Below are 115,343 nucleotides of genomic sequence, written 5' to 3' on the forward strand. Positions count from 1 at the left end.
AAAGGCAAGAGGCAAGAGGCAAGAGGGAAAAAAATATGTGTACCTCATTAGGATATAAATAGCTATAGTAACAAAGGGTATAGCGGATTATATCATGTTAATATAATCAGTTATCAAAAAACTTAGCTTCCTTATTGTAAGTAATCTCCCTGCTCATCGCCTGTTCCCTGTTTCCTGTTCCCTGTTCCCTATTATCTACTAATTATAAGTGTTCAACCGAAAATGATATTACATCATGAAACAATTATGGAATCGCCAGCCGGTTGAGATTAGGCACACAATATTGGCTGCTATTTTAGTATTAGTTATAGTAAGTTTTTTTTATTTTGTCAAATTTGAAGGAAATATTACTGGCTTTTTCAGAATTGGGTCACTATTTCCTATTTCTCCTTATCTCAATAGTCATAAAGTATTGATTTATCAGGGAGAGCAGGGATATGATGGTCAACAGTTTCTGAGTATTGCTCTCGATCCATGGTTAGAAAACTCAGGGACAATAGAAGCCATTACTCCTCCGCAATATCGCTACAGAAGAATTCTCTATCCACTGCTAGGTTATCTATTAGGTTTTGGGAATCCCCAGTTAATTCCCTACGCAATGGTTGGGATTAACTGTCTAGCTATTATTCTCATAGTATTTGTGAGTAGTTTATATCTGAAACAATATAGTGGTAGAACTTGGCACTCACTCCTGGTTCTTTCTATACCAGGAGTTTGGATGGTTTTATCCCTTTCAACAGCTGATTTAATCAGTAGCTTGCTGCTAGTAACAGCTATCTATTTTTATCGCAATGAAAAACCGATTTACACAGCAATAGCCATCACAGCTGCTTGTCTGACAAGGGAGACAATGCTATTAATGTGGTTGGCAATTTTATTAACCAGTATATGGGAGCGCAAAGGTCGGCAGCTGCAACATCTATTATGGGCTTGGATACCAGTAGCTGGGTGGGCTATCTATGTTTTCTATCGTCTAGAGGCTCAAGAAAATCTAGAAGGTAGTGAAAATTTTGGCTACCCCCTATTTGGCATAGGTCAAAAGCTGATTAATAGTCTCACAGGAGGACTAGGAGGAAAAAACCTGTTTGAAGCTTATTCGTTTGCCTTATTAATAGCAGCTTTTGTAGTCACTATACTGCTAGCCAGTCAATCCCTACGAGAAAACAAGGTTATCCTAATCAGTGCAATTATTTATGCTGTGCTATTTTCCATGACTAGCATGACTATCTTAGGTTATTATTTAGATTATTCTCGTGTATACCTAGATATCTATTTCTTACTATTACTCAGCAGCAGTAACTCAAAACGCTATTTAAACTATTTAAAAAATATCCTCATGGCTGGTGCCAGCTTGGCAAGCATCACCTATTTACTTGCCCATTCATGAAAAAGCGGAAAGGTAAAATGAAGATTTGGGAAAAATTTGATTTAGCGTTTGTATTTGAGATGTAAAATTTAACACGATAAATAAAGATATAATGTCAGGTGTACTTTGGGCTAAAAAGCGACATCATGAATAATATCAAGTCAGGTTGAATACCCATAATTAGAGGGAGGGTGGGAAGTGTGGGGAGGGTGGGAAGTGTGGGGAGGGTGGGGAGAGGGGGAGATAAGAACCCACCCCTAACCCCTCCCAGGAGCGGAATATCGGGAGATGGGGGAGATTTTTATTAAGGGTAATTGTCATAAAATTATATTAGCTTTCTATTGCCGAAGAGTGTTTTTGCATGCATTGAGATGCACCCCTTCTAAAATACTCAGCCCTGGTGCTAATGGTTTAGTAAATAGGAGCACTTCCTTTTGAAAATAAGCTTGATATTCATCATAGCATCTATGAATAATCTTTTTGACCCTTGGATAATCACTTTTTGCTAACTTAAGAATACCCGAATCATAACGGTAATGGTCAGAGTCAATTAAGATAAATAAATTAATCATTAAAACAATAACCATGCCAGTTCGTGACTACTATCATGATATTGTACGCAATGCCCTTCAAAAAGACGGTTGGACAATCACCCACGATCCCTATCGTTTAAAACTCACTAGAAAAAAGAATTTATATATTGACTTAGGGGCAGAACGACTCATTGCTGCGGAAAAAGGTGTCCAGAAAATTGCTGTTGAAATCAAAAGTTTCCGCAGTGCATCAGAAATGAAAGATTTAGAGGAAGCAGTGGGTCAATTTGTCTTGTATGAACACCTACTGGCACGCTACGAACCCGAAAGAAAACTCTATTTAGCTGTTCCAGAAGATGTGAGATCATCAGTGTTTGAAGAAGAAGCAGGACAAGTTTTAATCGAAGATAAAATAATTCGCATTTTTACCTTTGACGTCAATCAAGAGGAGCTTATTACATGGATACCTTAAACAAAACTAATCTAAAACAAGCCATTATCAAAGTCTTACAAGACTACGTTGAATTTTTAGGAAATGACCCCGAAAGCGACCTTCAATTAATCATTGACGAAAATAAAGATCACTATCTCCTCATGGAAATAGGTTGGCACAAAAATCAAAGAATTTACGGCAGTTTGATTCACATTGATATCATTAACGAAAAAATTTGGCTTCAACAAGACGGCACAGAAGAAGGAGTCGCCAACGAACTGGTAAAACTAGGCATTTCACCCCAACAAATTGTCCTTGCCTTTAAAACCTTAGAACGCCGTAAAATAACTGACTTTGCCGTTTCCTAATTCAAAACTAAGTACCTAGGCAAAATTGCTTACACATTGAAAGTCTTGCTAGGCAAGGCTTTCAGCACTACTTTAAGTTAATTTCCTTAGTTTTATTTAGACCAAAACATTATGATTGTGATGCTTTTATCCTAATTCAATTAAAAATAACTGCTATTACCACAATTGACTGGTCAAGGTATTAAAAACGCTAAATGTTCACCCTCCAATTGCTGCAAATTTTTGGTATTCCCTTGTAATCTCAATGTTCCTTTATCTAAGCAGGTGCACAAAATTAATTACACATTTTCCAAAACTCAAAGCCTTACGATGTAAGGGTTACAGAGATTGGTAGTAGGCAATTAATTTTGTTTAGGTGCTTAACAATACAATCCAATCAGCACGCAAGATGACTCTAGGACGTTGACTAATCATAATCTCAGCATTTATACGGATTTAGAGTAGCAGAGCGTCTTTCGTTTCAAACGAGCTAAATAATGTCAAAAAGCGAGTATTTTATCCTTGAAGCTTATTCATTTGCCTTATTAATAGCAGCTTTTGTAGTCACTATACTGCTAGCCAGTCAGTCCCTGCGGGAAAACAAGGTTATCCTAATCAGTGCAATTATTTATGCTGTGTTATTTTCAATGACTAGCATGACTATCTTAGGGTATTATTTAGATTATTCTCGTGTATACCTAGATATCTATTTCTTACTATTACTAAGTACCAGTTACTCAAAACGCTATTTAAGCTATTTAAAAAATATCCTCATGGCTGGTGCCAGCTTGGCAAGCATCACCTATTTACTTGCCCATTCATGAAAAACCGGAAATTCGTCAGCTAATGCGCTACGCCCACGCTACTTGAGGTGCTATCAGCTAATGCGCTACGCCCACGCTACGCGAATAGGTTTTTAATAAAAGAGGTAAGCATTAGTTTAATCTGAGTTAAGTCGGCTGAGGAGTGACAGCTTATGGCACATCAAGTAGCACCTCAAGTAGCGCATTAGCTTACATTTTCATTAATCTCTCAACATTAAATTATCCCTAAAGAGATTTATGTTAAGCTGACGGCTGACAGCTGACGTAAATTGTTTAAAGAAAACTCCAACAAAGAAAAAAAAATTACTTAGATAGCTTCTTTCATCGCGCTGTAATTATATATTAGACCTATTGGATAAGTCTCATAAACCGTGGGTGAAGACAAGGCAAAAGGCAAGAGGCAAGAGGCAAAAGGGATAGATACAGCATTTTTAATAACTCTCAGATGTGCTCGAAGAATTAATAATTAAATTCGCCACGGGTCTCACCTCAGGTACACAGGATTTTTTCCTTTTCCCCTCTGAACTCTTACCTGCTCCCTGCTCCCTAAAACCTTAGGTGCGCTTTCCGTTGGCGAATTTAATTCGCCACGGGTCGCACCTCAATAATTTGTACCTGACCGAATGGCAAAACGCTGTAAATGCTTTAAAGGACATGAATGATCATCCAATTAAAGCTTTTTATAAATTATCTAAGTGAAGTAAATTTATTTCACAACATCTTTAACTAATCGATACGTATAATTATGCTGATTTTATAATCAATAGCAATTTTTTCGCTTATTCTGAATCTATAAATTGAAACATTCAGCTATCAGCTAACGCCTTAGGCGCATCTACGCTGACTATATATCAGCCCTTGCCTGAGCTGAATGCTTACCTTTTTTCACAAAAAGGTCAAATTTAACTTGATTAACTTAACTATTAGAGGCTGAAAACTACTGTAGTTTTCAGATACAACCTCAGATACTACCCAGGTGTGCATTACATAACAACTGACAATTCATTAATTACGGAGCAAACATCAATGGTTTCTAATGATAACTTTGCCGACCGGGTATTGTTAAACGGTACATCAGTTAATACCACAGGCACTAACGTGAGTTTCACTGGGGAGCTAGGTGAGCCGGATCATGCAGGCATTAGCAGCCCGTTAAATTCTGGTTGGTGGTCTTGGACAGCTGCCGCTGATGGTATCGTGACCATTGATACTTTTGGGAGTAACTACGACACTAGCCTAGCAGTCTATACCGGTTCAGCAGTTAACAGCTTAACTGAAATTGCCAGTAATGATGATAATGGCATGACTTTGCAAAGCGCAGTTCGATTTACCGTTAGCGCTGGTACAACCTACCAAATTGCTGTTGATGGCTTTTTTTCCAACACAGGCTTGATTGATCTCAACATCAACTTAGATGAGGGAACATCAATGGTTTCTAATGATAACTTTGCCGACCGGATATCGTTAAACGGTACATCAGTTAGTACCACAGGCAATAGTCTGGGTTTCACTGGGGAGCCAGGTGAGCCGGATCATGCAGAAGTTAGCAGCCCGTTAAATTCTGGTTGGTGGTCTTGGACAGCTGCCGCTGATGGTATCGTGACCATTGATACTTTTGGGAGTAACTACGACACTACCCTAGCAGTCTACACCGGTTCAGCAGTTAACAGCTTAACAGAGATTGCCAGTAATGATGATGATAGCATGACTTTCCAAAGCGCAGTTCAATTTACCGTTAGCGCTGGTACAACCTACCAAATTGCTGTTGATGGCTTTTCCTCCACCACAGGCTTGATTGATCTCAACATCAACTTAGATATTGACGACACTCTGATTTCAGGAACATCAAACGATGATACCCTGTTCGGCACTGTCGAAAACGATCAGATTGAGGGTTTGGCTGGCAATGACACAATCTTTGGTAGTGAGGGAATTAATACCCTTCTTGGGGGTGATGGTAATGACCTGATCTACGGTGGTTCACAGCTGGATGTGATTCGTGGTGGTAGCGGTAACGATACCATTTTCGCCAGTGAGGGTAATAATGAAATCTTTGGTGATGCTGGTGATGACATCATCTATTCTGGCTCTGGCAATGATTTCATTAATAGTGGCAGTGGTAACGACACCCTGTGGCTAGGGGGTGGTGAGGATCTAATTGTCCTCGAAAGCGGCAATGGCTTTGATACCATCAATAACTTCCAGCTTGGTCTGACTACCTTTGATGCTGGCGATAGTGATCAGCTGAGCATCGTTGATGGTGCTAATGGTGCCGAAATCTCGAGCGGGGGAGACCTCTTGGCTGTGGTGCGTTTCACTCAAGCTACTACTCTCATTGATAATCTCTCTGAGGTGTTTGTCTAGGGTTTTTCTGCAAGGCTTTGGTAAAGCAAAGCTTGCCGGAGCATAAAATCATGATTTGATTAGCATAGTGCGTCTGAGTTAACTCAGGCGCATTTTTGATCAGGGTTGGTGTGCCCAGGGCTTTTGTTAAGAAAAATTACAAAAATCTGCCCTTTTGTGGCAAAATAGCAGATTTAATTTAATTTTCCATTAGAGCCTGAAAAACACAGCAGTTTTCAGATACAACCTCAGATTGATCAGGGAAAATATTATGGGTGTTAAGCGTTCTGGAAATAACGATATTGATGCTTTGTTGGATGATGATTATTGGGTTGATACAGGTAAACCAGTTTCTCTAACTTACAGTATTAATTACTCAACTGGAAGTGATGGGCTTGATTTGAGTGAAAGATCAATGGTGAGAGAAGCCCTGACAAGATGGAGTGAAGTCGCTAATATTACATTTCGTGAAGTATCAAACAAAGGAAATCTACGTTTTTCTGGACAAAGTGGAATCAGTGGAGTAGCAAGTCAAAAAAACGCACGAAAATGGTGGAAGCCTAGGAGTTGGAGGTCAGATAAACTAGACCATGTAAATATTAAGCTTGGAAAAGATTCTGCTACTGGCAGAGGTCATAGGTTTCTCGACGTGGCACTACATGAAATTGGACACGCACTTGGATTAAAGCATCCAGGTGACTACAACGGTGACACCGGAAAAGGTAGTTCGCCCTTTTTACCGTACTATAAAGACAATAACACAAATACTGTGATGTCTTATAACGATGTCGGTGACTATGCAGCCACACCAATGCCTTATGACATCAGGGCTGTACAATACATTTACGGGAGTAATAATTTTAATTCAGGTAACACTTATTATAGGTTTGACAGTGTCAATGGTTATTCTTACGATAATGGTTTAGCTCGTCGTGGTAGTGAAAAACTACCTATGAAGTTGTCTATTTGGGATAGTGGTGGAGTTGATACTTTAGATTTTTCTAAACTTGGCCCAGTTATTTTTAATATAAGTAGATCTTCTGGATATTATTTTGACATAAGAGGAGGAGGTATACTTACCTCTCAGCATGCTTATAAATCAATCACCTATCAACCGATAGATAACACAAACAATACCAGTTCATTGCGGTATAAGACCACTCGTTATGGAACCTCAATTGCCTATGGGGTTGTAATTGAGAATGTTATTGGTAGTTTGACTAGCGACACTATTATTGGTAATTTTAGTGCTAATCATCTGAAAGGTGGTAACGGTAATGATAGTCTTTATGGTAATGGTGGTAGTGACTCCCTATTTGGTGAAGCAGGTAATGATTCTTTAATTGGTGGAACTGGTCGCGATGAGTTATATGGTGGTACAGGTAATGATAGTCTTGATGGTAATACTGGTAATGACTACCTGAGTGGTAGCTCAGGTAATGATTTTTTAAGAGGTGGAACTGGTCGCGATCAGTTACACGGTGGTACAGGCAATGATACACTTAGTGGCGATAGTGGTAGTGATATTCTCAGCGGTAGTTCAGGTCATGACTACTTATACGGTGGAATTGGTAATGATTACATGTACGGAGGCTCTGGTAATGATACCTATACTGTTGATAGTTCAGGTGATCACGTATTTGAATATGCTAACCAAGGTATTGACATAGTTTACGCTTCAACGACTTATGGTCTTAGTGCTCATTTAGAATACCTAAACCTGACAGGTACAAATTCTATCAATGGTTATGGTAACAATTTAAATAATGTCATTAATGGCAACAGTGGTAATAACAATATTTGGGGTGGTCTTGGCCTAGATACTGTCAATGGTGGTGATGGTGATGATATTATTTACGGTGATTATATCATTGCCAGCACTGGACAATATCTATTTAGCCTACCAGGAACTTGGCTCTCTACCCAAGCAGAAGCTCAACGCCTTGGTGGTAACTTAGTTACGATTAACAACGCCACGGAACAAAGCTGGCTAAACACAACCTTTGGAACTAATGAAGTGTTTTGGATCGGTCTGAGCGATCGTACTATAGAAGGTCAATGGCAATGGGTTAGTGGTGAAACCTCAACCTATCGTAACTGGTTTCCCGGTGAACCTAACGATTATCGTAGTTCCTCAATTCCCGATGGTGAAGATTATGCAGTGATGGGTTGGGGCAATCAGGGTTGGAATGACCTTCAAAATTATCCCAACCAACATTTGCGAGGTATTATTGAAATTCCTTCAGTATCACCAGAAATAGGTGAAAGTGATATTTTAAATGGTGGTGCAGGCAATGACCGTATCTATGGTGGTGGTGGTGATGACCAGTTGTATGGGTCTTATGGTAATGATAACCTCTATGGTGGTTTTGGTAATGACTTGTTAAAGGGTGAAAGCGGTAGAGATCGCATGAAGGGAGGTTTTGGTGATGATCAATATGTTCTTGATGTTGATAGTATGGGTGATACCATAGTTGAATATGCAGGTCAAGGTATTGATAAAGTTTACACCTCCATTACCTATCACCTTGGCGATAATTTGGAAAATCTAGAGCTCGATGGGACAAATCCTATCAATGGCTACGGTAACAATCTCAATAATGTTATTCAAGGCAACAGTGCCAGTAACAATATTTGGGGTGGTCGAGGTCATGATACCGTCAATGGTGGTGATGGTAATGATATTGTTTACGGCGACTATCTCGTCACCAGAAATGGACACTCTTATTTGTTGAGCCAACCGGGCACCTGGTTCAATACCCAAGCAGAAGCTCAACGCCTTGGTGGTAACTTAGTTACAATTAACGATGAAGTGGAACAAAACTGGCTAAACACCACCTTTGGATTTAATTACGATGGATTTAATGTTGAAGCTAATCGATTTGAAGCTAATCAATTGTTTTGGATAGGCTTGACAGATCATACTACTGAAGGTCAATGGCAATGGATTAGTGGTGAAACTTCAACCTATCGTAACTGGGCATTCGGTGAACCTAACAATTACACTGATGATGAAGATTATGCAGTTTTGGTGAGTTGGTTTAATCAAAACTGGGAGCAAACCTGGTTTTGGGTTGGTGCCCAAAATTATCCTAATAAAGTTTATTTACATGGTATAATCGAATTACCGTCAGTTATACAAGAAATTGCAGGGAATGATAGTTTGTATGGTGGTGCTGGCAATGATCGTATCTATGGTGGTGCCGGTGATGACCTTTTAAATGGGGGTACTGGAAATGATGTCCTCTCTGGAGGTGCTGGTGCAGATAAGTTTGTCTTGAATATCCCTACTGAAGGGATAGATTACATTAGCGACTTTGTCAGTCAGCAGGGGGATAAACTACAAATTTCGGCTAGTGGCTTCGGCAGTGGTCTTGTTCAAGGAATTTTAGATGTGGGTCAATTTGTTTTAGGTGCTGCCGCCTTAGATACAAATGACAGATTCATCTATGATCGTTCATCAGGATTACTATCATTCGATGCTGACGGTTCAGGTACACTAGGTGCTGTACAAGTTGCGAATTTCTCTAACAAAACTGCCTTAACGAATACTGATATCCTGATTGTATAGGATACATTAGACATCTCCATAAATTTGGTGTTAAGCTAGAGAGGATAATGGTTTTATATTCTCTAGCCTATTGCCTATTGCCTATTGCCTATTGCCTATTGCCTCTTGCCTTTTGCATTTCTCAAGGTAGACTATGTTCACAACTGAACTAAAAATGCTATATCAACGCCACAACCGCTTAATTTCTTGCCAAATTTGTGATTGTCCTAACTGAGTATTCGGATGAGTTAAAACTCCCTGACTGGGACTAAACAAAAATGCCAGCATAAATAAACCAAAAGCTACTAAAACAATTGCTGGTCCAGAAGGCAGATTAAAAAAATAACTCAGGTACATACCAGTAATACTAGCTACTACCCCAAGGGCTGAACCCAAAATCATCATCTGGTGCAACCGATGGACTAATAAGTAAGCTGTTGCTCCTGGTGTGATTAACATCGCTAGCACCAAGATCACTCCAACTCCTTTGAGGCTAGCGACAATGGTCAAGGCAATCAAGATCATCAGACCAAAGTTCAGCAAGTTAGTTGGTAAACCTGCTGCTTTTGCCCCTAAGGGATCAAAGGTATAATACATTAATTCTTTGTACAGCAGGAGAATGATTGATAGTACAATCGCGGTGATAATGGCTGTATTGATGACTTCTTCATTGGTGACACTCAGAATATTGCCGAATAGGAAGTGATTGAGGTCAATTTTGTTATCTTTCTGCATCACCGTAATTAAAGTGATGCCTAGGGCAAAGAAAGCGGAAAACACAATCCCCATGGCGGCATCTTCTTTAATTTGCGATCGCGTCCGGATCCAAGTAATCACCACAGTGCTAACCACCCCAGCAATAAAGGCTCCCACAAAAATGTCAGCACCGATCATAAATGCGATCGCTAATCCCGGTAGTACAGAATGACTGATAGCATCTCCGAGTAACGCAAGTCGCTGTACCATTAGGTAGCTACCAACTGCGGCACAAACGATGCCCACTAACACCGCAGTAATTAGCGATCGCTGCATAAACCCATAGTGCAACGGCTCAATTAAAACCTCTAACATATAGCATTTTTAGGTTAAATGTAAACATAAGATTGAGATAAAAAGGGAACAGGGAACAGGGAATAGGGAACAGTAGGAAACAGGGATGGAAGGATTTTTTTGTGCTATCATAAATCAGCTTTTGCCTTTTGCCTTTTGCCTTTTGCCTTATTTCACTTTACAGCAACTGGATCTAACCAAAAAACGACTTGACCACCATAAGCCTGTTGCATATTAGCTGCACTCAATACCTCTTGCCTAGAGCCACTAGCAATTAACTCCCGATTCAACAAAATCAAATCATCAAAATGAGTGATCGCTTCTCCCAAATCATGGTGAACTACCAGCACAATTTTTCCGGCATCGGCGAGTTGATGGAGGATAGTAAAAATTACAGCTTCAGTTTTTTTGTCAATACCAGCCATCGGTTCATCAAAACATAATATATCTGCTTGTTCAGCTAATGCTTTAGCGAGAAAAACGCGCTGCTGCTGTCCTCCCGATAGCTGTCCAATGGGACGATTGCGGTAATCCCCCATGGCAACTTGTTCGATGGCATCCGCTGCAATCCGCCGGGATACCGTGGAAAAGCGACGAAACCATCCTGTTTTCCGGACTCTACCCATTAGCACAACATCCCAGACAGTAGCGGGATAAGTCCAGTCAATTTGCGTCCGCTGTGGCATATAAGCCACCTTTTCTAACTGTTCTATCAACGGTTTTCCCTGATACATAGCTTTGCCTGTGGCAGTGGGAACTAACCCCAGCATGGCTTTGATCAAAGTACTTTTCCCAGCACCATTCGGACCAATAATTCCAGTTAATCGTCCTGGTTTGATCTCACAGTTGATATCCCTGAGTGCTTCTACTAGGCGGTAGTGTACACCCAGTTGCCTCAGGGTAATGGTTCCTGTCTGGGACAGATTGCTATATCCAGCTTGGTGTTTCCTCTTGGGAGAAGCAAGGTGATGAACCGAGGCAGCATCTGGCATAGAGGGTTCCGGAAACAAAAAATTAAACAAATATGAAAATAGTTTACCATGAAATATGAAAAGAATATGATAAGACTTATGCTGCAAACCTAGTTTCTTAGCAAAATTACACCGATTTCAGCCTTTGATTGATAGCGATGCAGCGAGGTAGTGCGGTATTGGGCGTTGCTGAATTGAAGTATGAATGCGCGATCGTCTGGTTTTGGTCAAGCCCCCTAAATCCCCCAACTTTGCGGTGCGACCCAAGGGCGATTTACTCGCCCATTGGAAAGCGCACCGGGGGGGACTTTCAGAGTTTTGTTCCCCCCAGAATTGGGGGGCTAGGGGGGCGGAATCATACCCAGAATCAGCAACGCCCGGTATTGGTGCGTAAGTTCTGATCAAAAGATAACGATTAAGCCGATGAGAGTAATTACTAAGTCCTACAGTAGAAAGCGCCAATGGTGGCTGACAGTAGTAATCATTTTAGGAGTCTGGATAAGTGGGTGTGATACCACCGGAACAAAGCAGAGTGGTATTGATGGCGATGATAAGCCGAATGTAGTTACCACTAGCACTATCATTACCCACTGGACGAAACAAGTAGGAGCAGATGAAATTGAACTGACGGGTATCCTAAAACCGGGAGCAGATCCCCATGTCTATGAGCCAGTCCCAGCCGATACTATAGCGTTGGAACAAGCTAATCTGATTTTATACAATGGCTACAATCTGGAACCAGCACTGATTAAGCTGATTAAGTCTGCTGGGGTTAAGGTCAAGACCTTTGCAGTTGCGGAAGTGGTGTCACCCTTGAATTTTGAACACGAAGGCAAGACGGAACCGGATCCTCATGTTTGGGGGGATGCTAAAAATGCGATCGCAATGGTGAATGCCATTCGGGATCAGTTGATTGAACTCTCACCGGAGGACAAGGAAGAATTTACCAAGAATGCAGCACAGCTAACTGCTGAATTGAAAACGCTTGATGCTTGGATTATCCAGCAGATTCAAACTATTCCTCAGAAGCACCGCTACCTAGTCACAACTCATGATGCTTTTCAATATTATGCTCGTGCCTATGGCATACCAGTGGCTGGAACCTTAATTGGCATGAATACTGAGGAAAAACCCAGTGCTCAGACTGTCAAGGGTTTGGCAGACGCTATCAAAAAAATTGGGGTTCCAGTGATTTTTGCGGAAACCACGATTAACCCAGCTTTGATCAAGACTGTGGCTCAGGAAGCTGGGGTGAAATTAGCGCCAGAAGAATTATACTCTGATTCCTTAGGTGTACCGGGTAGTGAAGCTGATACTTACATCAAAATGTTAATCACTAATACTCACACAGTTGTTGAAGGCTTAGGAGGGAACTATCAAACGTTTAATCCAGTTGAGTAATGTACTTGACTAATGTACTTGACTAATTGCCAGAGACTTGTTTGAGTTTTTAATCATTTAGCTACCTGCTCTCTAGATGCCAGCAAAGGTAGACGAAGAGATAAATACAATGGTCAGATCTATGGATTAATTAGGTTTTGGAACCGTTGCTCGTCTTTAATCATGTCAAAATCCGCATCAATATTAATGATAGACTTAAGTCTATCATTCAAACTCATCGCTTGTTCTAAACTGGCAATTGCTGAGTCAATCTCACCGTTTAAAACATAATAACAAGCTTCATTGTAGTAAAGATTAGATGAATTTGATTTTAGCTGCCGTACTCTTTCCAAACTGTCCCAGGCTTCTTGATAGCGACCAAGTTTGATCAAGGCATAGGCTCTATGGTTCCAAGCATGATGAAAATCTGGGTTGAGCTGAATCACCTGATCATAGGAAATCAGTGCTTCTTCATACTGTTCCATGTATCTGAGAGTATAACCTTGTCCAAACCAACTCCTAAAGTTGTTCGGATTAATTTTAATCGCCTCGGCATGGGCAGCGAGGGATTCCTCATATCGCTTTAATCTCTGCAGGGCTTGGCCTTTTCCTGACCAAGCCACATCGGAATCTGGCTGGAGCTGAAGCGCTTTTTCATAGGATGCGATCGCATCTTGATAGCGATTTTCAATCCACAGAGCGTGTCCTTGATTGATATAGTCATCAACTGTTAAGTATAGCTGGGGATTAGCAGACTTTAACGACTCCAGCTGTTTAGTTAGCTCTTCCAGTTTTTGTTGGACTTCTGGAGCAACAAATTCTTCTTGGATAATCGACGGAGTAATTCGAGAAATTTCGTTAAAAATCTGCTCTTTCTCATGTTGAGCAGCCACAACTAGATGCTGGAGTTGAGAAACAAAATCAGATTTCAGCGTTTCCAGCTCCTGCTTAAAAGCTTCAACTTGTCGTTTTAATTCCGTAGTGACTTCAGCATCAATTTGCTCTTTTATTTTTTGTTCAGCTTCTTCTTGGAATTGCTTTTGCGTCTCAGACACTAATTGGTTGATGATGCTACGACGTAGCAAGAGCACTGCCAGACTAGTAACAATAGGGATGGCGATTAGTACTGTAATTAAAAGGTTGAGCAGGTTAATCGTCCAGTCAAAGGTTCGATGAACTTCCGATTGGATATGATTGCGAATTGTGTAACTTTTCTCTAGATGATCATTAATTAACCTTTCCACTTCCTCCCGTTCTTGGTTCGACAGTAGTGGAGTTGGTGGTGTAGCGTTAGGAAATGATGAATTAGGTTGAGCAATTGCCCCCTCAACTGATAGCAGTAAAGTAGCCAAAGTAATAGCAAGGTTAGGCTTGATTTTCATAACAACTCATATCAAGTGTTGCCAATCCGAATCAACTGTGTTTTTATAATTGAGCGACAAGTAATTACATTTTATATACGAGCACGAACATTTCGGATGCTAGGCAGTACAATTTGGATCTTATTGATGGGCTTTTTTGGGGGTCAACTTGCCCGTCGCTTGGGAGCACCTCCTTTGATTGGCATGATTGTGGTGGGTATCGTGATCGGACCAGAAGTGGGGGATGCGATCGCACCACAAGTCCTAGTTATTGCTGATGACCTACGCACCTTCGCAGTTATGGTCATTTTAATGCGGGCAGGACTGGGATTGGATCTCGAGAAACTCCTGGAGCAAGGAACTGTTGCGCTAAGGTTAGGCTTTTTGCCCGCCATCACCGAAGCGATCGCAGTAGCTGTTGCTGCGATAATACTGTTTAATTTCGATTTTCCCACTGGATTACTCCTAGGTTGTGTAGTCGGAGCAGAATCCCCCGCCGTGATTGTGCCAGGAATGCTGCGACTCAAAAGTTTAGGCTGGGGCGTAGCTAAAGGGATACCGGATGTGATTCTAACTGGGAGTGCCTTATCCGATGTCCTAGTATTGCTACTCTTTAGTTTGATGGTGAATTTCTTGGCACAAGGAACGATCAACAGTAATGCTATCCAATTCCTGCCCCTGCAAGTTCTAATCCAGGTCGCCCTTGGTGTCTTAATTGGATATATCGCTGCTCAGTTAATTATTTTCCTATTAACCAAACAAAATTGGACCGAGACTATCGTCCAAGATACCTTAATTACCGCAGCAATTGCCTTATTATTAGTAGTGTTAGCTAAAAGTCTGCCATACTTTTCTGGCTATTTAGCTACCATGGCAATGGGATTTTTCCTAATACAATTAGACCCTCCCTTAGCACGACGCTTGCGAGTGGAATTTAACCATCTGTGGGTAGTAGCAGAGATTATTCTATTTGTCTTGATGGGAGCTAGTATCCAACTGCGGGTATTAGAAACAACCCTGTTACCTGGCATTTTAATCCTCGCCATTGGCTTATGTATCGGTAGGATGGTCGGGTGGTATCTCTCCACATTGGGGAGTAATTGGACTTGGCGAGAGAAACTGTTTTTGTTACCCGGAAACTCCGCAAAAGCCACAGTACAAGCAGCCATTGGTGGTATTCCCTTGAGTCAAGGGCTAGAAGGAGGTCAGACAATTTTAGCGATCGCAGCCCTCTCAATTTTGATTACTGCACCTCTAGGGGCTTGGGCAATTCCCACCTTTGCCCCTAAACTCTTATCCCAAGACCCTGTAGACCCCACCAAAGTAACCGTTGCCTCTCATACTCTGCTACTAGCCGCTGTCGATACCTCTAATTTAGCCACCCACGTATTAACTAAAGTAGCAGATTTAGCAAGACGAAGTAATGGGGAAGTTATTGTTTTACATGTGATCACAACATCAAATCAGCCAGAAGTCAAGCAGTTACAGAACCAAACCAAACGCTTGCTCTTGGATATTCGGCATCAGTTTATTACCGTAACCGGTTCGATTCCCGAAGAAATTGTTCGCATAGCCCAAGAGCATCAAGTAACAGATATTGTGATCGGAAAACGGGGACATCAACCCTGGCAGCAAGTGCTGGTCGGTTCCGTATCTCAGGCAGTGTTAGAAACCAGTCCAATTCCAGTAATTTTGGTTGAAGAATTGGAACGAACCAAAGTAACTTATCCTAGCAAATAACAAGTATTGTAGTGTTCGAAACGCTATCAGGTGCTAAGCTTTAATTACTAAAACTTAACACCTAAAATCTAACACCTAAAATCTAACATCTTGCCCTAACCATAAAAACTAAATTGACAGGGTATTAGTACTTAAGCTATCAGCTATCAGCTAATGCGCGTAGCGCAATCGGTGATTTTGAATAAAATAAGCTGAGCCCTGACGGCTGACTGCTGAATACTTACATTAGTACCGCTCCCAATAAGGCTGAAAACCTCGTCGTTTCAGAATATCAACCTCCAGCCGCAGGATGCGATTATCGAGCTTAGGATTAGCTGTCCCTGTAGACTCTTTCTCTTCCGAGTTGAGTCCTTCAAACCGTTGGAGGGCTGTAAACGGAAAATCTTGGGCAACACTTAATTCAGCCAAGTTTTGGCGAGCCGATAAATTCTTGGGCTCCAGTTCTAGTATCTGTTTATAAAACCCCGTTGCCTTAGCATAGTGCTGTTGAGTAAAGCTAATCCCTGCCAACGCTAGTAAGGCACCAATTTGATCAGGCTCCCGTTCTAAAATTTCTTCGTAAGCATTGCTAGCTAATCGCAAATCCCTCAATCCCATAGCCAATTCTCCCTGCACAAAGTAGGCATCGATATTATCAGGATTACCGGCAATCCACTCAGCTATTTCAGCTTTAGCTAACTTAGGGTCTCGCTGTGCTAAAACCTGTAGCCGTCGCAATTGTACAGGAGCATTATCTGGTGAGACCTCTAGTAGAGTAATGTACAGGGTTTCTCGTTCTGGGTCAGCAGGCAAAACACCCACCAAACTCAACAATTCCGGCGGTGGATCAATAGAAGGCTGAGTCTGTAGCCATTGATTGAGTACCCCTTCCGCTTCCTCTTGGTCAATACGTTTAGTTTGATATGCTAAACTACTGCGCCCCAGCTGGGCTAATAAATCATTGCGATCGCGAGATAGCAGCTGGTCATAGATAACCAGAGCTTTCTGTGGATCACCTTGGGCAATGTGGATTCCCGCTAACCCCCGCAAAGCACCATAGAACAAATTATTATTTGGGTTACTCTGAATAATTCTCTGATACCGCTGGATAGTGGCATCGAGATTTCCCTGGCGACGGTCAATCTCTGCTAGCAATAATTCCGTACTCTGGTCCGATTCACCAGTAGAGGTTGCCCTGTAACTATCAATCGCACTTATTGCCTGGGCTAGTCGATTCTGCTTTATCAAAATCTGAGCAACACGGAAATGCAAAAACGGTACATCTACCCCTGTAGCCAGCAAATCTTGGTAAACACTCAGCAGTTCTGGATCAGGAGGGTCTAGACGCAACAAAGCTTGGGCTAAATCTCGCTGCTGAGCTGCTTCACTCGGTAGGGTTTGGGTTATCTCAAGCAGCCGCTGTCGCCGTTGAGTTCGGGATAACTGACCCAATTTACCTTCTAGAATAATCTGCTTCACCAACAAGCTTTGGTTATTCGACTTCACCAACAAGCTTTGGTTATTCGACTGCTCCTCGGTCAACTGCTGATAAAGCTCTAGAGCTGATGCCCACTGGGTTGGTACCTCACTCATCACATCAGCCACTTCCCTGACTAAAGCAGAAGATGGCTTTGATGTTGAGGCCAGTACCTGACGGTAGAGAGTAACCGCGTCTTCGGTTAGGTCAGAGCGACCCTCACGACGACCAATTTCTGAAAGGGCCCGGGCTAAGGGTAAAGCCGCTTCATCCCTCCCTCGCAACGGTTCTAGGACAGACAAAGCTTCTGTGAGTTGCCCAGAGGCTTGATAAGCTTTAGCTAAATCAGCCCGTAGATAGCTATCATTGCCATAGAATTGGGAAAATTGATTGAGCTGGGCTTCCAGTACCTCTACCGCCTGAGCAGGATTGCCAGTTTCTCGTAGAGCCAGAGCATAGGCTCCCGCTGCATTTCCCGGAATTGGCTTACCGCTAGCTTGGTAACGATCAAATAGCTCCAGCCCTTGCTGATAGTCACCACTATAGGTATAGATTTGAGCAGCACCAAGAATGATTTCTGGTGTAGGATTGCTCTCCAGCACAATTTGATAATCAGCTAGGGCTTCCGGAAAACGACCTTGGTAGCCCAGCAGTAAAGCCCGCTGAGCAAGAGCAGCAGTATCATTAGGACTTAGGTTTAATAAAGTCGTTAGGGCTTCAATCCCATCCGGCTGCCATTCAGGACGATAACCTCCCAATTCTCCTACCGCTTCCAGAGCCTCTTTATTGTTTGGGTCGATGGCTAGGACTTGTTGATAAGCAGCCCAAGCATCTGCATCTCGCCCTGCTCGCTGATACGCTATCGCTAGACCTAACCTCCCTTCCTTCGATTGGGGAGAGCCTTTTAGAGCTTGTTCAAAGGTTGCGATCGCATTATCCACCCATCCTTTCTTTAACAGAGAGTAACCTCGGCGTACTGCAGAAGTAACTTGTGCTTGGAGCGCTGGTACCACCGATTCAACTGGGCTGAAGATTAATACTCCTGCTAACCCAAAAACCATCAAAAAGACCCACCAACGCTGCCAGTGGAAATTTTTTTTGCCAAGAGAATCGTTATTCATTGGTCAAAAGCATGAAGTATGAAGAATGAAGTATGAACTATCAAGGATGAAGGATAAACTATCAAGGATGAACTATCAAGGATGAACTATCAAGGATGAATCAGTGTCTATGTTCTATCTATCTGAGTAATTCTATGAGCGAGTAGCTTTAAAAACCCATTACTCAGCACTGACGCACTGACGCACTGACGCACTCACGCACTGACGCACTCACGCACTCAGCACTCAATCCCAGAGATCACTCACATCAAAATCAGCCCTGACTCGAACACCAAGAATTGTATCTGAAAACTGATCTCGTCCTTGCAAAGTCACACCTGCACGCACATTAGGTGAAACACGCACGTCATAGAACAATTCCCAAACATCTGGTACTTTATTACCTTCGTCCCGGCGCAAGTCATCATTAGACAATTGCCGACCATAGCCAAGCCCTAGTCGGTCATCATCCATAAACAAATCTAAGAGGTTCAGACCCACACTGTAGGTATCCCCGCTTTCATCTAAATCAAGATTTTCGTACCAACCATAGCGCCCAAACAGTCCCATCTTGAGAGCAGGAATATATAGTTCTCCATTAATCCCGTAAGCTTCTTCGCGGTCAGAGGACTTCGGACCAAACTCGTTATCCCCTCGGTTCAAAGAAAAAATTTCCTGGAATCCATCTTTCTGAGCATCCCGAGCCGATAGGTAAGTCCCCCGAATGATTGCTGTACCTACCCGGAAAGCTAGCTCTGAAGAAAACCCATCAAAGGCAAAATCATCCAGGTCTCGGTCTGAAGAAAAGCCCGCAGCTCTTACTTCCAGGTTGTCGGTTAAATTCCAGTTGAGCAGCACCCCCGGACGGGACGCTATACCTGCTGCTGCCAGAGCAGGATTCGTCTGAAACACCGGGTTAAAGAAATGGGTCGTGCTATCTTTAGCAAAGCTATTGCGGTCAAAATAAGATGTCAAATCCATTAGACCAACTACAAAGCGCAGATTAGAATAGCTAGGCACAGAAGTGGTAAAGTAAAGTTCATTGAGACTTAATCCCGTTTCTTCGGTGTCGGAAAAGCCATCCCCAGTGGTGAGGTCAACTGTGGCACCAAACAAAGCATGGGGAGAAAGGGGATAAGTTCCTTGCAGCCGTAGTCTCGCTGATGTGTCTACCTGATTCAGAAAGGCACCTTGTACGTTTAGGGTCGGAGCTAAAGGGTTATCATCCTTAGGCTCAATCTCTGGAATTAATGGACGCTCTGGTGCTTCCTCAAAGTTAGTTTGTGCCAGCTTCTTAGGCTCAATCGATACCCAATCATCTTCACTGGGGTGGAAGCTCTTAGGGTCATATTGCTTGGATAAACCTACAGTCCTATCAAAGTACCTCAGGCAGCTTTCGTTTGTGTAGCCACAACCAATTCCTTGTCCGCTGCTAACCGAGTAGTATTGGCTGTTAGGGTTTGCTTGAAACCTAGCCCTCATCCTCCTGCATGAATCCTTAACAGACCAGTCCTCCTGGGACTTTTCAGACAAATTGCTAGAGTTGAACCTGTCCAGCCGGTCTTGGTCTGTATTGCTCCAGACGTTATGCTGTGATGGTTTCGACGTTTCGCTCTTAGGGCTAAGAGGTTTTTCCGAAACAATTTGATCCGGAAGACTAGGACATAGCCCCGAAAAATAAGCATGGGCTGGTTCTGTTTTCAGACTAGCAACACCTAACAAGAGTGATAGGGTGATCGGGGCTATAAAACCCCATTTGGCTAAGGGGGAAGTCGAGCCAATGGATAATAAGTAACTTAGCTCAACGGAACGCTTTGAGGCGCTCATGCTTGGTTGATTATTAGTATCAATAGCAATAGGGATTTGATTTATGTCTCTCATGAGCACCACAATCAATGAAATATAATTGTGCTTAGTTAACATTTATGGCCAATACAGCGGTTTGCAATTCAGTTAGGTACAAAGTTCTGGGTTTTTAGGGAGCTTCGGAGCTGGGAGCTGGGAGCAGGAAAGAGGGAAGAGGGAAGAGAGAAAACAATCCTGTGTACCTGATAGTTATGCAAACCGCCGTAAATGTTTTACCAGCCGAGAAAAGCTGCTCCGTTTTTTTTAAAATTGGGGCTAATTATATCATATAATTAAGTAAGCTTGATTAGTTTTTTCAAAGTCTTAGGTTTAATCCGATATCATAAGGTTTGGTAACTTCTGAATGTTATTGAATACCAATGCTACTATACTTAATGTCACTTTCAAATTCATACAACAAAAAAAAATATGATTTTTAGGGGATATTTAAATCAATGAAAATATTCATCATATAAATAATATAAATAGCTGGCTAAAACCCTAACAAAAAAATATATATAAATGAATAAAAATTAACCAGGCCAAGCATTAACATTAATCATCCCCAAAAATTACCAAAATAAATTTTGATTTGTTAAACTTTAATTTAATCACAATTTTATGCAACTATCGACTATGCACAAAACCTTTATTTTTATTTGTACAAAAAAAATAGTCAAACAAAATATGACCCATTTGTTAAAAGGGGTATTTAGCATCTTTATACTCTTACTTTTAAGTAATGGATGCACCCAGCTTCCATTACCAGGACGGCAATTAACTAATCGATTACTCGGTCAATCTTCCAAAGCAATTTTTCAGCTTAGGGTGACCAAATCAGACCGTCCGGGGATCTACACCGTAGCAGGAACCACGAATCTTCCCGAGGAAATTCCCATCACGGTAGCAGCGATTCGCTATTTGCACCCTAATCAACAGCTCTCTTTCAACAGAGACGCAAATTTTATCTATTCAATTCTGGCTTATCAAAATGTCGATGTAAAGAAGGGAAGATGGCAGACCGACTTGAAACTATGGCAAATTGCACCAGACGGTCAGTTTCAAGAAGTCTGGCAAATGGATCAGTCCAAACTTGGGTTATCACTAAAACCAGCAGAGGAAGTAACCTTTGTAGCCACCCTCGCCCCCAAAGAGTCCCTCTGGGAACTAGAAGAGGACTTAAAGAAGCAGCGAATAACCCTAGCAAGCAGCCTGATCAACAATACATCGGATGGTCAACGGTATGTCCAGGCACGTCAAATTCTGTCCGTTGCCTTACCCACCGGTCAGACCAAACCACCTGAACCTAGACCTGAGGATATTAATGATGGCTGGGGCAAGCGGTATCTGCTGCTACCAGAACCACCGATTATTTATAAGCTTGACAAGCCTAGTCAACGTCGAATCGATGCTCCCCTTTCAACTCCTGAGTTTTTACAATGATATCTGGTTTAAGGAGTGATGGAGTGATGGAGTGATGGAGTGATGGGGTGATCACTCCATCCCTCCGTTCTTGTGCTTGGACAAAAGATAGTGTGGAAAGGGAATTTTCCTCACCTGTTTATCCCCTCATCTGTTCATCCCCTCACCCCTTGAGAGTACTGATACTAATATCGCCCATCACAACACACTGGCAAGCTAGACGTGCGTGAGGATTGTCTGGAGCTAACACATCAAGCAAATCCTGCTCATCAGCTGTGATAGGTGTCAGGTTTTCAATGCCCCTGACTACCTCCATTAGACAGGTTCCACAGGATGCTTCCCGACAACCAAAAAGAAGGGAAATGGGATGCTCATCGCAGATGTCAGCTAGGTTTTGGTTAGGTTCGACCTCAAGGGTTTTTTGATCGTCTTCAACGTGAATACTCACCATAGCAACAATTTGGGTCTTTCATTTATAACATTACTGGAGCAGGAGCTGGCACAAGTTTGGGCGTTGCTGAATCTTCGAATGAATAGGAGTAGAGTGGGCATCCTGCCCGCCGGAAAATATATTGAAACTGGCAAGATGCCAGTTCCACCAAGATGCCCATTCCACAGGTGCGACCCGTGGCGAATTTAATTCGCCAAGGTCAAGCGCACCTAAAAACTCTTAAAATCATTCCATTATTAAGCAACGCAAGGTGCATAGCCAACAACTATGGGATTGCCTGGAAATTCTGGCAAATATTCTGGATTAACTCCCCAACCTAAAGTGATTACTAATTGAACATCTAATCCCATACAAGCTTATGCAATCATTTTAAAAACCCAAAAAGCCGAGTTTTTAGATTTACCATAGAAGCATAAATTAACGGTTATCAAGTTAATTTTTCAGAAGTAAAGGGAATTGATTCTAGACTAAATTAATTTGAATAATGATACGGACATGTAAAATTAAAACAAGACGGTAGTTCTTTTCTGGGAAATTCAAATTCAGCAGGCTGTTGACTAAGTTGAGCCAATTGATAATAGTGTTGATTCACCTTATAGGGAGATAAATTCCACTGTTTACGATGATCATGAATAACTTTTCCCAGAGATTTACCCAGAAAAGAAACCAGTGCATAACCTAGTCTGTTCCGTAGAAGTTCCCGCCATGAAGGGTCATAATTTCAGGATGTGGTAAAGGGAGGAACACTTATTTCCCGATTCAGCATTAAGGCAGTGGATACACTAACAAAAGGAATGTTTAGATAGTCAGCGATAGTTCCTCCTTCTGGAGAAGCTTGATCGACTAACAATACCTCTATACCTGCTGTTTTAATTACTTCTGGGGTATCCCTAAGAGACATTTTGGCTACATTTAAAAACCAATTCATTGTATAATGTAATGCCTTAATTCCACTCAGATTACCTAGTTGAGTAAATACGTCTTTTGTTGTTCCTTTGGGAAAATCAGACTTGCCAATCACCTGAAATTATAATCCTCTGGCTAGAACTTTTGGTTGAGGGTCTTCAATTCCTAATACGGTGACGCGATGACCACGCTGTTTCAGTTCGTAACCTAAAGTAGTGATAGGGTTAAGATGACCAGAAGCAGCAGGACAAATTATGCCAAAATGAGTCATGATATTTGATCAGCAAAATACGTTTGGAATGGGTGCATCTCAGTTTTGCAATTATGCAAAAATTCGGGAGAAAATTCCCGCGCCCCCGCCCCGCGCCCCCGCCCCACAATTGAGATATTTTTTACAAATATGAGATGCACCCTTTGGAATTGAGTTTATAGCTATAGCCCGATTTAATGGGACTTGAGAAAAAATTCAGCTCAAATGTAACCTAAACTGGCTTTGTAAGGGATGAATAGCTTCCCATACTTGTCTAACCAATTGATAAAACGACAAGATATGGGGTAGGAACTGCTTCCGCAGCATTCCTAGCCTTGATTGTTAATTGTTAACGATAGCTAGCATCGAGATCAGTTTATTCCTAAAGTTATTCCTATAATGGGGGACAATTACTCCCAGGATAGACTGCGGCAGTAACGTCTTATTTAACCTAACTATTTTTTTTGCGTCTCCCTGTAGAGCGGGAAACGTCTTGACCAAATCACCCTGCTGATGGAAAGCACTTCTTTGCTGGCAATCACACAAAGTAATTACTATATTAGTATACTAATATACCTCATATCTTGCACTAGCCCCCCAAACTCGTGCATAATAGGGTTATATAGGGGCTATATAAATGTAGACGCTTTCTTCGACTTGCCGTAGGCTAGTCCTACTTCAGTGTGCAAGTTAAGTGTGTAACAGCTGATTCGAGCTCCACCAACTATAACTTGAAAATAATGCTATTGACAAGTGCAATTTTGGTTATATTAACTAACTTGTCGTTAATGTCATTAGCCAAATCTTAAAGTGATTTTAGCTAAGCTCCTGATTGATTAGAGCAGTACTTCTGACTATCACGATAAATTCCGAGACTTTTCCCCTGACCCCTTGTTAGGTAATATTTTCTGCCAGCCAGTAAATAGTCACTGATTAATTACACTAACTTCATCCATTGAAAAAACTATTTATATAAGCTTTACACAGATGATAGACAACCTTGTTATGATAATGGACAACGAGTGAATTTTTGGTTAATCTAGTGTTGGGAAAGTTTTTCTGTCCCTACAGGGTGTATCCAAGTTTACTATAGTTACCCTTCACTCTTGGATGTCATGGTGCAATGCAAATGACGATTCACCCCTCAATTTTTTTGGAAAAACTTAAAACCGTTTAATTTTTGAATCTCAGCTCCCATTCATTTCTGAGATATAGAATTCAGGTAAGCAGCTACTACCTAAGTTAATTAGGTAATTTTTACTAGTCACATCACATGACCTATTGTACAGTTTTAGTTTGGGTATGGCTGTTATTTGTGTAGAAAATCGATTTTTAGTTAAAAAAATAATTTAACTTCAAGAAAACTTTCCGGAATCTACTCTAGCTAGGATGTAGCTAACTATTAACCCAAGCAAATCAATCATTAGTATTGATTTTTTTCATCAATTGATTTACAGCGGATTAGATAAAAATGAACTCCACCTACATCAATAGCTACAGGCATGATAAAAAACTAAACCCCCTTTCCTTATTGGCTCAATTATCTAGTCGCCATGCCAATGGATGTTTACAAGTATCTAGTGGTTCAGTTTCTTGGTCAATCTATCTAGAAAATGGTCAATTAATTTATGGCTCAAACTCGATCAACCCCTTTGATCGCCTAGACCATTACTTATCTCGTCTAAGTCGTAGAATTCCTACCCTTGTTAGTGCGGTTCGGGTTCAGGTTCGCCTGATCTTTGAAGCCAACTTAAACAGTCATTCAAATTATCCTTCAGATTACCAAGCAATTTGTTGGTTGGTCAATCAAAATTATCTGAATTCCGTTCAGGCAGCAAGTCTGATCGAAGAATTGGCTGAAGACGTAATCGGTTCTCTGCTGTCAGAGAAAGAAGGAACTTACCAATTACTGGAAACTAATCCATCTGAGGATTTGCCTAAATTTTGTAGGCTTGACCTTCGCACAATTGTTGAACACTGTTACGAACAGTTACAACATCAGCACTCTTCTAACTCAAAGCCAGTGAATAATCCCTATAGCTCTAATTCTGTAGTCCCAATCGGAAATTCTACACCATTGAACTCAATTCACGAATCCTCTCTAAATAACTCGGCTCCATTAGAGCAGAGATTTCAGCATCATACCTCGGTTAATCAACAACCAACGTCTACCAGTAAAACTTACAAGATTGCTTGCATTGATGATAGTACAAGTGTTTTAAATGCCATCAACTCCTTCTTAGAAGATAAAAGTTTCTCTGTTGTCATGATTAATGACCCAGTTAGGGCATTAATGCAAGTTATCCGCATTAAGCCTGACCTAATTTTGCTCGATGTTGCCATGCCAAACTTAGATGGTTATGAGCTATGTTCTCTGTTACGAAAGCATTCACTTTTTAAACATACCCCAATTATTATGGTAACAGGGAATACTGGTTTCCTAGACCGAGCTAAGGCTAAACTTGTTGGAGCATCTGGTTACTTGACTAAACCGTTTAACCAATCCGATCTCCTCAAGATAGTGTTTAAACATCTCAAATAATCATTGGGTAACTATCTACTTTATATCTATGAAGGATAAAAAGCTGAATTCGGTGTTGATTTATTAAGACATTTAGGGTGGTTTTATAAATACATATCCCTCTATAGGTTATTACTATAGATTATTTTATTGGTTATAGTTGACCTAACCAATACTTTGACAAACTCACCAATTATAAACTCACCAATTATTGGTCTCCTCACATAGGTTAACTTGTGAATTAATGAATACCTCAGCCCTAGCCCATACCCCCCAGACCTGGTCTCAGTTAGCTAGTATAACCAAACCATCTGAAGAACACAATAATATCGGGGATGCTTATCTTAAATTTTTGTTAAATGAACAAACCCCTGCGGTTATATCTATGCATCAAGCCCAGGAAGTTCTAGTCTTGCCCCAAGAGCGTCTGACCCCCATGCCAAATATGCCCTTCTACGTACAGGGGTTGATGAATCGGCGTTCTCGTGTGTTGTGGGTCATTGATCTAGCTCAAATGCTAGGTTTACCGACGGTAGAAACCAATGTTCAACAGTACAACATAGTGACGCTCCGTAATCAGTCAGCGTCTTTAGGGGTTGCCGTCCAAAGCATTGAAGGGGTGTTGCGACTAACACCCGATTGTATTCAATCTCCACTGGGACAAGTGTCATCGGGTTTGGTTCCCTACTTACGAGGATGCGCTTTGCAAGAGCAAGAAATTTTGTTAGTACTAGATGGTTTGGCAATTATGGCTTCATCTCTTTTACACAACACCTAATTTAACGGGAATTGACTTAAGCTCAATGGGAGCTGTTAATTGTTGATTGTTAATTTAATACTATCCGAAAATAGACCATTTTTTTAAAATATAATAGATATATCAATGCTTTTATAAAAACTAAGTTAGTAGCCAGGTAATGGTGCTTTTTTATGGTGAAACAGTTTGATAAATCAATATATAATAATGAAATTAATAAGGATTTAACTAGTCAGGGGGTAACCCAAGACAGGTATCGTCACCATGCCGAATTGGACTCAGTTATAAATGTGACTAGGACAGAAGTAACCCAAAACTCCAATCAGGATGGGGTTGAGCTTATAGGCTCCACTGAACCACCTAGCACTTCCAAAAGCTCTGGGGGTCTTAAACTCAGCTTAAAAACTAAAGTAACATCATTATTAATCACCCTAGGCACTATTCCTGTACTACTGATTGGCTCTATTGCCTATAACTTAGCCAACCAATCTATTACCGAAGAAATTTCCCAAAACAACATTGCTAGGGTAGTTAGCCTAGAAGACAAACTCAACGGCTTCATACAAGAACGCTATGCGGATATTCGATTTCTAGCTACGCTCCCAGTTTTTACTAATTCCAGTCAACAGCAGACCAGCTCCCTTTCGGAAAGACAAGCCTTATTATTAAACCGCTACCAAGACATTTACCAAGTCTACGACAGTATAGCTGTTTTAGACTTAACAGGCAAAGTCATTGCCAAATCTAATCAGACTCCCGTAGATAATCCCAGCTCCCGGTCTTATTTTGAGCAGGTGATCAACACCAAACAACCGGCGATTAGTCAACCGACACAGTCGGATGCGTCTGGTCAGTTATCCCTTTACTTAGCTGCACCGGTACTTGACCAAAATACAAAAGAGCTGGTCGCAGTTATCCAATCCCGGATGCCCATCCAATACCTTCAAGATTCGATTAACCTGATGGGCCGCGGACGCGAAGAACTTTACTTAATCAACACCAGCAACGGTAAAATTTTTCTCTCCAACCAAAGCAATATCGTTAATCAGCCCCTAACCAAGGTATTCCCTGACGCCAAGGAACTGCTAACTGCTGATAAACCAAATACTCTAGTCACATCTGATCAGGTCAAAAAGCATCAGGATCTGCTAGCGTATACCCCCTTTAGTAAAAACAACGATTTAAGTAAAATCAACGATTTACCAGACCTGCCCTGGGTCGCAGTGATGGCCACCCCAGATGCGATCGCATTTCTGCCCCAGCGGCAATTACTCCTCACCCTGACCCTGGGAACCTCCCTGACCACCTTATTAGTTGCTGCAGTAGCTGTCTATCTCGCTAACCGGTTGACCAGTCCCCTGCTAGCAGCTACCAAGGCAGTGAAAGCCCTTGGCGAAGGGGAACTGGATACCCGTTTGGAGCTGCTGGGAACCGATGAGCTGGGGGTACTTGGGTCAAATATCAACCGCATGGCATCTCAGCTACAGACCCTAGTTGCTAACCAACAAGCTTCCCTAGACAAGGCTCGGTTATTTGCTGATGTTGTCACCCATGCTGCCAAACCTGATGAGAAAGCCCATGCCTTTGATTTAGTGGTGAATGCTGCTAAGGAAAAGTTAGCTGCCGACCGGGTGGTGATCTATTATTTTGACCCAGGCTATCGGGGAACCATTGTGGCTGAAGCGGTAGACTCCCATTGGCCAAAAGCGATCGCCCAGGAAATCACTGATGCTTGTATTCCCAGAAAATTGCTGGAAGCCTACCGCAAGGGACGGGTTGTGCCCACCAGTGATGTCCAAGCGGTGAAATATGCCTCGGGCCATATGCAGTTGTTGAACCGACTGCAAGTGAAGGCAAACCTGGTCGTCCCGATTGTGGGGGTCGATAATCTAATTGGCTTATTGGTAGCCCATCAGTGTTCTAGGACTCGGGTATGGCGCACCGATGAGATTGACTTTCTACAGGAATTAGCCACCCACTTAGGACTAGCCTTAAGCAGTGCCAGTCTCGCCACACTGAAGACTGCTGAAGCCGACCGAGCTGGGCAAGTAATTGAGATTACCTCCGGTATCCGGCAATCCTTCACAGTCGAGGAAATCTACCAGTCAGCCATCAGTGGCATCCGAGAAGCTCTGAAAACCGACCGAGTTTTAGTCTATCTGTTTGACGAAAATTGGCAAGGAACCATTGTCGCCGAATCTGTGGGTCATGGCTGGCCTAAATCCCTAGGAGCAGAAATTGCTGACCCCTGCTTTGCCCACCAATATGTGGAAAAGTATCAGCAGGGTAGAGTTACTGCCTTGGATAACATTTACCAGGCAGGCTTGAGTGATTGTTACTTCGGTCAACTTGAACCGTTTAAAGTCAAAGCTAACCTAGTCGCCCCTATCTTAGGGGAGGAAAAATTACTGGGACTGTTGGTCGCCCATCAGTGTTCCGGTACCCGGCATTGGCAAGAATCAGACATCAATTTTTTCAGGCAGATGTCGATTCAATTGGGCTTTGCCCTTGAGCAAGCCAAGCTAGTAGACCAGCTCAAACAAGCCCGCACTGCTGCGGAAGTAGTTTCCCAGGAGCAACAGCAACAACGGGAAGCCCTACAGTTGCAACTGTTAGAACTGGTCAATAAAGTGGAAGGAGCTGCCCAAGGTGACCTAACGGTAAGGGCTGAGATCCTCAGTGGGGAAATTGGCACTGTGGCTGACTTCTTCAATGCCGTAATCGAAAGTCTACGAGGGATTGTTACCCAAGTCAAAACTGCTGCCACTCAGGTAAACCAGTCCGTTGGGGACAATGCCGGAGCTATTCATCAACTCTCTGAAGCCGCTCTCCAACAAACCCAGGAAATCACCCACACCCTAGATTCTGTGGCTCAAATGACTAGTTCTATTCAAGAGGTAGCCTTCAACGCCCGCCAAGCCGCTGCCGTCGCCCATACCGCTGCCAACACCGCCCAAAGCGGCACCCACGCTATTGAGCGCTCTGTTGCCAGTATCATAATTTTGAGAGATACTATAGCAGAAACTGCCAAAAAAGTCAAGCGCCTCGGGGAATCCTCCCAGCAAATTTCCCAAGTGGTGGCATTTATTAACCAAATTGCCCTGCAAACCAACCTATTATCCATCAACGCTGGCATAGAAGCCGCCCGAGCTGGGGAAGACGGGCAAGGATTTGCCGTGGTTGCCGAAGAAGTTGGGGAACTTGCTGCTCGCGCTGCCACGGCCACTAAAGAAATTGAACAAATTGTAGACAACATCCAACAAGGCACCTCCGAAGTTGTGGAAGCTATGGAACTGGGGACTACCCAAGTGGTCGAAGGCACCTATCTAGTTCAAGAAGCCAAAGACAGTTTTCGTCAAATCCTCAACGTCTCCACCCAAATCGACCAATTCATTCAATCCATATCCCAAGCTACCGTTTCCCAAGCGGAAACCTCAAGCGCTGTGACAAACGTAATGAAAGACATTGCCCAAATCTCAGAACGCACCTACCAGTCAACAGAACATATCTCCCACTCCCTCCAAGACACTGTCAGTATTGCTGAAGAATTACAAACATCGGTTGGCAAGTTTAAAGTTGCTCAGAATTATGACTAATGACCAATAAACACTAACCACTAACCACTAACCACTAACCACTACACATGTCACAGGACAAAGAACTGGAAATTCAGCTACAGTTTCTCGAAGAGGCAAAGGAATACTTAGATACCATTGAATCGGTGCTGCTGGGTTTAGCCAGCGCTCCCATTGATAGTCAGAAAATGGATGGGATTCTGCGAGCAGTTCATTCTGTCAAAGGGGGAGCTGGGATGATGGGATATGGCACCTTGAGTCACCTAACTCACCGCTTAGAGGATTCATTTAAAGTTCTCAAGGCTAAGAAAAATGCGATCGCAATCGAAAACCAACTCGAAACTCTACTCCTACAGGGGGTAGACTGTCTGCGCCAGGTACTTGATATCAACCGCCAGGGCAATCGGGTAGACTGCCAGTGGCTAGAAACCATAGCTAACCCAGTATTTGATCAACTGCACGAGATTCTAGGGGACCCGGTCGCAGATGATGCTACGACTATGCTAGGAGCAGAGGATGGCACTAATGTGACTGCCATGCTGTTTGAAACAGAAGTGGAAGGGTGTCTAGCTCGCCTAGAAGGGGTGTTAGCAGACCCCGAAAGACCCTGCTTGCTTGAAGAAGTGTCCATCATGGCTCAAGAATTAGGCGGGTTAGGCGAAATGCTGCAGCTTGAGGCTTTTAGCCAGTTGTGCGAAGACATCAATCACCAGCTAGAAGCTGCCCCACACCAAGTGGAAGCGATCGCCCAACAAGCTCTAATGGTGTGGCGGCAATCCCAGGCTTTGGTACTGGTAGGTCAACTGACTCATTTACCCCGCCGCCTGGAACCTAGGGAGTTTCAGGAGAATGAAGGAGGAGTTACAGACCCAGGGGTGGCAGAGGAAGCTATATTAGTTGGGGAATTGGAAACCGATCAGCCAGAACTAGTCGGACAAGGGGATGAGGCAGACCAGCCAGACCAAGAAGACCAGCCAGACCAGCCAGACCAGCCAGACCAGCCAGACCAAGAAGACCAAGAAGACCAGCCAGACCAGCCAGACCAGCCAGACCAGCCAGACCAGCCAGACCAAGGGGAAGTAAAGGTATTTCAATGGGTGGATAGCAATCTCAACATCTCTTCCCCCTCTGCCTTCTCTTCCCCCTCTGCCTTGTCTTCTCCCCCTCCCTTGTCTTCCCCCCCTTCCCCTGAACCCATCTTCCTGAGGGAGAACAATCAGGAAGACTCCTCAAAAGACCCACACCAGGAAAATACTGTGCGCATTCCTGTGCGACAGTTGGATCGACTAAATGACTTGTTTGGAGAACTGACTATCGAGCGCAATGGTCTTTCGCTGCAACTGGGACGACTGCGCACCCTAGTAGACAACCTCAGCCGCCGGGTCAATATTCTCGAAGCTTCCAATCACAAGCTGCGCACATCTTATGACCAGATTGCCACCCCAAGAGGAATGGCAGCAAGACAGGGGGATGGGGAAACCAGCAAATCTGAGGGACTTTTCCTGCCATCTTCTGTATCTTCTCCCGCCGCTTCTGACACTTCCCCTGCTTCCCCTGCTTCCCTAGCTATTACTGTTCAAGGGTTTGATGCCTTAGAGATGGATTCCTACAGCGACTTGCACCTGCTATCAAGGGAGGTGATGGAAACCATTGTTCAAATTGAAGAAGTTACCAGCGACTTGGAATTGACCCTAGACGATACTGATAGCATTGCCCATGAATTAAACAAAACCGCCAAGCAGCTGCAAACCAATCTTACTCAGGTTCGGATGCGTCCCTTATCTGATTTAGTGGGACGATTTTCCCGAGCTTTGCGGGACTTGTGTGTCGAGCATGGCAAACAAGTAGAACTGAAGGTAATGGGGAAAGGTACCCTGATTGACCGCACCATCCTGGAAACCCTGAGTGACCCCCTAATGCATTTATTGCGCAATGCCTTCGACCACGGCATTGAAGACCCTAGCACCCGTCAGGCTATGGGGAAACCGCCAAAGGGAACTATTGAAATCAAAGCCACCCACAGAGGGAATCAGACCCAGCTTACCCTCCGTGATGATGGCAAAGGCATTAATTTAAGCAAAATCCGAGCCAGAGCAGAGGAAATGGGATTAGACCAGGAGCTGCTCGCCAGCGCCAGTGACCAGGAATTGCTGTCCCTGATTTTTGAACCCGGATTTAGTACCGCTGATCAAGTCACCGACCTATCTGGTCGTGGTGTGGGGATGGATGTAGTGCGCAACAACCTCAAGCAAATCCGGGGGGATATCCGAGTCGATACCCAACCCGGTTGGGGAACGACCTTTACCCTCACCGTCCCCTTTACCCTATCGGTAGCACGCATCCTTTTAGTGGAAAGTAACGGTATGCTCTTGGCATTTCCCATCGACGTGATTCAAGAGATGCTGATGCTGAAATCCCAGCAAATCTTAACCACCCTAGGCAACGAAGTCATAAACTGGCAAGGGAAAATGGTGTCCCTGATTCGCCTGAAAAAGTGGCTGAAATTTTACTGTCGCCGTCGGGTCACCACCCTAGAAGAAACCCCGAGCATTAACGAACCTACTATTCTAATTATCAATCAAGCCGAGCAATTAATCGGCCTGTGTGTAGACCGCTCCTGGGGAGAGCGAGAAGTTACCGTGCGTCAAGTAGAAGGAACCCTAGGGTTACCTGATGGATTTAGCGGCTGTACCATTCTCGGCAACGGTCGAGTGGTTCCCCTGGTAGACGCCAATGCCATGGTACGCTGGATAATCAGTTGTCAGCGCACCAGTAACCTAGAGAGTTTATCCCCACAACATTGCTCCACCTCAAAGGGATTTGTGGAGCAACAACCTCCCTCCCTCGGGATACAACCAAGTACCAAAGACACTATCTTAATTATTGACGACTCGATTAACGTGCGCCGGATGTTGGCATTGGGGTTAGAAAAAGCTGGGTATATTGTAGAACATGCCAAAGATGGTCAGGATGGGATAGAAAAACTGCTTCGGGGATTAGAGGTGAAAGCCATTATTTGTGACATCGAAATGCCCCGGCTGGATGGCTACGGCTTTTTAACTCGGGTCAAAGAAGAGCCGAGCTTAAAGACCTTACCCATTATTATGCTCACCTCCCGGAGTGGTTCTAAACATCGGAAACTAGCCATGACTTTAGGCGCATCTGCATATTTTTCTAAGCCTTACAATGAGCGGGATTTATTGAAAACTTTAAATGAAATGATTGTAGAAGACGTATTGATTTAATATTGCTGGTCAGATCATGTCCGGTTGACTACTTATCATTTTTAGTTGTTCGTCAATTAATAATTAACGATTAATAATTAACGATTTACCTAAAGACGAAGTGATTAACCGGACTCGACTCCATCGCTTATTTAGTCAAAGTTTCAGCGTTAACGAGGGTGCTATTGAGATCAGACTTAAAAAATAACTCTTCCTAGCTCAACTCCACCAAACTCGACGATATTGCTTGAGCTTCTCCGAACCAGGGAAGTCTGCACATAGTAGTAGTAATTGAAATGGTCAAAGGTATGACCTGATTCACTACTGGTTGAACTTCCCTGGAAGGTATAAGCAGTTTCGCTTCTGGTATCCGAATTAAAAACTAATCCAGAGACAGTATTAACAGCACCATCACGCTTTCTAATGCGTCGTAGTGCTGCTGTGACACGAGCATTCGTACTTCTTCCCGTCGAATCACGGTAGGAAACACTAATGTTGTTGGCACTTTTAACATTAACAGACACTGGACAAATGACAGTAATTGAACCGGTTTTTCCTGGTTTGAACTTAATCCGTCCCGCCGTGATCAGATAAAGGTCTTGTTGTATAGCAGAATCAATGGGAACACATCCTGCTCCATCCATCACCCAATCAGGAACCTGAGCCAGGGCTTTACTCGCACCAAATATTGTAGTCTGGGCCAATAAAGCTCCGATTAATAGTGCTTTTTTCATGTTTATTTCCTCATCACAACTTGCTCAAGTCAATCTGGGATGCACCTATATAGTTATCACCCAAGTCTTTCCTTTTTACGCAAGAGGATAAATTTCACCTAGAGCAGGGGTGGAGGAATCAGAAAACTCACCCCCCATCCTCTCATACCTGATTAGATATACAGATATAGCAGAAGTCAGAAGTCAGAAGTCAGAAGTCAGAAGTTAAACTCAAGCCAAACTGTAGTTTGAGACTTTTGTCATGTCCTAATTACCCTGGCGACTGCTATATATACAGAGTATGCGATCGCATTCGCTAGTTTTGCGTTGTTTATTTTGCGTTGTTTATTTTGCGTTTTTTGTTTGGCGTTGTTTTTGAATGAGTACACACAGCTTTTGAGATATCCTGCATCGATCCCTTTCCCCAAAAAAAATAAGAGAGCCGTCTTCAAGCTCTCTTGATCATCAGGGTGCATCTACCAAAAAATCCGGGAACGTGAGAGCCTCCCTTTTTTAAAGGGAGGATGAAACGGTTAGAAGTTACCGTAAGGATAGGGTCGCCTTATTACAAAAAATTTAACCCTTTTATGCAAGAGAGATTGGCCGTAGGCCACGCGGGGCGCGTTCACCCATAAAGGCGACCCTATCTATCGGTTTCGTCTCCGGACGCGACGGGTTTTAACCCGCCGTATCCGTTAACTTGGGTTCGGGTAGTCTGGCTATTAAGCTTGAGATCAATTCAGACTGAGTCATTCCGGAGACGAAACCGTAAGAGTGGGTCGCCTGGCTACCCTCTTCAAGGCGCGCGTCTGTGCCCTCTCTTACGGTAACTTCAAGCCGCGCCGTTCGGCCTCTTGTTTTAGTTGTCGTTTCTCGAAGCTAGTAATCCTAATCATTAGTCTTTCGGTTTTCATTTAGTCAAGTCATTGAGGCAGAAATCTGCTAAGATTATAGTAATAAACAAGTATTACGTCTTACCTTGACTCCGACAGCCTCTAAAAAAAATGGTGAAAAACCCAAATGATGGAAACCGTCAAAAAAAAGAGGTATGACGTGAAATTGCTAGGCAATTGATGCCAAAAAGTAGCCACACAGTTAGATTAAATTCTGACCAAGGTGGGTAGGGGAGTTTGACACTCCCACATCGGTTTATACCGAACAAGAAGTGGAGAGGCGCGGTTTCAACCCGCCTCGTAACAACCTTGTAGAATCCCCCGTGTTTTAACCGGGGGAGATGTCAAATAATCACAATATAGCAGATTCAATGAGGGGTGTCACCCCTCATTTTTATTTTGCCAAATTGCTGTGCCTTCCACTTCCAGTTAACCATTGGCACTACCTAGGACAGGTGATGAGAAAATTTAATCAATTTTGGACAGATTTTCCCTTAGAGCGTTGGTCAACTAATACAAGCTAACAAAATGCTGAACATATGAATCAAACGAAAATCTATATCATCCCATGCCCTAATTTACCCATTTACCCCTATACCCATGATCAAATTCGATTCCGGAAGAGTTACTGAGGGTGGAATATTCTCCAATCAATTTAATAAAGGACTTAGACACCAAGACCCTTAAAACCCGGTTTCTCTTATCAGTCAAAGGCTGAAATCGGTGTAATTACCATCAATAACCTGGTTTGGGGCGTAAGTCCTATAGGATTTGTCCAATGTTACGAATTCATAGGCTTTTTAAACAAAGTTTAAGTTAAGCAAATTTCTCTGAACAGAGCCTACCAAAAGTTCGGCCAAGTTGATACATTCATAAATAGGCACACAAACCAATCGCAATTCAGGACTGTGCCTCCTGTCCTGAAAAACTTACAGCCCTAGAAACTTAGTCGTAGAGATTAACAAGACAGGTAGGGTAGGGTAGGCGTTAAATAATCATGAATGGGAGTAATTCAGTTTAATTCCCACCTACTCAAGACAACTAAAACCATGTCTAGCCCTAATTGGTCGATGTTTTAACTAGCTAGTGCTCATGATCTGAAGTATCTTTATTCAGCGTCTTAGGCTAGCCAAACTGTTAAAACATCAAAAGCCAAACCACTCAGGAAAGTAAGTAATGGAGGAATATACTTTTTTGTTGAGCGTCGGCTGTAAGACTCTGTAAACCCTAGCTAGATATTTTGTTGAATAAGTATAGCCATGAACCAGGTACCGTTACCTGGTTCATGTTCGTTTTAGCCACTATCAAAAAAAACCTAACACTTTACTAATTAGAACAGCCACCCCTTTTTCAGCTCGATTGGCCTCTTGTAGGGCGCGTTATGCTACCGCTAACACACCAATCTAATACGAGATAGATGATCGAGCTGTCTGCCTGTAGAATTGAGATCGCTATTCCTGCATCCCGGCATACAACAAACGTGCAAATAGCCGTACCCCATCATCCTGCTTCAGCTCTTCATAGGAGGGGGGCTGCCGCAAGCCCACCACCCGCAGATCTGCCAGCAATTCGGGATGAAACTGACAGGTAAACGATCGCCGAACGGTTTTACTTTCAAAATCTCTGTAATTGATGCAAGTCGCAGAACACTCTGTCAAAACCTCATCATCATCCGCCGTCGAGCACAAAATTTCAACAGCATCAGGGAGCTGGATCAGCCAATACAAAGCACTATTTGCCACAATATGAAGGCTGGGAATGAGAGTCGATCACTTTTTCGAATGGCTGCCCCTTGCCCCATTCACAGCTGGGATTCTCGGACAGTAAAGAGCGAGTCGATAGAGGATTAGACGAATGGCGATCGGCCAAAAACCGTCCCAAAAGAATGTGAACGGACTCAAACTGAGAGCCACTATAGCTCAGATAACCTGGCTTGAGTCGCCAGTTACTGGGTACCGAGTGAGTAATCATAAGAATAATTTCACATTCTCTTCAGTATCTTTGTCTTCTGGAACCCAACAAGAATCGGTTCCTAAGAAACCAAGTCTAATGGCCTTGAGGCTAGAGGTGCGACACCGAATACCAGGTAAAAACAAATTACAACACCCGCCAGAAGTTATGCTGCGGTAAATGGTGTGCGATTTGCTGGCTTTAAATCAGTATCGATAAGCATTTAAGTAAAATATCATACTCAGGGACAAGTGGCAAGGTTTCGCGCCTTAACAACTGAATAACCGTGAGGGTGGTTGATGGATTTCTGTTCCTGTCATTATTATAATTTCATACTTATCCCCTTGTTTATATAAATACACCATCCAGAGTCGAAACTTGCTTTCTTAAAGCCAATTCAATTTGTTGTGCCTTCTCAGACAACCTCTGAGAAGTATCATTTGCTACATAAAAGCCCCCGTGGGTCCCCCGAGCGAGCAATCCCTCGCTCGGGGGACTTTTACCAGCAAATTGATTCTTGTTCCCCCCAAGCGAGCAATCCCTCGCTTGGGGGGTGCATCTCAGTTTTGCAATTAGGCAAAAATTCGGGAGAAAATTCCCACACTCCCCGCGCCCCCGCCCCGCGCCCGGGCCCCACACTTGAGATCTTTTTTACAAATATGAGATGCACCCAATTTGGGGGGCTAGGGGTGCAAAATTCAGTATCAAAAAACTTTTCAGATATCCTCTCAAGAGAATAGCCAGCCTTGGTAAAAATTATTCTTGCTCATCTTATCTTATCCATTACAATAGGTATTTAGGAATATTTACTGGAGCAATAATTTCATTTTTACATAGTTTAATTGTTAATATCGTTATCATCAAAACTTAAATTTCAACAATAAAATTACCTAAAACGTACTTACTATTATATTTAATATAGACTGTGTATAAAGCAAATTTTAACAACTAAGAGCTTCCTGTATCTTATCTCCTTCCTAGCACCCCTTGAAACAGCTCTGCCTTTTTAAGGCGGACGGAAGGGGGTTATTCAGCCAGAGGGATTTAGGGGAATCAGAATTTTTTGACAAACAATATATTAGCAACCGCCCCAATACTTCTGTAACTGCTACAGGACATGGTTGCTTGCTCTTATTCACAAGGCTTTTTCTTTATAGTAAGTTGTATTCACCAAAAGCTATAGTAAAAGAACTGGCTTCAACGCCTACTACACTATGCTAGAATCTGGGAAACTCCTCCAAAATCGCTATTACCTCCAGCAGCAGCTGAATGACAATCCAGTGCGCCAGACTTGGCTAGCACTGGATTCCGAGTCTGACACGCAAGTCGTAGTCAAGCTTTTGGCTTTAGGTGGTCCCGTACAATGGGACGATTTGAAACTATTTGAGCGGGAAGCGCAAATTCTCAAACAACTGGATCATCCTCGGATTCCCAAGTATCGGGATTATTTTTCCCTCGATGAGAGTATCCTGTGGTTTGGACTGGTTCAGGAGTATATCCCTGGTCTATCCCTGAAACAACAACAGTCTCAAGGGTTTAGATTCTCTCAGCAGCAGGTAAATACTATCGCAGCTGATATTTTAAAAATTCTTCAGTACTTACATCAGCTCAACCCCCCAGTCTTACACCGAGATATCAAGCCCAGCAATCTAATTTGGGGTGAGGATGAGCAGGTATATTTAATCGATTTTGGAGCAGTGCAGGCTCAACCAACTACTGCGGGTGCCACATTTACAGTGGTGGGAACCTATGGTTATACTCCCATGGAACAGTTTGGGGGTCAAGCTGTGCCTGCTTCTGATTTGTATGCCTTAGGGGTCACCTTGATTGAACTGCTGACTGGAGTGGCACCTGCTGAGTTACCTCAGGAAAATTTGCGGATTCAATTTCGTCAACTACTCGGTTCTACTGTTGAGCCTGGCTTAGTGACCTGGCTAGAGAAAATTACAGAACCAGCTGTGGAGCGTCGCTTCAGTGATGCTAAACAAGCTACTGAAGCGCTATACACTAACCCAGTGGTTCCATCAAACAACACCTCCCCAACTGGTCTGCCAGACACTGTTGTCCGTATCCATAAATCAGCAGAACAACTGATCATTGATATCCCCTCCCACTGGGAAATGATAGTGTTCAAACCCCTCAAACATGCCCTAAAACAAGCTAGAGGGGTGCTAAAGGGGGTATTTTCTTACTCACTACAGCGGTTCAAGACCTTAGAAAAGTCTAGGCAACACCGGATATTAGTTGGTGTTGGGTTGGGAGTAGTCGTAGCAATTTTACTTGACTTATTTAAGCACCTTATTCTTCAAATATTAGTAATTTTGTTAGCAATTCCAGTATCATTACTGCCTTTAGCTATCCCAATTTTTTTAGTGATGTGGATAACATCATTAAACTCAGAAAAAGACTTTTCTGAGGCAGTTCGTATTTGTTTTGATAACAAAAAATTTGAAATTACTAAGGCATCTTTGAGCCGCAAAAAATGGGATCGAGGAGAAAATTCACAAATTAAAGAGGTTTATATTACTGCCTATAGGGATGCACAAGGTAGATACCATCGGGGGATTGCGATCACTACTCAGGTAGAACGACCATCACCCTTTGGTCAAAAATCCCAAACCTACATCTTTGGCGAACAATTACCAGAAGCTGAATTGAATTGGTTAGTTGAAGAAATCCGAGCTTGGTTAGATATCAAATCTAGTGATTCATCACCAAATGCAGAAGGTTGAAAGTTTAAGGTTGAAGGTTGAAGGTTGAAGGTTGAAGGTTGAAGGTTGAAGGTTTAAGGTTTAAGGTACAAGGTTCAAGGCAAAATAAAAAACCAATCAATACCGAAATTCAGCAACTCAGGACTCAGAACTCAGCTCATGGATGACATGAAAAATGCGAACAGAAACCCCATAATCGTGGATAAGACAACGGAACTGCCTCCCAATTCATAGGCTTCTGGCATCATGGTGCTAGCCAACATTGCCAAAATTGCTCCACCAGCAGTAGCCTGAGCTAAGGCTATGAATAATTCTGGGGTATGGCTTTCTAAAACATGACCTGCCACTGCACAGATTCCGCACAGCATCACCGCCCCCATCCATAACCCAAGAATCTGAGTGGTTTTAGTTCCAGCTTGTTTCATCCCAGTAGCACTGGATAATGCTTCTGGGAAATTGGAAATAAAAACTGCTAGTAAAAATGACAAGCTGAAGTGAGAGTCCCCAGCATTCATACCGATAACCGCAGATTCAGGAATATTGTCAATCAAGGTACCGATGACAATAGCAAAAGGAGCAGAATTCTTAACTAATTTTTCTAGTATAGCTGGATCTTCTCTAATTAATAGATCCAGTTCTGCTTGAGCAATCAACTGTTGTCGCCAACGGTCTAACTTATGTTCTACGGCCACCCTAGAGTCAGTGGCAAATTGGAGTCGGCGTGCTAAGGAACGGCTGAGAGCCCAAGCTAAGTGGGGAGACCAACTCAGCACATGATTAAAATGTTCTTGGTGTAGTTGATATAACTCCATGGGAGTTTGGGCAATAACAGTGGCTGAACGGGGTTCTCCCGTGAGCAATGACACTTCACCAAATACTTCCCCTGAACCCATAGTATTAATTAATTTTTCACCTCTGAAGACTTCCGCTTTTCCGTCCACAATCATATACAGGTGATCACCAGGGGCTCCCTCCTGACAAAGAATGTCTCCAGGTTGAGCATAGACTGGTTTGAGGTAGGGAACAATAGCGTGCTTTTCCTGGGAGGGAATATTTTGCATCACCTCCACGTGGGCAATGCGATTAAGTACATCGGATACCTGTTCCTGAGTATGCTCAATTAAATAGCGACGACTAGAGGCAGGTTTGCGTAGAAAACCACCGTGCTGGTCGATATATGTGGTGATTCCAGTAAACAGGCTACCCCCCACTAGGAATCCTAGCAGGAGGGGTAAAAATCCACCATTTTCGTAAGCAGGTATGGTGATTTCAAATGCGATCGCACAAATTAAGGTTCCACTACCAAATGCCATGATGGCAGCAGAAACAGTGCGGTTCGGCTGCCAGAAAACCCCAACTAAGGCTCCCAATGCCAAACTCGAAGCTCCTAATATACCTTGAAAAAATGCGGCGGTTGCCATAGGCGGCTGGCTGCTTCCAATACTGCTTATTTTATAGCTGCATACAATAGCTCGATACAAAGTATAAAGTCTGAAGACAAAAACCATGGATGCCAAAAAATTCAGCCTTGGCCTTGGCCATAGGCCAAGCTACTTGAGGTGCCTTCATCCTTCATCCTTTGGTTGGTAGGTCATGATCGATAGAGGAATACGGAATAGTGTAGTGGCTAGTTTGGACAAGCCAAACTTAAATTTAAGGGATTTAGGTAAGTCTTGCCAGGATACTGACACAAAACCGAAACGGGTGTAAAACGGCGTCAGCCAACCCATACATTCGAGATAAAGAGGGAACTCAGCCTCTTTGATTAAATTTTCCATCAGATAACTCCCCAAGCCCCGATTGCGCCACTTAGGTGCCACAACCAAACTCCCCAATTCTTGGGCATCGGGAAAGTTGCGCAATTGTCCACAAGCCACCACACGCCCCTCAAATTCAATCACCCGAAACTGGGTCCAACGTAACTGGGTAGGCTCTAGTTTAGCAATCAGAATTAATTTAAGAATTGCCCAGGTATCCTTGGCACAGGCAGGGCGGAAAATGCATCCTGGTGGTAACGATGGAGATGCTTTACTCATCAGCTGTTATAAATTGAATTTTTGTTCATGGTTGACCATCAACCGTCAACCGTCAACCGTCAACCGTTAAACCTCAACAACAAACCACTCAATAACAAAGCACTCAACAACAAACCATCAGCATCCCAATTTATCAGTTACCGATTTCATAGGTCAGTTGTGATCTCCGTCAGTCCTGACCCAATACAATTATTGCTACACTCAAAGAAAATTCTGTAGTGAATGCAAGAGACTGCTCAATATTCCTGTGCCTATTATGGTGAAACCATTTTGACCTTTGTAGATCTAAGCGCTGGTGAACAGCAATCCTATATCGAAGATTGTCAAGTCTGCTGTCGTCCAAATATTTTGTATGTAAGGGTAGATCAAGAAACTCTCGATATTGAGATTGACAGTGATTATGATGGCTAACTAAAAGGCAGATTGACCCAAGTTCACTCTTGGTAAGGATTTATGATTAGATTTGTGGCTAGCATGGTGCGTCTACCCAGAACCTTGCTACTGATAGGGACAGTGGCGAAACTCACCCATTTGCTCAATCTTAAGGTAAATGCCCATGCCCACTCATGCACTATTATGCTCCAAGCAGTTGCTAGGGGGACTATACGTTAACGAAGAGGAGCAACATTCGGTATTTCCTCTGAAACATACAGACGTTTACGCCAAAATTACCGGTCACCTGTCACGGGTAGAGGTGACACAGACCTTTGAGAATCCTTTCAGCCAACCCTTAGAAGCGGTCTATATCTTTCCACTACCGGATGAAGCAGCAGTGGATCAGATGGAGATTAAATTAAGCGATCGCATAATTGAGGGCAATATCAAAAAACGGGAAGACGCTCAAACTATCTACGAGCAAGCTTGCAGTCAGGGGCGGAGTGCGGGACTCTTAGAGCAAGAACGGGATAATATTTTTACTCAATCTCTAGCTCACATTAAACCAGGGGAGCAAATTGAGGTCACCCTTCGCTATACCGATCAGCTACAGTTCCAGGGGGGTAACTATGAATTTGTCTTCCCAATGGTAGTTGGCCCCCGTTTTATCCCTGGTACTCCCATTGATGAGAGTGGGGATACTGACTTCGTTCCCGATGCTTCCCGAATCACTCCACCCTTGATTCCCCCAGACATTCGCTCAGGTCATGACATTGGGGTAACCGTTGAGATTGACGCTGGAGTAGCAATTACAGAGATTTATTCTACCTCCCATCAGATTAACATTGAACAACTCAACATTGAACAACAGGGGGCAATCCTGCGGGTCAAACTGAGTCAGGAAGACACGATTCCCAACAAAGACCTGATTCTACGCTATGGGATTGCCAAGGAGCAAACTCAGACAACACTACTTACCCACTCAGATCAACGAGGCAATCATTTTGCTGTGTATCTTATCCCTGCGTTGGACTATAGCACCGATGAGATTGTGCCAAAGGATGTGGTGTTCGTGATCGATACCTCTGGTTCTCAAATGGGGGATCCTCTGCTAAAGTCTCAGGAATTGATGCGTCGGTTTATTAATGGACTCAATCCGAAGGATACCTTTACCATTATTGATGTTTCAGATAGGGCTACCCAGCTATCCACCAAACCCTTATCGAATAGCCCCCAAAACTGTAGAAAGGCGATTAACTACATCAATCAATTAAAAGCCAACGGTGGTACTTATTTACTCAAAGGTATTCGTCACTTGCTGAATTTACCGGCTGCACCGGAGGGACGACTACGGAGTATTGTACTGCTAAGTGATGGCTACATTAGCAATGAGAATCAGGTACTAGCAGAAGTACAGCAACAGCTTAAACCTGGAAATCGCATCTATAGCTTTGGTGTCGGCAGTTCTCCGAACCGGTTTCTGCTGAATCGCTTAGCTGAAATTGGACGGGGAATAGCTAGAATCGTGCGTCAGGATGAACCAACTGAAGCAGTAGCGGAACAGTTTTTCCGTCAAATTAATAACCCAGTGCTAACCAATATTCACGTTACCTGGGAAGGCCTAGGGGAAGCGATAATTTATCCCAATCCCACTCCGGATCTATTTACCCAGCAGCCTTTGGTTATCTGTGGACGTATTTCTCCCATTCAAGAGTTCCAGGCAGAACAGTTGCAGGTTAGCAAGTTGAAGGTTAAAAGTTTGGAGAATAACCTACCGGACTCGAAGGTTACAGCTGAAGAACTTTCAACCAAACAACATTCAACCTTAACCCCAAACCAACCTTGGCCAAAAGGCCACGCTACCCGAACAACCCCTACTGGCACTCTCAGGATTACGGGTACTAGGGGGGATGGTAGTTACTACCAGAAAAGATTTAACCTCAATTTTGATCAAGCCAACAATCCAGCTATTGCCCAGCTGTGGGGTAGAGCAAGGATTAAACACCTGATGCAGCAAATGTTGAGCTGTGAAACTAAAGCTGGGGTAGAGGCAGTGACGGAAACAGCGTTGAGTTATCAACTATTGTGCCAGTACACCGCTTTTGTGGCTGTCAGTGATCAGGTACCGGTTGCAGGTGAAAGCCACCTCATATCGATGCAAGTACCAGTAACAATCCCAGAAGGAGTTAACTGGGAAGGCATGATCAAAAGTACTTTTGCTAGTGCAATTCAGGATAGACTCAGGCTACAGAAGTGGCGTTCAGGGTTGAGAGCAGGGGATAAGGAGAGCAGGAGACAAGCAGCAATTGACATCAATTCCAAATTCTTGCCTGATGAGCAGGGGAAAAAGGGGAAACCGAAGAACTCTAAGATCAACCGATCGTTACTGTTTTCCCTCTCTCCCTTATCTTCTGGCACCGCCTGGTCTTCTCCTATCCCAAGATCTGTGTTACCAATAAGTGAATATAGGAAATTGGGGGTTAAAAGCAAAGCTTGGATTCAACAGTCAGAGTATAGGCAAAACAGGTACCAAGAATCTAAGCTAACCTGTAATAATGATAATCGCTATGATACCCATCAGGCATCAGAAATGAGCCCTCAGGATTATATTCTTTCTAAGACAGTTCAGGATAGCCTCACTGATAATGATAATCCCTATGATACCCATCAGGCATCAAAAATTATTACTGAGGACTATTTAGCCAATCAATCACCAGATAATTTTGAATTGACCTTGGTCTGTCCTAGATTGATTAAAAAGGTGAAGTCAGAGATATTAAGCTCAGCGGCAATCAGCCATCACAGGTTACAGTTGGTCAGAGTTAAGGGATTAGATGAAATAGGGACAACCTGTTTAACCCAACATCTGCAACGATTGAACCTACCCCTAGGGGTAGCTGGTGAAATTGTCTTCGAGTTCCTAGTTCGTAGAGGTCGCGTGATCAGGGTGATGTGGGATGAAGCAGCCTCTACCCTGACCGAAGCCCAAATGATTGATTTGATTAAGCGATCGCTTTCTTGTTGGCGAGTGCCCGAAACCTCTGTAAAGAGCGTGTGTTTAACCTTACGCATTAACGAAGGTGCAACTCAATGACATCTTGCTTAATCGTGAGATCATAATCTTGATAGAAATTGTGTCCTAGCAGTCCAATTGACAGGGATGGACTAACAGCAACCAGTAGGTTGTTAGCCACAATACCTCCTGCGGCAGCGGAGGCCAAGCGACCCAGGGGTACATCAACTGTACCATTAGCTGTATCCATCGTGGCAGTTCCTTCTGGCTTCAATGCCAAAGCTTTTGCCATTTTTGGGGTAATTGTCACGACGGATGCTCCTGTATCAACCACCATTTCAAAGGTTCGTTTACCATTAAAAGTGACATCAATTACAGGAGTGTTATAGACTCGGCGTTTGATGGGGATTGTAATCACTCCTGAACTGTTTTGCTTTGATATGCCGCAAAGTTTGCCAAGGTCAATCAGATTGCCATTGGCATCCCGCATGAAACAGGGTAAATCGATTTGAGCTTTAGAAACAGCAGGAGTCAGGGTGCTGGTTGTGATTACAAATAATGTTGTTAATAGTTGGATTGGTAAATAGGGTTTCACCTGATTTATCTACTCCAGTATTTTGATTAGTACAAACTTTTAGGAAGGATTAAGGATGAAGGCTGACTCTGGACTTATCGCCTAATCCTAGATTACCCAGGGAAACTCTTAAACCAACACTACTCTTAGAGAGAGTTTATAGATACACTTTAATAATAGCTAATCGGTAATAAATCAATTAGCAGATAGGGAATCGTTGTTGGCTCGTTATCGGGAAAAGTTTGGGGAGTTATGCTGATAGCTGGCACTATTACAAAAAAACTTAATAAAGGAAGTCATAACAATCGATTTGAGTACTGAAATCGATGCAGCAAGGGAACAGGGGAGCCAGCGCTAGCTGCACATCTAGCATCGGCCAGCCATCCCCACTGGGTCAAGGATTGCGCATTGGCGTACGCTACGCGATCGCCTTTGGTGCTCAAACAGTTGAGGGAACCATGGGCTTACTGCCTGTTGTCACTCTATTTTTACTGTGCGATCGCACTCAAGTTTGGCCACTCCCACCATCCCTTGAGTTCCTGCCAAACCCATTCCATGGGATTAACCTCCCGGCAGTCAGATGGATCAAACCACCGGATGACATGGTCACTCTGATCATGAGCTCAGTTCAGATTCACTGGTAGCTACCGCCGGTTGTTCAGAACTATCTTCGACTTTGGTGTTGGACTCAGACTGCCCATTCCCTACTGCTGGTTCTTCCGATATCTCCTCAACCACAGTAGTGAACTGAGATTCCTTTGGAGTTACCGCCGGTTGTTCAGAACTATCTTCGACCACAGTAGTGGACTCAGACTCCCCGGTCTCTACTGCCGGTTTTTCGGATATCTCCTCGACCACACTAGTAAATTTAGATTCCATTGGAGCTACCGCCGGTTGTTCATAACTATCTTCGACCACAGTAGTGGACTCAGACTCCCCGGTCTCTACTGCCGGTTCTTCCGATATCTCCTCGACCACACTAGTGGATTTAGATTCCATTGAAACTACTGCCGGTTCTTCCGATATCTCCTCAACCACACTAGTAAATTCATACTCCCCGGTCTCTACTGCCGGTTCTTCCGATATCTCCTCAACAACAGTAGTGGACTCAGATTCCCTTGGAGCTACCACAGGTTCCTCTGATGTAATGTCCAGTTCCTCTAGCGCTTCAGGTGAGGGGCTAGGGGTCACAGCGGAACGTCCGAAGAAACTGCCAAAGCGACTCCAGATGTTTAATTTTGGCTTTTCTGACGGTTCAGGTAGAGGGGTTACTGATTCAGCCCCAGTAGTTGCTTCCTCAACTGGTGCTGGGGTTTCACTGGCAGGAACTAGCTCTTCTGCTTCCAAAGTTGTTTCCACCTCAGGTAGGTTGGACTCAACCTCAGGAGTTGGTTCCTCCAGAGTTATTGGTAGTTCACTGGGTGTTACAGATTCCTCTAGTTCTGGTATTTGCTCTGTTTCAGTGGGTGCTAATTCCCCTGGTGGTGTAGTGTCTTCTTCTGTAGTTTCTTGTTCTAAGGAGGTCGGTTCAGAGGTGAGAGGTTCTTCAACTATCGGAACAACCGAGGGTATTGGTGTTGGCTCTACTGTAGGCGAAGTAGTCAATGATGGACTCGGAGCTGGTGTCTCTTCTGGTACAGGTATTGGGGTTGCCGGTGGCTGATAGTTGGGGTCTACAATACCACCAGCTTGCTCAGCCGAGAGTTGACCCAATACTAGGTGGGAAAGGGTGTCTTCACCGTTAGGCTGGTAGTTAATCACCTGTACTGTGTTGTTGAAAACATTCTTGACTGGGTTGCCCTGTCCATCGAGAAACTCTAACTCTACCCAGTTTTTGCCCTCTTTAAACCCTGTCAGATAAATCGATTCCCAACGGTCGAGTAGGAAACTTTGACCGTTCACAGTAACCCGAATCTGCCAATCAACACTATCATCATCTAGATTGTCTTGAGCCACTAGCTGGAGAGGGGTATTACTCAAGGGGGTATTCGTCAAATAGAAGTCCAGCAGAATCGGCTCTGCTCCGTAGTCGCCTTTTGGAACGTTGTAAGTTAGGAGTGGCAGCGCTGGATCTGGGTTGTTGTCGTCAGTTTTAGTAAAGATATGAAATGTGGTCTGGGCATAGGCACCTTGATTTTTGAAGCTCTCATCCCAGGGGCGAGAGGCAAATGCCCGCAGGGTATGGGTGCCAGGGGATAAATCCTCTAGGATTAGAAGTTGGTCTAGGTCATAGATGGCTTGGTAAGGTTGGTTGTCCAGGATGACGTTCAGATGAGGACCTATACCTAGATCGGGATCTTGGAAAATTGGCAAGTCCTGAACCTGAAATTTCACTGATACTGTTGTATCTTCAAGCACCATGTCATCACCAGGTCTGACAATGATGACTTGAGGCTGGTAAGCCTCTAGGCTCTGACTAAGCTCTTGAATAGCTAGGGGTGGCCCTACTTCTGATAACTGATTAACTTGGTTGGTTTGGGAGCTGGCATCGATGCCAAACCGCTTCGATGTCTTGATGCGATCGCTACCGCAGGCCACCAGACCCCAAACTAAAATCGTTGTGATTAGGAAGAAAAAAAGTCTTTTCACCATGATTATCTGGCTGTTCCTACCCAACAAGCCATCTCCTTTGATCACCAGCCTTTAATCTTAACTTACAGGTTGACCTCTAGTCTTGCTCCTTGTCTTTAGGTGTTGGTCTATGAGCGTTGGGGTTGCCTATTGGCAGGATGATCAAGTCTGTTCTAACTTTCCCCCTCTTGGTGCGCATTTCCTTGGCAAGGTTACCTAGCCTGGGTCCCACCGCTCTTCCAAGTGTTCCGCTTTTCTATAAATCTTCCGCTTCTCTATCAACCATACCCCTACACCTTCAACCCTTGAGGGTCGTCCGTCTAGATCGGGGACACTTTTTTCAAAAAATATTTAGCATTTATTTACATTTTTTAACATTTTGAAAAAATTATCATTGAATTTTTCTATAGTTAGTTTTGATTTGTTGTGATGGCGGCTTAGACACAAACAGTGGTATACCTATTAATACTGCTAATTGAGAATAGTTAACGATTATCCAAAAAATTGTTAACTATTTTTAACTGAATTCAAAAAGCGCCTGAAGCAAGACCTATTATCTTCTAAGGGAGGTATCCGTTTTGACGTAAATTCAGAACAGGTCCTTGCTTCGGTTAGAAAGCAGTGATTAAAAAAGTGCTTTCTTATCCATAAAAATAAAACTCCCCTAGGGGTATTAGTCGTTCCTTGTCTAGAGAGGAGATTCCTCATGCCACTCGAGGTCGATAACGACCCGGTACCAGCTTCCTTTGAGAAGTGGGGTAAGCCAGGTCATTTTGATCGAACCCTAGCGAGAGGTCCCAAAACCACCACTTGGATTTGGAACCTTCACGCTAACGCTCATGATTTCGATAGTCATACCAGTGACTTAGAAGACGTTTCTCGCAAAATATTTAGTGCACACTTCGGTCACCTAGCCGTTGTCTTTGTCTGGTTGAGCGGCATGTACTTCCATGGTGCTCGTTTTTCTAACTACGAGGCATGGCTGAGTGATCCCACTAGTATTAAGCCCAGTGCTCAAGTGGTTTGGCCCGTTGTTGGTCAAGGCATTTTGAATGGGGATGTTGGTGGGGGCTTCCACGGCATCCAAATCACCTCTGGTTTCTTCCAGCTGTGGCGTGCTTCCGGTATCACCAATAGCACCCAACTGTACGCAACAGCTATTGGTGGTTTGGTAATGGCAGCCCTGATGCTATTTGCTGGCTGGTTCCACTACCACAAGAAGGCTCCGAAACTGTCATGGTTCCAGAGCGTGGAGTCGATGATGAACCACCACTTAGCTGTGCTACTGGGCTGCGGCTGCCTAAGTTGGGCAGGTCACCAGATCCATGTGTCTTTGCCCATCAACAAGCTCTTGGATTCTGGGGTGGCTCCTAGTGAGATTCCACTGCCCCATGAGTTCTTATTCAATCAGGGCTTGATGGCAGATCTTTATCCCAGTTTTGCTAAGGGCATAACCCCCTTCTTCACCCTGAACTGGGGCGTCTACTCTGACTTCCTCACCTTCCATGGTGGTCTGAATCCAGTAACCGGTGGATTGTGGTTGTCAGATACCGCTCACCATCACTTAGCTCTAGGAGTCCTGTTCATCATTGCTGGCCACATGTACCGTAATACCTACGGTGTTGGTCATAGCATGAAGGAAATTCTAGAGGCTCATAAGGGTCCGTTCACTGGCGAAGGACACAAAGGTCTTTATGAAATCCTGACTACTTCTTGGCATGCCCAGCTAGCCATTAACCTAGCTATGGTAGGCTCCCTGAGCATCATTGTGGCTCATCATATGTACGCGATGCCTCCGTATCCGTACATTGCCACAGACTATGGTACTCAGCTGTCCCTATTCACCCACCATATGTGGATTGGTGCCTTCTGTATTGTAGGAGGTGCAGCCCATGGTGCTATTTTCATGGTGCGGGACTATGACCCAGCCAAGAATGTGAACAACCTACTAGACAGGGCTATCCGTCACCGGGATGCAATTATCTCTCACCTGAACTGGGTGTGTATCTGGTTGGGTTTCCATGCCTTTGGTCTGTACGTTCACAACGATACGATGCGGGCTTTGGGTCGCCCTCAGGATATGTTCTCTGATACGGCGATTCAGCTACAGCCAATCTTTGCCCAGTGGATTCAAAACATCCACAACCTAGCGCCGGGAGGAACTGCTCCCAATGCTTTGGAAACCGTTAGCTATGCCTTTGGCGGAGGCATGGTAGAAGTAGGGGGTAAAGTGGCAATGATGCCGATTGAGCTGGGTACTGCGGACTTTATGGTCCACCATATCCATGCGTTCACCATCCATGTCACTGTACTAATTCTGCTCAAAGGGGTACTGTTTGCCCGTTCGTCACGTCTGATCCCCGATAAATCTGAGCTAGGCTTCCGCTTCCCCTGCGATGGTCCAGGTCGTGGCGGTACCTGCCAGGTATCCGGTTGGGATCATGTGTTCCTAGGCTTGTTCTGGATGTATAACTGCATCTCTGTGGTTATTTTCCACTTCAGCTGGAAGATGCAATCTGATGTCTGGGGAACAGTATTCCCGGATGGGACTGTGTCTCACATTGCCAATGGCAACTTTGCCCAAAGTGCGATCACCATCAATGGCTGGTTACGGGACTTTTTGTGGGCACAAGCCTCAAATGTAATCACATCTTACGGCTCAGCTCTGTCGGCATACGGCATAATGTTCCTAGCTGGTCACTTCGTCTTTGCCTTTAGCCTGATGTTCCTATTTAGTGGTCGTGGGTACTGGCAAGAACTGATCGAATCCATCGTTTGGGCTCATAATAAATTGAAAGTAGCCCCATCGATTCAGCCTCGTGCTCTGAGCATCACTCAGGGTCGGGCTGTGGGGGTAGCTCACTACCTCCTGGGAGGAATCGTCGTTACCTGGTCATTCTTCCTAGCACGCATCCTGTCAGTGGGATAACTGCTTACCAGGAATCGATGCCAAACCTTGAGTGGGATACCATAACCTGTGTCTCGCCTGTCGATACCCTAAGCAACCTGGAACTTCGGTTCCAGGGGGTTAATTAAGAAAAAACAATGAGCAGCATGATTGCATAAGTCTCATAGGTCAGCGAGGAGAATTTCCTTAAAGCATATGGCAACAAAATTTCCAAAATTTAGCCAGGACCTCGCTCAAGATCCGACAACACGTCGAATCTGGTACGGGATTGCCACAGCCCATGACTTTGAAAGCCATGATGGCATGACCGAGGAGAATCTATATCAAAAGATTTTTGCTTCTCACTTCGGCCATCTTGCAATCATTTTCTTGTGGACTTCTGGCACCCTGTTCCACGTCGCCTGGCAAGGTAACTTTGAAGAGTGGATTAAAGATCCTGAAACTGTCAAGCCCATCGCCCACGCGATTTGGGATCCCCAATTTGGCTCAGGGGCAATTGATGCCTTCACCCAAGCTGGTGCTTCTAGCCCCGTAAACATCGCCTACTCCGGTGTTTACCACTGGTTTTACACCATTGGCATGACAACCAATAACCAACTGCATGGTGGTGCCATGTTCTTGTTATTGTTGTCATCCCTATTACTGTTTGCAGGTTGGTTGCACTTACAGCCTAAATTCCGCCCCAGCTTGAGCTGGTTCAAGAATGCAGAGTCTAGGCTGAATCACCACTTGGCAGGTTTGTTTGGTGTTAGCTCCTTAGCTTGGGCAGGTCACTTGATTCACGTGGCTATCCCCGCATCTCGCGGACAGCGGGTTGGTTGGGATAACTTCCTGAGTGTCAAACCCCATGCAGCTGGATTAGGACCTTTCTTTACCGGGAATTGGGGAGTCTATGCCCAGAACCCAGATACCGCTGGACACATCTTTGGTACCTCTGACGGTGCAGGGACAGCGATTCTGACCTTCTTGGGTGGCTTCCATCCCCAGACTGAGTCCTTGTGGCTGACCGATATCGCTCATCACCACTTGGCGATCGCAGTGATCTTCATCATTGCCGGTCATATGTACCGCACCAACTGGGGTATTGGTCACAGCATCAAGGAGATTCATAGTGCCCACAATCCCCCGGCAAGTACTCCCTTTGGGGGCATGTTAGGTGAGGGTCACAAGGGTCTATATGACACTATCAACAACTCTCTCCACTTCCAGTTAGGGTTAGCTCTGGCTTGTTTGGGTGTGGTTTGTTCCTTGGTAGCCCAACATATGTATGCGCTGCCGTCCTATGCATTCATAGCCAAGGATCACACCACGATGGCAGCACTGTATACTCACCATCAGTACATTGCTGGTTTCTTGATGGTTGGAGCATTCGCTCATGGTGCTATCTTCTTTGTGCGGGATTATGACCCAGAGGCTAATAAGAATAATGTGTTAGCCCGGATGCTGGAACACAAAGAAGCTCTGATTTCTCACCTGAGCTGGGTAACTCTGTTCTTAGGTTTCCACACCTTAGGAATCTATGTCCACAACGACGTCGTGGTTGCTTTCGGCACCCCCGAGAAGCAAATCCTGGTTGAGCCAGTATTTGCTCAGTTCATCCAAGCGGCTCACGGTAAACTGCTATACGGCTTTGACACTCTGCTGTCCAATCCCGATAGCTTAGCTGCTGGCTCTGGTGCAGCTTACCTACCTGGCTGGCTCGATGCCATGAACAGCGGAACTAACTCCCTGTTCCTGACCATTGGTCCTGGTGATTTCTTGGTACACCATGCGATCGCTTTAGGTCTGCACACCACCACCCTGATTCTAGTCAAGGGTGCCCTGGATGCCCGTGGTTCCAAGCTAATGCCCGATAAGAAGGACTTCGGTTACGCCTTCCCTTGTGATGGTCCTGGTCGTGGCGGTACTTGCGACATCTCTGCTTGGGATGCCTTCTACCTCGCCATGTTCTGGATGCTCAACACCTTAGGCTGGTTGACCTTCTATTGGCACTGGAAGCATCTGTGCGTCTGGCAAGGTAACGTGGCTCAGTTCAATGAGAACTCTACTTATCTCATGGGCTGGTTCCGGGATTACCTGTGGGCTAACTCTGCTCCGTTGATCAATGGTTACAGCCCGTTTGGAACGAACAACCTGTCGGTCTGGGCTTGGATGTTCCTGTTGGCACACCTAGTTTGGGCAACTGGTTTCATGTTCCTGATCTCGTGGCGTGGTTACTGGCAAGAGCTAATCGAAACTTTGGTCTGGGCACACGAGCGTACTCCTCTGGCTAACTTGGTTAGCTGGAAGGATAAGCCTGTTGCGCTGTCCATCGTTCAAGCTCGTCTGGTTGGTTTAACCCACTTCACGGTTGGTTATATACTTACCTACGCGGCATTCTTGATTGCCTCGACAGCTGGTGCATTTGGCTAATGGTTGCTGAAACTAGCTTTTTAGGTATTTAAATTGTAGGTAATTAATTGAAATCTCCTGCCTTCTGGTGGGGGATTTTTTATTATTTCCTCAGTTTTAGATCTACTGAATAGAATTGCATGGCTTGGCAGCATCAAAAATATAGCGCTATATAAAAAATGATGATCAGCGAAAATAATTTTGACAAAAACTATAAAATGTGGTAAAGAAAAGACAACTAGTGAATCATTTAAATGAACAACTATATCGCTCTGTTACTGATTGCCCCACAATCAGGTAACTCTGCTCTACTTCAATCCTGCCATGCAATCTCGACAGTAGTACTAAGTACTGAGGGGGTCAGGTCGTCAGGGGATCGCTGCTACTGTTTATAAATCACAAAGGTGCGCTTGACCTTGGCGAATTAAATTCGCCACGGGTCGCACCTAAAGAATTCGCAGATATATAAATAAGTACAGGACTTATCCATCCAGAAGTGTAAAACGTCCGTAATTCTGTGATCCGTAGTTCCGAGATCCGAACTTTTATGACAGACCTCAAGCCAAATGATTTACTTGATCGGCGTTATCGAGTAATTGATACCCTAGCCCAGGGTGGATTTGGAAAAACTTACATTGCCGAAGATACTCGCCGACCCACTAATCCCCAGTGCGTTATCAAACAACTGAAGCCACCTAGCAACCATCCCAAATCCTTGGAAAATGCCAGACGTTTGTTCCGAACTGAAGCCGAAACTCTAGAGAGACTGGGGAAGCATGACCAAATTCCAATGCTTTTAGCTTACTTCGAGGAAGATGAAGAGTTTTACCTGGTTCAAGAGTTTATTGAAGGAAACACCCTCAGCAGTGAAATCAAACCTGGTCAAAGCTGGTCTGAAAGCCAAGTTCGTCAAATGCTTCAGGAAGTCTTGAGAGCTCTCAGCTTTATCCACCAAAATCGAGTTATCCATCGTGATATCAAGCCCGATAATATTATCCGACGACATCAGGACAATAAGCTGGTTTTAGTTGACTTCGGCACAGTCAAGCAAATTCGCGGACCGAACAATCAGGTCAGTGGCACAATTGCCGTTGGAACCCCTGGTTATATGTCCACAGAACAAGGCAGAGGTAATCCTCGTGCCAACAGTGATATTTATGGTCTTGGCATGATTGCTATCCAGGCAGTAACTGGCTTAACGATTAATCAAATTCAAGAAGACCCTAATACTGGAGAAGTGATTTGGGAACCTTGGGCAAAGATCAGCGATGACTTAAAGAGGATTCTATCTAAGATGGTGCGCTACCATTTTAGGGAACGTTACCAGTCTGCCACAGAGGTTATACAGGCTCTGGAGTCATACCCACAAGTCTCAGTACCACAACACAAATCAGTACAACAGCCGACAATAATACAATCGACACAAATTCCGCAACAGAACTCTCCAATCCCCTCAACAGGGATTCCATCGATACCACAGTCTGGGCAACCTCAACCCACAGAGATTTCATTACCACCATCTCAACTTTCCCCAGCACCAGCCTCATCGCCGCAACCGTTTGGTGGGTCTCAGTCTTCCGGAGTTGGCTCTCAAAACCCTCGTCGGTTATTGCTTCCCATCGGTGTCGCCACTACTGTTATTGGCATCCTTATCTATTTAATCTGCTTATTTTTATTTAATAACACTCCCAAGACTACGGAGTCACCCAACCCATCACCTCTTGCTACGAATGCTCAAATTACTCCAACTTCAACACCTGATCAGAGTAATATTCAAGCTCGAATTAGCCTTGGGGAAAAGTCCCTAGTTAAAACAGAAGAGGTAGGCACTCCAAATCTGCAATTCCAAGCTGCAAAACAAAAGGGTATGGCAGCCATGGCTGCTGGGGATTATGACAAAGCCGTGAGTGACTTTGAAGCAGCAATTCGGAAATACCCCAACGCTCCTGAAACTCTAATTTATCTAAATAATGCTCGCATTGGTAATCAGAAATCCTATACTATTGCTGTAGCTGGACCGATTGCTACTGACCCCGATGGCACATTAGCAATTTTGCGTGGCGTTGCTCAAGCTCAAGATGAAATCAATAAAACTGGGGGAATTAATGGCGTACCCCTCAAAGTAGTCATTACGAGTGATGATCAAAATCCCGATACTGCTAAAAAAATTGCGTCAGCATTGGTCAACAATCCGGAAATATTAGCTGTAATTGGTCATTCCGCTAGTAGTGTAACCTTAGCTGCAGGAGAAGTATATAATTCCGGGAAACTAGCAGCTATCTCTCCCGTTAGTACTTCAGTAAAGTTGTCAAACTTTAGCCCTTATGTGTTTCGCTCAGTGCCAAATGATGCTTTTTCAGCCAGAGCCTTAGCTAACTACATGAACACCCAGTTGAAAAAGCAGAATGCAGCAGTTTTCTATAATTATAAGAGTGACTACAGCAAGTCTATCAAAACTGAATTTGTCACAGCCGTTTCCCTAGGAGGAGGACAAGTTGTTGATGAGGTTGACATCTCCAATCCAGATTTTAATCCTGCTATACCTGTAGAACAAGCGATTCAGCGGGGAGCACAGGTGCTATTTTTAGCTCCTAACTCAGCAGTTCTAGATCAAGCTTTGGAGGTTGTTAAGGTCAATGGTAAACGTCTAATTCTGTTGGGAGGAGATGTAATGTATTCTCCCAAGACCTTAGAGAAAGGTGCAGAAAATGCTGTTGAAATGGTGGTAGCTGTTTTTTGGGATATTGATAGCAACCCTCAGTCAGACTTTGTCCGTAAATCCAAAGCCCTTTGGAATGCCGAGGTTAACTGGCGCACAGCCATGGCTTACGATGGAACCCAAGCTTTGATAGAAGCCCTCAAACGTAATCCCACTCGTGCTGGTGTTCAAGAAGCCCTCTCATCCTCAGACTTTTTAGCCCCTGGAGTATCTGGTTCAATTCGGTTTTTGCGTTCAGGCGATCGCAATGGCTCAGTCCAACTGGTAAAAATTCTCCCGAATCAGAACACTTCCAGCGGTTACGATTTTCTTCCCATACCCTCTAATTAGTTTTAGGAGTTTTAGTTAGCTAATAGCTTACTATAATTGTGTAATAATTAACTAATAATTATCTAAATTTACCCTCAAGGTTCACGGGGGGTTAGGGGTTATCTATGTAGATAATTACAAAGGTGACATGCTCCCGATGCCGCCTTATTGCCACATAACCAGTCAATTGCTGTTGCTTGATAGAATCTGTTGACGTCTACAATCATTTTCTTCAACAGTTAAAACATCAATGCCTCCCCTAGGCAAGCCAGTGGTAATAGCACAGGATTCAATAAAATAAAAAGCCGGAATGAAACAAAATCAAGCCATTATTCAAGTAAAAGGATTACGACAGTATTACGATAAATTTGCTGCTGTCAATGGCATTGACTTTGAGGTGTATCCTGGGGAGATTTTTGGATTGATAGGCACCAACGGTGCTGGTAAAACATCCACAATAAAAGCGTTAGCTGGGGTACAAAAAGTAACGTCGGGAATGATTCGGGTCATGGGACAACCACCAGCAATGGTAAGGTCATCCCTAGGATACTTAACACAACAGTTTTCACTGTATTCCGATTTGAGTGTGGAGGAAAACCTCCGTTACTACGCTAAAATGCGTCGTCTACCCGAGCAAATCTTTCAATCTCGCCGAAAGCAGTATCTCCAATGGTTAGCCCTTAAGCCTTTTGCTGATAGATTAGCAGGACATTTATCAGGGGGAATGAAGCAAAAGCTGGCTCTATGCTGTGCATTGATTACCCAGCCCCAAATTCTACTGTTAGATGAGGTCTCTACTGGTATTGATGCTGTCTTCCGCCGTGAGATTTGGAGCTTTTTAGCAAAAATTGCTCAGCAGGGAACTACTATTGTGGTGGCAACCCATTATCTAGATGAGGCAGAACGGTGCGATCGCGTTGCCTTAATCCACAACGGCACCATTCAACAAATTGGACCTCCAGAAGATTTGCGTGCCAGTATGGAATTATCTTGTTTTGAGGTGGTGCCTGAGGATCCAATGTTGGCATCGGGGCCAATTTTTGCCGCAACTGAACAGGCTTTGCAAAATGCGATCGCTAGTAACTATACTCCAGTTGTAGATCTCAAACCCCTAGGGGATCGCATGATAGTTTTTGTCAGCAAACAGGCTATCTCTGCAGAGGAGGCCATACAACAAATATTACATCTTCACCAACTGCCCTCAGCTCGGATACAGGCTGCCAATCCTACCCTGGAGCATGTCATGGCCAATCATTTGCAGCGATCCTCAGGGGTAAAGGCAAGTCTTCCAGGGTTGTTCTCTACAGTGTCCCAGAGATCTTCACCACCCTATAACTCAGCTTCTAATGTTAATTGGATAGTGAAGGTTGATCAGGTCAGCAAGGTTTATGGTACTTTCCAGGCGGTGCGATCGCTAAGCTTTACTATTAGTCGAGGTGAAATTTTGGGACTGCTCGGGGCCAATGGTGCTGGCAAAACGACACTCATGAAGCTCCTATGTGGTCTACTGCGCCCCAGTAGCGGAAAAATTTGCTACACATCTGAACATTTGTTACCCCATTCACCCTCAGTAAAGCAAAGAATTGGCTACATGAGTCAGAAATTGACGTTGTATCCAGACTTAACCATCCTAGAAAATTTGTCTTTTTTTGGTCGAGCTTATGGAGTTCCTCGTCAGCAACGTAATGCTCGCATCGATTGGATACTTCAGACTTTTGACTTAACCCAGTCAGCTAATCAACGACTTAGAAATCTATCTGGGGGGAATAAACAGCGAGTGGCTTTCGGAGCTGCTATTCTACACGAGCCAGATATCCTGTTTCTAGATGAACCTACCAGTGGCATGGATATTCTGGTGCGACGGCAGTTCTGGCAAATTCTTCAGGGGTTTGCCCGCCAAGGTACAGCGATGGTTGTCACTACCCACTCTATGGAAGAGGCGGAATACTGCACTAATCTGCTGTTTATGCGGTTGGGAGAGCTAATTCTGCAAGGGTCTCCAGCGGCTATCAAAGCTCAGCAAACCGGTACCCTAGTAGAAATTTTGTCTGCCTCTCCCAAAAATACCCTGTATAGCTTAGAACAAAAGTTTGAGCCTTGGCGCATGGTATTTATGGGCGATCGCATCCAGATGATTCTGGATCAGCCGTCACATATGTCCCAGCTACGGAATTATCTAGGTTCGGTAGAAGTCCAACCTCACCAAATCACTCCCATCCCCTTCTCCTTAGAAGCAGCGTTTCTCAACATTGCACAACATCCTAAGAAAAGGTAGCGCGATGGACAGGATTTTGGCTCAGTGCATCAAAGAACTGGCGCAATTTCGTCGCGATCGCCTAGGGGCAGCATTGGTCTTCTTGTTGCCTTTAATGACCATGCTGATTTTTGGCTTTGCCATTCGCCTTGAAATTAAGGATGTACCATTAGCCGTCAGAGATTTTGACAATAGCCCCCTCAGTCGAGCCTATATTGAGCAGGTTTTTGCCACTAATCAGTTTAAGCCTGTAGCAGCTACCACAACCGATGGTATAGATTTGCTTGATCGGGGCATCGCTCAAGCAATAGTGGTTATTCCTCCCGACTTTTCACGGCAATTGAAAAAGGGAAAAACCAATGCCATGCAGGTTTTAATCGATGGCACAGATGTTAACAATGCTCGAGTCATCCAGAACAGCCTTCGTGCTACCACTCAATTTTTCTTGGAAAAGCAGGGTTTCCAGAATCAGCGTCCTGACGTGGTGGCTCATATCCGTATCTGGTTTAATCCGGGGCGACGAGAATCCCTTTATATTGTACCTGGGGTGTACGCTATTGTTTTGTTTACCTATCCCGCTTTAGTGGCAGCGATAGCTGTGGTACGGGAGAAAGAACAAGGGACCTTGGTTCAGGTCAAAGCATCAGGGATTAGTGCTTGGGAGTTTCTGATCGGGAAGGCTTTGGCCTATGTACTGATTTCCATCGGCGAAGCGGTACTGTTGATGGGGTTGGGGGGGTTGCTGTTTGACCTTTGGCCAGTAGCAAATCCTTGGCCGCTGCTAGTGGGCACTGGGCTGTTTTTGATGGTCAGTGTGGTTTATGGACTGCTAGTTGGCGTTTATTCCAAACAAGCTTTGGTTGCTGTGCAGAGTGTTATGAATACGGGACTCTTAGCGGCTGTCTGGCTGTCAGGTTTTCTATATCCAGTCAAGAATATTCCTTGGCCACTGTCACTGGTTGCTAACATCGTGGCAGCTCGTTACTATATTGAACTCACCCGAGACGCATTTCTAGTAGGTGCGGGCTGGCTTCGTATTGGGCACGTTATTCCTATTCTATTCCTGCTGACAATTGGAATGTTCATGTTATCGTGGTGGCGAATTCGGCAGAGATAGGAAACCGTAATCCACCATGGGGAAGAGGAAGCTGGGATTTTTCTCAGGTATAGGTGTTTGGGCAGTTGTTATCAAGGACATTACCAATATCTTCCGAGATCGCCAGCTTCTTATCACAATTGTCTTGGCACCGCTATTCTACATGACAGTTTACGGCTTTGCCCTTAATCCTAGTGTTGAACAGGTTAGCTTAGGGGTAGTGGACTATGCCCAATCCTCAGCCAGTCGAGAGTTTGTGGCTACTCTAACTGCTAGTGATGTGGTTGTCCCCACTGTACAAACTTTACAAGAAAAGAATTTAGAGCGATCGCTACTGGCAGGAGAAGTCAAGGTTGCTCTTGTAATTCCCCCAGATTTTGATCGGCAACTCTCTCAAGGTAACTTAGCTGAGGTGCAACTCCTGATTGACGGTGTTGATGCTAATCGAGTCGGTATTCTTCAGGGTTATTTGAGCCAAATCATCCGTCAGTATCGCTATCGTAATGACAATTCCCCTGACTCTTCTCTGATTAATCTACAGACAACCATTTTATATAACCCCGGACTGGTGAGCAGTTGGTATTTTGTGCCAGGGGTATTGGGGGTAATTTTGACAGCAATTAGCACTTTTGCTGCTGCCTCCACCATGACAGCAGAAAAAGACTATGGCACTTTTGAACAACTCTTACTTACTCCCCTACTTCCTTGGGAAGTGCTTCTAGGCAAACTGCTTCCCCTTTTGGCTATCACCCTAGTCATGGTGGTGATTGCAACCGGCTTTAGCCAAGTTGTCTTTGACCTACCATTTCGTGGTAGTTGGCCAATGTTTATGACTAGCACAATTGTTTATATTGTGCTGACATCTGAACTAGGACTGATTTTAGGTCTGCTAAACCAGAATATGCTACAAGCATTCCTGACTACGCTTTTTATTAATTTGCCTCTAGTGCAGTTATCTGGAGCTTACACCCCCATTGAAGCCATGCCTCCTTTGTTTCAAGGATTGACCCTTCTAGATCCACTGCGCTATTACATCTTTATCCTGCGTAGTGTTCTACTAAAAGGAATTGGGTTTGATATGTTGTGGCAACCCTTACTTTTACTGGTGATAGTAGCCGTAGGATTGTTTATCCTATGCTTGTATCTTTTGAAGTGGCAAAAGTATCATAATTAACCTGAATTCGGGATAACTTAACCTGTGATTAACAGTAGAAGTTAGGCACTTTCTCGCATAGATTTGGGCTTGAATAAACGTTTACCTCTCCGCAGAATTAGCTGATTTAAGGCATTGATCGTCTTAAACCAACGGGAATGGCTGTGCAAAATATGACGGTAGGGGATAGTGGTTTCTGCTATCATATCCACTGAAGAGGAAGTCCAAAACTTGGGAAACCAGCGATGGAGTGTGCGATCAAAAACGTGCTTCAGCAACATTAGATATCCTAAATAAATATTTAAAGGAAACAGGCTATCGCTCATTTGGTCTAGGGCGATCATATCGGGGCGACGGCGTTGGGTATATTTAGGGACAGCTTGGGTTAAGTCATCATCATATTTATCTAGCAGTTGGTTAAACACTAGACCATCTTCGAGAGCCGCACTGCATCCCTGGGCTATCATGGGTGAAACGGCGTGAATGGCATCTCCCACTAGCAAAATACTATTGCCAAAGTGGTAGCGACTACACCTCACCGTTGTGGTTTGGAAGAAAGGCTTCTGGGCAAAAGCATCGGCTTCTTCAGGTGAAATCAACTGGCTGAAATCCCCCATATACTTTCTGAAGAAGGTTAAAACGTCTGAACCCGATGAGATATTGGCTAAACTATTATAACCCCGAGTAAAAGAAACTAAAGCATTGTAAGTCCGATCCGATTTGGATATACACAGAAGAGTTCCAGACGATCCCAAAGAATACAAATGAACACTATCCCTATTTAATTTCAACTCAGGGTGATTTTCAGGACAGCGCAGCGTTAAAACTTTAATATCAACTGGACTTTTGCGCAGCTTGACCTCAAGACCGGTTTTATGCTGTAGTATATTTCTCACTGTAGACCGTACTCCATCAGCCCCAATCAACAAATCATAGGCTTGGCATGGTTGATAGCCTGAAGCTGACTGAAAAACAGCCGATTTTGCTTCTAGATCGACAGCTATACATTCGTGTTTGAAGTGTATCTTTAGGCAACTAGCATCATAGCGTTTGGTCAAGGTTTCTAAAAAAAGATTGGTGAGGACATTGCGCTCGATCAGGAGTCGAGGTTGTTTGCGCAAAATAGATTGAACCACTCCACGGGAGTTACGGATTTCTTGTCCCAAAGCAATTGTTCCCCGTTCTATTGCCAAGGACTCTAAACCAAGTTCACGAAGGGCGGCTCGTCCTCGAAACCCAAGCGAAATAACATAGGAGCGAGCAGTTGACACAGCATTAAGTCTTGGATCAGAGCGTTTTTCATATAGCTCGACACAATATTTACTGTCACGTCGCAACAAATAGTGAGCCATTAATAGTCCGCAGGGTCCAGCACCAACAATGATTACAGTTTTCATAAAGTCCATTTTATAAAATTGTTTTATTACTATTCCTCCATCATGATAGTTACTTAAATTTTCAGGTTATACATTGATCTTCGTCACACAAAACTATTTATTTTTATGCTATACTGGGCTTTTACTGATAAGTAAAAATTATGTAATGTGGAAGCTGTTTTTAAACAAGGGCTTCCACATGAGCTTAACGAGGGAGTCTCAAAAAGTTAGGGAGCTTTCTAAGAGACTAATAGCGCGGTTTACTAGATCAGAATACTGTAACTCTCCAGAGAAAAGTCGGGTCATGGTAGCAATAGCGGAAGGTCGTTGCAATACTACTTGATAACCTAGTTTCGGGAAACGCCAAAATACTTGGGCTAATCTTTGAGCTGAGCTCATCTCCTTGCCCCATTCTTGACTTATAGTTTCGCTATATTGTTCTAAAGCATCTATCTGATTGGCTAGTGCCTTATGGATAGCTTCTGCAGCTTTCATCCCACTAAAAATCGAAGGACGGATGCCTTCAGCGGAGAAAGGATCTACCACACAAGCTGCTTCTCCAGCTAAGACTGCATTTTGGGTGTGTAGCTTCTGATCACCATTCCACAGGAATATAGGATGACCAGATTCAGTAGCAGTAGCTAAATCTAGCTTAAACATCGTCCCATAATCTCGAATGATATTTTTAAAATTTTGTGCTTTACGTTTTTTTCCAAATGCCCCTGCCCCCAAAGAAAAACCATCTGCCTTGGGAAAATTCCAGACATAGCCATTTTGAGCCAAACCCAACTCAAAATAAATATTAATATCTGTTTGATTTTCTACTGGTATTTCTAGTTCTAATGCCCCTGCTACTAATTTTTTTTGTCGCTGAAAACCTAACCATTTGCTCATTTTACCTTTGGAGCCATCAGCAGCAATTAAGTAATGTCCTATAAACGATTCTTGATTGGTATTAATTAACCAGCGATCGCTTTTAAATTCAATGCCGGTAACTTCCGTATCATCTTGAACTTTTGCACCATTTTTTTGTGATTGTTGCACTAAAAAATGATCAAATATATCTCTTCTGACCATCCAAATAGGATAACTTTTGATATCAACTTGAATCGCATTTTATTTATTATAAGTAAAATAAGCGGCATTTGTTTTCAGAGATATAGCAGGACTAAAATCAAAATCAAACCATTCTTGAATTACCGAAGATACACCACCACCGCAAGGTTTGTAACGAGGTAAAGATGCTTTTTCTAAAACTAAAACAGAATGTCCCTTTTTTGATAAATGATAAGCAGCCGTTCCCCCAGCAGGCCCTGCACCAACAATAATACAATCAAATATCTTTGTCATGCCCCCAAATCTCCTATTTTTAAACAATGCCGGACTCTGGGCTCCTGAAGCAACAGAATCAAAATTACTTTAATGCTATGATAATCTTAAGTCATCCATAAATAGGAATTTAATTTACATTCAATTCAGTAATAATTTCCGCATCTGCTGGCATTCCTGGTTTAGCAAACCCCCCAGGATTATCAATAGTTAGTTTAATGCCAAAGACTTGTCTGATCCGGTCTTCTCGAAAATAGATATTCTCCGGAGTAAAGGATGCTTGACTATCAATAGTAGTCACTGTAGCACTTAAAGGTTTATCTGGGTCTGAATCAAGAAATACCTTGGCTTTCTGTCCTACTCGAATTTTGCCAATATCTCCTTGAGGAACGTATCCTCGTAGATAAACATTGTTGGGATCGATCACCGTTAAGAGTGTTTGACCAGCACTAACTATTTCTCCCGGTTCAACCAGACGAGTAATAACCACACCATCAATGGGACTGGCAATTTCTAGATCACTTATTTTGCTTTTAATTTCTTGTTGGAAAGCTTTGGCAATCTCAACTTCAGCTTGAACCATAGCCAGTTGTAAACGAGCCTGGGCTAACTGAGTTTGTAATCTGCTCAGTTGTGCGTTGATCATGTCTGGGTTGAGAGTAGAGGTTTGGGCTTGTACTAACTGACCCTCTGCTACATTTACTAATTTGCCGATAGCATTAACTGATGCTTGAGTTGCTTTAACAGTTGCTTGGGCTTTTTCAAACGTTGTCTGAGCTTGGTCAAATTGTTGTTTGCTTACGGCTCCCTGCTCCACCAATTGAGCAAAGCGATCGCGATTAGCTTTCGCTAAGTTTAACTCAGATTGAGCTTCTTCTAACTTAGCAAAAGCTTCATTAAGTTGAGCAACATTAGCTGCAACTGATGCCTCAGCTTGTAAGACTTGACCTCTGGTATCTTCTTGTGATTTTTTGAGATTTAGCTCAACCTCCAGAATCTGACTTTCGACTAAATTGATTTGCAGACGGGCTTGAAGTTCTTGTTGCTGAGCAGAAACTAAACGAGCAGTAGCACCTTTTAACTGAGCTTGAATTTCTTGATCGTCAAGCCGCACAATGTTCTGATCTTTGTTTACTTCTTTCCCTTCCTGCACAGCGACAAAATTAACTCTACCTCCAACTTTCGTCCCAATATCAGTTTCGTCCCCCTCAATCCGACCACTTAGTAGGATTGTTCTATCTTGGGATGTTGATACAAAATACTTGCTTGATACAGGTATTCCAGCTAAAATTAAACCCGATAGAAGCAGTAGTAAAGGATAAATTTGCTGCTTCGGCTTGATAGTTTCCTGATTTTTGGCATTTTCTTGATATAAAAATATAGATTTATCCATAAAGACTTCTTTTTTTGGTTTCTCATAAATACATCGGGGCTAAAATCCTAACTTATTGACCAAATTGCCACGCAAGTTACTCCTCCATGGGAGAAGGAACACCTTTAGCATTTAACCTTAACATGTCTGACAAGTTTCGTATCAGTCACCCTAGTAGGGGGCTAATGGTGCTTGTTTAACCGATCCTATTGAAAATTTTAACCTTCTGCTTCCTAGGGCACCAGACCTAAGCAACGAGGGTGCGCTGAAGGGATTACAACTCCTTCAACACCAGTTAGTCTAAACTCCATAATCATGAATTATATAATCAACTTTATTCCTTAACTGGAGTTTAGACTAATTCTCGTTCACCGGAAACTTGCCTTCCGAGAGTAGTCACATTGACTTACTCAACTCAAACCCTTGATAAATAGTCATTACAGCAAATTTTAAGGCACTTGTCCTCAGCCAGTGCTATGAGTCAATTGTGCGATGTTCCGTTCGCGCATCGTCTGGCACTGCCAGTAAGGAACCGCTAAAAGCGATTGGCCTACGGCCACGCTAAGCGAACGCAAGACGAGTTGAAGAGTTTGGAAAATGCAGCCCTAATCCCAACTCGGCAAAAAAGACAAATAATCAAATCGCCCAGGACTATCTCAAACGCTCTAAGGTTCTTGAGGCATGGGTTTCAATTCCTAATTGCTTTTTATGAAGTTTCTTTAAACCCCAAAATTTAGTCTAAAGTCCAGTCCTTAAAAAATGACTTGTATTACGATTGAAGTGCTGACTATTGGTTTCAGATATCCTCTTAGAGGTTGTCTGAGAAGTTTCATTTGTTACATCCAAGCCCCCTAAATCCCCCAATTTTGGGGGACTTTTAGAAGCAAATTGACTCTTGTTCCCCCCAAAGTTGGGGGGCTAGGGGGGCAAAATTCAGTATAAAAAAACTTTTCAGATATCCTCTTAGGGGATATTTAGCGATAAACACTCAAAACTTAACACTTAACACTCAATGTTGAAACACCGAATCCCCTGCTTCAACCCGGAGATTACCTATTTTCCAACCTAGATAAATTGGTCCATTCCCATTAATTGGTTTGTATAGGTCAACGTGTTTTGACCAGTCATGTTTATTACCATTTCGGATCAGACTTGGCAAGTCATTTTTAGGATTGTGGGTCAGTTGAAGACTCTCACCAGTGCTACCAATCCACTGCACTTTACCTAGGTCAATTTCACGTAAATCTAACTGACTTTTTTCCTTAACTGCCTGTTTAAAATCCTCATAGTTACCATGAGATTCTTCTTCTCCCACTTCTAGAGCAAAGCCAGCATAGCTATTGCCTAGGGTTGTTGCCTTAAGAGTTTTTTCCTGACTATAGAGCTGGGCAAATTTCTGGTTCGGTATAGCCACCTCAGTATAGGTATCCAAATTAATCGAGCGAATCGCTAACCAGGTTTTCTCCAGTTTAAAGAACCAAATCCCGTCTTCTATTTCTGCTTGAGCCGTCTTAGGTAATTGGAAAAAGAATGGTCTATCCTTAGCTGGTCTTAACCAAAGAACTAGGTTACGGTATTGCCCAACTTGGTCTCCCTGATTTTTTCCTGGCTTCACCCAAGCGCCACCAGTATTAGCAACAAAAAAATCCACACCCCGCTCTTGATTGTATGCCATTAGCTTGAATGGCCCGACATCACCAGCGGGGAACTCACCAGCCAAACTCCCCAACTGATAGGTATGACCAAAAAAGGTCGTTTCCCAATATCCTGGTTTATCCTCACCTCCAGGTTTCCAATTTTCGTAGACTGGTTTACTCGCCAGAATTTCCACAGGCTTCTGAAACTGCTTACGAGCTAACTTTACCACCGCCTGGGGAGGTCGATAGGCGCTAGTAATTACGTGAATCACATCCCGTTCTGGCTTAGGATTGACTAAGGTAACATCGCCAAAATAAAGCCAGAACAGACGGGCAGCACTGGCTCCGTACACCACATTACTTTTGCCTTGACACTCCCCGGTCTAAAGACGCGGGGATTCTTTGTTCGCAGACTCGACTTGCTTAACCAGGTCGGAACCAGGAAAAGTAGAGGCCAAATCTCCCAAAACGTTCGGATCTAGGATCCAGGTTCCGGTGTGCCCCACCGTACCCAAGGCTCTCTTGAGGATATTGATGGCAGCGTTGTGGTCGCGGTCTAATTGACAACCGCATTTGCAGGTGTGAGTCCTAGTTGATAGAGACTTTTTTACGACCTCACCACACTCAGAGCAGTTCTGGCTAGTGTAGGCGGGGTTGACTGCAACAGTGACCCTGCCAAACTTAGTTCCAAAATGCTCCAACCATTTCCTAAACTGATACCAACCCGCATCATTAATAGACTTGGCCAGACAATGATTTTTAACCAAATTCCTAACCCTTAGATCTTCGTAGGCAACCAAATCGTTAGATTGGATTACGCAACGTGCCAGTCTCTTGGCGTGTTCTTCACGTTGCCGACTTATTCTAAGGTGTGTCCTACCTAGTTTATTAACAGCTTTCTTGCGGTTGGATGAGCCTTTATTTTTTCGAGATACCCGACGCTGATAAAACTTTAAGCGCTTTTCACCAATCCGATAAAACCGGGGGTTAGGTTCAGTTTTTCCAACGGAATCCGTGTAGAAATCCTTCAGCCCGACATCTAACCCGATGGCTGTTCCAGTTGGCTCCAGTTCTTCCGTTATGTCAACTGAAACACAGAACTGGACATAGTAGCCATCAGCTCGTCGAACTATCCGAACCCGCTTAATTTGCTTCTTATCAAAGCGCCACAAGTCCCAATTACCCTTGAGTTTGAGCTTCCCAATTCCCTTCTTGTCCCTGAACACGATCGACTTTTTATCTGGGGACAATTTCCAGCCAGACTGTTTGTATTCAACCGATCTGCCACGCTTTTGGAACTTTGGGAAACCTTTTTTTTCAGGTACCTTTTTTTTGCAATTGTCAAAGAACCGAGAAATTGATGACCATGCCCGTTCAGAACTGGCCTGACGAGCAGTAGAGTTCAATTCATTAGCAAACGGGAACTGATGGGCTAAAACTTTGCTGTATTTCGACAGATCGTATTTATTGACGCCCTTGTTGTCCATCCAATATCTGAGACAACTGTTTCGGATAAAACGGGCTGTCCTAATCGCCTCATCAATAGCCAAATATTGAGGTTTTTTGCCGTATGCCTTGAACTCCAGAATGATCATCAGTCTGGACCTTTAACTGCTTTATTTTATTCTACAAGATTCCGGAAAATCTCTGAATATTTTTCACGGCGGCTAAAGCCACCATCTCGCTTTCATCCCCAGTCTTTAGACACGGGGCTGAAAGCATCGTTGATTCTTTGTAATCCCGCTTAGTCGGTCCACCAAAACCACCTCGATAATATTTCACTGCTGCCGCCGCTGACATCCAATCTAGAGCCGCTTTGGCCAGTTGTTTCACCTCCGGCTCCTTCGCAAAGTCGTAGAGATTTAGGTAAGCCGCAAAGGTGTGACCATGGTAAGTCTCTGAGTCCCACTCTCCCATACCAATGTTGTATAGCGCCCAGACATAGCGCTGAATTTTCTTTTTATACAGACGCCTAGTCTCTTCATTTCCGGTTTCCTCCGCCATCAGATAAACGGAAATCTCTCGCATTGCCCGGAGATTGTCCGTGTTGCGTCCATCCACCCAACTTCCTCGCACATCCGGTCCCCAACCATCACCACCTTTTCCCTTTCCATAAATCGGGTGAGGACGCCCATTGGGGTCTGTTTCTGTCCAGGTTTTGGCACCGTCAAACATTCGCTGTTTGTAGGTCGGGTCGAGAAATTGCCCAAAGAAGAAGTATTTTCGGATTTGTCCTTTGAGAGTGAAAGCGTAATAGTAGTCAATACCCTCAGTATGTTGGTTATCTTGAGCTTGGGCATCTTCTGATTGCAGAAACTCTAGGGCTTTTTCCCGATTGCCAACAATAAAATCAAACATGGCATAGGGATAAGACCGCTTCTCATTTTCCCCGTAGTTGTTGCCATAACCTTTACCACCGTAGTACTGAATTGCCTGGTTGGCTCGCACCCAGAATTCTGACTCTAATTCAGGAGTCCACTGATTCCTATACTTGGTCGCAATCGGTAAGGGTTCAATCTGAATTAGATCAGTAACAGATCTGCTAATCACTGGTTTAGCCTCTGACGCTGGTGTGGTCGGTATAACTTGGTGGGTACAGCCCAAGACAGCGCCAGCAACAACGAAAGCATTGCTTAATAATGGAATGATTTTAAGAGTGAGGTGGAATGGGCATCTTGGTGGAACTGGCATCTTGCCAGTTTCAATATATTTTCGGGCGGGCAGGATGCCCACTCTACTCCTATTCATGGGAAGATTCAGCCACGGGACAAAGGAAGCTACTAGTAAGTGACGAGATTTCCGAGATTTCACCAGATTTCACCAATTGTAGCGATTGGCCTCAATTCTTACACAACAAGCAACACTGTACACCTGAGCGTCAACCCTAAATTAAACATCGGCACTTCACAATTTTTAATCATGGGCAATGGGGCTCAGAACGCCCAGGGATTGATAAATTCAGGATATAGTCATGTTTGATTTAGTATTTGCTCGCAATTTGGCCACTACATTAATCATACTCACTCTGTTCATTCTTAGCTTCGACAAGTTGTATCGCCAGGATCGAAACGCTGGAAAACCCCAAAGGGTAAAGCACATGCAACACGCCCTTCGAGTCGGATTTGCCCTCAAGGCAACTCAATTCCGTTGACCTTCCCTGAACTAGGTGTGGAATAGGAGCCAGTTCCCTAGTTCGACCCAAGTTACTGGTTTGTCAGATGGCTGTGAATATTAGTAGACAAGAACCCTATAGTAACCATGGATAAGGCAACTACGTAATTATTCGTAGGCCACTATTGCGAGTGGCTCAGAGATTTCCGAGATTTTGCGGATACGGTTTACTGTCATTTCCGATTACTGTTGTATATGGTAGTTTTAACCTTTTGCTGCATCCCCCTGGGGCACCCAACCGCCCATCAGGGGTTTTTTGTATTGAGTGTGGCTAAATTTTATCAGTTATAGTATGCTGTAGTCTTAACTGTAATTGCAGGAGAGTGCAGTGGGGAGTAGGAATCGGGTTTTGATAATGTCTCAATTAGGCTAACCGTCCCTACCCCGTCTTATCCACTAAACTCAAGGTCTCCCAAGGTTACTCCACTTTTAATAATCGGCTAAAAATTCAAGCTAGACTAGTATTAGCCGGTAAAATACCTAAAGTTTTCCATATAAAGGACAATCCATTTTAAGCTTTTTAATTTTTGTAGCCCTATAAGTTAAATTAAAATGTGATATGATAATTTTTTATTTGTTTTTAAAATATAAAAAATTATCTATGAAATTATTATAATAATCAGTAAAATACCACTACTAATAAATCCGTAAAAAATACTGACAATAGGGTTGCTTTTATTACTATAAATAAATAGTTAGTTTATTTATAGTAATAATTTTATTAATAATTAAAAATATTCGGTTAAGCCTGCCATCAAAAAAAGCAAAAAACAACTGATATAGAAATCCTAATAAAAACGTGATAAACATCAACAGGAGGATGGGTGGATTCTTCCCCATCTTCCCCATCTCGATCAATCATCCCCCTACAGATGCAACGCTCCCGATTTATCTGTGGGGAGTCGTCAAGTCGCTTGACCGTAGGTCACGCTGCGCGAACGCTCCAATTCAAAGTTCAAAATTATTAATTCAAAATGATTCGGACAATTCTAGATTTTTAATTTTTAATTTTTAATTTTTAATTCCCCGGGGGGCTTGTACCCGGAATTAATTAATTCAAAATTTGTTCAATGTCTTGATGCAATAGCGAGTGGGGGAAACCACGGCAATAGCGAGTGGGGGGAACCCCCAAGACCGCGCTGCCTCCCCAAGACCGCGCTGCATCGCTTCTAGATTTTTAATTTTTAATTTTTAATTTTTAATTCCCCAAAGGGGTCAAAGCTAACAAGTTCTGATGGTACAAACCCCACTAAAAACCAGAATTACGGGCTTGCTCCATCAACTGCTCAGCCCTACGTCCCCACTGGGGATTACCTTGGCTATTGTAAAGGTCTCTAGCATACTGCAAGACTTCCAGAGCATCACTAAATCGGTTTTGGCGCAGAAATACTACACCAGCACCATAATAGGCATTAGCGTAGTTCGAGTTAGCTACCGCTGCTTGCTGGAAAGCTGCCAGAGCACCATCCAAATCTCTCTGATTAAATAAAATTCCCCCGATATTGTAGTGGGCTTCGGGGTATTTGGGATTGATTTTGATCGCTTGCTCAAACGCCTTTTTTGCTTCCTCCAGCTTGCCCTGTTGCCTATAAATCAGTCCCAAATGATATGCCGGTTCGGGAGCATTACGGCTAAATTCCATTGCTTGTTTAAATGATGCGATCGCTTGTGCGGGTGTTCGCAACTGGGACATAACTAGACCCATGTTATAGTGAGCAACACCCAGTTTAGGGTCAAGTTCCAGAGCTCTTTCTAGATATTCCCGTGCCTGAGACAAATTCTTTCCTTCCAACAGAGCAGCCCCTAAATTAGCAAAGGCTAGAGCAAATTTGGGATCAGTCTGGGTCGCCCGATAAAAGGCATCGGCTGATGCCTGCAATTTTCCAACCTGCCGCAATGCTAAGCCCAAGTTGTAGTGTGCTGGTGCTAGCTTGGGATTCAGTTGGGCTGCCTTTTCAAACGCCACGATCGCTTCAAGTACCTTACTCTGTTGAATTAATGCCAGTCCTTGATTAAGTTGCTCAAGGGCTGCGGGTTGAGTTGGTTTAAGTGCTGGCAGATACTGAGACTGGGCGATTTGTCTACTACTGTAACCGTAAGGGCGAGTAAGGGGATGATGTCTACTCAGTCTCTCTGGTGAATCCTTCAGATGATCTGGGTTAACCCCTAGGGCATGGGAAACTAGTGGCTGTGTCAGCACCAACAGCCAACTGACTCCTAGGCAGAAATATCCTCTGGCAGTGACTTTTGTGTTAACAAACATTAAGTTGAGTGGGAACAAATTTTTCTTAAGATTTTTGAAACATTTTTTTTTATAGTTGTTACGTGTATTCATATTTTTTGAAAATTAGTGACCTAGAGTTATCTAACTTAACAGTTTTAGTAGTTTACATTACAAGACATTGCAAGTTCGATCTAGATCAAACCAAAATAAGTTAATCTCACAACCAGATAACGTTGATCCCATCTCAACAAAACTTCTGCATAAACCAGTAGTCAGGAGATAAGTAGGTAGAATGATTAGGTAAGAGAACCGTTGACATGGCACTTTTTAATCAACTAACCTCCCTACCAGATCATCCCCTTCAAGCTCCGCTTCAATGCATAAGTCCAATTGAAATAATTTGGGGGTAAATTATGAACGGCAAAGTGTGTAAAGCCACCCGTAATGTGGCAATTGTTGGTCCGTATCTCAGTGGTAAAACCACTCTACTCGAAAGTTTGTTGTCCGTTACTGGTAGGATTTCTCGCAAAGGCACAGTAAAGGAAGGCAACACCGTCGGTGATAGTGCCACCGAGGCCAGGCAACGCCAAATGAGTGTGGAGGTAACTGCCGCCAGCACCGAGTATCAAGATATCTGCTTCAATTTTATAGACTGTCCCGGTTCCATTGAATTTGCTCAAGAAACCTACAACGCCTTAGTTGGTGTGGATGCGGCTGTCGTGGTTTGTGAACCAGTAAGCGATCGCGTCCTCACCCTAGCACCCTTATTCAAATTTCTCGACGACTGGGAAATCCCCCACTTAGTCTTTATTAACAAAATGGATCGGTTTGAGTTGACCGATGATGCTAATGGTAACTCCTTACGGTCCGTCTTCGATGCCCTCAATTCCGTTTCCACTCGCCCCTTAGTACTGCACCAATACCCCATTGGTAAGGGAGAACACCTCACCGGATTTATTGATTTAGTCACCGAACAAGCCTATCTTTACCATCCTGATGCCCCAGCTGATCCGATCCCACTGCCAGAGTCATTGAAAGAGGCAGAACAGCAAGCACGCACAGAATTACTAGAAACCTTAGCAGATTTTGACGACCACCTCCTCGAAGAACTACTAGAAGAAATCGAGCCACCCCAAGAAGAAATTGTCCAAGACCTGAAGATGGAATTGGGGGCCGACTTGATTGTACCTGTATTTATAGGTGTTGCTCAGCAAGATTACGGTGTTCGCCCCTTGATCGATGCCCTACTGCGGGAAGCACCAACCCCAGAAACCACCGCCGAGCGTCGGGACATTGCTGGTGATGAATCAAGCACGGTGGCACAGGTACTCAAAACCTATTACACTCCCCAAGGTGGAAAACTCTCCCTAGTGCGAGTTTGGCAAGGTAAACTAACCGATGGCATGGTCTTTAATGGTGCCCGCGCCGGAGGCTTATACCGTATGTTTGGTCACCACACTCAGTCAGTTTCCCAAGTCTCTGCTGGTGATATCATTGCCCTGGGACGCTTAGAGGGCATTAAAACTGGTGACACCCTGACCACTGATACGGGTAATCGAGAGATTAAATTACCAATAGCTGAGGCAAGCAAACCAGTCTATGCGTTAGCCATTACCCCTCAGAAGCGCAAAGATGAGGTTAAGCTGAGTGGTGCCTTAACCAAGCTGCTGGAAGAAGACCCATCTTTGGTGTGGGAACAACATGGAGACACTCACGAAATCATCCTATGGGGACAGGGAGATATTCATCTTCAGGTTGCTCTAGACCGGATGAGCCGCAAATACAACTTACCGATGACCACTCACTTACCCCGAGTGCCTTACAAAGAAACTATCCGCAAATCCACTACCTCTCACGGGCGCTACAAGCACCAAAGTGGTGGTCATGGGCAATATGGTGATGTCTACCTTGATATCCAACCCTTGTCTCGGGGTGAAGGGTTTAACTTCTCCGAAAGCATTGTCGGTGGGGTCGTCCCAAAGCAATATATCCCTGGTGTGGAGATCGGAGTAAAGGAGTACTTGTCCCACGGACCCTTAGGCTTCCCAGTGGTAGATGTGGCTGTTACTCTCACCAATGGCTCTTACCACTCGGTAGATAGTTCGGAACAGGCATTTAAACAAGCAGCACGGCTCGCTATGACCGGTGGTATGCCCAATTGTGAACCAACGTTACTTGAGCCAATTATGTCTGTTGGGGTCTATGCACCTCAGGAATTTACCTCTAAGGTGCTGCAATTGATCACCGGTCATCGGGGTCAAATCCTCGGCTATGAGACCTGTTCTGATTGGACAGGATGGGATTGTGTCTCTGGCTATATCCCCCAGGCAGAAATGCAAAACTTGATCATGGAATTGCGATCGCTTACTCTAGGGATCGGTTTCTTTAATTGGACCTATGACCATCTCCAGGAAGTGCCAGGTAAGCTAGCTGATCGGGTGCTGGCCACCGCTGGCAATGGAAATGGTAATGGTAAGAGCTAGGTTAATCCTGTTAGGTAAGCATTCAGCCGTCAGCCTAATGCCGTCAGCTTATTTTATTCAAAAGCACCTCAAGTAGCGATGCAGCGCGGTCTTGGGGAGGCAGCGCGGTCTTGGGGGTCCCCCCCATGAGCGACTGCCGTGGTTTCCCCCGGAAACGAAACCTTAGACAGGCTCGCCTTTATGGTTGGTAGGCTATGCAGATGCATGGTTAAAACTTATTGATTAAGGCGAGCCTGTCTTACGGTAACTATCGCCAAAGGCGACGCTTCGCGAACAAACCACTCGCTATTGCATCAAGACAGCCTGCGCTATGGGGATAATCTGTTCCGGTAGCGTGGCCACAGACCCAAAGCTGATACGCGACACGCTGATAGCTGTTGGCGTAGCCTGGGCGTAGCGCATATGCTTACCCTGTTAGGGGTTAGGTTAATGGTTAATGGTTAATAGTTAATCGTTAATGATTTTATTACTTAAAGCCTAAAGCAATCATTCCTAATCCCTAGCGATAGGCTATCCGCTGGAGTTTTTCAAAAATAAAGGGAACTATCAAAATCAGTAGTTTGATTGGCCAAGGAACAAAAAATAGGCTGACAAACAGACACAGTAAGGCTGTTATAGCTGCAGCCACTTTGACGATTTCTTCAGTAGTCTTAACGCAAAGGTAAATGGCTACTGAGGCGATCATCAAAGTTATCGATAATGGGATAATCATAATTATTACCTCAACATTTTCCGCCATAATTACCTAACCTAGCATCAGGGTTATGGAAAACATAGCAGTTGAGTCAGGTCGCCCCGTCTAGGCAAGAGGGGGGTGCTGACCATCCAACACTGCCAATTAGCAGAACTTGATCCCAGATTATTCTCCTAGAGACTACACGATTGAGAATGGGATTTTCGGATACTGACCTAAATTTTCCAACCTTGGGGTTCGTTTGATTCACCTCAAGACTGAAGTTCCCCCAAAGTTTGAACTACTCGAAACCTCAATCCCAATCTCTGTGGTGTTTCTAGATTATGATGTACTTACTGCTACTGGGTACAGTCTTATTCAGAATGCTCACAACGTTCAACTGAAGGGCTATGAAGCGATGCAGCGCGGTCTTGGGGAGGCAGTGCGGTCTTGGGGGTTCCCCCGGAGACGAAACCTTAGAGAGTGGAGCCTTTAATGTCAGCAGGTTATGCAGAAAAGGGTTAAATATTTTTTAATAAGGCTCCACTCTCTTACGGTAACTATCGCCAAAGGCGACGCTTCGCGAACAAACCATGAGCAACTGGCGTGGTTTGCCTCATGAGCGACTGCATCAAGAAGCGATTTGGTTCTCATATCATGTCCGGATAATTAGTAATCAAAAACCATCTCCGATGAAACCTTACTCCTTTACTTCTGCCTTCTGCCTTCTGCCTTCTGCCTTCGATTCGGCCAAGCGTGTAAGTATTCAACCGGAGATGATATCAAATAAAAATGCAACCAGTGCCTATAGTTGCATTATATTCCAATTCCCGACACACTTCAAGAACCAACATGGGTACACAATTTCAAGGCTCAATCACGCTTATCCCTTATGGGGAGAGCCTTTCAATGGCATAGTAGTATAAACGAACGGGGGAACTTCAGTCACAATCTCTGAATCATGGCCTGAGATCGCTAATTCGAGTTTTTGCGAGCAGCGGCTAGGCAATTCCAGTAGGCGCATGAATTCCTGATCTTTCTGCCCATACGGCTCCCCTCGGTAAACGACATCACCATAGGCACTCCAGTTAGCAATGGTAGTGAAGGCGGCATCTGCCAGTTCTGGAGTGGATGCAGAGTTTTGCCATAGTTCTGGCACCACTGGAGGGACGATAGGCAACCAGTCTTGGCCATCAGTTGGAATCTTACAATCGGAGTGTCCGATGTTAGTACCATAGCTAAAGTAGAGGTGATAGTCATTGCGCCCCTCCACAGCGAACTTTCCAATTTGGGTAAAGAATGGATCCATATCAATTAATACCCGGCGCTTACAGATACGGAACTCGGGTAACCAGCAAACCCCACCGATATTCAACAGCAGATCAGCGGCTCCCAGTATTCGCTTCACTTCTTCCCACTCTGCACCATAGACAGTTCCTGTATCACGATTCACGTAGCACGCCGTAACATCTGCGCCATAGCTGTTTATTAACTTCTGTACTATACGCAGACCGGCCTTTGGCTCGTCACTGTAATCGCGGGTGACCGGGTCATAACAAGATAGGAGCCAACCGCTCTCCTCCAGCTAGAGGACATCGTATCCCAAGCGATTCAGACCCAATAAATAATGAAAATAGGCGAGTATATTTCCGGCAACTGGATGTCGGATCATATAGCCACAGACAACAATGCTTGACATTAGAACTCTTAGAAAAGCATTTAAGCTACACTAAGTAGAAAATATATTAATCATAACATTTATTAATTATAAAATCAAGTTGCTTTTCCAAAATTTAAAATTTCAAGATGATATTCCCCTATCAAGTGCTGGGTTTACTCTCTCATCAAGCCACTGATTCTTTATTCTGGGTTTGAGGTCAAACACGACAATCAATTCACTTTGGTACGTACAGGTTAAATTTGAACAAAGATAGTCATAAAACTGGGCATAATGTTCTAACCACCAAAAGGCGGACCAGGCAAAAACTATCTTCTTTGCTCCGGCCTCACGTAATCGCTCTAATTCCTGAATGGCGACTTCATCATTTGTAGGATATCCCCAGTATTTTCCTTCTTTCTCAAGAAAAGGGATAGGATGGCGAAAGGAAGTGACTTCCATTCCCCAAATAGCATCATCCACAAGCACAAATGGTTCTCTTTCCGGAATGAGTTCATCGATTTTTTGAACAGCACGATTAAGTCTGTACCACCATGAATTGGCGAGCCAATCACTTAAATCTACAGATATTCCCATATCCTTACAAAACTGGCTTAGAATCGGGAAGTAATGATTACAAAATCTCAGCTGAAATTTAAGTTTTTCATCAAAACTCATGGTTTGCCAATAGTTTTTTACATGTATTCGATAGTAACTTTGGGGACTTTTTATTGTTTTAATAAGACCAAAAAAAGGAGCTGCTTCAAAAAGATAATTGTCGGCTGCCAATCGAAGTTTATCTTGATCCATAGGGAGGATTTTATTCAGAAATGTCCTAGACCAGGCATTACCACTGGTAGGAGGCCAAACATAGTTTGTTGGGCCTTGTTTTATTACGGCTTCACGCAAATTACCCTCTGGCATAGAACTTACTTTATCTGGTTTAGTTCGATTTTGAAGTCTGCCTTGTGCATCAATGATGGATAAGGGCCATTGGACCTTAACTACCTCAGGATCTTCAAAAAAGGGAAGAGCATTCTCGACAGCCGTCGGCAATAGCATATCATCAGCATCTAAAAAAATGATTACGTCTCCACGGCTTTGGGCAAACCCCGAATTGAAAGCAGAAGCTTGCCCTTGATTGTTTTGAAATACTGGAGTGACATACTCTCCGTAAGAAGAAATTATTTCACGAGAGTTATCGGTCGAACCATCATCTACGACTACAACTTCTGTGTTGCCGAAGCTTTGATTCAAGGCACTGTCGATGCACTGTCTCAGAAAGCGACCATAATTATAGTTATTAATAACGATACTTGCCAACAATGGTTTACTCATAGTTTTCTTCCTAAACCAGTGATTCATAAAGTGCTAAATAGTCATCTACCATCCGCTTAACGCTAAACCGCTGCATGGCGTGTTCTCTGACAGTACGGCGATCTAGGGACATGGCGCGGGATATTAGGGGGATCAATTCCTCCACTGACTCTGCATAAAAGCCAGTTTTGCCTAAGTCAATCACTTCAGCCACCGAGCCTTTTCGGCAAGCGATCACAGGTGTCCCACAAGCCATCGCTTCAATCATCACTATCCCAAAGGGTTCAGGCCATTGAATAGGGAAAAGAAATGCAGCCGCATTTTTGAGGAGATCCACTTTTTGGTCGTGATTTACGGGACCAAGATAAATAACATTGTCACCATCAATCAAGGGCTTAATGTTATCCACAAAGTATTGATTTTCATCGGCATTCATGGGTTCACCGGCTAGGACGATCGGCAAACCGACTTCTTTAGCAATCTGGATAGCACCCAGCGGATTCTTATTTGACGACATTCGTCCTAAGAAAGCCAGATATTTTCCAGATTGTATCGAGAGTTCAAAACGGTCAAAGTCACAGGCGTTATAGATGACTCGAATATTTTTGCGATTTTCAGGAGGAATGGTTGCTATCTGATCGTAGCTGCGAAATGTAACATTCACATCAGGATAGCGACTTAATACCCATCGATCGTCTACTGTCACTGCGGACCCAACTGAGTAAAGGATTGGGGTTTTAGAAAGCGCCATAAAGGGAATCCAAGCACACCCAAGGTGACAATGAATGAGATCGAAAGAATTCCCCTCTCGAATCGCCGAGCTAAGGCTAGCATTGACGTAATATTCGTATTGATAGGCTTCACCTTTTCCCATTGTATTGACTAAGTTGGATTCACAAATAGGTCGCAGCTTTGCACTGGTTTGAGAATCTCCCGTAGCAAATAGAGTTACGTCGTGACCACGACTCACAAGCTCCTCTGTGAGCAAATGCACTATCAGTTCTGTCCCCCCGTAGGTAGAGGGGGGAACGCTAGTCCACAGCGGTGCAACTTGAGCAATGCGCATAATTTTTGGGGTGGGTCAACATCAGCTTAGAATTTAGTTTTAGCCCTAGGCAGCAGCTTCCAGCTTGTCTTGCAAATCAAAAATGACTAGACGTTCATTTTCAAGAAGACAGCGATAATTCGAGCGGAGATGGTGGAAAAAATCGACGTAGTGTTCCAGCCACCAGAAAGCTGGCCATCCGATAACTAGGAAGGTTGCCCCGTCATCTTTTAATCTCTCTAACTCCAAAATTGCAGTCCTGTCATCAGGTGGCGATCCCCAGTATCGTCCGTCTTTTTCAAGAAAAGGAAGCCGACGACGCTCATCTACCCACTCATCCGTTCCCCATTCATCTTGATCTGCCAATATAAAAGTGACCTGTGGAGGAATATTACGCTTAATCTCCTGCAACGCTAACTCGCGCCAATCTGACCAGGGTCTATAGGACTCAATCAGTCTTTGAATGGCTAAAACAAGGTCGTCTCTACCACGCTCTTTTAGTAAAGGTACTAAGGAACTGTAATCACTTAAATATCCCGGTGTCATTAGTTTAAGAGTTTGCAGAAGCTCTGGATAAACTTCATCTACCGGAAAAGCCCTACTACCTTTTAGCTTTCCAAGTGCTTCTAAGGTGGTCATGGTTACAATACATTTCAGGCACTTCCCACAATTTGAATTGCCGTTTGCCGTACATACATGTAAGTTCCTCAGCCCAACGTCCCAGTCACTGATGACTTGCGTCTTCTGAAGTCGCGAGAATCGAGCACCATAATAAATAAGCTGTAAATTCTGACTGTTGTAATTAGGTGCTAGATAGATAAGATCTTCAGGAGCTATATCCGAGATGGGATTGTCCGAAGAAACAATAATTTTGGTTAATCGCCGTCCAAGACTATGAGCAACAGCAGCAAGTGAAGCCCCAAGGTAACAGTACTGCCAAAACTTTCCATCATCTGAATAGCCACGATAAGCCAGGGTTCGTAAGTTGCTTACAACTGGTATAAGATTGACACCTGTTTCTTTATTGACTTCACTGAATTTTGCAATAGATCGATCAAGGGAATCCAATTTAAGGCTTGATTTAGGGTCTTCCGGAAAACCTGCACCCTGAACATAGATTACATCTCGAATAGAGAAAGGGTGACCCTCTGGTACAGTAAGTTGGTTGTGGCGAAGACTGAATAATGAATCAACTCCACCTGATATAAACAATGCCGTATGCTCTTCAGGTCGTGAGACTGAATGAGTATCCAGCGGGGCTTCAATTACAGGGACAGTACGGCTAAACTTTTCCCAATATCGGTGAAGCCAAGCCAGATTAGTGAGTACTCCTTCGAGTAAAATTGGACAGACTGGGCTATCGATCGCGATCCGCTCCTCTCCATATCTTGCTGCTAGGAAAGCACAAGCAACCAGGTACGTATCGGCTTTCAAAGACAGAGCGGAGCTATATTCTGGCAGAGTCGCAAAGTAAATATCCTGCTGAGATCGATTGCAATTTTCCCAGCTGATAGTCGCAACTACTTTTGCTAGCCCATCCTTGTTTTCGTAACGAAGATTTTCGATTTTCATATTTATCCCCACAGTAGCTTATCAGTCCTAACCAATAAATGCTGATAGAAGAGTCAGGTCGATCAAGTTTTGAGGTCAAACACAACTAGACGTTCATTCTCAAGAGTGCATGGGTAATTTGAACGGAGATAGCGAGAAAAGTCTGTGTAGTAGTCCAACCACCAGAACGATGGCCAGGCAAATGCAATGAGATTAGCTTCCCCAGCTTTCATCCTTTCCAACTCAGAGATAGCCGTCGAGTCATCCGGTGGCGTTCCCCAGTATTGCCCGTCTTTTTCCAGAAATGGAATGACCTGGCGGCCTTCAGCAACATCGCCAAGATTTAACTGCTGATCGTGAACCAGGATGAAGGGATCGCCTGGAGAGACAAGATTAGCAATGTCTTTAGCCGTTAATTCCACCTTCGTGCGGTATTCAATCTGTTGAGCATACTGATTCTTCGGATTATCGTCTGAGGCATATTTTCGACGTGCCGTTACCACTCCCATTGCGGATGGAGGGTTATCAAGATTACATTTTTTAGCGACATGCAGGTAGTCTTGACGGTAGGTATCGGGATTCCATTTGAGGTAGTAGTATTCTTTCTCATCAGGATAAATAGGGGGAGGAGGTAAGAAGGTGACCACGGCTTTCGGCTCAAAAACGATGGGCACTTGCTTGTCATAAAGTGCAAGGCTGACATCAACCTCCTCTTGAGCCGTGATTGATTCATCAAACTCGCCAATGCGATCGAAAACCTCTGTTCGGAACAGCATACAGTGGGTTTCTATAAATTTCATAGTTCTGCGGTCACTAGCATTTCGGTCATCCTCCTTGGGAGTACTTCGAGGAAGTATTTTAAGCTTGATTCCATCAGAGGTTTGTATGGGTTTGATATCATCTAGTCGATCGTCAAAGTGAACCTTCTCAAATTGTCCTAATCGCTCAAGTACGAGCGGGGCAGCAACGTCTGCTGGATATTCATCACATGCCTCAATTAGGCGGGAAAGCCAACCGTCTTCTACAAGCACGTCATTTTCAAGCAAACATAAGAAATCATCCTTGGCTTCTCGGATCGCCAGGTTTCTACATTGGTTAGGCAGTAAGTGGTGATCTGTATGGATAAACTTGACATTCCTCTGCCCCTCCAAGACGTTTTCAATCTGCTGTCGATAAACTTTCGGGATTTGGCAATCCACCACAATCAGTTTAAAAGGGATGTGGGTACGATCGTAAATTCGTTGTAGACATTCGGCTGCAACGGAAAATCTTTCTCTTGGAATAAAACCGATGGTTACTGTTGACATAATTAATTTTTCCTCGCTCGATTTACTTTTTTAATCTTAATTGAATGTTTGTCTATGTTTGGCTTTGACTCAATTTATACACACAAAATTCAAATCTAAAACCCTGCATTCTCCATTAACCTACTTATCACCTTCTCGGCGGCAAAATACTCAGTAGCAATGTCCCGTGCAGCGCGACAGTTTCCCTCATAGTCACTCTTGATTGAATCCATTGCTTTCAGAATATCCTCCATGGTTTGAAATGCGAAGAGTCCCTTACCTGTAGGCAAAAACTTGCTAAACCCCGTTTCCTGGGTAATTACAGGGCGACCGGCAGCAAGATAGCAGACAGAGCGATCGCTGAACCATCCCGTTCGGGGACGAACGTACTGTTCTTTAGTTACTGTAAATTCCCCCAAAGAGCTGCAAATATATTGCCGATAAGTGGAGGGATTCGTTAAATTCCGGGCTGAGATAATCTGCCAACCATAATGACGCATTTTAGCTGCTTCGCTCTCGCTAATTCCCTCAAGGGCTAATTCTATGGGAAAGTGAGAATGTAAAGGCAAATCTATGAAGCGCCGAAATTCTGAATCTTTCCGCCAAGAATAGTTTTCATTTTGCCAAACGATGTCTTTTTTCAGATTCTTCCAAGTTGAGATGGTTGTGAGCTTTGCATCCACCTCTAAGGAACTAACATTAGACCACCAGTCAATACAGACGGGTGGTCTTGTGGGATGCCATTGATACCGTTCAACAGGAACAAGGCAGTCATCTTTACCCAGGTTATATCCATAGGTAAACAAGTGATTGTAGCTGTCAAGTTGGCCGATCAACCAAGACTCATTTTGGGCAACACGCACCTGATCTACAAATGGATCTGTTTGTAAATAGATAAGACAATTAATCTCACTATGTTCAGGACGAAGGTAATGAGCACCGCAAAGATTGATAACTGCATCAGCCTCTCGATAAAGCCTTTGCAATCCATCTGAATCAGCAGCTCCAAGGCAAACATTTTGTTCGCTAGGAGGACGAAAAATCCAGCGCTCTCCCATTCCCAAACTGTTCATATATAGAGAAAGATATTTAACATTCTCAGTGTAGTTTGGTGTGTGCCAGAGAGTTTTGGGGTCCTGAAGGGGACTGTCAGAATCCTCTACATACCAAACATCAAAGCCAAGTCTTCTTAGACCTGCTAGATAGTGCAGAACCTGCCAGGTCATCCCTCCGAATGGATAAGACGCTAACAGCCCCCAGACAATAATTTTTCCAGCCGTAGCCGGTGGATATTTGCTTAATAACTCCAATTTGCTAATCTCCTTGCTAAAGATGCTCTTCCAACTTGAAAACAATAAGGCGATCGTTGCTTAGCACGCAGGGAAATTTTGCACGGAGATAGTTATGAAACTCTGAATAGTACTCCAACCACCAAAATGTGTGCCAGGCAAAGGCAATATGGGTTGCTCCCAACTGGCGTAAGCGCTCCAATTCCCGAATTGCAGTTTCATCGTCTGCTGGCTCCCCCCAATACTGTCCATCTTTTTCAAGAAAGGGAATAGGTTGGAGCCCATCAACGATTTCAGTACCTAGCCACCGGGCCTGGTCAACTAGGATAAAAGGAACATCAGGACCGACAAGCGTTTTGAGTTCTTCTTTAACTTTAGATAACTGAGCAATTCGGCGTCGATCTTTAACGAATTCGATAGATCCAGGCATGCGAAGCAAATTCCACTTTTTCTGAATGCGCTCATGACTTTTATGAGCCCGATCCATATCCCATTTCATCAAAAAATATTCCTCATCTTCAGGAGAAGGAGGATAGGGCGGGAGGTAATTTATCTCACACTTAGGCTCAAAGACAACTGGAACTCCAGCACTATATAAGGCCAAACTCAGATCGATTTCATCCCGTGTGTTCAGTTCCTCGTCATACAGCCCTATGCGATCGAAGACGTTTCGACGAAACAGAAGGCAGTGTTGCTCCATAAACTGGACTTTCCTAAGCTCCTGCCCTCGATCCGTTTCTTTGTCATCTGTACGGGGCAAAATTTTCAATTTTATACCTTCAGAAGTTTGCACAGAGTGAACTTGATTTAAACGATCGTCAAAGTGAACCGGAGCCTTCCTCGATCGCCCTTCCATGAGTAATGGGACGGCAACATCCGCCGGATATTCCTCGCAAGCAGTGATGAGTTGAGTAAGCCAACCGTCCGATACTAAATTGTCGTTTTCAATTAGACAAAGAAATTCATCTTGGGCTTCCTGAACGACCAGATTCCTAGACTGGTTTGGAAGCAAATAGTGATCTCGGTGAATAACTTTGACGTTTTCACGCCCCTGCAGTATCTGTTCAATCTGTTGCCAGTAAACTTTGGGAGTATTGCAATCCACTACAATTAAATTGAAGGGGATATGGGTATGGTCAAAGATTCGCTGCAACGACTCAGCTGCTAGAGAGAATCGTTCGCGAGGGCTAAAGCCTATAGTGACTGTTGGCATGTTGTCATCTCCTTGATAAAATTTTTCTGTTCAACTCATAGCTACTTCAAGCAGGGGGGGTAGAACCCGATCTGTGGAAAAATATTGTGCTGCGATTTGACGCGCAGCAAGACAGTGCTGTTCATAATCAGCATTGATGGACTCGATTCCCTCCAGTGCTTCGGAGAGGTTACGGAAAGTGAGAATCCCCTTACCCGTCGGCAAGTAATCACTAATGCCTGTGTCTTGCACTAAAATCGGCCGACCAGAGGCAAGATAGCAGGCGCTGCGATCGCTAAACCAGCCCCCACGACTCAGAACATAGCCTTGTTTAGCGACACTAAATTCAGCGCGAGATTCTTGTATAAACTTGCGGTACGACCATGGAGTTTGGGTTGCCAACCAGCCTGGGACAACCTCCCATCCATTTTTAGACATTTGCTTGGGAGTTCCTCCTGTCAAGGCTATCCGGAATAACTGAGATGTATACTGTGGCAAATCAAGGAACTCAGTGAACTCTTTATCTTTCTGTCCGTAATGAACTCCTTGATAGATAACTTTGTTATAGCTATGAGACTTCCCATAACTTTTCCACTGGAATATAGTAGTAAAGTAATCATTAGAACTATGTTCAAATAGAGGCCATTCCGGCAAAAATATCGGAGATAATGTCTTAATCCATTTATGATCTGCTGTTGGAATTGAGCAGTCTGTTGCCTCCAGACGCTGAGCAATTGAGAAAAGCTGCTCACAATGAGAAACCATATTGCTTAGCTTCACATCGCCGCTAACCAGCCTCATTTGAGTAAAGCCAGGGTCTGCATCAATGAATATGCGACGTTTTGGCCAATTATATTCATCTCTCCATAGAGATAGCGGTACGGCACGAACAATTAACAGCTCTGCCTGCGAACAAATATCCAGGAAATCATCAAGTGCCATTCCCTGAGATTGATTTCCAGCACGGTAAATCCACTTTCCTTGAAAATCAAATGGTTCAAGACAATCACGGATGTATGTAGTAGGGTACTCTAAATCATTTGTTGATTCCTCATTTTCCCAGTCATACACCCACGATTGCTGCCCGCAATCCTCTAAGTAGAAGACATCATGACCGAGTGCACGCAAACCCAACAAATACTGGATATTAATCCAAGCATGCCCGCCAACAGGGAAACGACCTATACTACCAGAGAAAATAATAATCACTCTATGCTCGCTCCATTAATACTTAAGTCGTTTTGATTGCCCATTCCACCAAAGATGAGAGAATTTTTCTGGCCTCGAAAAACTCTTCAGCAATCGATCTTGCAGCGCGACAGTGGAACTCGTAATGGTTGTTAATCTCCTCGATGCCAGCTATAACTTCCTCAGGTGTACTAAAGGGGATAATACCAGACCCAGTTTCCAACCATTCGGAAAAACCAGTTTCCTGAGTCAGCACCGGTCGGCCACTCGCCAGGTAGCAGGCACTTCGCTCACTGAACCAGCCACTGTTACTTGCCACATAACCTTGCTTAGCCACGCTGAACTCCGCTTTTGACTGCTGAATGTAGCGCTGATAGGTCCAGGGATCCCGTGTCGGCTCAAGGGAGTCACGTAACACCCAGCCCTTGCTGCAGAGGAGATCTTGGGGAGCTTTTCCAACTGCCAGTTCTAAGATAGAACCAACTTTTTCAGGGAGATTCAAGTAAGGCTCAAATGAGTCCGACTTCATACCATAGCGACTTCCTTGATACTGACGCGCCGGATAACTCTTCCATTGCATGACCGTGGTAAACATTCCCTGTAATGGCGCTGGTGTTATTGGCCAGGCATCCAAGACAATTGGTTGGCGGGTTGCTTTCCAGGGTAGTCCATCATCGGGAATAGTGGATCGGTGGCTGCCAATGTTTTCGCCAAATGAGAGGAAGGCTGTATGTTGTAAAGCCCGATTTCGTGCATCAGGATTGGTCAAATGCCGAATTTGGGTAAAAACTGGATCGGTGTCAACCAAGATGCGTTCAGGAATTTCTACGAGCCAAGGGCGCAGGGGATTCATCCCGGAGAGATTTAGTAAGAGATCCGCGTCCGTACAGATACGAATCATATCATCAGCACGAGGCCCTAACCATCGCAATTTATGTGCGTCGAAGTAAGCCCAGCAATCATTGAGCCCTACTTTCTCGAACGTGCGCTTTGTAAATTGCAGTCCGTAGGTTGGATTGGTATCGGTTACACCTCTTACAGGGTCGTAGCACGAAGGGTAATCATCACTATCTTCAACAAAATACACCTCGTGTCCAAGCCGAGCCAAACCTATTACATATTGCAAATGATGCCAGGTCAAACCTCCTACTGGTCCACGCACGATGTAGCCAAGTACAATAATACGCAAGCGGCCATCTGTGAGTAGCTGAGGTCTAAATACATTAGCAGTTCTCAGTAAAGGACTAACCATGCCTATTGTATACCCCCTCAATGAGTTGGGATAGCACTTTATTTGAATCGAAATAAGTTTCAGCAATTGCCCGTGCCACTTTTGAGTGCCGCTCGTACTTTTCTTCGACTTCCTCGATAGCAGTAACCGCCTCCTCTATCGTTGTAAAAGGTAAGATACCTTCACCCACTGGAAGCACAGAAGAGAATCCAGTATCTTGAACTACCACAGGTTTACCCGCTGCTAAATAACAGGCACTTCGACAACTGAACCAACCGGTTTTTCCTGCTACGTAAGCATTCTTGGCTACGCTCCATTCAGCTTTCGATGACTCGATGTAGTTCCGATAGCTATCCAGATCGGGACAAACTTTTTCGGGATCAACTACCTGCCAACCATTATGAGCAAGTATCTCACGAGGGGTACGGCGAGTTTTCCCAGCATTAACGGCGAGTTCAAGCTCTACATCAGGAACTAGCTTCGGTAGTTTCATAAATCTCTTAAATTCAATATCTTTTTGACCATAAGTTAAGCCATTGTAGGTAATTGGCTTGTAACTAGTCCAATTCATCACAGTTGTAAAAGTATTGCGCTCCTTAGCTGAAGGATGCCACTCCGACAGAACAATTGGCTGTCGGGTGGGACGCCAATGGTGACCAGTTTTTGGTATGGCATCGGCAAGTGTCTCCCCAAAGCTGAAATGGATATCATGGGCATCGACCATTTTTTGAAAGTCAGCTTGTCCTCGCGCTAATTTAACCTGGGTGAATGCGGGATCTGAATCGATATAAACTAGATGCTTCACTTGCCGATAGTTCCAAGGATACATGAGGGTACCCGAGACATTGATCAGCAAGTCCGCAGATTTAATCACCTCGTTCCGTTTCTGTTCGGAAAGACCAAACCATTGAGATTCCCAGGGGAAGCAATATGCCCATTTATCCCCCAGCCCAAAACGGGCCATCAAGTTAGCAAGATACTGCACGTTGTAGTCGCAACCAGCGGAGACTCCACCCTCAGTCGGATTGTAAGGCCATTGACCAGTATCCTCAATATAGTAAACATCGTGGCCAAGCTGCGCCAATCCAAGTACATATTGAAAGTAGTCCCAAGCAACTCCGCCCAGAGGGTATTGGGCAATTAACCCCGTGACAATGACTCTAAGAGATGATTTCATCTTTATGCGAGCTCCTTCTGCTCACTTGAACGAGTCCTTAAGGTATTTTCAGTTTCCATCTCAACCGCTTTAACACCGCAGATCGAAGATTATCAGGCGATTTGCTCTTATCTGGAAGTCGCAGACCTATATGGAGGGGGAGATCGGCTTAAACCACAGCTCTCATAAAAACGATGGTAGAATCCAGCGTCCTCCAGCAATTCCTGGTGCGTCCCCGCCTCCACCACCTTTCCCTGCTCCAACACTACAATCCGATCTGCCTGCCGAATCGTGGACAGCCGGTGGGCGATGATGAAGGTTGTCCTGCCTGCCATCAACCGCTCTAAGGCTTCCATCAGCAGCGCCTCCGTCTGGGCATCCAGGGCAGAAGTGGGTTCATCGAGAATCAGCACCGGCGCATCCTTGAGCAGCGCTCTGGCGATCGCAATCCGCTGCCTTTGTCCTCCCGAAAGGGTGCCTCCTCGCTCGCCAATAACGGTATCGTAGCCCTGGGGCAGCCGTTGAATAAACTCATCGGCGTTGGCAGCTTTTGCCACTGCCACAATTTCTTCATAGCTAGCTCCAGGACGCCCGTAGGCAATGTTATCTGCTACCGTCAGTGGCAGCAAAAATGGCTCTTGCAACACTATAGCCACTTGCGATCGCAAACTGCTCAGTTGCACCTGGCGCACGTCCACCCCGTCAAAGAGGACTCGACCCTGCCAGGGGTCGAAAAAGCGGGGGATCAGGGAAACTAAGGTGCTCTTCCCAGCTCCCGTCATTCCTACCAAAGCGATTGTCTCTCCTGGTTGCACCTCCAGAGTAATGTCCTGGAGGATGGGGTGACCGGGTTTGTAGCCAAAGGTGACTCGCTCTAGGCGAATGTGTCCCCTTACTCCAGGGGGACACGGCGGCAACGGCTTGGCTCCGGTCTCCTCCTGTACCTGATCTTGGACATCTAACATTTCTAAGACTCGGCGAGCACCCGCAGCCCCTGATGCGAAACCAGATGAAATGTAGGCTAGGGTTTCCATAGGCGCATACAAGGAGGCGAGATAAGATAGGAAGACGAGGAGGCTGCCTAAAGACAGCGATCCCTCCAAAACCTGAAAGCCCCCAATCAGAATCATTACCGCTGTGCCCATCGCTGTTACCCCGCTAACGCTAACTTTGAATTGTAGCTGGGAGAGGACAGCGCGCAAATGAGCTTGGACTACTTGCCGAGATAGGTTGCGGAACCGGTTATCTTCGTGGGCTTCACGGCTAAATGCTTGAACAATTGGTACTGCTGTCAGCGCCTGCTCACTCAGCGCCATGATCTCGCCTTCGAGCTGTTGATGCTGGTAGTTACGTTCAGTCATAGGCTGGTTAAAAAACCGGATTAACACCACTAACAGTGGAGCAACAAGCAGTGCCAGCAGTGACAGGGTGGGATCAAGTTGCCACATCACGGCTAACATCGCGACCAAACTGACCAGGGAAGTGAGTATGGGGAGGAAGACATTCATCACCAGTACCTGTATGCAGCGGCTATCAGTCATCACTCGCCTGATCAGATCGCCAGTGGGTTGTTGACCGTGGAAACCCAGAGAAAGACGCTGTAGGTGATCGAACAGTACTGCCCCCAAGCTGTACGCCATTCGACTGCCGATGCCATTTCCAACGTAATTCTGAATAATGCGAACTGCCTCACTGGCTAGAAATAGCAAGATCGTGCTGCCAGCTAACCAACCTAGTAACCAAGAAGGTGATTCTTCACCAGGTATGGCTTTAAGCCAGGTAAAGGAGTGCGGGAGCGGCTGGTCGGTCAAAACATAATCGACGATCAACTTTAGGGGCCAGGGCTTGAGTACATTAAGTCCTACCCCCACAAGCATCAGCAGCATCATTGATAAGAGTCCGCGCCTATGGGGCAGGGCGTAGGGTATCAGTCGTAGCCACCATCGCTTCATAACACCACCTCCGACGGGGAGTCAGAAAACTGCAAAGTGTGCAAGCGCTGGTAAAGACCACCCACGGCCAGCAACTTCTGGTGCGTCCCCATCTCCACCACCTGACCCCCGTCCAGCACAGCGATCCGGTTTGCTTGCCGAATAGTGGAGAGCCGGTGGGCAATAATGAAAGTGGTCCGCCCTGCCATCAATCGCTCTATAGCTGATAGCAGCAGGGCTTCGGTTTGCCCGTCCAAGGCAGAAGTGGGTTCGTCGAGAATCAGTACCGGAGCATCCTTGAGCAGTGCCCGGGCGATCGCAATCCGCTGCCTTTGTCCTCCCGAAAGGGTCGCCCCTCGCTCGCCAATAACCGTGTCGTAACCCTGGGGCAGCCGTTTAATAAACTCATCGGCGTTGGCAGCTTTGGCCACTGTTACAATTTCTTCATAGCTAGCTCCGGGACGCCCGTAGGCAATGTTATCTGCCACCGTCAGCGGCAGGAGGAAAGGTTCCTGCAAGACCAACCCTATTTGCGATCGCAAACTGGTCAGTTGCAACTGGCGCACATCCACCCCGTCCAGGAGTACTCGTCCCTGCCAGGGGTCGAAAAAGCGGGGGATCAGAGAAACCAGGGTACTCTTGCCAGCACCCGTCAACCCCACTAGGGCGATTGTTTCTCCTGGCTGGGCTTCCAGAGTAATATCTTTGAGAACCGGATCCCCTAATTGGTACCCGAAGCTGACCTTTTCTAGGCGCACCCATCCTTTGGATCCCCCAGGGGGTAGGGGCTGGGCTCCAGGGGCATCCTGTACCTCTTCCTTAGCATCCAAGACTTCCAGCACCCGATCAATACTTGCTTCCACGGATTTCAGACTTCCATAGGTAGTTAGCAGACTCCTAAATGCTTTTTGCAGAGATTGCAAATAGGCGAGGAAGACCAGGAAACTACCGACCGTAATTGTCCCCAATAATACCTGCTGCCCCCCGGCATAGAAAACAATCGCAGTACCAACTGTAGTAATTGAGCCGTTGGCAAATCCGTAGGTACTCTTGAGCAGGGTGCCCCGTTGGGACTGAGCAACTGCGTCCGTTGCCAGGTACTGGAACTGCTTTCTATTGCGGTTTTCCGTGCCAAATGCCTGTACTACCGGGATCGCGGTGAAGGTCTGGTGGACGAAACTCAGCAGACGGGACTGGGCTTCCCGGTTCAGCTTCGTCCGGCGTTTGAGCCGGGCACCGAAAAACAGGGTGGAACCCCCCATCAGTGGCGCTACTGCTAGGGATAGCAGGGTTAGTGTTGGCTCTAGGTTCCAGGCAACGATGCCAATGCTCAACAAAGTCAGCACTTGCTGGGCAGGTGAGACCAGCAGGGCATTAGTCAAGGTATATACACAATAGGTGTCTACTGTCAAGCGACTCAGGGAATCACCGACACTGCGCTGACTGTGGAACAGCAGCGAGAGGCGTTGGAGTCGATGAAACAGCTTCTGTGCCAGGTCATAGACCATGCGTTGACCAGCAGCGCTCCAGAACCAGATTAGACCCACTTCAAGGATAGCATTCAGGGCATAGAGTCCGAGGCTAGCAAGAGCAGCTGTAACAACCAGCACAAAGGGCGTCACGGTCAGGTTCCAGTTCCCCAAAAGCGACCCAACTACCGCTGGCACAGCCGTGTCACCAAGTGCGTAATCCACCAGGATTTTCATCGGCCAGGGTTGGAGAGTGGTAACAAAGGAGGTGGCTGCAGTCAAAGCGAGAATCACTACGAAGGTACGCCACTGGCGCAGTGGGTATAGGAGCATACGCCGGTATCGGTGCTTCGTTGCTGCAATTTCTGGACTCATCTACAGTTCCACTCCTATGATCGCAGCTTGCTTATTTTGCTGTGAGTTCGTAGGATTGTTGGTGGCAGATTCGAGATTAATGCCTTCTAACTGTCTGAGTACGTAAAGGTAGGAAGCTTTGGCAGTAGCACAATCCTGGAAATTTGCCAGCAAGAGCAGTACAGCTACTGTTCCAAGAATAGCAGAAGCCATACCTGCCTGGTCAAAGGCTGCTACAGCACAGAGCAGTAGCAAAAGGAACTTAATGATTAAGGCAGGGACAGCAACCCTCGGCCAGGAGCGGAATCGCAGCAGTTGCTTACCCCCACCGTGCTCTTCAATGGTCATTAGTATCCGGACAGCGCCGAACAACCCACCCCGCACCTCCAGATCCCAGCGGTCGAAATCACTGCCACGGTAAATCACTGCTCCCTGTTCCCGGAGTCCAAATTCTAACCTTTCCAACCACTGTTCCTGGGACTGCCAAGACTCGCTCCAGATCTGATCTTTCCGAGGTCTGGGAAATTGCAAAAAGGAGACACCACGCCTTCGCCAGGGGGTGAGCCCGTTGTCAAGGCGACCTTTGAGTCGTGCCAGGGGCTGTAGCAGATACAGGAGTACTGTCAAGCTATAAAGCTGGAAGCGGGGGAGGCGAGATGCAACAGGGGTTGTAAAAGAAGCTTTAGAAGCACTCAGGATGGCTTGAGTAACAGGTGCAGCAATAGCAGCAAGCAGGAAGGGGACTGTCCAGACCATTGGTTTCCAGAGCAGTCCCAGGCTGGACAGCCCTGCAAGAGCGAGGATGACTAGGTACCATTCCGGCATGGTTGGCAGTGCGGGAAACAGCCCTGGTGCAGGCTGATAGACAGATTGGAACAGGGCACTACCCCAAGTCCCGTGATATATCCGACTTAAGCGCCAGCCCAGTATCTGCACTAGCCCCTTACCGTAAAGCCGCCCAGACCAATTGAGATGACCGGCGGCATTATACTTTTGTGGCCATTTCTGTTCCAGTAGGGCTTCAGCCTTACCATATCCTTGTTGCTGTTTCCAGTACATCTTCACCGAGTTGCGGCGATGATGCCAGACAACGGCGCTGGGGCTGAAACCTATTTTCCAGCCACGCTCCTGTAGCCGCCAGCAGATATCCACGTCATCCCCCGCAGCCCGAAACCGGGGATCAAATCCACCAATCTCTTGGAGGTGGGTTTTCCAGTAAGCCATGTTGCAACCAGGAATGTGTTCTGCCTCCTGATCGGAAAGCAGGACATGGATTGGTCCTCCCGGTGCGTTGCTAACACAATCCGCTATCAAGCCATCACCGGGAGGGGGGATATTGGGTCCACCAACTCCTGCCCAGTCTCCTTTCAGGAAAGTAGCAGCTAGATAGGTGAGCCAGTGGGGATCGGGATAGGCATCGTCGTCGATGTAGGCGATGATGGCACCCGTAGCGGCTTCTAAGGCGGTATTCCGGGCACTGCTTAACCCCCTATTTTGCTTGTGGATGATTACCCGCACCTTGTATTCCTTAGCAATTGCAGCAACGCCATCAGTAGAACCGTCATCCACTACAATAACTTCATAGTTAGGATAATCGAGATATTGCAACGCTTCCAAGGTATCTCGTATGGTACTTGCTCCGTTGTAGGAGCAGACAGCTACCGAGATCCGTGGGCAGGGGAGGTATGCCGGAAATGGTCCTGCGGCAAAGGCTTGGTGAACGGCTGAGAGCGCCGGTTTAGGACGCCTTTGGCGATCAGTGAGACCGAAATCCCAGTCTTCGATGTCAAAACCTCCCCGATACCATTCGTCAGTCCAGGCAAAGACAAAACAGCCAGCACAGCCAGCTGCCAAGATAGTTTGGATTTGCCAGTCCAGGGTTTTCGCCTGTGTTTCCTCCCCGTTTCTGAGGCTATCTAGCCCAATCTCAGCCATCACCAACGGTCGATCCCCTGCTATATTATGGAGGCGGGCAAGGTAAGCTTCCAGTCGGTCCCGGGACTCTAGATAGACATTAAAACAGACAAAATCCACAAAAGGAAGTTGTAAATACTCGGTGCTAGGATAGTTGACATAAGTCACCAGGGCTTCTGAATCTTCGGCTTTGACAGTTAGATAAAGTCTTTTGAGGAAATTCTCCACCCGTTGACGACCATACCAGCGCACAATGGGGGCTGGTATCTCATTACCGATAGCATAGCAGAGAATTGCCTGGTGTCCAACACAGGCACGCACCCCCGCCCGTACTCGCTTTTCTATGTCTTGGATGCGCTTCTTCTGATCGAGGAAGGCAATATGCTGTTCCCAAGGTAGTCCTACCATCACATAAAGGTTGTGCTTGGCAGCCAAATCAAGCAACCAGCCAGGGGGAACAGTGTAGGTGCGAACTGAGTTAATTCCCTGTGACGCCATCATGGCAAAATCCCGGGCAACTACATCGGGTTTGGGATACAGTTCCCCCTGCCTATTGGGGCGAAATGTTCCATACGTGACTCCCTTAATATAAAGTTTTTTGCTCCCAACGACAATAAACTTGCCTTTGACTGCAGGGCAAATTTTAGTCTTGCAACTCTTCATAACAATTTGGGGTTGGTAAGGGAAAAAACGAATACTCCTGTCATTGTCTTGATGCAGTCGCTCCTAAGTGACTGCATCTGTGAGGTATTGGTGAGGAGTTGATCCTCTTACATAAAGAGCACAAGGGTAGAGCTTCCCTTGACCTATAAACTATAGGAGTATCTATCTTTCCTGTGTACAGTGTATTGATGCAGCGTATTGATGCAGTCGGCCAAAGGGGGTTTCCCCCATGAGGGACTGCATCAATACGCTGCAATATTTATGACTGATTCCTTGAACCAGTCCGTGTTTTTTTAAAATATTGAATGAGCTGGTTGGGCGAGTAGCAACTCGACCTGTATAGGTTCCTATTTTTGGGCCAAAGCGTGACAATAGCTTTGACAATATACACCGTTGGGAACCCTTTCAAAAAGTTGAATCTGGCTACATAGCGACTAGGAAAACCAAACTTATTTTACCACACATCTGACCATTCCCATGTCCTAAGGGCGTTAATTAACCAGGTGTGATAATCTTCAATAAAAAAAACTATCAACTTGACCAACCTTGGCGGCATATAACCAATGAGTTTTAGGAAGGTTTTGACCAGAAGTGTTGAATCGCTTAATAAAACTTACTATAAATCAGTCTAGGAGTGCTGTCAAGAAGCAATTGCTAAAAATATATAATCTTTTTAAACCAATGAATATCACTTATTTATTGACTCATACCTCCTGGTAAATAGCGAAGTTGATCTAATCAAGATGTCATCCATTTTTGGAAATGGAGCACTCATTTTGGCTAATAATTAACTAGTCATAATTTATTCAAATATCTCACAATTTGAGCTAGATTTTTGTTGAAGGTTTTAAAGCTTGAACGCTTCTGGATAAATACAGTCTCCTGTTAGGAGTTTTCTTTGACGTATTTTTTATAACCAACTGCATCAATCCTAGCCAACTATTACTCCTAAGTCTAGGCAAAATGGCAACTATTACTCCTAATTCGAGTAGGTTTTAGGTTTGTTTACCTGAAGAGGAATCACGGAACGGGGGACGAAGTAGTAGCAGAAACCGAAAACCCGACGCAGGTGCCATGGTTTGTAGCCAACTGCTAGCTGGGGTTTCTGTATCTGACCAGAAGAGTCAAAAGTAATATATCCTTTCAAAACCCAAGCCGTGCTCGCCCCCCCCGAATAGATAATATACTTGTTGGGAAATAGGGGAGACTAGGAGGTGAGCCTGCGGGTGAGGGGCAATGATAACTAGTGAGCGAGCACAGAAACAAGACCGACTGCTGCGGGCACTTAGAGGGTTGAACCGGAAAGCATTTGATGAGCTAATGCCAAGGTTCAGTGCTGTCTATGAGCAATTTGCCAACAACTCTTATAATAATAAGGTTAAAATTCTGGCAACTCTATTAGTTATGGGGATTTAAACATGAGTCCTAGACAAACTACCAGACAAGCGTCCACCAGGTCGACGAAGTCTAAGCCAAAAAACGTTGTTCAACCGGAAAAAGAAGCTATCATTACTGTATTTCCGGAAAGGCAAGAAGATGCTTCCGCTTTAGCTGCTAAATTAGTACCACTATCCCAGATTGTCCTGCCAGCTACTCAACCCAGGCACTATTTTGACCCCAAGGCAATGCAATCTCTGGTGGAGTCAGTAGGCCGTGAAGGTATCCTCCAGCCTTTATTAGTAAGGCCAGTGGGTGATAAGTATGAGTTGGTGGCTGGAGAAAGAAGATATCGCGCCGCTCAAGAATGCTCCTTGAGCGAAGTGCCTGTAACCATCCGGGAGATGTCTGATACTCAGGCAATACAGTATGCGCTGACGGAGAATCTGCAACGAGAGGATTTGAACCCGGTGGAGGAGACAGAAGGTATTTTGGATTTACTGGCGCTGAGGTTGTTAACCGATAGGGGATGGGTTATCTCACTGTTAAATAAATTATCAAAAACTAAACGGCACCTGGCGGCGGACAACGATGTCCGCCCAGAAGATCAACAGATACTTACAGACGTGTTTGCCAGTATTGGCAAGATGTCTCCTGAGTCTTTCCGAACCCACAGGCTGCCATTACTCAACCTTCCTAGTGATATCTTGGAGGCGTTGAGGTCTGGGTCAATCGAATATACAAAAGCTAGGGAAATAGGCAAGGTAGAATCGGAATCTGACCGCATGGAGATTCTGGAGGCTGCTATAGAGTATAATTTATCAATCAATCAAATTCGAGAGAGGGTGAAAGGTTTACAGCCTCCCTCACCAGAGAGGGAACTGCAACAGCAATTGGAAAGTACCTACAAACGAGTGAAAAAATTTAAGGTGTGCTCTAATCCTGACAAACAGGATAGGTTGAAATCTTTGTTGGCAGAACTGGAAGCTTTGATTGCTGAAGATAAATAAGAGCATCTTTGGCGGCTATCAATGTTCACCTTCTACCTGGGATGGCTTTAGCTGCCTCAATCTTGATATTCCATCTATCCAGTGTGATTCCGACAGTTTGCTCAAGTCTTGTCAAAGCTCTTAAATAGTCAATCCTGGCATTAAGCTCCCTATTTTTGGCCTGTACCAAGTCATTCTCGAAATCCAAAACATCGATCAGTCGAGTTCCTCTGACTCCCAATCTCAGTTTTTCCCGTTCGTTCTGTAGTTGTTGTTCAGATAATTCTCTGGCTTGCCGCGCCAGTTGTATCTGTCTTAGATTGAATTTCACATCTCTAATTCTGTTATTAATTTCAATTTCTAGAGTTTCACGTGCTTCCTGCAAATTGTTATTGGCTTGTTGGAGTTGAATGTTACTGCGTTCAACAGCCTGTTCTAGGCTAAGATTACCCAATTCACGTTTTAAAGTCAGTCTGCCCCTCAAGTCCATTGTATCATCGCCTACCAGAGTGGTGGTAGTTAAGTCATAGTCTACCTGGAAATCTAAGTTCCAGCGCCTTTCATTTTTGGCCAGCAATAGGTTTAATTTAGCGATTTCTAATCGGCTCACAGATTGCAAATAATCTGGGTTGTTTACCAAAGCTAATTGCTGTAGCTTCTCTGACTCCAGAGGGGTTGAGTCTACTGGAGCCGGAATATCTGCAGCTACCAGTTCTAAATTTTGCTCAAGTTCGAGAATCTCAATCAGATCTAAACCAGCTTGAGCAAGTCTATTCCTAGCTGTTAATAAGCTCACTTCTCGGTTAGCCACTTCTGTCTCGCTTTGGACGAGTTCAACCCGTGCTCGCCTGCCAGCATCAATCAAAGCCTCTATAACTTCCATTTGCCGTTTGGCGCTCTCTAGGGAAAGCTGCTCGATTTTGATTTGTTCCTGAGCTTGGAGTAACCTCAGGTAAGCTTCGATAGCATTTGTAATGGTGTTGATCAGATTCGATTTTAACTCAACAATGTTGATCGCTTCTTCCTGCCGGGCAATCTGAATAGGAGCTCTGTTGACATCTACTCCAAATCCCCTTAAGAGAGGTTGTATAAAACTGAAAGTTAAATTTTGACTTAATAAGTCGTCTCCGATGCTGCTAATATTATTACTGTCTTGCAATCTACCTCTAGGACTCCACGTCACCTTCAGGTCTCCACCAGTGATGATATTGAGATCCAAGGTTACAGCTAAATTTAATTCACTGTCTGTTCTTAGAGTGGATCCTAACTGGTTACGATTGAATTCAACGAACATTTCTGGGGTAAAATTGGGAGCAAATTCATCTTCAGCTACTGCCAGTTCTTGTAGGTCAATTATCCTTTGAAGGTAAGCGTTTTTGATAATTCTATTATTTTGCAAGGCTAAGATGACAACATTAGAAAGGGTTAATTTTAGTTTCTGCGGCTTTGTTGCTAATTCTTCCTGCTCTTGTTCTTTTCTAGTTTCAGTATCGGGCTGAGTCCGTTCTGCTTTTTCCTGGAAATTTGCCTTGATAGGTTGAGTTTGGTTGTTACTTCGATTGGTAGTTAGAGAAGCAAAACTTGGCATCTGCACCACTGAACTGCTCTCTGTCTTGTGTTCCTGAGGAACGCTCCAAAAACGGCTCTTTCCACTGGGATTAATGAAAGGAACACTCGAACTTCTCCCCTTTTGTGCGTCTCCCCTTTTGTGCGTTCCGCCATCGGGTTTTTTAAGAGCATTCGACTGGCGGTGTTTTCCGCTGCTTATGGATGGAAGAAACACGGCGACTTCTCCCCTATTTCCCCCAGCTTCACCAACAATGCCTGCTTGCCCAACTTGTTGATTGAGAGGACTGACGTTTACTAAAAGATTTGTGGCATTGGCAGTTTGGATAGGATTAAAAGGCAACTCAGGATGAGGATTGGTTTGAGAGGGTTGAGGGACGACAAAAGTACAAACCGTCCCCAAAATTGCCGACAGAGGTATCATTACGTCAAGTCTGTTGTACATCTAATCACCCAAGTAGCAATAAGCGCGAATTGGGAATTTTTTAATCTTTATCCTTTTCACACATCCCATATCTATGTTGCTAAAATTACATTAGCTATTCTAACTTGTTGAAATCCAACGAATCTAATCAATGATTCAATCGAAATTGCACAAATGGTAAGTAATCAGTACCAACCTGTGGCTATTCGCTTGGAGGAGGTTTCTAAAGTTTATGGCAGTGGCCATACAGCAGTTCACGCCATTTCTAACATTAACCTGATTATAGAGCAGGGTGAATATTGCTCAATTATGGGCACATCTGGCTCGGGAAAATCCACAACCATGAATATAATTGGTTGTCTTGACCAACCAACCTCAGGACACTATTATCTCGATAATCTAGATGTTTCTGGGCTAACTGATGTAGAGTTAGCCCAGATTCGCAATCGCAATATTGGCTTTGTCTTCCAGCAGTTCCACTTATTGCCTAAGATGACAGCGCTGGACAATGTGATTTTGCCAATGGTTTATGCAGGGATGCCAAAGGCAGAAAGACGCGATCGCGCCGAGGAAGCCTTGAAGCGAGTGGGTTTAGAAAATCGGATGTATAATAAACCCACTCAATTATCTGGGGGACAGCAGCAAAGAGTAGCGATCGCTCGGGCTATTGCCAACAACCCTGTTCTCTTGCTCGCCGACGAACCGACTGGAGCTCTCGACTCTCGCACTACTGGGGAAGTGATGGAATTGTTTGGGGAACTCAATGCCAGTGGTATCACCGTAGTGATGGTAACCCATGAGCCAGAGGTAGCCCGTCTCACCAGGCGCATTGTCTGGTTCCGTGATGGGGAAGTGGTGCATTCCCATCTTACGCCAGAGGAGATGCTTCAGGTTGCCGTTGCTTATTAGGGATTGGCGATGGGGAAGAGTTGTTTATATCAAGTCCGGATAATTAGTGATAAAAAACCTTCTCTCTTGAAACCTTACTCCTTTACTTCTGCCTTCTGCCTTCTGCCCTCTGCCTTGCTTTCGCGCCTCGTGTAAGTATTCAACTGGACATGATATTACTTCGATGAGCGCAGTGCTTTCACTGGATCTAGTTTGCTGGCTTGCACGGCGGGGAAGAAAACACTGCCTACCCCTACCACCACTGCCGAGCTTAATGCCAAGGTGGCCGTTTCCAATTCAAATTCGTAGGGCAACTCAAACTTATTGGCAACCCCAATCGTCGCCCAATGTACCGTGGCGATCGCAACTGTACCTCCAACGAGACTTAGTAAAACAGCTTCTAGAATAAACTGCAGCCTAATCTCTGTCTGGGTTGCGCCGATTGCTCGCCGCAGGCCAATTTCTTGGGTGCGTTCAACCACTGAGGCAAGGGTAATATTGGCAATGCCAACACCGCCAACCAAAAGCGTAATGATTGCTAGGACTAGCAGTCCCCGGGAAACAAATACCAGTGTTTGCCGTTGCTCCAAGATATCATCAATGTTATTCTGAGCCCAAAACATTCCACCTGGGTAGCGTTGGGATAACAGCTGCTGAGCCTGCTGTTCTAGGTCTTTCATGTCTTTGAGATTGTTGGGGCGCAGCTGAAGTCCTCCGATATCACGACCGCCGCTCAAAACTCTATAGAGGGACAAGGGCACCAGCATCTCACCGTTTGGTTTATACTCTGCAGTTCTTAGCTTAGTTTCGATTACCCCTATGACGATATAGGGCTGGTCAGCGGCATAAAGGCGTTGCCCTATCGGGTTTTGCCCAGGAAAAAGTTGCTCTGCCAAAAATTGATCTATGACCGCCAAAGGTCGATAGTTGGCAAAATCAGCAACACTGAAGAACCGCCCCTGCAGGATTGCTCGACCCGAAGTCAGCAGGTAGTCTTGGGAAACTGCATGGATAGAAAGGTTCGCCTGCTTATCTTGGAAGATGACTTGACCGCTATCAAACCCAGTATAGGTACTGATGGCATACAAGCCTACCATTCTCTGTTTTAAGAATTCCATATCTTCTAGCTGAAGCTTTCTGCCATCGTTGGTCCAATAATAGACGCTCAACTGAGGTGCTTCTCGCTCGGCTAGTTGTTGTTCAATAACAGTTCGGCTGATACTGCGTATTTGTAAGGTGGCGCTGACTGAAGCGACCCCCATAAAAACGCCCAGGGTTGTTAGCAAAGAACGTAAGGGGTTACCACTTAGAGAGTTGTAAGTTAGAGCAACTAAGTCAAGGGGTGAGATGCTCATGAGCAATTCAAAATAAATAAATAAATAAATAAATAAATAAATAAATAAATAAATAAATAAATAAATAAATAAATAAATAAATAGCAAGTGTTTTGGCTGCTTCTGAAAAGTTTTGAGCAACCATTGCTTCGATTTGCTTTACTGCTCTGCTTTGGGGATAACAGGCATTCCTGGGTTTAGGGACGATCCAGTGGGGGGCAAAACTATCACGTCGCCAGGGCGTAGTCCCGACGTTACCTCTACCTTTGTTAAGGCCTCTAGCCCCAGTGTTACACTGCGTTTTTGAACCTTGCCTTGAGTATCCCGTACCCACACGAAGGCATTAGCTCCAGAATTTTGAATCACGTCCGTGTCCAAAACTACTACATTTTGGCGTGCAGCCACAATAATCTCAACATCCAATTTGCTACCAGGAATCAGCGTCTTGCTGGGTCGATCCAGCTTTATAGTTGCAGTCACCGTGGCTTGACCAGAGCTTTTTCCCTTCTCACCATTATTATTTGAGGTAGTTGCCAGTTTTGACACGCTTTGAACTCTGCCAGTGAAACTTTTGGCGTTTGGTCCAATCACTCTAACGCGGGCAATTTGATTGACTTGAACGCGGACAGCATCAAGGGGTGAAAGCTGGAGTTTTACTATTCCTTGTGAGGGATTGCCGAGGGTCAGCAGAGCATCGCCCAGCTTGACCACTTCTCCAACTTTGACATTGATTTCCAGCACTGTTCCATTCAGGGTTGCCTTGACAAGGTTTTTCTGTATTTCCTCCTCAATTTTTTTTCTCTCCAGTCTCAGGCGTTCCAGTTCATGAGTATCTGTACTGACCTGTGACTGAGCATCCTGCAATTGAGCTTCAGCAGTCAGAACTTGGTTTGACAGTTCCCGCTGTTTACTTTGGCGCTGCTGTTGTAGACTCTGCAGTTCCAGTACCGTGGTGTCAACGGCTAACTCAGCATCCCGCAATTGAGATTTAATCGTTAGGATTTGGTCTTTCTGTTGCTGAAGTTCATTTTCTGGAATAAAGCCCTTTTGCAGGAGAACCTCACTTTCTTGGAGTTCCCGTTGAGCAGCGTTGAGTTTTGCAGTAAGTTCTAGAACTTTTTCACGGTTGCGAGCCAGCTGGAGTTCCTGCTTGCGCATCTCTACCTCTTGGAAGGCAAGTGCCTGGAGTTCCTTTTGAGCCACTGTCAGCTTTTGGGAGGCTTCAATAGTTTTCTGACGGTTGCGCTCTAGCTTCAGTTCTTGTTTCTGAATCTCTAACTGCTGTTGCGCAAGGGCAGTTTGGCGCTCTGGATCCCTCAGAATTACCAGTGTCTGACCTAATGCAACACTATTACCCACACCAACAAGTATCTGCTCTACTGTGCCATCTACTGGAGATTGGAGAGTTTGTTGACCACCTAGTTCCATCGTCCCGCTCTCGTTAATCACTTCCTCAAGATAATCTTCTTCCACGGCCAACAGACTTACCTCTACTGGCTCGGAGGGACGATTCTGATTCCAGTTGTAGAGTAGCAAGCCACCAGCAGTAGCTATGGTCAGCATCCCTGACCAGCCGATCCATTTAACTCCACTCTTAAATTTTTGTTTTGCCCTTGTGCGATCAGCCACAGTCTTCATGGACAAGTCTAGTTACCCCTTTAGTATTCATAATTTACTTTTAATGTCAATTAAGGGTTGAAACCCTTGTAATTTCCTCAATAGTTCCAAAACCATGATTTTGAACCCTTACGGGTATCTCCTCCGGAGAGGCTGCGCCAACGCCAGTCGCTTTATGCCGGGGAACTCGTCCACCGCGCTGGCTCACAAGTCTCGAAACCCTTATGGGACAAGAGGGGTTTTTAATTTAGATCAGGCGTAATTTTATTTTACCTACTGCTGCTTAGTAGCAAGAAACCATCAATAGACCCAACTTCCAACAAAAGATGCCTTAAAACTCCCGGTTCGCTTATTTTCGGCGTTGCTGAATACTGGAATGGTTAAACAGAAAGGGGAATTTTTTTGGCTCTTCCGGACTTACGGCGGTTTGCATAACTATGAGGTACATTAACAAAAATCAGCAAACCAGTTACGGAAATCTTAAGGTGCGCTTTCCGCATTAAGAATTAAATTCGCCACGGGTCGCACCTGTGGATAGGATAACAGAATGGCTATTTCGGATACTAACCTAAATTTTCCAACCTTGGGGTCCGTTTGATTCACCTCAAGATGCGTTCGCGTAGCGTGGCCTACGGCCAATCGCATGGTGCTACAGCAGCAAACCCTGGCAACGATGAAGCGAATCCCTTGTCGAGTTGGAGTAGAGCGATCGCTTGATTTTGGTCAGGACTTACCCATTGCCCCCTAAATCCCCCAAACTTGGGGGACTTTCTCAGTAGTACCCCCCATATTTGGGGGGTTAGGGGGGCGAACCCAACTAAACTTCGTAAGTCCTATTGGTATTAAAGCTATCAAGCTATCATGCTTAATCTCAGGGCAATTGGAACGTGCCATTTAGTTGAGCTTGGCTTCAATAAATATTATACATAACCTACACATAAATCATACGTTTAGCTAACGCGATTGGCCGTAGGCCACGCTACGCGAACGCAAACTTCCATCACTTTAATCTTCTTTATTAAGTCGCAAACTCGTTAATTAAAAAGTTCGTAATTAATCGAGATTGACCCAATTCAAAACCTTAAGAAGTTATACGAACTTTTAGATATTTTATTTTTTGATATGGATTGACATACTGAAAATAAGCAATCCAGTTCAATGTGGCAAAAAAAAACCCGATTAGACTAGCATCTATCACCCCTTAGCCTGATCAAAATACAATGACTAAAAAATTACTCACCAAATTAACAGTTGCTACCACCAGCCTAGCCTTAGTCACCTTAGGAACGACTAGCAGCGCACAAGCAACAAGCTTAACTGGACTGATTGAATTTAACACTAATGGATCAGGAAGTACGGGTACAGCTGTTTGGGATACCGGTGCTGATCGCTTTTGGGACTTGTTCGTTACCAGCGATGGTGAAGACGGTGAATTCATTAATGACCCAAGTAGTCGCAACATCGACTTTGAACTAACAGAAGGTATCCATACATTTACGATTTATGGTGATGGCAGAAGCTCTCTTGCTAATAAAAGTCATTACGGTTTGAATTTGTTTTTCAATGGAGAGACTGCCAATCCAGGGATTTCAGTCTTTGGAGAATTAGCCCGGTCCACTGACTCTGATCCAACCTTTTTAGCCAATAGTAGTGGTTCAACTCGGGGACTGGATGGAAGTACTGTACCAGGCTCAGGAACTCTGTCCTTTATCGATGGTTTAACAACCGTCACACTTACTGACTATATTTATCAAGCACCAAATGTTCAACAGAAAGACCGTGTGAGTGAGTATAGTATAAGTCCAAATGGTCACTTGGACATGGTGGGACAATTTACATTAAACGTAGAAACTACAAACTTAGAAACTACATCTGTCCCTGAACCGGTTTCAGTGCTAGGTCTGCTGACAGTGGGTGCATTCGGTGTTGGTGCAACCCTCAAGGGCAAAAAGAAACAGCAAGCCTAAGCTGGCCGTCTCAAGAAATTAGCAATCTTAACAAATTACCAAACTATAGCAGTTCTCAATTGGGTATTGAGAGCTGCTATATATTGTACACAATCTATACCTAAGCCATACCTTCTGCAAACGCGATCGCAAACTTTCGTAAGCCTTACTAAAGATGTAGGCTAACGGAATTTGATTTGAACCTCCCCATCCTAAGAGGAATGGGGATTCCCAGGCACAACCTAGTTGGTTGTTATCTCCATGGGCGTAACTTTCCCTGGCCTATGGCCACGCTACGCGAACGCACCGAGGGTAGCTGAGTAGGGTCAATACCCAGTTTTTTTGAGACCCTTACTTTTTATATTAACACTATTTGAGAGGAAAAATTCATCCCCGACCTAAGAGGACGGGGTATTCTTTTCCCTCTCAAACTCTCCCACTCTGATAACGAAGTAGGCGAAGCCAAAGAACGAAGCAATTAGGATTTCAGCAAAATGGTAATCATCTTTTGGTTTGCTTCTACCCATAATTTTGATTACTGACCCGGTACTCTAGCAGTTTTCTATGGTTATATCACACTCAGGTTAGCAGCCAAGAATCATGTAGGGTGCAAAGTAAATGGCAGTGCTTAACTTACAATACCTGATGGATATTCAGGAAGGATTAGGATTTGCTGAACAATTAGTGTTTTCCAACACAGGGCAATCTCTCAGTGATATCCAAAGAGCAGTTTTGCAAAAATCCTGGCAAGGGCAACGCAAAACCTATGACCAAATCGCTCAAGAGTTAGGCTATTCAGCAAGTTATATCAAGCAGACCGTTGCCCCTAAATTATGGAAACTGTTCTCAGAAGCACTAGGGGAAAAAGTTAGTAAAACCAACTTTCGCAGTGTACTCGAAAGGCGACAGGTTAATCAAGTATCGAGTGACACTCAGGAGCTGATTGGGGTATTGAGACAGGGACTAGAGCCTTACTACAAAGGGAAGGTGCAATCTACAGCTAAGCAACAGATCTCAAATGTTCTTTTTCCTAACCATCCCAAATCCCAAATCTTCAATCCTCAATCGCAGCAGTTGGAGTTACCAGAAGGAAGAGTTCCTTTAACTTCCCGATTTTATGTCGAGCGAGTCCCCTATGAATTTAGGTGTTACGAAGAGATTGTTAAACCAGGAGCCTTTATTCATATTAAAGCACCCAGACAGATGGGTAAAACATCCCTGATGGTCAGGATTCTGGCTCATGCAGAAACTCAGGGTTACCAAACTGTGCGTTTGAACCTTCAACGAGTGGATGTTGAAATTCTCACTAACCTAGATAAATTTTTGCGTTGGTTAGCCTACAATGTCACCCGCAAGCTGAACCTAAAACCTATGCTGGATGATTATTGGCATCAGGACCTCGGTAGTAAAGTCAGCTGCACCACCTATTTCCAAGACTATAGCAATTCTCATAGCTATGAGAATTGCTATAAGTTGTACCTGGGGGGGCGACGAAAATAGTTATAAAGCAGACAGGACAAGCGATTTAGCTCTCATTCCTCGTAAATAATACTTCCATTTATTACGATTAAGTCTCATTAATTCTCGTACTAAATTAATACACTCATCGCTAAAACTGACCCAATTTTGAGCATATAATCCTATATAAAAACTACTGTGTCGTCGTTGTGAACGGCCATCTTCTTTTACTCTGCCGATATATTTTTGAATTCCTTTTAGTTTAATTTGCTGTCCTTGAATGGTAGCAGAAGTATAGGCTATTGATATCAATAAAATTAGCGAAATCAACCGATCACCATAGACATTAGTGTCTTCTAAATTATCGCCTCCTGTTTTAAAATCTCTAAACATTTCTTCAATGCCAAACCGTTTCTTATAAGCAGCAATCGCCAATTCTAAGGAATTTAAATTTGTCATAATGAACCATCCTTCTTTGGGGATAAATCCGGAAATATTACGCTTCCATTTGCATGCAACGTTAAAAGTGCTAAATCCCTTTATTTTAGTTATTTTTACTCCTTTAATAAAGAATGAAGTTCCTGGTATTAACCCAAGATTTGATAACTCAATCCAAATTTTCTTTTTGACTTCAATAAACTCATTTTTTTTGAGACGTAAACAAAAGTATACAGACTTTTCTGACAACCATTTCGCTAGCTTAACAGAACAAAATTCTCTATCTCCCAATAGGCAAATTTTATAATCTTTAAAAATGGGAATTATTGTTGATAGATGACTGCTCTGTTCTTTAAGATTACTGCTACCTAATTTTGGCATCAAAGTAAAGTATATTGGCAATGCTCTTTTATCCCAAATCAGGCTAGTTACTAAAAGATTTATTTTACCCCAATTTGTACGGTCAATTGCTATATAAACTAGTTCATCTGTTTCAAAGTATGTTTCTAGTATACTAGCTATGATAGGAAACCAAATAGTTTCAAATCTTAGATTTGGTAAAGACAAAAAGCGCTGAATTCTTTTTCTTATACTTTCAAATTTTATTCCAAGAGGTAAAGCATTTGCTAACTTTTCTATGCTAACTCTTTTGATTGATTGTACAAGCATCACTAAAATATTTAATAAAATAAAATTACGATACTTTAGTTGAATTTTAAGATGCTTTTGATAGAATAAGGGTAACATTTGCAACAGATAGGTCTTATTGACAATTTGAGACCTATCTTTTTCTATCACAGATCGTTACACTCTTGACGTATCAATCGTTTCAAGCCATATCGTCGCCCCCCCAGAAGTTGTACAGTATGGAGCTGGTGAATTGGTCAGACAATCACGTGATGGTTAGCTGCAATTTGTATCAGCGATACTTTAGCGATCGCGTAGCGTCGGCTTTGCCGAATCGCTTTAATAGTTATAGCGCTACGGGCTGGCAACAGGCAACAGGCAACAGGCAACAGGCAACAGGCAACAGGCAACAGGCAAGCCAAGTTTTACAAAGCTTGTAGTAATTTATGCCTCACCATTATTTGTAAATACCCGACGGCGTATTGCTATAGTAATCGGAAATATAGGGTTTTCCATACTTATGAGATACACAGGATTTTTTCCCAATTCCGAAGTTCCCTATTCCCTCTTCTGAGTTCCCTGTTCCCAGATCCGCTGTTCCCTGTTCCCTAAAATCCCAAAATTCTGTACCTCACCCAATTAAAAACCGCTATATTGCTATATAATCGTTACTGTTCAAGGCCCCCCGATAGCCTGCAGAGCTTAAACAAATATCTGCCAGTAACATTATGACCTCTTGCCATAATACCAGCACCGCCGTCATTGAAGACTCGAAAGGGGTTAAGCGAGTTGCCTTGCTAGGAATGCCCAACACGGGCAAATCAACCTTCTTTAACCGTATCACAGGTACCAGTGCTCACGTTGGCAATTGGCCCGGCATTACTGTAGATCTACTACAAGCTAATGTCCAACTCAATGGCGAACCTACGGAATTCGTAGATTTACCAGGAATTTATGACCTGAACGGATTTTCTGATGATGAGAAAATTGTTCAAACCTTCTTAGAAAATTTTGCTGTTGATCTATTTATTATTGTTCTCAATGCTTCCCAAATTGACCGTCAAATTCGCTTGGCATTGCAGGTAAAAGCCCTAGGTTTACCTGCAGTGGTGATGCTGAATATGGCTGATGAAGCTAAGCAATATGGAGTTAAAATCAACACAGAAAAATTATCCGATAATTTGGATATGCCTGTGTTCCTCATTAGTGCCAAGTATGGAGACGGCTATATGAGGGCATACCTAGAAATTTCTAAAACATTAAACGCACAAGAAGAATCGATTAATAGAGATAATCGAATAGATAATCTAAAAACTCGTTTATCTGAGCATAGCTCTATTTCCACTAAAGAGATAGAATCAGTACTAAATGGTGCGGTAGAAATGCCCTCTGAGATGGCAGTCAATTTAACTGCCAGGATTGATAAGTTCCTGCTGCATCCGATATTGGGATTACCCTTGTTCTTCTTAGGAATGTTCCTGGTATTTTGGGTGGTTTGGACTGTGGGACTCCCCTCTCAAGACCTGATGGATGATATGACTGGCTGGATTCAAGGTGCCATAATTGAGCCTGTCATCCAACCCTTACCCACAGTGATTCAAGACTTTTTGATTAATGGGATTTGGAACGGTTTAGCTACCGTTGCTTCCTTTGTTCCATTAATTGTGCTGTTCTTTATCTTAATGGCAATTCTAGAAGATAGTGGCTACCTATCCCGTTCTGCCTATTTAATGGATATCTTTATGGAACGGTTGGGGTTAGATGGTCGCAGTTTTGTGATGCAAATGATGGGATTCGGCTGTAATGTGCCCGCATTAATGGGAACTAGAGTTATGCGATCGCAAGCCTTGCGACTGCTAACTATGCTAGTGATTCCTTTTGCTTTGTGTGCTGCCAGACTCCAGGTATTTGTCTTTATCATTGCTGCTGTATTTCCCCATGGTAACGGAGCGTTAGTATTATTTTCCCTATACCTACTTAGTTTTGTAGCCGCCATTGTCACTGCTGCTCTTTTCCAAGGAGTCTTTAAAAACGAGGAACCTTTTATTATAGAATTACCCCCTTACCGAATTCCCACCCTCAAACAAGTGTTACTTAGAGGGTGGGGAGAAGTCAAAGAATTTTTGCAACGAGCATCTGGGTTTATTACCTTTGGCTGTGTTGCCGTTTGGTTCATCACGAATTTACCGCCAGGAGCGACAGGATTGGATACCATTGGCGGGCAAATTGGACAATTTTTCAGTCCGGTCATGAATCCCATTGGTATTAATCCCCATTTAACCCTAGCTCTAATTTTTGGTTTCATTGCTAAAGAAATTGTGATTGGCTCTTTAGCTGTAATTTATGGACTTAACTCCGTTGCTGTTAGTCAGCAGATAACTGATACAGTGACATTTATCCAAGGATATAGTTTTTGTATCTTTTGCTTAATCTACACTCCCTGTTTAACTACCGTTGTTACCCTATTTAATGAGGCAAAATCATGGAAATTTACCCTATTTTCCTTAGTGTTTTCCTTAGGGTTGGCTTGGGTAGCTAGCTTGATATTTTACCAGGGAGCTTTAGCACTGGGATTTCAATGAAGAGATAGCACTTCTCAATTGGGTGAGGTACAAATTATTGGGTTAATGGGAGTCGGGAGGGGGATTCCCACTTATAGCACTATGCGCTACTGTTAGGACATTCCTAAACTCCGAAACGTAAGTAATCGCTGACTTTTGACTTCTGACTTCTAACTTCTGACTTGCGCGTAGCGCTATATCCTCCCTGAGCAAGACAGTCAAGAACATCGCAATGAGCCAATGACCAATCATAAATGTATTATTTTTTACAGAAAAATTTATTTTTCGTGGTATATATGTCATGCTGGTGTTAGTTAATTGGAGTGGAAGCCCCAGTAAGGGGCTGGGAAAATGCAAAAAATCGAGGCAATTATCCGAGCCTATAAGCTCGAAGAGGTTAAAATCGCTTTAGTCAATGCTGGTATCGTTGGCATGACCGTGTCTGAAGTTCGGGGATTTGGACGGCAGAAAGGTCAAACTGAACAGTATCGCGGTACAAAGTACAGAGTGGACTTTCTTCCTAAGGTCAAGCTAGAAGTCGTTGTTGAAAATGGCTTAGTTGACATGGCAGTAGAAAAAATTCTCGCTGCTGCTCACACTGGTAAAATCGGCGACGGTAAAATTTTCATCAGTCCCATTGAGCAAATTGTCCGGATTAGGACTGGGGAAAGGAATCTAGAGGCGGTTTAATCCCTAATCAAGTAGGGTGGGCAAAAACAGTTTGCTTATTTTGATAATTCTAGATTAGAATACTTTGCCCACCCTACTTTAATTGGTATTTTTTTTACTTGAGCTTGTCCGGTGGGCAAAAACAGTTTGGTTCAAATCAGTATTAATGATTAGATTACTTTGCCCACCCTAATTGAATTGGTATTTTTTTTACTAAGTGGTGATGGGTAATGTAAGCATTCAGCTATCAGCCAAAGGCCAAGGGCTTTTCCCCAGACTTTCAATTTTATTCTAAGCTGACCGCTGACAGCTGAACGCTGTTCGCGTACGCGTGCGCGTAGCGCATATGCTTACAATCCACCCACGATTTGCTAAGTGATTAGTAGGACTTAGTTTAAATTAGACTCGTAAAACATTGATTTGCTCCGATCCTGTACTGGCCAATCGTCGTTTTCACCACCTATAATTAATTTTTCAATCTCCACATATTCTTTGGCAAGTTGCCGGAGAGAATTAATTAAAATATCAAGAGCGATCGCATCACTAGTTCCTAAATCAAACCAGCAGCGCCCCCAAGTGCCTTCATACTCAAACTCGCCCTGATTATGCATCAAGGCCATTAAACTCTTTTCCGCTACTCTATCATCATATTCCATGTAGCTGATTTCTAGGCCAACCTCTTGCACTGGCAGGTTTTCTGCATCAAATCCTCCCAATTTACCTAATAAAAACCAGGAATTGAACAGTTCTTCCACATATTCCTTTTCCCGATAGGAAGGAACAGTGCTAAATTCTATCCAAATCCACAAATCAAATGGGTTAAACTCACGAAATATAATTTGCATATCGTTTAGGGAACAGGGAACAGGGAATCGGGAACAGGGAATCGGGAATCGGGAATCGGGAATCGGGAATCGGGAATCGGTGAAAAGCAATTATTTTAACTAACACTTAGTTTTTTTTATCGCCATTAATCCCGAATATCGGATATTAACTTTTTGATTAATCCTGATTTTTTTCAAACCCTATCTTATCACAATTTTAAACGAGTTGTGAAAAATATAGTTATGAAAAATCACCAATAGTGAGAGAGGGAGCAGGGAGCAGGGAGCAGGGAGCAAGGAGCAGGGAGCAGGGAGCAGCTCAAGGGCACCTAAGCAGTTGTGGAGAGCCAGTTGCTGATCTAAGTCCCCATCTCCCCATCTCCCCATCTCCCCATCTCCTGCTCTTCCTGTGATTCCCTCAAAGAGTATAACTACTTGTTGCTACTACTACCCAATCGAGATCGTGAGTTTCCCCTAAGGCATAGTGAACTGTACACCATTCCCCAGACAGATTGAAGTTAAGATGGTAAGTTTTGGAATTTACCAGTTGAGTGGCAAACAGGTTTCTCAAATCTATCTCGAACTTGCATTCTGTTTGGATTTCCTCTAATCCTTCTCTTTGTTCTGACAATTCTTCTTGAACCTCTTGGTATTCTTCCGTTGATAATTCTCCTTCTTCCTCTAATTTTACTAGTTCTTGTTCTAGCTGTGCTATTATTTCCTGGTACTCTTCTATCTCATTTCCGTAATCATCTCGAACTCTAATAAATTCATTGATTTCGCTAATCTCTAAAAATCCCGTAGTATCCAATAATTTTTGCATAACTTCGTTGCGACTAGTGGTGATCACTACCTCGAAACCTCCCAAGGTCAATTCTTCCTCTGCTTGGGCTTGGTGAGTAATTTGATTGGTGATACATTGGATTTGCTCAACCAGTGCAGCGGTATTGTATTGGACGGATTCTAGATCCGGAATCATAAATTGTGGTGATGAGTTGCACCGCCAGGTTTGTTTGATACCTAATCCAATCCACTCTCCTGCTGTTGATAAACCAATTAGCATCGGAATTCCTAAGGAGCCAAAGATACTTTGTTGAATGGGAAATCCCTCTTCCAATTCTTCTGGTAGTGTAGGAAGGCGATAGCCATAGATAGTTAACTCTGAGAAATTAGCTTGCAGCAGTGCGATCAGATTTTGGTAATGGGCGCTCACAGGTTGAGATTGGGTTGCGCGAATCTGACTGAGAAACTCTTCAGGAGTAAAGGGCATAAGACCGGTGTTATCGACTAGAAAGCGTTCCACTGAAAAAGAACCTTTATCGTCCACTTCCCAAGGAATAACTATATAAGGAGCGTCACCAACTAGGCTGAAGTATTCATCTTTGGTTAATTCTTGAAGGGTAGTAACAATTTGCTCAGTTTGGGGTTTCATAATTATTGTTAAGGTAGGATGTTAGTAAGCATTCAGCAGTCAGCTTTCAGCTGTCAGCTATAGAATTTTCATTTGAGATGTGAAACTATAATTGATGGTGAAAGGGAATAGGGAACAGGGAATAGGGAATAGGGCAGAGGGAATAGGGAACAGGGAACAGGGAACAGGGAAAGAATCCGTGTGTGTACTTCATTAATAGGAAAACGACTGTATGATAAATCAGCATTTGGTTTCATGAGATAATTTAAAATTATATATTAGCAAATAGTTGATATAATTGATCATACTTATGAGGTAGATTTAATTTTATTACTCCCTACTCCCTACTCCCTACTCTCAAAAATTCCAATGCCGAGGTACCTCCTTACACACAACTGCCACGAATTATAATGTATTTTATCTCAAGCAGTCATGAGTTTTAAAGCAGCAAATTCTAGTCAAGATTTGAACCAATCTACAGCAGTAAGTTCTAAGATTATTTCCGGTCGTTTTACGGTTCTGGAACAGTTCACTGAGTTCTTGACCTATAGCCAAATGTAAATTATTCAGCTTTCTCGTGGTTCGTTCCAGAGTGAGTTTTTGGCTACCCAGATTGGTGATTTATATTTCACACGTATTAGCGCCAATCAATCCGTTCAAGTAAGAGGTCCGAAACAGCAGGGATATTTAACTTTTGCGTTGGTTTGGGAGGCTAAAGGAGGCCATTTTTATGGCCACGGTCAGCCCCTGTGTCCCCAAACTGATTTGAATGGTTTTGATCGGCAACGGGAAACGGGCTTCGTGACTCCTCAAGTGGGAATGATGGTAGACATATTCATCCCGGTGGGAATCTTTGAAGCTTGTGCCAATCACTTGCAGCGCTATGATTTGGACGATCGCTTCCTCGCCAAAAATCATGTGAGTATATTGCCCGATCGGATTGGGGAGATCAAGGACTATCTGCGGGAACTATTTTGGTTGGCGCAACATCAACCTGACTGGTTGAAGCAGCCCCATGTTCAACAGCTGGTGGCAAATGATCTCGTTCCATTGGTGATTCAAGCCATTCCCATTCAAGGCAGTTCCACCCCCACCCTCAAACCCTCTCGGCGGAGAAAGTTGATAGCCCAAGCGGAGCTTGAAATGCTGGCCCACTTGGAAAAACCCCTGACCCTCAAGGAGCTAGCCAAACGATTGGGCTCTAGCAGTTCAGCTTTGTCCTATGGGTTTCAGGAGTTATTTGGCATGAGTCCCATGCGCTATCTCAAGGTGCGACGGCTGAATGCGGTGCGCAGGTGCCTGAAGGCAAGTGATCCAGACAGTTGTAGCGTAGAAATCCTGGCTAACCAATTTGGCTTCTGGAATGGAGGCCATTTTGCTAGAGATTACAGAGTCATGTTTGGGGAATTGCCTTCAAAAACGTTGCAGAGGAAAGCAGTTAGACAATAATAATGAAAACGTATTCTACCTGGTTTGGAGACGATATATGACGACGCTTAACAAAACGAATTATAGATAAAACTAATTATTGTCCCGTTAAAGGCTATTTTATTCTTATGGTTAGTAAAGTTGGAATTTTTGAGTATTGAGGGGAGCCGTTTATGTTTAGCATTAAATAGACAGCAGGTCAAAGTTGCACAGTCAAAGTTGCACAACTTATGAACTATGTACTATCCGAGCAAGCTAAAACCGATGAGGGAGCTATAGCTTTAGTACAAATGTTCTGCATCAGTGACATGCTCCCGGTGCAGAAAACTTGCAAAACCAAAGTTGAAACTCTGATACAGACGGAAGCTGTTATGAAATATTTGAGAGCTAATGGTTCTAAGGGAAGTGGCGTTGCTGAATCTTCGCGCTGAATAGGAGTAGAGTGGGCAGCCCGCGCGACAATAATCATGAAACTGGCAAGATGCCAGTTCCACAGCAATATGCCGCATCCTGCCCGCGCGAAAATATATTTAAACTGGCAAGATGCCAATTCCACAGGAAGATGCCGATTCCACAGATGCGACAATATATTTAAACTGGCAAGATGCCAATTCCACAGGAAGATGCCGATTCCTCAGATGCGACAATAATCATGAAACTGGCAAGATGCCAATTCCACAGGAAGATGCCGATTCCTCAGATGCGACAATAATCATGAAACTGGCAAGATGCCAGTTCCACAGCAAGATGCCGATTCCACAGATGCGACCCGTTCGCGCCCCGCGTCGGCTTTGCCGAAAGATGCGACCCAACGGCGATTTACTCGCCCTAGGAGGCGCGCGCCTAAGCGCGAATTTAATAATTAGATCGCTCAAGCGCACCTAAAAACTCTTAATAATGGAATGATTTTAAGAGTAGGTGCGCTTTCCAATGGGCGAGTAAATCGCCCTTGGGTCGCACCTGTGGAATAGGCATCTTGCCTGTTCGATATCTTTTGGAGCGGGCAGGATGCCCACTCTACTCCTATTAATTCAAAGATTCAGCAACGCCAGCTTTTGGAACTATGCTCTCCCTGGTTATTGCCGGGAGTTGATTTACTGTTTTTATCAGGGTTTATGAATAAGTTTTAACTGTATTTAGAAGAAGATAGTGGCGGTTGCGATCGCATCCTCTGTTTTGCTTGCGTTTTCCTGCTGTTTTCCTGATG

82 protein-coding genes and 3 pseudogenes (1 of these 85 running past the window's edge) are annotated in these 115,343 nt (G+C 44.2%); 39 read left to right on the forward strand and 46 right to left on the reverse strand.

Annotation, left to right across the window (positions count from 1 at the left end):
• The first annotated feature begins 235 nt into the window (after positions 1–235).
• Positions 236–1,387, forward strand: a complete 1,152-nt coding sequence (locus tag LYNGBM3L_RS07800) for an AZOBR_p60025 family cell surface glycopolymer formation protein (RefSeq protein WP_008181114.1) — start codon at positions 236–238, stop codon at positions 1,385–1,387.
• Positions 1,388–1,704: 317 nt separating this feature from the next.
• Here the strand turns inward: LYNGBM3L_RS07800 and LYNGBM3L_RS07805 are convergent, their stop codons facing one another.
• Positions 1,705–1,953: a T3SS effector HopA1 family protein gene (locus tag LYNGBM3L_RS07805; RefSeq protein ID WP_008181116.1), complete on the reverse strand. Its 249-nt coding sequence runs from the start codon at positions 1,951–1,953 to the stop codon at positions 1,705–1,707.
• On the opposite strand from LYNGBM3L_RS07805, the gene LYNGBM3L_RS07810 reads away from it, so the two are divergent.
• From LYNGBM3L_RS07810 to LYNGBM3L_RS07830, 5 genes are all read left to right on the forward strand, one after another.
• Positions 1,952–2,371, forward strand: coding sequence for a XisH family protein (locus tag LYNGBM3L_RS07810; RefSeq protein ID WP_008181117.1), 420 nt, complete (start codon positions 1,952–1,954; stop codon positions 2,369–2,371). The genes LYNGBM3L_RS07805 and LYNGBM3L_RS07810 overlap by 2 nt on opposite strands.
• Entirely contained in the window at positions 2,359–2,700 is a 342-nt protein-coding gene (locus LYNGBM3L_RS07815; RefSeq protein WP_008181118.1) for a XisI protein, read from the forward strand. Before LYNGBM3L_RS07810 ends, LYNGBM3L_RS07815 begins: the two co-directional genes overlap by 13 nt.
• Before the next feature lie 476 nt (positions 2,701–3,176).
• A complete protein-coding gene (locus LYNGBM3L_RS07820) occupies positions 3,177–3,503 on the forward strand; it encodes a hypothetical protein (protein WP_008181119.1) in 327 nt (108 codons plus the stop codon).
• A gap of 1,026 nt (positions 3,504–4,529) precedes the next feature.
• Complete coding sequence (locus LYNGBM3L_RS33760; protein WP_008181120.1) at positions 4,530–5,867, forward strand: calcium-binding protein; 1,338 nt, start codon at positions 4,530–4,532, stop codon at positions 5,865–5,867.
• Positions 5,868–6,117: 250 nt separating this feature from the next.
• The gene (locus LYNGBM3L_RS07830) at positions 6,118–9,417 is read left to right on the forward strand and encodes a lectin-like protein (protein WP_008181122.1); all 3,300 of its coding nucleotides are present in this window, start codon (positions 6,118–6,120) and stop codon (positions 9,415–9,417) included.
• A 162-nt stretch (positions 9,418–9,579) separates the two neighbouring features.
• Here the strand turns inward: LYNGBM3L_RS07830 and LYNGBM3L_RS07835 are convergent, their stop codons facing one another.
• Both LYNGBM3L_RS07835 and LYNGBM3L_RS07840 read right to left on the reverse strand, forming a co-directional pair.
• Complete coding sequence (locus LYNGBM3L_RS07835) at positions 9,580–10,467, reverse strand: metal ABC transporter permease (RefSeq protein WP_008181123.1); 888 nt, start codon at positions 10,465–10,467, stop codon at positions 9,580–9,582.
• 152 nt (positions 10,468–10,619) lie between these two features.
• Positions 10,620–11,438: a metal ABC transporter ATP-binding protein gene (locus LYNGBM3L_RS07840; protein ID WP_008181125.1), complete on the reverse strand. Its 819-nt coding sequence runs from the start codon at positions 11,436–11,438 to the stop codon at positions 10,620–10,622.
• Between the two features lie 402 nt (positions 11,439–11,840).
• Here LYNGBM3L_RS07840 and LYNGBM3L_RS07850 point away from each other — a divergent pair, with 402 nt between their 5' ends.
• Positions 11,841–12,818: a metal ABC transporter solute-binding protein, Zn/Mn family gene (locus LYNGBM3L_RS07850; RefSeq protein WP_008181130.1), complete on the forward strand. Its 978-nt coding sequence runs from the start codon at positions 11,841–11,843 to the stop codon at positions 12,816–12,818.
• Positions 12,819–12,937: 119 nt separating this feature from the next.
• On the opposite strand, the gene LYNGBM3L_RS07855 is transcribed toward LYNGBM3L_RS07850, so the two are convergent.
• On the reverse strand, positions 12,938–14,179 hold the full coding sequence (locus tag LYNGBM3L_RS07855; RefSeq protein ID WP_008181133.1) for a tetratricopeptide repeat protein: 1,242 nt from the start codon (positions 14,177–14,179) through the stop codon (positions 12,938–12,940).
• Between the two features lie 96 nt (positions 14,180–14,275).
• Between LYNGBM3L_RS07855 and LYNGBM3L_RS07860 the strand changes: the two genes are divergently transcribed.
• Entirely contained in the window at positions 14,276–15,898 is a 1,623-nt protein-coding gene (locus LYNGBM3L_RS07860) for a cation:proton antiporter (RefSeq protein WP_008181135.1), read from the forward strand.
• A gap of 225 nt (positions 15,899–16,123) precedes the next feature.
• Here the strand turns inward: LYNGBM3L_RS07860 and LYNGBM3L_RS07865 are convergent, their stop codons facing one another.
• Both LYNGBM3L_RS07865 and LYNGBM3L_RS34730 read right to left on the reverse strand, forming a co-directional pair.
• Entirely contained in the window at positions 16,124–18,475 is a 2,352-nt protein-coding gene (locus LYNGBM3L_RS07865; RefSeq protein ID WP_008181137.1) for a tetratricopeptide repeat protein, read from the reverse strand.
• Positions 18,476–18,700: 225 nt separating this feature from the next.
• Positions 18,701–20,335 (reverse strand): porin family protein, encoded by a 1,635-nt coding sequence (locus LYNGBM3L_RS34730; protein ID WP_131826959.1) that lies wholly within the window; start codon positions 20,333–20,335, stop codon positions 18,701–18,703.
• Between the two features lie 651 nt (positions 20,336–20,986).
• Between LYNGBM3L_RS34730 and LYNGBM3L_RS07875 the strand changes: the two genes are divergently transcribed.
• On the forward strand, positions 20,987–21,742 hold the full coding sequence (locus LYNGBM3L_RS07875) for a hypothetical protein (protein ID WP_143764197.1): 756 nt from the start codon (positions 20,987–20,989) through the stop codon (positions 21,740–21,742).
• A 142-nt stretch (positions 21,743–21,884) separates the two neighbouring features.
• Here the strand turns inward: LYNGBM3L_RS07875 and LYNGBM3L_RS07880 are convergent, their stop codons facing one another.
• Positions 21,885–22,172: a 2Fe-2S iron-sulfur cluster-binding protein gene (locus LYNGBM3L_RS07880; RefSeq protein WP_008181143.1), complete on the reverse strand. Its 288-nt coding sequence runs from the start codon at positions 22,170–22,172 to the stop codon at positions 21,885–21,887.
• Between the two features lie 176 nt (positions 22,173–22,348).
• Between LYNGBM3L_RS07880 and LYNGBM3L_RS43020 the strand changes: the two genes are divergently transcribed.
• Positions 22,349–22,492, forward strand: a complete 144-nt coding sequence (locus tag LYNGBM3L_RS43020; protein WP_154659709.1) for a hypothetical protein — start codon at positions 22,349–22,351, stop codon at positions 22,490–22,492.
• A gap of 401 nt (positions 22,493–22,893) precedes the next feature.
• Here LYNGBM3L_RS43020 and LYNGBM3L_RS34735 read toward each other — a convergent pair whose 3' ends face one another.
• Entirely contained in the window at positions 22,894–23,193 is a 300-nt protein-coding gene (locus tag LYNGBM3L_RS34735; protein WP_008181148.1) for a hypothetical protein, read from the reverse strand.
• A 6-nt stretch (positions 23,194–23,199) separates the two neighbouring features.
• Positions 23,200–23,349, reverse strand: coding sequence for a hypothetical protein (locus LYNGBM3L_RS43025; protein ID WP_008181150.1), 150 nt, complete (start codon positions 23,347–23,349; stop codon positions 23,200–23,202).
• 1,450 nt (positions 23,350–24,799) lie between these two features.
• Here LYNGBM3L_RS43025 and LYNGBM3L_RS07890 point away from each other — a divergent pair.
• The 4 genes from LYNGBM3L_RS07890 to LYNGBM3L_RS07905 all read left to right on the forward strand — a co-directional run bounded on the left by LYNGBM3L_RS07890 (position 24,800) and on the right by LYNGBM3L_RS07905 (position 33,426).
• Complete coding sequence (locus tag LYNGBM3L_RS07890; RefSeq protein ID WP_008181152.1) at positions 24,800–25,870, forward strand: response regulator; 1,071 nt, start codon at positions 24,800–24,802, stop codon at positions 25,868–25,870.
• 223 nt (positions 25,871–26,093) lie between these two features.
• Positions 26,094–26,627 carry a chemotaxis protein CheW gene (locus LYNGBM3L_RS07895; protein ID WP_008181153.1) on the forward strand — a complete coding sequence of 178 codons (534 nt, stop codon included), beginning with the start codon at positions 26,094–26,096 and terminating at the stop codon, positions 26,625–26,627.
• A 152-nt stretch (positions 26,628–26,779) separates the two neighbouring features.
• Positions 26,780–30,202: a methyl-accepting chemotaxis protein gene (locus tag LYNGBM3L_RS07900; protein ID WP_008181156.1), complete on the forward strand. Its 3,423-nt coding sequence runs from the start codon at positions 26,780–26,782 to the stop codon at positions 30,200–30,202.
• Between the two features lie 47 nt (positions 30,203–30,249).
• The gene (locus LYNGBM3L_RS07905) at positions 30,250–33,426 is read left to right on the forward strand and encodes a hybrid sensor histidine kinase/response regulator (protein ID WP_008181157.1); all 3,177 of its coding nucleotides are present in this window, start codon (positions 30,250–30,252) and stop codon (positions 33,424–33,426) included.
• A gap of 176 nt (positions 33,427–33,602) precedes the next feature.
• On the opposite strand, the gene LYNGBM3L_RS07910 is transcribed toward LYNGBM3L_RS07905, so the two are convergent.
• The 3 genes and pseudogenes from LYNGBM3L_RS07910 to LYNGBM3L_RS47090 all read right to left on the reverse strand — a co-directional run bounded on the left by LYNGBM3L_RS07910 (position 33,603) and on the right by LYNGBM3L_RS47090 (position 36,982).
• A complete protein-coding gene (locus LYNGBM3L_RS07910) occupies positions 33,603–34,139 on the reverse strand; it encodes a hypothetical protein (protein WP_008181158.1) in 537 nt (178 codons plus the stop codon).
• 2,323 nt (positions 34,140–36,462) lie between these two features.
• Positions 36,463–36,774: pseudogene (locus LYNGBM3L_RS07920) on the reverse strand (hypothetical protein); the annotation flags it as partial.
• Entirely contained in the window at positions 36,743–36,982 is a 240-nt protein-coding gene (locus tag LYNGBM3L_RS47090) for a hypothetical protein (protein WP_143764198.1), read from the reverse strand. The gene LYNGBM3L_RS47090 and the pseudogene LYNGBM3L_RS07920, both read right to left, overlap by 32 nt.
• Positions 36,983–38,175: 1,193 nt before the next feature.
• Here LYNGBM3L_RS47090 and LYNGBM3L_RS34740 point away from each other — a divergent pair.
• Positions 38,176–39,693 carry a serine/threonine protein kinase gene (locus LYNGBM3L_RS34740; RefSeq protein ID WP_008181165.1) on the forward strand — a complete coding sequence of 506 codons (1,518 nt, stop codon included), beginning with the start codon at positions 38,176–38,178 and terminating at the stop codon, positions 39,691–39,693.
• Between the two features lie 131 nt (positions 39,694–39,824).
• Here the strand turns inward: LYNGBM3L_RS34740 and LYNGBM3L_RS07935 are convergent, their stop codons facing one another.
• Entirely contained in the window at positions 39,825–41,093 is a 1,269-nt protein-coding gene (locus tag LYNGBM3L_RS07935) for a cyclic nucleotide-binding domain-containing protein (RefSeq protein ID WP_008181167.1), read from the reverse strand.
• Between the two features lie 144 nt (positions 41,094–41,237).
• Positions 41,238–41,708, reverse strand: coding sequence for a GNAT family N-acetyltransferase (locus LYNGBM3L_RS07940; protein ID WP_008181172.1), 471 nt, complete (start codon positions 41,706–41,708; stop codon positions 41,238–41,240).
• 222 nt (positions 41,709–41,930) lie between these two features.
• On the opposite strand from LYNGBM3L_RS07940, the gene LYNGBM3L_RS07945 reads away from it, so the two are divergent.
• Positions 41,931–42,119: a CPXCG motif-containing cysteine-rich protein gene (locus LYNGBM3L_RS07945; protein ID WP_008181174.1), complete on the forward strand. Its 189-nt coding sequence runs from the start codon at positions 41,931–41,933 to the stop codon at positions 42,117–42,119.
• A gap of 139 nt (positions 42,120–42,258) precedes the next feature.
• Complete coding sequence (locus tag LYNGBM3L_RS49345) at positions 42,259–45,177, forward strand: VIT domain-containing protein (protein WP_008181175.1); 2,919 nt, start codon at positions 42,259–42,261, stop codon at positions 45,175–45,177.
• On the opposite strand, the gene LYNGBM3L_RS07955 is transcribed toward LYNGBM3L_RS49345, so the two are convergent.
• Complete coding sequence (locus tag LYNGBM3L_RS07955; protein ID WP_008181177.1) at positions 45,155–45,691, reverse strand: retropepsin-like aspartic protease family protein; 537 nt, start codon at positions 45,689–45,691, stop codon at positions 45,155–45,157. The genes LYNGBM3L_RS49345 and LYNGBM3L_RS07955 overlap by 23 nt on opposite strands.
• 305 nt (positions 45,692–45,996) lie before the next feature.
• Between LYNGBM3L_RS07955 and LYNGBM3L_RS07960 the strand changes: the two genes are divergently transcribed.
• Positions 45,997–46,314, forward strand: coding sequence for a hypothetical protein (locus LYNGBM3L_RS07960; RefSeq protein ID WP_008181178.1), 318 nt, complete (start codon positions 45,997–45,999; stop codon positions 46,312–46,314).
• On the opposite strand, the gene LYNGBM3L_RS07965 is transcribed toward LYNGBM3L_RS07960, so the two are convergent.
• The gene (locus LYNGBM3L_RS07965; protein ID WP_052308414.1) at positions 46,286–48,262 is read right to left on the reverse strand and encodes a hypothetical protein; all 1,977 of its coding nucleotides are present in this window, start codon (positions 48,260–48,262) and stop codon (positions 46,286–46,288) included. The genes LYNGBM3L_RS07960 and LYNGBM3L_RS07965 overlap by 29 nt on opposite strands.
• A gap of 685 nt (positions 48,263–48,947) precedes the next feature.
• Between LYNGBM3L_RS07965 and psaA the strand changes: the two genes are divergently transcribed.
• The 6 genes from psaA to LYNGBM3L_RS07995 all read left to right on the forward strand — a co-directional run bounded on the left by psaA (position 48,948) and on the right by LYNGBM3L_RS07995 (position 61,092).
• Positions 48,948–51,170 (forward strand): photosystem I core protein PsaA, encoded by a 2,223-nt coding sequence (gene psaA, locus LYNGBM3L_RS07970; RefSeq protein ID WP_008181182.1) that lies wholly within the window; start codon positions 48,948–48,950, stop codon positions 51,168–51,170.
• A gap of 174 nt (positions 51,171–51,344) precedes the next feature.
• Entirely contained in the window at positions 51,345–53,561 is a 2,217-nt protein-coding gene (psaB, locus tag LYNGBM3L_RS07975) for a photosystem I core protein PsaB (RefSeq protein WP_008181184.1), read from the forward strand.
• Between the two features lie 526 nt (positions 53,562–54,087).
• A complete protein-coding gene (locus LYNGBM3L_RS07980) occupies positions 54,088–56,589 on the forward strand; it encodes a bifunctional serine/threonine-protein kinase/ABC transporter substrate-binding protein (RefSeq protein ID WP_008181186.1) in 2,502 nt (833 codons plus the stop codon).
• A gap of 289 nt (positions 56,590–56,878) precedes the next feature.
• A complete protein-coding gene (locus tag LYNGBM3L_RS07985) occupies positions 56,879–58,843 on the forward strand; it encodes an ATP-binding cassette domain-containing protein (RefSeq protein ID WP_008181188.1) in 1,965 nt (654 codons plus the stop codon).
• Between the two features lie 4 nt (positions 58,844–58,847).
• Positions 58,848–59,939: an ABC transporter permease gene (locus LYNGBM3L_RS07990; RefSeq protein ID WP_008181191.1), complete on the forward strand. Its 1,092-nt coding sequence runs from the start codon at positions 58,848–58,850 to the stop codon at positions 59,937–59,939.
• Positions 59,940–59,955: 16 nt separating this feature from the next.
• Positions 59,956–61,092, forward strand: coding sequence for an ABC transporter permease (locus tag LYNGBM3L_RS07995; RefSeq protein WP_008181194.1), 1,137 nt, complete (start codon positions 59,956–59,958; stop codon positions 61,090–61,092).
• A 41-nt stretch (positions 61,093–61,133) separates the two neighbouring features.
• Here LYNGBM3L_RS07995 and LYNGBM3L_RS08000 read toward each other — a convergent pair whose 3' ends face one another.
• The 6 genes and pseudogenes from LYNGBM3L_RS08000 to LYNGBM3L_RS46395 form a co-directional block, all read right to left on the reverse strand.
• A complete protein-coding gene (locus tag LYNGBM3L_RS08000; RefSeq protein WP_044492414.1) occupies positions 61,134–62,468 on the reverse strand; it encodes an FAD-dependent oxidoreductase in 1,335 nt (444 codons plus the stop codon).
• Between the two features lie 198 nt (positions 62,469–62,666).
• Positions 62,667–63,788: pseudogene (locus tag LYNGBM3L_RS08005) on the reverse strand (geranylgeranyl reductase family protein).
• 118 nt (positions 63,789–63,906) lie between these two features.
• The gene (locus LYNGBM3L_RS08010; RefSeq protein ID WP_008181202.1) at positions 63,907–65,169 is read right to left on the reverse strand and encodes an HlyD family secretion protein; all 1,263 of its coding nucleotides are present in this window, start codon (positions 65,167–65,169) and stop codon (positions 63,907–63,909) included.
• Positions 65,170–66,157: 988 nt separating this feature from the next.
• The gene (locus LYNGBM3L_RS08015) at positions 66,158–67,141 is read right to left on the reverse strand and encodes a hypothetical protein (protein ID WP_052308415.1); all 984 of its coding nucleotides are present in this window, start codon (positions 67,139–67,141) and stop codon (positions 66,158–66,160) included.
• A gap of 27 nt (positions 67,142–67,168) precedes the next feature.
• Positions 67,169–68,380 carry an RNA-guided endonuclease InsQ/TnpB family protein gene (locus tag LYNGBM3L_RS08020; protein WP_008181204.1) on the reverse strand — a complete coding sequence of 404 codons (1,212 nt, stop codon included), beginning with the start codon at positions 68,378–68,380 and terminating at the stop codon, positions 67,169–67,171.
• A 139-nt stretch (positions 68,381–68,519) separates the two neighbouring features.
• Positions 68,520–69,476: pseudogene (locus LYNGBM3L_RS46395) on the reverse strand (hypothetical protein); the annotation flags it as partial.
• 280 nt (positions 69,477–69,756) lie between these two features.
• Between LYNGBM3L_RS46395 and LYNGBM3L_RS08030 the strand changes: the two are divergent.
• Positions 69,757–69,936 (forward strand): hypothetical protein, encoded by a 180-nt coding sequence (locus tag LYNGBM3L_RS08030; RefSeq protein ID WP_008181206.1) that lies wholly within the window; start codon positions 69,757–69,759, stop codon positions 69,934–69,936.
• A 1,269-nt stretch (positions 69,937–71,205) separates the two neighbouring features.
• Here the strand turns inward: LYNGBM3L_RS08030 and LYNGBM3L_RS08035 are convergent.
• Positions 71,206–72,219 carry a tetratricopeptide repeat protein gene (locus tag LYNGBM3L_RS08035; protein WP_008181208.1) on the reverse strand — a complete coding sequence of 338 codons (1,014 nt, stop codon included), beginning with the start codon at positions 72,217–72,219 and terminating at the stop codon, positions 71,206–71,208.
• 374 nt (positions 72,220–72,593) lie between these two features.
• Here LYNGBM3L_RS08035 and LYNGBM3L_RS08040 point away from each other — a divergent pair, with 374 nt between their 5' ends.
• Entirely contained in the window at positions 72,594–74,663 is a 2,070-nt protein-coding gene (locus LYNGBM3L_RS08040) for an elongation factor G (protein ID WP_008181210.1), read from the forward strand.
• A gap of 499 nt (positions 74,664–75,162) precedes the next feature.
• On the opposite strand, the gene LYNGBM3L_RS08045 is transcribed toward LYNGBM3L_RS08040, so the two are convergent.
• A complete protein-coding gene (locus LYNGBM3L_RS08045; protein ID WP_044492472.1) occupies positions 75,163–75,375 on the reverse strand; it encodes a hypothetical protein in 213 nt (70 codons plus the stop codon).
• A 223-nt stretch (positions 75,376–75,598) separates the two neighbouring features.
• Between LYNGBM3L_RS08045 and LYNGBM3L_RS40060 the strand changes: the two genes are divergently transcribed.
• Positions 75,599–75,832 carry a hypothetical protein gene (locus LYNGBM3L_RS40060; RefSeq protein ID WP_008181214.1) on the forward strand — a complete coding sequence of 78 codons (234 nt, stop codon included), beginning with the start codon at positions 75,599–75,601 and terminating at the stop codon, positions 75,830–75,832.
• A gap of 387 nt (positions 75,833–76,219) precedes the next feature.
• Here the strand turns inward: LYNGBM3L_RS40060 and LYNGBM3L_RS08050 are convergent, their stop codons facing one another.
• The 13 genes from LYNGBM3L_RS08050 to LYNGBM3L_RS08110 all read right to left on the reverse strand — a co-directional run bounded on the left by LYNGBM3L_RS08050 (position 76,220) and on the right by LYNGBM3L_RS08110 (position 94,579).
• Positions 76,220–76,789, reverse strand: coding sequence for a hypothetical protein (locus LYNGBM3L_RS08050; protein WP_008181216.1), 570 nt, complete (start codon positions 76,787–76,789; stop codon positions 76,220–76,222).
• A 348-nt stretch (positions 76,790–77,137) separates the two neighbouring features.
• The gene (locus LYNGBM3L_RS33770; protein ID WP_048815187.1) at positions 77,138–78,331 is read right to left on the reverse strand and encodes a glycosyltransferase family 2 protein; all 1,194 of its coding nucleotides are present in this window, start codon (positions 78,329–78,331) and stop codon (positions 77,138–77,140) included.
• 10 nt (positions 78,332–78,341) lie between these two features.
• Positions 78,342–79,376 carry a glycosyltransferase family 4 protein gene (locus LYNGBM3L_RS08060; RefSeq protein WP_008181220.1) on the reverse strand — a complete coding sequence of 345 codons (1,035 nt, stop codon included), beginning with the start codon at positions 79,374–79,376 and terminating at the stop codon, positions 78,342–78,344.
• A 45-nt stretch (positions 79,377–79,421) separates the two neighbouring features.
• On the reverse strand, positions 79,422–80,927 hold the full coding sequence (locus LYNGBM3L_RS08065; RefSeq protein ID WP_008181222.1) for a hypothetical protein: 1,506 nt from the start codon (positions 80,925–80,927) through the stop codon (positions 79,422–79,424).
• 62 nt (positions 80,928–80,989) lie between these two features.
• Positions 80,990–82,213, reverse strand: coding sequence for a glycosyltransferase family 2 protein (locus LYNGBM3L_RS08070; RefSeq protein WP_008181224.1), 1,224 nt, complete (start codon positions 82,211–82,213; stop codon positions 80,990–80,992).
• Positions 82,214–82,308: 95 nt separating this feature from the next.
• Positions 82,309–83,502 carry a glycosyltransferase gene (locus tag LYNGBM3L_RS08075; protein ID WP_044492474.1) on the reverse strand — a complete coding sequence of 398 codons (1,194 nt, stop codon included), beginning with the start codon at positions 83,500–83,502 and terminating at the stop codon, positions 82,309–82,311.
• A gap of 16 nt (positions 83,503–83,518) precedes the next feature.
• Positions 83,519–84,694: a glycosyltransferase family 2 protein gene (locus LYNGBM3L_RS08080; RefSeq protein WP_008181227.1), complete on the reverse strand. Its 1,176-nt coding sequence runs from the start codon at positions 84,692–84,694 to the stop codon at positions 83,519–83,521.
• 30 nt (positions 84,695–84,724) lie between these two features.
• Complete coding sequence (locus LYNGBM3L_RS08085; RefSeq protein ID WP_008181229.1) at positions 84,725–85,882, reverse strand: glycosyltransferase family 1 protein; 1,158 nt, start codon at positions 85,880–85,882, stop codon at positions 84,725–84,727.
• A gap of 22 nt (positions 85,883–85,904) precedes the next feature.
• A complete protein-coding gene (locus LYNGBM3L_RS08090; protein WP_131826962.1) occupies positions 85,905–86,714 on the reverse strand; it encodes a glycosyltransferase in 810 nt (269 codons plus the stop codon).
• A 391-nt stretch (positions 86,715–87,105) separates the two neighbouring features.
• A complete protein-coding gene (locus tag LYNGBM3L_RS08095) occupies positions 87,106–88,269 on the reverse strand; it encodes a glycosyltransferase (RefSeq protein WP_008181233.1) in 1,164 nt (387 codons plus the stop codon).
• 107 nt (positions 88,270–88,376) lie between these two features.
• A complete protein-coding gene (locus tag LYNGBM3L_RS08100) occupies positions 88,377–90,200 on the reverse strand; it encodes an ABC transporter ATP-binding protein (RefSeq protein WP_008181235.1) in 1,824 nt (607 codons plus the stop codon).
• Positions 90,197–92,023, reverse strand: coding sequence for an ABC transporter ATP-binding protein (locus LYNGBM3L_RS08105; RefSeq protein ID WP_008181237.1), 1,827 nt, complete (start codon positions 92,021–92,023; stop codon positions 90,197–90,199). Before LYNGBM3L_RS08105 ends, LYNGBM3L_RS08100 begins: the two co-directional genes overlap by 4 nt.
• Positions 92,024–94,579: a glycosyltransferase gene (locus tag LYNGBM3L_RS08110; RefSeq protein ID WP_008181239.1), complete on the reverse strand. Its 2,556-nt coding sequence runs from the start codon at positions 94,577–94,579 to the stop codon at positions 92,024–92,026.
• A gap of 1,236 nt (positions 94,580–95,815) precedes the next feature.
• Between LYNGBM3L_RS08110 and LYNGBM3L_RS45535 the strand changes: the two genes are divergently transcribed.
• Entirely contained in the window at positions 95,816–95,995 is a 180-nt protein-coding gene (locus LYNGBM3L_RS45535; protein WP_008181241.1) for a hypothetical protein, read from the forward strand.
• Between the two features lie 2 nt (positions 95,996–95,997).
• Positions 95,998–96,966 carry a ParB/RepB/Spo0J family partition protein gene (locus LYNGBM3L_RS08120; RefSeq protein ID WP_008181242.1) on the forward strand — a complete coding sequence of 323 codons (969 nt, stop codon included), beginning with the start codon at positions 95,998–96,000 and terminating at the stop codon, positions 96,964–96,966.
• A gap of 25 nt (positions 96,967–96,991) precedes the next feature.
• Here the strand turns inward: LYNGBM3L_RS08120 and LYNGBM3L_RS08125 are convergent, their stop codons facing one another.
• Positions 96,992–98,956, reverse strand: a complete 1,965-nt coding sequence (locus LYNGBM3L_RS08125; RefSeq protein WP_202799167.1) for a TolC family protein — start codon at positions 98,954–98,956, stop codon at positions 96,992–96,994.
• A 153-nt stretch (positions 98,957–99,109) separates the two neighbouring features.
• On the opposite strand from LYNGBM3L_RS08125, the gene LYNGBM3L_RS08130 reads away from it, so the two are divergent.
• A complete protein-coding gene (locus tag LYNGBM3L_RS08130; RefSeq protein WP_008181244.1) occupies positions 99,110–99,844 on the forward strand; it encodes an ABC transporter ATP-binding protein in 735 nt (244 codons plus the stop codon).
• 155 nt (positions 99,845–99,999) lie between these two features.
• Here LYNGBM3L_RS08130 and LYNGBM3L_RS08135 read toward each other — a convergent pair whose 3' ends face one another.
• Together LYNGBM3L_RS08135 and LYNGBM3L_RS08140 are read right to left on the reverse strand one after the other, a co-directional pair.
• Positions 100,000–101,178: an ABC transporter permease gene (locus LYNGBM3L_RS08135; RefSeq protein ID WP_044492476.1), complete on the reverse strand. Its 1,179-nt coding sequence runs from the start codon at positions 101,176–101,178 to the stop codon at positions 100,000–100,002.
• Between the two features lie 138 nt (positions 101,179–101,316).
• On the reverse strand, positions 101,317–102,795 hold the full coding sequence (locus tag LYNGBM3L_RS08140) for an efflux RND transporter periplasmic adaptor subunit (protein WP_008181246.1): 1,479 nt from the start codon (positions 102,793–102,795) through the stop codon (positions 101,317–101,319).
• Positions 102,796–103,994: 1,199 nt separating this feature from the next.
• Here LYNGBM3L_RS08140 and LYNGBM3L_RS08145 point away from each other — a divergent pair.
• Positions 103,995–104,741, forward strand: a complete 747-nt coding sequence (locus LYNGBM3L_RS08145; protein WP_008181254.1) for a PEP-CTERM sorting domain-containing protein — start codon at positions 103,995–103,997, stop codon at positions 104,739–104,741.
• 597 nt (positions 104,742–105,338) lie between these two features.
• Positions 105,339–106,220, forward strand: a complete 882-nt coding sequence (locus LYNGBM3L_RS08150) for an AAA-like domain-containing protein (protein WP_008181256.1) — start codon at positions 105,339–105,341, stop codon at positions 106,218–106,220.
• Here the strand turns inward: LYNGBM3L_RS08150 and LYNGBM3L_RS08155 are convergent, their stop codons facing one another.
• On the reverse strand, positions 106,221–107,363 hold the full coding sequence (locus LYNGBM3L_RS08155; protein WP_044492478.1) for an IS4 family transposase: 1,143 nt from the start codon (positions 107,361–107,363) through the stop codon (positions 106,221–106,223).
• Between the two features lie 119 nt (positions 107,364–107,482).
• On the opposite strand from LYNGBM3L_RS08155, the gene LYNGBM3L_RS43035 reads away from it, so the two are divergent.
• Both LYNGBM3L_RS43035 and feoB read left to right on the forward strand, forming a co-directional pair.
• Positions 107,483–107,683 carry a hypothetical protein gene (locus LYNGBM3L_RS43035; protein ID WP_008181261.1) on the forward strand — a complete coding sequence of 67 codons (201 nt, stop codon included), beginning with the start codon at positions 107,483–107,485 and terminating at the stop codon, positions 107,681–107,683.
• 288 nt (positions 107,684–107,971) lie between these two features.
• Complete coding sequence (gene feoB / locus LYNGBM3L_RS08160) at positions 107,972–109,825, forward strand: ferrous iron transport protein B (RefSeq protein WP_008181262.1); 1,854 nt, start codon at positions 107,972–107,974, stop codon at positions 109,823–109,825.
• Positions 109,826–109,867: 42 nt separating this feature from the next.
• On the opposite strand, the gene LYNGBM3L_RS08165 is transcribed toward feoB, so the two are convergent.
• A complete protein-coding gene (locus tag LYNGBM3L_RS08165; protein WP_008181263.1) occupies positions 109,868–110,107 on the reverse strand; it encodes a hypothetical protein in 240 nt (79 codons plus the stop codon).
• 48 nt (positions 110,108–110,155) lie between these two features.
• Between LYNGBM3L_RS08165 and LYNGBM3L_RS08170 the strand changes: the two genes are divergently transcribed.
• Positions 110,156–110,494 (forward strand): P-II family nitrogen regulator, encoded by a 339-nt coding sequence (locus tag LYNGBM3L_RS08170; RefSeq protein ID WP_008181264.1) that lies wholly within the window; start codon positions 110,156–110,158, stop codon positions 110,492–110,494.
• Positions 110,495–110,862: 368 nt separating this feature from the next.
• Here the strand turns inward: LYNGBM3L_RS08170 and LYNGBM3L_RS08175 are convergent, their stop codons facing one another.
• From LYNGBM3L_RS08175 to LYNGBM3L_RS43040, 4 genes are all read right to left on the reverse strand, one after another.
• On the reverse strand, positions 110,863–111,318 hold the full coding sequence (locus LYNGBM3L_RS08175) for a DUF3531 family protein (RefSeq protein WP_008181265.1): 456 nt from the start codon (positions 111,316–111,318) through the stop codon (positions 110,863–110,865).
• Positions 111,319–111,498: 180 nt separating this feature from the next.
• Positions 111,499–111,684 carry a hypothetical protein gene (locus LYNGBM3L_RS45540; RefSeq protein WP_008181266.1) on the reverse strand — a complete coding sequence of 62 codons (186 nt, stop codon included), beginning with the start codon at positions 111,682–111,684 and terminating at the stop codon, positions 111,499–111,501.
• Positions 111,685–111,715: 31 nt separating this feature from the next.
• Positions 111,716–112,729, reverse strand: coding sequence for a hypothetical protein (locus tag LYNGBM3L_RS08185; protein WP_008181268.1), 1,014 nt, complete (start codon positions 112,727–112,729; stop codon positions 111,716–111,718).
• 68 nt (positions 112,730–112,797) lie between these two features.
• Positions 112,798–112,965, reverse strand: a complete 168-nt coding sequence (locus LYNGBM3L_RS43040) for a hypothetical protein (protein ID WP_154659710.1) — start codon at positions 112,963–112,965, stop codon at positions 112,798–112,800.
• Between the two features lie 175 nt (positions 112,966–113,140).
• Here LYNGBM3L_RS43040 and LYNGBM3L_RS48465 point away from each other — a divergent pair, with 175 nt between their 5' ends.
• The 4 genes from LYNGBM3L_RS48465 to LYNGBM3L_RS48470 form a co-directional block, all read left to right on the forward strand.
• Positions 113,141–113,269, forward strand: a complete 129-nt coding sequence (locus LYNGBM3L_RS48465) for a hypothetical protein (RefSeq protein ID WP_008181270.1) — start codon at positions 113,141–113,143, stop codon at positions 113,267–113,269.
• Positions 113,270–113,308: 39 nt separating this feature from the next.
• Positions 113,309–114,157, forward strand: coding sequence for a helix-turn-helix domain-containing protein (locus tag LYNGBM3L_RS08190; RefSeq protein WP_008181272.1), 849 nt, complete (start codon positions 113,309–113,311; stop codon positions 114,155–114,157).
• 522 nt (positions 114,158–114,679) lie between these two features.
• On the forward strand, positions 114,680–115,021 hold the full coding sequence (locus LYNGBM3L_RS40070) for a hypothetical protein (protein ID WP_008181276.1): 342 nt from the start codon (positions 114,680–114,682) through the stop codon (positions 115,019–115,021).
• Between the two features lie 271 nt (positions 115,022–115,292).
• A protein-coding gene (locus tag LYNGBM3L_RS48470) for a hypothetical protein (protein ID WP_267871997.1) crosses the window boundary here: on the forward strand, positions 115,293–115,343 show its beginning. The gene runs 72 nt beyond the window's last position; only the first 51 of its 123 coding nucleotides appear in the window; the start codon lies at positions 115,293–115,295; its stop codon lies beyond the right edge, outside the window.

It is taken from the genome of Moorena producens 3L, assembly GCF_000211815.1.
GTDB lineage: Bacteria > Cyanobacteriota > Cyanobacteriia > Cyanobacteriales > Coleofasciculaceae > Moorena > Moorena producens.

Excerpts from the sequence above, each read along its gene's own strand:
- LYNGBM3L_RS08060 (WP_008181220.1), bottom strand. The coding sequence starts at position 79,376 with ATGCGCATTGCTCAAGTTGCACCGCTGTGGACTAGCGTTCCCCCCTCT.
- LYNGBM3L_RS07900 (WP_008181156.1), top strand. The coding sequence starts at position 26,780 with ATGGTGAAACAGTTTGATAAATCAATATATAATAATGAAATTAATAAG.
- LYNGBM3L_RS49345 (WP_008181175.1), top strand. The coding sequence starts at position 42,259 with ATGCCCATGCCCACTCATGCACTATTATGCTCCAAGCAGTTGCTAGGG.
- LYNGBM3L_RS07820 (WP_008181119.1), top strand. The coding sequence starts at position 3,177 with ATGTCAAAAAGCGAGTATTTTATCCTTGAAGCTTATTCATTTGCCTTA.
- LYNGBM3L_RS08040 (WP_008181210.1), top strand. The coding sequence starts at position 72,594 with ATGAACGGCAAAGTGTGTAAAGCCACCCGTAATGTGGCAATTGTTGGT.
- LYNGBM3L_RS07910 (WP_008181158.1), bottom strand. The coding sequence starts at position 34,139 with ATGAAAAAAGCACTATTAATCGGAGCTTTATTGGCCCAGACTACAATA.
- LYNGBM3L_RS08130 (WP_008181244.1), top strand. The coding sequence starts at position 99,110 with ATGGTAAGTAATCAGTACCAACCTGTGGCTATTCGCTTGGAGGAGGTT.
- LYNGBM3L_RS07815 (WP_008181118.1), top strand. The coding sequence starts at position 2,359 with ATGGATACCTTAAACAAAACTAATCTAAAACAAGCCATTATCAAAGTC.
- LYNGBM3L_RS08150 (WP_008181256.1), top strand. The coding sequence starts at position 105,339 with ATGGCAGTGCTTAACTTACAATACCTGATGGATATTCAGGAAGGATTA.
- LYNGBM3L_RS08155 (WP_044492478.1), bottom strand. The coding sequence starts at position 107,363 with ATGTTACCCTTATTCTATCAAAAGCATCTTAAAATTCAACTAAAGTAT.
- psaB (WP_008181184.1), top strand. The coding sequence starts at position 51,345 with ATGGCAACAAAATTTCCAAAATTTAGCCAGGACCTCGCTCAAGATCCG.
- LYNGBM3L_RS07855 (WP_008181133.1), bottom strand. The coding sequence starts at position 14,179 with ATGAAAATCAAGCCTAACCTTGCTATTACTTTGGCTACTTTACTGCTA.
- LYNGBM3L_RS34730 (WP_131826959.1), bottom strand. The coding sequence starts at position 20,335 with ATGAGAGACATAAATCAAATCCCTATTGCTATTGATACTAATAATCAA.
- LYNGBM3L_RS07875 (WP_143764197.1), top strand. The coding sequence starts at position 20,987 with ATGACCCATTTGTTAAAAGGGGTATTTAGCATCTTTATACTCTTACTT.
- LYNGBM3L_RS43040 (WP_154659710.1), bottom strand. The coding sequence starts at position 112,965 with ATGAAACCAAATGCTGATTTATCATACAGTCGTTTTCCTATTAATGAA.
- LYNGBM3L_RS07985 (WP_008181188.1), top strand. The coding sequence starts at position 56,879 with ATGAAACAAAATCAAGCCATTATTCAAGTAAAAGGATTACGACAGTAT.
- LYNGBM3L_RS08175 (WP_008181265.1), bottom strand. The coding sequence starts at position 111,318 with ATGCAAATTATATTTCGTGAGTTTAACCCATTTGATTTGTGGATTTGG.
- LYNGBM3L_RS07940 (WP_008181172.1), bottom strand. The coding sequence starts at position 41,708 with ATGAGTAAAGCATCTCCATCGTTACCACCAGGATGCATTTTCCGCCCT.
- LYNGBM3L_RS08185 (WP_008181268.1), bottom strand. The coding sequence starts at position 112,729 with ATGAAACCCCAAACTGAGCAAATTGTTACTACCCTTCAAGAATTAACC.
- LYNGBM3L_RS07850 (WP_008181130.1), top strand. The coding sequence starts at position 11,841 with ATGAGAGTAATTACTAAGTCCTACAGTAGAAAGCGCCAATGGTGGCTG.
- LYNGBM3L_RS08165 (WP_008181263.1), bottom strand. The coding sequence starts at position 110,107 with ATGACATATATACCACGAAAAATAAATTTTTCTGTAAAAAATAATACA.
- LYNGBM3L_RS07960 (WP_008181178.1), top strand. The coding sequence starts at position 45,997 with ATGCAGCAAGGGAACAGGGGAGCCAGCGCTAGCTGCACATCTAGCATC.
- psaA (WP_008181182.1), top strand. The coding sequence starts at position 48,948 with ATGCCACTCGAGGTCGATAACGACCCGGTACCAGCTTCCTTTGAGAAG.
- LYNGBM3L_RS08000 (WP_044492414.1), bottom strand. The coding sequence starts at position 62,468 with ATGAAAACTGTAATCATTGTTGGTGCTGGACCCTGCGGACTATTAATG.
- LYNGBM3L_RS07890 (WP_008181152.1), top strand. The coding sequence starts at position 24,800 with ATGAACTCCACCTACATCAATAGCTACAGGCATGATAAAAAACTAAAC.
- LYNGBM3L_RS33770 (WP_048815187.1), bottom strand. The coding sequence starts at position 78,331 with ATGAGTAAACCATTGTTGGCAAGTATCGTTATTAATAACTATAATTAT.
- LYNGBM3L_RS07965 (WP_052308414.1), bottom strand. The coding sequence starts at position 48,262 with ATGGTGAAAAGACTTTTTTTCTTCCTAATCACAACGATTTTAGTTTGG.
- LYNGBM3L_RS48465 (WP_008181270.1), top strand. The coding sequence starts at position 113,141 with ATGAGTTTTAAAGCAGCAAATTCTAGTCAAGATTTGAACCAATCTACA.
- LYNGBM3L_RS07880 (WP_008181143.1), bottom strand. The coding sequence starts at position 22,172 with ATGGTGAGTATTCACGTTGAAGACGATCAAAAAACCCTTGAGGTCGAA.
- LYNGBM3L_RS34740 (WP_008181165.1), top strand. The coding sequence starts at position 38,176 with ATGCTAGAATCTGGGAAACTCCTCCAAAATCGCTATTACCTCCAGCAG.
- LYNGBM3L_RS07895 (WP_008181153.1), top strand. The coding sequence starts at position 26,094 with ATGAATACCTCAGCCCTAGCCCATACCCCCCAGACCTGGTCTCAGTTA.
- LYNGBM3L_RS08170 (WP_008181264.1), top strand. The coding sequence starts at position 110,156 with ATGCAAAAAATCGAGGCAATTATCCGAGCCTATAAGCTCGAAGAGGTT.
- LYNGBM3L_RS08065 (WP_008181222.1), bottom strand. The coding sequence starts at position 80,927 with ATGAAAATCGAAAATCTTCGTTACGAAAACAAGGATGGGCTAGCAAAA.
- LYNGBM3L_RS43025 (WP_008181150.1), bottom strand. The coding sequence starts at position 23,349 with ATGACTCATTTTGGCATAATTTGTCCTGCTGCTTCTGGTCATCTTAAC.
- LYNGBM3L_RS08135 (WP_044492476.1), bottom strand. The coding sequence starts at position 101,178 with ATGAGCATCTCACCCCTTGACTTAGTTGCTCTAACTTACAACTCTCTA.
- LYNGBM3L_RS07935 (WP_008181167.1), bottom strand. The coding sequence starts at position 41,093 with ATGGCAACCGCCGCATTTTTTCAAGGTATATTAGGAGCTTCGAGTTTG.
- LYNGBM3L_RS07800 (WP_008181114.1), top strand. The coding sequence starts at position 236 with ATGAAACAATTATGGAATCGCCAGCCGGTTGAGATTAGGCACACAATA.
- LYNGBM3L_RS33760 (WP_008181120.1), top strand. The coding sequence starts at position 4,530 with ATGGTTTCTAATGATAACTTTGCCGACCGGGTATTGTTAAACGGTACA.
- LYNGBM3L_RS45540 (WP_008181266.1), bottom strand. The coding sequence starts at position 111,684 with ATGGGGAGATGGGGAGATGGGGACTTAGATCAGCAACTGGCTCTCCAC.
- LYNGBM3L_RS08095 (WP_008181233.1), bottom strand. The coding sequence starts at position 88,269 with ATGAAATCATCTCTTAGAGTCATTGTCACGGGGTTAATTGCCCAATAC.
- LYNGBM3L_RS07905 (WP_008181157.1), top strand. The coding sequence starts at position 30,250 with ATGTCACAGGACAAAGAACTGGAAATTCAGCTACAGTTTCTCGAAGAG.
- LYNGBM3L_RS08045 (WP_044492472.1), bottom strand. The coding sequence starts at position 75,375 with ATGATTATCCCATTATCGATAACTTTGATGATCGCCTCAGTAGCCATT.
- LYNGBM3L_RS08145 (WP_008181254.1), top strand. The coding sequence starts at position 103,995 with ATGACTAAAAAATTACTCACCAAATTAACAGTTGCTACCACCAGCCTA.
- LYNGBM3L_RS08090 (WP_131826962.1), bottom strand. The coding sequence starts at position 86,714 with ATGAATCCCCTGCGCCCTTGGCTCGTAGAAATTCCTGAACGCATCTTG.
- LYNGBM3L_RS08125 (WP_202799167.1), bottom strand. The coding sequence starts at position 98,956 with ATGTACAACAGACTTGACGTAATGATACCTCTGTCGGCAATTTTGGGG.
- LYNGBM3L_RS08080 (WP_008181227.1), bottom strand. The coding sequence starts at position 84,694 with ATGCCAACAGTCACTATAGGCTTTAGCCCTCGCGAACGATTCTCTCTA.
- LYNGBM3L_RS08070 (WP_008181224.1), bottom strand. The coding sequence starts at position 82,213 with ATGTCAACAGTAACCATCGGTTTTATTCCAAGAGAAAGATTTTCCGTT.
- LYNGBM3L_RS08105 (WP_008181237.1), bottom strand. The coding sequence starts at position 92,023 with ATGAGTCCAGAAATTGCAGCAACGAAGCACCGATACCGGCGTATGCTC.
- LYNGBM3L_RS43035 (WP_008181261.1), top strand. The coding sequence starts at position 107,483 with ATGGAGCTGGTGAATTGGTCAGACAATCACGTGATGGTTAGCTGCAAT.
- LYNGBM3L_RS08120 (WP_008181242.1), top strand. The coding sequence starts at position 95,998 with ATGAGTCCTAGACAAACTACCAGACAAGCGTCCACCAGGTCGACGAAG.
- LYNGBM3L_RS07865 (WP_008181137.1), bottom strand. The coding sequence starts at position 18,475 with ATGAATAACGATTCTCTTGGCAAAAAAAATTTCCACTGGCAGCGTTGG.
- LYNGBM3L_RS07860 (WP_008181135.1), top strand. The coding sequence starts at position 14,276 with ATGCTAGGCAGTACAATTTGGATCTTATTGATGGGCTTTTTTGGGGGT.
- LYNGBM3L_RS07995 (WP_008181194.1), top strand. The coding sequence starts at position 59,956 with ATGGGGAAGAGGAAGCTGGGATTTTTCTCAGGTATAGGTGTTTGGGCA.
- LYNGBM3L_RS08035 (WP_008181208.1), bottom strand. The coding sequence starts at position 72,219 with ATGTTTGTTAACACAAAAGTCACTGCCAGAGGATATTTCTGCCTAGGA.
- LYNGBM3L_RS08010 (WP_008181202.1), bottom strand. The coding sequence starts at position 65,169 with ATGGATAAATCTATATTTTTATATCAAGAAAATGCCAAAAATCAGGAA.
- LYNGBM3L_RS08030 (WP_008181206.1), top strand. The coding sequence starts at position 69,757 with ATGTTTGATTTAGTATTTGCTCGCAATTTGGCCACTACATTAATCATA.
- LYNGBM3L_RS07805 (WP_008181116.1), bottom strand. The coding sequence starts at position 1,953 with ATGGTTATTGTTTTAATGATTAATTTATTTATCTTAATTGACTCTGAC.
- LYNGBM3L_RS07810 (WP_008181117.1), top strand. The coding sequence starts at position 1,952 with ATGCCAGTTCGTGACTACTATCATGATATTGTACGCAATGCCCTTCAA.
- LYNGBM3L_RS07980 (WP_008181186.1), top strand. The coding sequence starts at position 54,088 with ATGACAGACCTCAAGCCAAATGATTTACTTGATCGGCGTTATCGAGTA.
- LYNGBM3L_RS08020 (WP_008181204.1), bottom strand. The coding sequence starts at position 68,380 with ATGATCATTCTGGAGTTCAAGGCATACGGCAAAAAACCTCAATATTTG.
- LYNGBM3L_RS07990 (WP_008181191.1), top strand. The coding sequence starts at position 58,848 with ATGGACAGGATTTTGGCTCAGTGCATCAAAGAACTGGCGCAATTTCGT.
- feoB (WP_008181262.1), top strand. The coding sequence starts at position 107,972 with ATGACCTCTTGCCATAATACCAGCACCGCCGTCATTGAAGACTCGAAA.
- LYNGBM3L_RS08100 (WP_008181235.1), bottom strand. The coding sequence starts at position 90,200 with ATGAAGCGATGGTGGCTACGACTGATACCCTACGCCCTGCCCCATAGG.
- LYNGBM3L_RS08140 (WP_008181246.1), bottom strand. The coding sequence starts at position 102,795 with ATGAAGACTGTGGCTGATCGCACAAGGGCAAAACAAAAATTTAAGAGT.
- LYNGBM3L_RS07830 (WP_008181122.1), top strand. The coding sequence starts at position 6,118 with ATGGGTGTTAAGCGTTCTGGAAATAACGATATTGATGCTTTGTTGGAT.
- LYNGBM3L_RS08110 (WP_008181239.1), bottom strand. The coding sequence starts at position 94,579 with ATGAAGAGTTGCAAGACTAAAATTTGCCCTGCAGTCAAAGGCAAGTTT.
- LYNGBM3L_RS07835 (WP_008181123.1), bottom strand. The coding sequence starts at position 10,467 with ATGTTAGAGGTTTTAATTGAGCCGTTGCACTATGGGTTTATGCAGCGA.
- LYNGBM3L_RS07840 (WP_008181125.1), bottom strand. The coding sequence starts at position 11,438 with ATGCCAGATGCTGCCTCGGTTCATCACCTTGCTTCTCCCAAGAGGAAA.
- LYNGBM3L_RS45535 (WP_008181241.1), top strand. The coding sequence starts at position 95,816 with ATGATAACTAGTGAGCGAGCACAGAAACAAGACCGACTGCTGCGGGCA.
- LYNGBM3L_RS40070 (WP_008181276.1), top strand. The coding sequence starts at position 114,680 with ATGCCAATTCCACAGGAAGATGCCGATTCCACAGATGCGACAATATAT.
- LYNGBM3L_RS07945 (WP_008181174.1), top strand. The coding sequence starts at position 41,931 with ATGCAAGAGACTGCTCAATATTCCTGTGCCTATTATGGTGAAACCATT.
- LYNGBM3L_RS47090 (WP_143764198.1), bottom strand. The coding sequence starts at position 36,982 with ATGATTACTCACTCGGTACCCAGTAACTGGCGACTCAAGCCAGGTTAT.